Raw genomic sequence first — 115,343 nt, forward strand, 5'->3', positions numbered from 1 at the left:
TTGAGTGATGGGGGGACGCAGTAGGATAGGGTAAGCGCGCTGTTGGATATGCGCGTCCAAGCAGTTAGGCCGATGAGTAGGCAAATCCGCTCATCACACAAGGCTGAGCTGTGATGGCGAGGGAACTAGAGTACCGAAGTTCCTGATTCCACACTGCCAAGAAAAGCCTCTAGCGAGGAAGAAGGTGCCTGTACCGCAAACCGACACAGGTAGGCGAGGAGAGAATCCTAAGGTGATCGAGAGAACTCTCGTTAAGGAACTCGGCAAAATGACCCCGTAACTTCGGGAGAAGGGGTGCTCACCAGGGTGTCAAAGCCCAGGTGAGCCGCAGTGAAAAGGCCCAGGCGACTGTTTAGCAAAAACACAGGTCTCTGCGAAGCCGCAAGGCGAAGTATAGGGGCTGACGCCTGCCCGGTGCTGGAAGGTTAAGAGGAGCGCTTAGCATTAGCGAAGGTGCGAATTGAAGCCCCAGTAAACGGCGGCCGTAACTATAACGGTCCTAAGGTAGCGAAATTCCTTGTCGGGTAAGTTCCGACCCGCACGAAAGGCGTAACGATCTGGGCACTGTCTCAACGAGAGACTCGGTGAAATTATAGTACCTGTGAAGATGCAGGTTACCCGCGACAGGACGGAAAGACCCCGTGGAGCTTTACTGCAGCCTGATATTGAATTTTGGTACAGCTTGTACAGGATAGGTAGGAGCCTTTGAAGCCGGAGCGCCAGCTTCGGTGGAGGCGTCGGTGGGATACTACCCCCGCTGTATTGAACTTCTAACCCGCACCCCTGAACCGGGGTGGGAGACAGTGTCAGGTGGGCAGTTTGACTGGGGCGGTCGCCTCCTAAAGAGTAACGGAGGCGCCCAAAGGTTCCCTCAGAATGGTTGGAAATCATTCGCAGAGTGTAAAGGCACAAGGGAGCTTGACTGCGAGACCTACAAGTCGAGCAGGGACGAAAGTCGGGCTTAGTGATCCGGTGGTTCCGCATGGAAGGGCCATCGCTCAACGGATAAAAGCTACCCCGGGGATAACAGGCTTATCTCCCCCAAGAGTCCACATCGACGGGGAGGTTTGGCACCTCGATGTCGGCTCATCGCATCCTGGGGCTGTAGTCGGTCCCAAGGGTTGGGCTGTTCGCCCATTAAAGCGGTACGCGAGCTGGGTTCAGAACGTCGTGAGACAGTTCGGTCCCTATCCGTCGTGGGCGCAGGAAATTTGAGAGGAGCTGTCCTTAGTACGAGAGGACCGGGATGGACGCACCGCTGGTGTACCAGTTGTTCCGCCAGGAGCATAGCTGGGTAGCTACGTGCGGACGGGATAAGTGCTGAAAGCATCTAAGCATGAAGCCCCCCTCGAGATGAGATTTCCCATAGCGCAAGCTAGTAAGAACCCTGAAAGATGATCAGGTAGATAGGTCCGAGGTGGAAGTGTGGCGACACATGGAGCTGACGGATACTAATCGTTCGAGGACTTAACCAAGAACAAAACGCATATGCCAAACAAACATTATCCAGTTTTGAAAGAATGATTCAACATTCTTTTATAAGTCCGGTAACGATGGCGAAGAGGCCACACCCGTTCCCATTCCGAACACGGAAGTTAAGCTCTTCAGCGCCGATGGTAGTTGGGGCTCACGCCCCTGTGAGAGTAGGACGTTGCCGGGCAAGCAGAAACCAGTTCAGTAGTGAACTGGTTTTTTTGTGTTTTATATTTTCCCGAAAGAGAATATAAAAGTTGATGAAGCCTATCCGATCTGGCAGCAGGCATCTCCGATTGGGGAGAAGCAAGGAGGTCAAGGAGGCAAGTGAGGGAAGCACGGAATGTACGATGTACATGAGTACTGAGCGAGCGCGGCCGACGCCGAAATCCGCCGCTTATCGCCGGTCGGGTTCCGAACACGGAAATTAAGCTCGCGCGCCGATGGTAGTTGGGGCTCACGCCCCTGTGAGAGTAGGACGTTGCCGGGCAAGCAGAAACCAGTTCAGTAGTGAACTGGTTTTTTTGTGTTTTATATTTTCCCGAAAGAGAATATAAAAGTTGATGAAGCCTATCCGAACTGGCAGCAGGCATCCCCGATTGGGGAGAAGCAAGGAGATCCAGAAGGCAAGTGAGAGAAGCCCGGAATGTACGGTGTACGCACTGGACTGAACGAGTGCGGCCGAAGCTAAGGTCCGCCGCTTATCGCCGTTCGGGTTCCGAACACGGAAGTTAAGCTCTTCAGCGCCGATGGTAGTTGGGGCCGCGCGCCCCCTGTGAGAGTAGAACGCTGCTGGGCAAGCGAAATCAGTTCAATAGTGAGCTGGTTTTTTTGTGTTTTCAGGGCATCATGGAGTTGCAGGAATATTAAAATGGCGTCCTAGAGGGTTATATTTAAAAGATTATTAAGAAAAAAGGCAAAATATCTTCTAAAAAACACATTAGCTTGTCATTTTTGATGGTCAGAGGATGGATGGGTTTTATTTTTTATCTCTCATTTCCCTGATTTGAAGTTTTAAGGGCGAATTCCTCCTCTTTAAGGGAGAAAATCTGGCGATGTATCATGGTTTAAGGGCGAAATCGCTATGCTTAAGGGCGAACAGGTAATTTTAAGGGCGGAAAACTAAGGTTATGGGCGAAGCATTTAGCCTATGGGCGATAAGAATATGGTATGGGCTTTATGGGCGTAACCTCTGGAGATGAAAAGACTACCCTTATTTCATGCGCAGGCATCAGATAAAAAATTCTCACCACCTAAAAATCGGATGAAGCAAAAAAGCCGGATCCCATTCAAAATGAGCTCCAGCTTAACCTAGATTCTAGTTTCTCATAAATCACTGACAAAGTCCGCTTCTGTCCGCTCCTGCACCATCTGCAAGCTGGCCCCTGGCATCAGCTCTACCAAGTGGAGGCTGCCTTTGCTGACTTCAAACACCGCCAAATCTGTCACAATTAAATCCACACTTCGCCGCCCGCTGAGGGGATAGCTGCACTCCTTGACGATTTTACTGGCCCCATTCTTTGCTGTATGAGTCATCGTGACAATGACGGACTTAGCCCCCGCCAGCAAATCCATGGCACCGCCGACACCCAATATGCTTTGACCCGGAACAGCCCAGTTGGCAATTCGTCCGCTTTGGTCGACCTGCAAGGCGCCTAATACAGCAGCATCGACATGGCCGCCTCGAATCATTCCAAAAGAATCGGCACTATGAAAGAAGCTTGACCCAATTCCTTGTCCGACGGGGAGTTTCCCGGCATTGACTAAATTTAGATCCACTTCCTCCGCCGCTGCTTTCGTGACCCCTAATAAGCCGTTCTCTGTATGTAGACAAACAGCAGTATCTTCACCTATGTATTCAGCCACAAGGGTGGGGATACCGATCCCAAGGTTTACAATTCTGCTTCCTGCCAGGGCTTTGGCTGCCCGTTTAGCAATAAGGCGGGAGGATTGATTCGGCTGGCTCATCTGATAACGACTCCTTCCTTCGTCAGAATATAGCGTGCCTCTATGATGGCATCAATATAGAGATGAGGGGTAATGATGGATTCGGGGTCCAATTGTCCGGCAGGGACGATTTCATCCACCTCTGCTATGACGTATTTGGCGGCAGTCGCCATGACAGGATTGAAATTACGGGCGGTTTTATAATAGGTCAGGTTTCCGAGTGTGTCAGCCTTATGGGCCCGGATAAAGGCGATGTCACCGCGCAGTGCTTTTTCGAAAATATAAGACTTGCCGTCAATGATGCGTTCTTCCTTGCCTTCAGCGAGCTTCGTGCCAACCGCCGTTGGAGTGAAATAACCACCCAGCCCTGCACCGCCTGCTCGGATCGATTCAGATAAGGTGCCCTGTGGGAGGAGCTCGATCTCTAGTTGGCCTTTGAGGTATTTATCACCGACATCGCGATTACTGGTGAAATAAGAGCCGATGGCTTTTGTGATTTTGTTTTGATTAAGAACAATCCCCAATCCTCTGCCAGATTCGCCGAGATTATTACTGATGACGGTCAGGCTGTTAACGTCTGTTTTGGTCAGTTCATCAATCAAGGTCAGTGGTGCGCCAATTAGCCCGAAGCCTCCGACAAGGATTGTATGCCCGGATTGTAAGGGGTGGAGGGCTTCTTTGGCATTCGATTTTAATTTAGACATAGCATAACTCCTTTCTCTTAATCTATATGCAGGCTGATTGAAAATAAGCAATAACAAACTTGTATGTATAAGTTATGACGTGAATTTCATAAAAATTATAAGAAAATACATATTTATCTTGAAAAATTGTTCATTAATGCTAAAATTTAGATGTGGTTATACGGATAACTTGGAATATATTTGTTTGTTCAATTGTAGAATACGAGAGTTAACAGGTTTGCTTGTACGGATAATTTTTAATTGAAGGGGAGCTGGAGAACAGATGGCTAAATATGCAATTGGGGTAGATTACGGGACTCAGTCAGGAAGAGCGGTGTTGGTGGAAATCGGAACAGGTCGCGAAGTGGCGACTTCTGTGAAAGCGTATTCACACGGTGTGATGGATGAATTTTTGCCGGATGGCGTGACGCGCCTGGAACATGATTGGGCCTTACAGCATCCAGCAGACTATTTAGAGGTATTGGGAAGCACGATTCCAGCTGTGCTGAACCAAGCCGGCATTTCAGCTGAGGATGTCATTGGGATTGGGATTGATTTTACCGCATGTACGGTATTACCGATTGATGAGAACAGAAACCCTCTATGCTTTACGGATAAATATAAAAACAACCCGCATGCCTACGTCAAGCTATGGAAGCATCATGCAGCACAGGAGGAAGCGAACCGCTTGAATGAAATCGCGGATGAACGCGGGGATGCCTTCCTGCAGCGTTATGGCGGTAAGATTTCCTCAGAATGGCTGTTCCCTAAGCTATGGCAGATTGCCAATGAGGCGCCGGATGTATATGAAGAAATGGACCAATTCGTGGAAGCGGCAGACTGGGTTGTCTCTCAGCTGACAGGCGCATTAAAGCGAAACAGCTGTACAGCCGGATACAAGGCCATTTGGCATAAGCAAGACGGCTATCCGGCAAAGGACTTCTTCAAGGCGCTTGATGAGCGACTGGAGAATGTGGTGGAGGAGAAATTGTCTCGTGATATTTATGCGATTGGCGAGAAGGCCGGGGAGCTGACAGACTGGGCGGCCGAGCTGACAGGGTTGAAGCCGGGCACAGCCGTTGCCATTGCTAATGTGGATGCCCATGTTGCCGCACCTGCTGTTGGAATCACAGAGCCAGGCAAGCTCCTCATGATCATGGGAACGTCCACATGCCATATCCTCCTTGGGGAGGAGGAAAAAATGGTTCCGGGCATGTGCGGAGTCGTGGAGGACGGTGTCATTGCAGGATTCATGGGCTATGAGGCCGGGCAATCCTGCGTGGGCGACCACTTCGAATGGTTCACGGAAAATTGCGTACCGAAGGCCTGCCAGGAGGAAGCAGAAAAACTTGGCATGAACATTCATCAATATTTAACGGAAAAAGCCGGCAAGCTGGCAGTTGGTGAAAGCGGTTTATTAGCGCTTGACTGGTGGAACGGAAATCGTTCAACGTTGGTGGATGTGGATTTGACTGGTGTCCTGCTTGGTGCGACCTTGCAGACGAAGCCAGAGGAAATCTATCGTGCGTTGATTGAGGCAACGGCTTATGGAACAAGAACCATCGTTGAAGCGTTCCGAAACAGCGGGGTTCCTATTCATGAGGTATATGCATGCGGAGGCATTGCTGAGAAGAATGCTCTGATGATGCAAATCTATGCAGATGTACTGGATATGGAGATTCGCATCTCCGCCTCCTCACAAACGCCGGCGCTAGGTTCTGCCATGTTTGGAGCGGTTGCAGCCGGCAAGGAGCGCGGCGGATATGATGACATTAAAGAAGCAGCTAAGGAAATGGCCCGATTAAAGGATGTTGTCTATCGTCCAAATAAGGAGGATGCAGCTGTATACAAGCAGCTATTTGGGGAGTACACGCGTCTCTATGATTATTTTGGCCGCGGGGAAAATAACGTCATGAAGCAATTAAAAGCCATTAAAAAGGCGAGCCGAAAACCGATTGCAGCCGTTTAAGAGAATCAGAGGGGAAGGGAGAGCTGTTCATGCTAGATTCATTGAAGGAGCAAGTGCTTAAGGCGAATCTCTTATTGCCTGAGTACAAGATGGTGACATTTACATGGGGAAATGTGAGCGGGATTGACCGGGAGGAAGGATTGGTCGTCATCAAGCCGAGCGGGGTGCCATATGAGGAGCTGAAGGCAGATGACCTGGTTGTCGTCGATCTGGATGGAGAAGTGATAGAAGGGAGCCTGCGGCCGTCATCTGATACAGCGACACATTTGGCGCTCTACAAAGCTTTCAGTGAAATTGGCGGCATCGTACATACCCACTCGCCATGGGCGACAAGCTGGGCTCAGGCAGCGCGCCCGATTCCGCCTCTTGGGACAACCCATGCGGATTATTATTATGGGGAAATTCCTTGCACCCGCATATTGACTGAGCAGGAAATCACGAGCGGCTATGAGCTTGAGACAGGAAACGTCATCATCGAGACGTTCCGAAACAAAGGGCTTGATCCTGTCGCCATGCCAGGTGTACTCGTTTCAGGACATGCACCATTTGCATGGGGGAAGGATGCAATGCAGGCTGTTCATAATGCGGTCGTGCTCGAGGAAGTGGCGAAGATGGCCCTGCAGACCTATCAATTAAACCCGAATGCACAGCCAATCGATCAGTATTTACTGGATAAACATTACTTGCGCAAGCATGGAAAGAACGCCTATTACGGGCAGAAGGCAGCAAGGAACTAATAATGACATTGATGGGGGAATGAGACTATGTTAACAGTGAAGCCTTATGAATTTTGGTTTGTGACCGGCAGTCAAAACTTGTACGGAGAAGAGACATTAAAAGAGGTAGAAGCGAACACAAAGAAAATCGTTGAATCGCTCGATGAGGATTCTGTTTTATCCTACCGCCTAGTCTTCAAGGATGTCGTGAAGGAGGCCGATTCGATCAGACGATTGGCGCTTGAGGCGAATGCAGATGAGAATTGTGCTGGAATTGTGACCTGGATGCACACCTTCAGCCCGGCAAAAATGTGGATTGCGGGTCTTGCTTCGCTGCAAAAGCCGCTTCTCCATCTTCACACACAGTTTAATCGGGATATCCCATGGAACGGGATTGATATGGACTTCATGAACACCAATCAGTCCGCACATGGCGACCGTGAATTCGGCTTCATGGGCAGCCGCCTGCAAATAAAGCGCAAGGTCGTTGTCGGTCATTGGGATAGTGAAGAAGTGAAAACAAAGATTGGCAGCTGGATGAGAACAGCTGTTGCCTTCTCAGAGAGTAAGCAATTGAAGGTGGCTCGCTTCGGCGACAATATGCGTAATGTAGCCGTGACAGAGGGAGACAAGATTGAGGCTCAAATCAAGCTTGGCTGGACAGTTGACGGCTATGGAATCGGGGACTTGGTTGACAGCATGAATCAAGTGACTGAGGAGCAGCTGGATGACGTTATGAAGGAATATGAGGAAACATACAGCATCGTTCCAGAAGGACAAAGCGAAGGGTTCATCAGAGATTCCATTCGATATCAGGCAAAGATTGAGCTTGGATTGAAATCCTTCCTTGAAAAAGGAGGCTATACGGCCTTCACGACAACATTTGAAGACCTGCATGGCATGAAGCAGCTGCCTGGGCTTGCTGTACAAAGATTGATGGAGCAGGGCTACGGATTTGCTGGTGAAGGGGATTGGAAAACAGCAGCGCTCGTTCGTCTTGGCAAGATCATTGCTGATGGGGAGGATACATCCTTCATGGAGGATTATACGTATCATTTCGAGCCAGGCAATGAGATGGTCCTTGGGGCACATATGCTTGAAGTGTGTCCGACCATTGCGGCGACCAAGCCGACGATTGCTGTACATCCGCTTGGGATTGGCGGCAAAGAAGACCCAGCCAGGATGATCTTCAACGGGAAGAGCGGATCAGCCTTGAATGCCTCCATCGTGGACCTTGGTCATCGCTTCCGCCTCATCGTCAACGAAGTGGATGCAATCGAGCCTGAGATTGACATGCCGAACCTGCCAGTCGCCCGTGTCCTCTGGCGCCCGCAGCCTTCCTTAAATGAAGGAGCAGAAAACTGGATCCTTGCCGGAGGGGCCCATCACACACTATTTTCCTATAAAGTCACGACTGAACAGCTGCGTGACTTTGCGGAGCTTGTGGGAATAGAATGTGTCGTCATTAATCAGGAGACGAATAAGCATGCATTTGTGAATGAATTGAGATGGAATGATGTTGTTTACAAATAAGGCTGTATCGTAGGATTGTTGTTAATGCTTTATTTATTCTAATAGGAAAAAACAGCTCCAAAAAGGAATAAAATGTACCCCAAAAGTTAGAGTCAAAAATTCTAACATTTTGGGGTGCTTTGCTTTTATTTAATTCTACTAATTGTTAGATAAGCTCATTGAAAAAGGTTTATTCTTTCCATATAAATATCCTAAAACCCTAATACGTTTATAAGATTAACTTTGGCTGTTATTGTCTAACTGGCAGAACCCTTATTGGAGTATCTATCTTAAGATGTTAAAATATGGTTAATAATATTAAAAAGGAGGACCGTAGCTAAGCTGATGGGGGGGTTAGGTTGAAGCCATAATGTTTCTTTTAAACACCATTATGGAAATAGGTTATGTATTTTTTCTTCCAACATATAACCTGTTAACTATCAATTGGTAGACTGTAGTATTCATTGTTTTTCTAATATTCAAACAGTAGATTGAAAGATTCGAATCAATTACCTATATAAAAGAAAGGGCTGTATAATGAGGCGGTTTCTATGGAAGAAATGCGTAGAATTAACGATTAGTTTGTTTGTGATTTTTTTAATTTGTTACTTACCTTTTAAAATGGATAAGTCTGCTGCAGGTCAAGGATCATCATATTCAATAAAGGATATCATTTCTCAACTATTAAGTCCTAATCAGATGATGTATTTCTCAAAAAATACAGGAGCAGAACGACCTTTATTTCCCGCTATATGGGAAAAATACATATATACAATGGAGTTACTGGCAATAGGGTTTTTCATTGCATTGGCTGCGGCTGTTGGTTTGGTTTTTTTATATACCTTTCTATCAGCAAAAATGCAAAGAGTTGGCAAAGCGATTTTGGGAATGATGGAGTCAGTTCCAGATGTAATGGTCGTTCTTATTCTTCAATTGTTGATCATGCAGATTTTTAAACTGACAGGGGTTGAGATAACGAATGTATATGCATTTGGTGATGAACGTGCATATTTTATTCCGCTAGTCAGTCTTACAGTTATTCCAGCCATAATGATCTATAAAATGATGATCTTATATTTAGAGGAAGAATTTGAGCAATCGTATGTTGAGTATGCTTATGCCAAAGGAATAGGAATGCGGACGATTTTATTAAAACATATGTTCAGGAACATTTTTTTGCATATTTTAAATCACAGTAAAACCATTCTATTGTTTATGTTGTCTACTTTATTTGTTGTTGAAGGGCTGTCAAATATTAATGGCTTTATGACGTTCATTTTAAATGATGCATTAATCCAGCCAGGTATCTTGATTTTATGGGTGCTCATGTTGTTTGTTCCCTTTTATATCATATTTGCCATCTTCGAATTATACATAGGCAAAACAACGGGGGTATTCACCTCATGACACCGAAGGTATGGAAATCAAAACGTTTGTGGGCCGGGATTTTCTTTTTTGTTTTCTTGATAATTGGCAGCTTCCTTTATACGATATACGGTGACCAAACTAGTAACGCTTCTAATTTGCTAATGTATGATGATCAAGGTGAACTAGTAGGAAAAGCCCCTTTTTCACCAATCGAGAAACCACCTTTTGGATCAGATAGTTCGGGTGTATCATTAGGAGAAAAAGTATTGGATGGTGCGAAATATACGCTGATTATTGTCTTTGTTACAGTTACCATGCAAATGATTATTTCTTCTATAATAGGCTTAATATTAGCGGTCTATGAACCTAGGCTATCAGACTGGATTAGAAAATGTTTTGCGGTATTTTACTACATTCCGCCAATTATATGGGTTTTTGTATTTTCTTACCCTTTGTTTACGAACATTGAATTATTTGGGGGAAACATGATAAAGGCTGTTTTTTATCAAATGTTAGTCTTAGTGATGGTTTTTTTACCAACGTTTTCGGTTTACCTTTGTGAAGAGGTGCGTTTATTTTTAAGAAAAGACTATATCATTAGCGCTAAAGTGTTAGGGGCTTCTAAATGGCACTTGATACGTAAGCATGTCTTTCCTTATATGAAACGAAAATTGGTCTTATTGTTTATCCAACAATCATCTCAGTTGATGATGTTACTCGTTCAAATGGGCTTTTTCTCTCTAATTATTGGGGGAAGTATAATAAGTTATGATATGTTTACTGATACGACAATAATCACTTCCTTAAGTAATGAATGGTCAGGATTAATCGGAATAGATCGAAATAAAATTTGGACAGCTCCTTGGATAATTACAGCTCCGATGGTTATGTTTGCTTTGTCTATCCTCGTATTAAATATGATGAGAGATGGTATTGATAAACAAGTTAGACAGGAAACCAATAATGGAATTCAATATAAGCGATTACTGCAAAGAGAAAGGTGAATTTACTAAATAAGTATTCTTAAACATCTGGACAACTAACTTAGGTAGATTAGGTAAAAGGAAGCGTCTCTTAGAGAGCGGCTTTTTTTAGGGTGCCAGGAGCAATTAGTGTGGAATTTCCCCTTAAGAGAGAAGGGTTATGCCTGAGTGGAGAAGAGCGGGCGAAATGCGAGTCGAATAAGAAACAGGGGGTCTATGATGGCTAATGCCTATATAGATATAAATGAACGAATGAAGCATGAGCATGTAGCTGGTTTAAGTATGTCTGTCATCCATCGTGGTCATATTGTACAGGTTAATCATTATGGTCTATTAGAAGTAGGAAGCAATAAAAAGGTGGACAGTAACGCTATTTTCAATGCTTGTTCAATCAGTAAGTTTCTAACGGCCTTCTTAGTAATGAAATTAACAGAACAAGGCATGCTGGATTTAGATGAAGACGTCAACCATCGGCTGACATCGTGGAAAATCCCAGAGAATCCTTTTACCGCCTATAAAAAAGTGACATTAAGAAGCTTGCTTAGTCATCAATCTGGCATTGTCGATCCACCGAATAGTTTTGGGGCAATTGATCCCAATGAGGGGATTCCTTCGATGGTTAATCTATTATCTGGAAGGACGTCTTATTGTAAGGAACGTATAGAAGTAAAGTACGAACCAGAGAGTGATTTTCAATACTCGGATGCAGGCTTTTGCCTTATACAGCAATTGATAGAGGATGTGATTGGAGAGCCTTTTGAAAGAGTCATGGAGAAGCTGATTTTCCGTCCGTTGAAGATGATGAATAGTACATATACACCAATTAAATTAGGAGAAAATATCGCTTGTGGACATACGAAAGATGGGAGTTCAGTCGATCGCAAATACCCCATGTACCCTTATCCCGCTGCGGCTGGATTATGGACAACTTCTTCAGATTTAGCGCTGTTCGTCTTAGATGTAATGAACGCTCTAAAGAAGGAAAGTAAAGTGGGCATTTCAGCGAATCAAGTAAACGAAATGATAACCCCACAAGGCTGTAAGGAATGGACAGGATTAGGGGTTTTTCTTGATGGGGAGGAAGTTTCATCATTAGGCTGGGGAGTGGGATTTCAATGCATGTTAGTGGCGTATCCTCGATTGGGAAGCGGGTTAATCATCATGACAAATACGGATCAAGGCGTTCATCAATTAGAAGGGATTATTGGTGAGGTCTATCATTCACATAGCTTTGAATGATTAGGTTATGGAAGGATGATGTGCCATTTTAAATGAAAAGTAGCGACAGCGTAGCTTACATGAGACACTAATGTAGAATAGAAGTGCTTCACTCTTTATCCTAAATAATAAAAAATGAAGACTGTCAAAATGACAGTCTTTTCTTGTGTGGATGAAATGGCAAAGCAAAAAAAGGCTAACTCAAGAGAATTAGTCCTTTGATTGCTCCTCAGGTTCTGTTAAATCTGCAGGGCTTCGATGATCTTCTTCGGGAATAAGGAACATGGCACATATATACAAAATAAGACAAGGAATAATGGCGGTCAACAAGGCCAATAGGACAAATCCTAATCGAACGATAACTGCATCTATTTTTAGATAGTCAGATAATCCGCCGCATACGCCTGATAAGACGATATTCGTTCTGGACCTGTACAGTTTCTTGTTATCCATCTAACACCTCCAGCTGAATATTGGGGAAATACTTCGAAATGCAGAAAGGTCAAGCGAGCAAATGGTACTCATGTTTATTACTCCAGTATATTCAGGAATCCAAAAATTCATTACCTAAGGAGGAAGCAGGAAAGGGATAAAAATATTCATGATACTCGTGATTGTTGTTTATTGGTTAGATGAAAGACTGGAATATTCATATCCAATGCTTGACTCAGCTGCTGCTGCTCCTATTCATTGACAAAAAAGTGTACGAACTATATAGTGCATTTATCAGGTGTATTATGCGTGTAATACACCGTTATGGAGAAACGGAGGATGAACCTAATATGAGTAAAACAAAAGGAAATCAGCACCCATTAACGATGGGTTTGTTCGTTATTTATTTGCTCGCTTTGATATGGATTATATTATTTAAAATGTCTTTATCGCTTCAGGAGTTACCTGAGTTTAGAGGGATGAACTTCATTTCTTTTGGCGGGTCCGTTATAACGAATGATCGACTGGATCTTAGTGAGATTATCAATAATATAGTCATTTTTGTGCCGTTTGGCCTTTATTTATGTATGGTCAAGCCAGAATGGAGATTGATCAAGAACCTCATTCTTATCGCTGCTATCAGTTTTTCATTTGAAATCATTCAGTTTATTTTTGCGATAGGCGGAACCGATATAACGGATCTTTTAGGGAATACATTGGGCGGCGTAATTGGGATAGGTATTTATTCCTTGCTGTATAAATGGATAACGAAAAGGAATACGAATAAAATACTGACGATTCTCGCACTAATCGGTACGATTTGTTTTATAGCCCTGTTTGGATTGTTGTTTGTCGCTAATCATTCATGGGTTTTCTATAGAATGGCATCTATCCGTTTAGAGGGGGTAATGGAATAAAGGGATAGCCGCTTCCTATATAGGTGGCGGCTTTTTCATACAGCGTCCTTACTTTTCCAATATTCCCACGAAAAACAGGGTATGTATATTTTATGGGGATACCGTTTTTATTGTATAATAAATATATAAGATTCGATATTTTCAGATTATTCATTGAGCTAGTTTGGTAAATGGTAAACAGGTTGTGCATGAAATGCATAGTATATGGTAAGAAGATGCTACGGAGAAGAGGTGGTTCAGATGGCTAAGAGTATGAAAGGGTTCTTTCATAAAGCCTCGAGTGCACTTTTTCATTCCCGTTTAAGAAATGACGTGACGAACCAGGATATTACGATTGTATCTAATAATGAATGGGGAGAGAAAGTCTATCGAGATTTAGGGATGGAGTACAAGAGCCCGTTTATTGGGATGTATATTTATGCGCCGGATTATATACGCCTTTTGGAGAATTTCCAGTATTATATGAGTCAGCGGCTGAAGTTTACCCTTTACTCGAAATACGGGTGGCGTGAGGAGAATTATCCGATTGGACTATTGGGCGGGGATATTGAGATTCATTTTATCAAATACCGGTACAGGCAGGAAGCGTTAGAGAAGTGGAATGAACGGGTTGACCGGATGAATTGGGATAACCTATTCATTAAGCTGAGTGATCAGTATCATTGCACGGAGGAATGCATTAAGCGGTTTGATGCGCTGCCTTTTGAGAATAAGGTTTGCTTTACGGCAAAGCCGTTAGGGCATTTGGATAGTGTCGTTTACTTCAGCGAACAAAAGGTCGCGACAGATCTTGAGAACGAGCTGGGGGACTATCATAAATATTTTGATTTAGCTGAATGGCTGAATCACGGAAAGGTTGTCAAGAAAATCCCGCATGAGAATAATCCGTTTTGGCATTATGAGCGAACGTCCTTTTGAATGAAAGCCCATGCAACTCGGAGCATGGGCTTTCATTTAGTCATTGGACAAGTCGTCTGATTCCATCCATTCCAATAATTTTTTATGCGGGAAGTATGTATTTCCATTTAGGACAATATGCGGAATGGCTGGATACTTGGCAATGAATGCATCAACATCCTCTTTTTTAATGCCTATGTAATAATGTAAATCCTTTTTCTTGATCATGAGAGGCTCTTCGTCATCGAAGGAATCACCCCATGGATTCCCTGAGCCCCTAAAATTACGCAGGCCTTCACCAATGAAATACCCTAATGCGGCAAGGCCGAGGCCAATCCAGAAAAAATCGTTCATTCATTTGCCTCCCTTTAGTAGTTGTTCTACTCTAATCGTACTATATCCGTTCTTCTATTTCGATGACAAGTTTTTGCCTAACCTTCAATACGAAAGTCTTTCCAGTGATATTTTGAAACCAATGCTCTGTTTGAACGTATAGATAGTATGATAAAATAGCCTTAGAAAGGGGTGACTCTGATGTTTTATGTTATCCTTCTCGGTTTGGTCGGAGCTACGACGGCCGTATTGCTTCAGGACGCTAAATCGGGTGAGCCGAAGCAGGACCGAATCGCGAATGTCATGAAAAAACTAGTGAAAAAGAGTGAAAAAGATCAATTTGTGTGTACGCAGCTTGATGACCGGTATGCGCATTATGTATATGAGTCCGGACCAAATGCGATTAATGTGCTGGCAGGTCCTGATTATATAACAATCAGCGCCCAAAGGCAGAAAACCCATCAGCCTTTGCTGGATGTCCGTTTTGACACGAGAACACGTCTATTTACGGAGAAAACCATTTCTGAAAGCATCGTGAAAAATGCAAAAGACCGGGAGCATATTGAACAGTTCCTGAAATGGGCCATTGTTAACTTCCAGCCGGAGAAAGCGACAAAGGTTTATTTAGACAATAATGACTTTACCTCCTTGATTGATGAGCTGGAAGAAGCGAGAAAGGCGAATCGCCTAACATCGCCAATCGATCATGCCTTTACCCAAATCATTCCCGGACTAGCCTATCTGCTTGAGCATTTTGATGAGATTGCGGATGTTGACTATCAATATCAAGTGAAAGAAACGATTATCAGGGATCTTCGCAAGCTCTTGGATGATTTCGCTGAGCTTGAGCGGAAGCAGCAGGAGAAATTCGAGCACGATACGTTAAATCGCCTGATCACGGTTCAAGAGCGGATTACCCAGATTCGCCGGCATATTGATACATCGAGAGAATTTGATTTGAAGAAGACGTTATCAACCATTGATGAACGATATGATCAATAATCTAGAATCAGAGGAGTAGAAGGAATGAGTGAACAAACACGAGATATGGATGAATTAGTGATTGAATCCGTCATCAAGCCAGAGGATATGGCAAAGCTGAATGATGAAGCGAATGATGTCGTCCAAAAGATTAATGATACCGATTCTTCTCAGGTGGACGCCATTCTTGAGCAGCTGAATAATTTCGGCGGCAATGAACAGCGCCTTGCCGGGGAATCCTTAAACAGCCTTCGCCGTCCGGTGAAGGATATGATGGATAATGATGACAGCCACGGGATTCCGGATAATTTACTCAAGCTTCGTGAAGCGGTGAATGAATTAAACCCGAATTCGTTGGAGGCAAAGGGCTTAGCAAAGATTATGCCAAAGTTCATGCGCAGGAAGTCCACGGATAAATATGTGGCGAAATATCAATCCGTCGAAAAGAACATTGACGAGATTGTCCAATCCCTGCTTCGCGGACGCGATATGCTCCAAGAAGACAACGCGGAGCTTGAAGTCATCAAAAAGGATGTCCATGACAAGATCTATTTGCTTGAGAAGCAAATCTTCATGGGCAAGAACCTCTTCCAAATGATAGAGGATAAACGGAACGAGCCTGATTGGCAAGGAAAGACACAAATTGTCAATGAAGCACAGGAGAAAATCATTGTCCGGACGAAAAACATGAGCTCAATGGTGAACGTGCTTCAGCAATCACTTGCTTCCGTTGATATCATCAAGAAGAACAACGACAAGCTGAAGGAAGCCATCCGCAATGCGATTGATACGACCAAGAACTTGGCGCCGGTCACATCAGCGATTCATTTGGCCCTTCAAAACCAACAAAAAATCATCACAGCCATCAATGATGTGAATGAGGCAACCGAAAACATGATCATGGCCAATGCGCAAATGCTCAAGGACAATACGGAGAAGACAACGAAACTGCTCGAGAACCCATCCGTCTCCTTGGAAAAGCTGCAAAAGGCCTACCAAGATATTTACTCGGCGATTGAAACACAAGAGGCTTCCAGCCGAAGAATCATTTCAAGCAGCAAGGAATTTGTCGCAAAGCTCGATGACATGAACAGAGAAATGCGTACCAAGCTGCTTAACCAATAAGGGGGCACAGCTCCATGAAATATGTCAAATACTCACTAATGCTGCTAGGGTGTTATTTCACCCTCATCTTTATCGGCACGATTCCTGTCATGTTCTATAAGAACTGGGCTATGTTTATGGCCTCCTACAGCATCATGGTGCTAAGCATCACCATTTTGATGCTCGGCCTGTTCTTCCTGAACATCAAGGAAAGCCATCAACTAAAGTTGCGGATGTTTGTTATACACACATTCGCTTACCTGCTGTTCCATTTCAACTTTTATGATTATGCCCATTACAGCTCACTTGTGTTCATCTATCCGATTGCCACAATCGCGACACTAGTGGCCTATAATAAGCATTTTCAAAAGCATAACGGCAATGTGAAGAAGATTTATTATTAGAAGGAAAACGTATTCGAATTTTGGTTCGGATACGTTTTTTATTTGGGGTTGGTCAGGTTATTGCGCAGAATGTTCGTTACAGTAAATGGTATAATTAGGTTGATTGTGTAAAAAACAGACATTGTGGGGGATGGTTTTGGGAATAAAATGGACGAATCTAGGAGTCTATCTACTAAATAAACTAGCAGCTCTTGGTTCACTGCTAGTGTTTATGTGTTTATATCTCCTATTGGCAAGCGGGTTTGATTTATATGATTTTACAGAATACCTGTCAGATTTAACATTATGGGGGCTGATAGGCGGATATGCTTTAATCGTGACAATGCTGATTGATTTCGTGACCTATAAGTGGATAAGGGTCACATTCCAAACAAGTATTCTTTTGCATGCTTTAGCGGGATTCATCGTTTTTTTGCCTGTCTACGGAATGAATATCTTTTCAGTGATTGCTGGAAGTATCGGGGCATTATGTGCCTGTATCTATGCTTTTAGCTACGCTATTATTAGAAAAAGACGTATTGGATGGGTTCTGCTTCTCATGTTTCCTTTGCTGCTATCGATAAGATTAATCGATTTTACGATAAAGGAAGGCTGGACCGAAGAAAGGACGAATTCATCATTTTCAGCGGAGTTTGAGCGTTTCAATGGAAGAAATGAGATTCCCATTTCATTAAAAAAGAGTGAAGAAATAACGTGTTATTTATCTATTGAGCAAAGCAATGAAGGAGGACATGGGTTTCATGTTTTGGACCCTAAAGGGAAGGCTGTAGGGATGGAAATGATAGAAGAACAAGCGGATACATATGAGGAATATACGAACATTCAATCAGATGTCTTTCAATTCCAGGCAGAATCAGAAGGTACATATCGATTAATTGTCAGAGGGCATGATTTGGAAGGGAAAATAGAGGTCAATTGGGAAATTGATTAACGTCAACCCATAAAAGGATTTTGTTAAAGGTGGATAGAGTCTGGTGGAAATTCTTACTTTTGGCTGCATAGAAGAGAATAAGGAATACATAAGAAGACCAGCCGTTTACGGCATCGTTTTTAATGAACAGAAGGATCAAATCGCCATCATTCAAACAGGTGATGGGAACTGTTTTCTTCCTGGAGGAGGAATCGAATATAAGGAAACGCATGAGGAGTGTATGAAAAGGGAAGCGTTAGAGGAAATGGGGATGGCGATTGAGTTGGGTCCGTTTTTAGGCTGTGCTCAAAGATACTTCTATTCGACCAATGAGTATAAGTACTATCTGAGTGAAGGATTTTTTTATATAGGTGAATTAGGTAAGCGAGTATGTGAACCTACAGAAGAGGATAACTTCCTCATATGGGTTAACCCAGTTGATGCGATTGATCATTTGTTTCATGAACATCAAGCTTGGGCGGTTAAGGAAGCATTAAAAACTTTTGGATGTTGAAGGAGACGGACATTGTACTTGAAGGGTGAGTATAGATGGGAGAGGCGCTCGACGAACGAATACGGTTAGTAAGTATCTCTATCAATCATGGTCGAAATGGCGTGAAGAAAATCAGGCAGAGGGGGCAATGCGGAGTGACAGCATTGATGGTAAATAAATAATTAGGAGGAGACATAAAGAAAACGTATCTAAATGATGGATGGCATTATGATAACTTTATTGATGGAAAGCGGCATGATTTCACCGCTTCTCCATTTTATAGAAGAGATTGTTTATACGGATATCCCTTTAACAAGATTAGCAGTGTTTATGGATACGAATGAAAGGCAGTCTATTTAATTCAAACAAAGCTTTTTAAGGAATGGTATGGCTATATAAGGAGATGGCGATGGATAAGAGAATTGAAGATTTAATTGAATTAACCAAAGGCAAGTATGGCTTAGATCGCTACTATTTACATAATTGGGATCTTTACCGCAGCATAACCATTTTTAATAAAACGGAATATATACTGAGTATGGAATGGTTTCCTAATCATTTGAAGGAGTGGAATGATGAGGACTATAGCCCAAAGGGGACAGCAAGCATTGAAATAGACATTCATTCAAAAAAGACCCGCAGCGTCATTTTTGTTGGGGGAGTATCCTATGCGGAGAAGATAAGGTTTGATGTAAATGAGAAGAAAGAAATCATTCGGTGGATGGAGAAGGAAACAGGCTTGAACTATGGAGAGCAATTTGAAATCTGGAAGGAGGAAGAGCGAGAGATTCATTTCAAGGAATATATAAATGGCTTTGACGTATCTCCTTCAGGCTATATGGAATGTCATTTTGACGAAGAAGGGAGACTTACGTTCTTTTCTGTTATAGGCGAGTTTCATTCGGAGAATCTCGTGCATGAAGAAACCTATACCCTTACACTTGAGCAGGTTGAGAGTTTGGCTCGTGAACAATTGAGGTTAATCGAACTCCCGAATATGGAGGAAGATAGGATTGTTCCAGCCTATCTCATCGAAGAAATATGGATAAAAAATGATGGTTTGCACACCTTGCCTTTTGAAGGATTAGAGAAATCTCGATGGGAGATGAATACAGTCATAGAGTGGAATCAAACTATCTCACCCCCTTTTCAAAGAAAAAAGATCACGCTGACTGAGGGGGTCACACCAGACCAAGCATTCCAATGCGAACCACACCCTGGTTTGGATTCCATCACGGATGAAGAAAGACAAAAATGTATGGCTGCTATACGTGAATTTCTAAGCCAAGAGTATGCAAAGGATTCTGGGAAATGGATAGTAAAATCGCTGTACCGAGATAATGGCTATATTCAGGCAGCCATTCATTTAGTAGAACAGAAAGAGCGTGTGTTTAAAAGAAAACTAAAGGTATTCATTGACCGGAATACCTATAAAGCAGTGAATTACCTCGATAATAAATGGTTATTTCATGAGTATATGGATTTAAGAGAGTCAGAGGAAATAAAGATTACATATGAGCAAGCATTTGAGAAAATCAAACCCTTCCTAGAGCTGACTCCCTGTTATGTTTATGATGTCGAGCAAGGCGGCTATATCTTATGTGGCAAATTGGATTGTCATTATGAAGTAAATGCCCATACAGGGAATGTAAAGCCAATAGATTAGCAGATAGACAACCGTATTCGAATTTCGTTTGGATACGGTTTTTCATTTGGGAATGGGTGTAAGACTGCGTATTAAAAACAATCAACGTTTGTGAAATAAAGAGCAAAGGGTAGAAGGATAGTATAGACATGGGGCATCTTGTGGAAGGATTTGAAGGGAGGCGATACAGATGGTACAGATTAAAAAGGCAGGTTTGTTAACCCTTTCTGCAAGCTTAATACTGACTGGCTGTATGGCTAGTGCAAAGGATGATCATGAAGAAGGTGATAAGCAGCAGCATAAACAGGATTACATTGATATGCGGGACGTGGAAAGGGAAGTCGCTGAAATGCAGCCGAAATTGATTGCAAAGGCTTATGAGGAAAAATGGGAGCAGGAAGCGAAGGAACAGGCAGAAAAAGAAGCAAAGGCAAAGGCTGAGGCTGAAGAGAAGGAAAAAGCAGCAAAGGTTGAGGCTGAAGAAAAGGAGAAAGCGGCACAGGCTGAGGAAGAAGAAGAGCAGGAACAAAGCGAACAAGAAGCGAACGATCCGGCTTCTATGACACCTGTTGAAAAAGCACAGTGGGAAAATGCCTCATTTGCAGATGTGCATGAACGGGCAAACTATTTGCAGGCACACCCAAATCACTTTAATAATATCGTTTCAGATGCAGACAACAAAGCTTATCTAAATGCACTTGATGACCGTTTGGAAACAAGCGGTGAAATGCAAATGGAGTTTATATTGAACGGACAATAGATTGATTCAAAGGGGGAGCTTTCCCCCCTTTTTCTTAGGCTGTTTTCGTAAACATTTAATCTTATATTCTTCTATTTCATTTGCCAGGGATACCATTTGGCTCTCCAATTCCGAAAGGTGTCCTTGGTAATGAAATAGGATGTCTATATACATATTAAGATTGATGAGATGGCTTTGATACATCACCTTTTGAAAAGGATTTTAAGAAGCTGAATGGATTAATTTCCTTGCTTTTTCTCTTGCCCACTGAAGAGAACGAGTTGGACAATGGCCTTTTATTCGTTCTGTTAGGTCCTCTTCATCCGTCTCTAGAATCTTCTCCGATGTTGGATATTCCTTTAATATCGATAAAGATACTTTCGAAAAAAGATCTCCAAATACTTTTCGGAAATCAGGAAAAATCTGGTCTAAAATCGTATGAAATTGCAATTTTGCTTCTACATACATATTCGTCACGATTTCCTGTTGTCTAGATAGATTACGAAGGTTCAACAGCTGAATTCCCCTCATTTTATAAGGTTCAAAATCCTCTTTGTAATAAAGGGTACATAACTGATAGGCATCAAAGGCATCTGTTTTTACCTTTCTTAAACTTGATTTCTTCGCTTGATGAGAAATGATTGGATTCAACAGGATATAAAGCACATCATTTTCATCTAAGCATTGAATAATAGGAGTATGATAATGTCCCGTTGATTCTAATATGACCACTGGCATCTTACCTGTCATTGATTTAATTTCTCCTAAGAAACTTACAAGCCCATCTAATTCTTCACGATTATGCTTGATTGAAAAACTCTTTCCATAAGGCTTTCCTTTATCTAAAAAAGCCTGTACTTCACTTACTTCTTTAGCTACGTCTATACTCACAACTGGGTTCATTCTTTCTCCTCCTCTTGCGTATTCACCAGTAACCCCTATACCTCCAAGTAGTATTATATCTTCGCTTGTTATACGAGGTCGAAGTCCCAACCAGCCTCAAACATATTTCTACAAGTAGGGGGGTGAATAGTTTAGCTGACGGGATAAATGTCCCACGCCCCCGTATGTTCTACCCTGGCTACTGATAGATTAAATCCATATAAAAAAAGTTCAACCAGAAAGTTCTGGCTGAACTATATAATACGAAACCCTTGTTAATTTAAGTGCAATATTTTACAATATTGAATCCTTGGATAAATTTCTATGCTACCAACCAGAACCTACGACTAAAAATGTTTTATTCGTACCATTAAAAAGGCAAAATTTTAATAAAATTCCAGAATTAATAATAGCTCCTAGACAACCTAATCTGAATAAACACTTTCACAAGTATTAGCTGCTGGTTCATAAAAACAATGATTTTTATATTGACCACTAAAAGGTTGATCGTACCACGTTGGAGGACAGGGAGCATATGGATTAAAATACCAAAGGGCATATTTCGCTGGTTGATCTCTCCAATAATCCAAATTCTGTTTTGCTAACCTTTTTTCTTGAGGCCTCGCCCTTTGGTAAAATAGATTTCCTTTTTGAACAGCTTCAAAAGAATAATTTCCTCCTTGTACTTGATAAACGACTTGTTCAATCGTTCTTACATCCTTAAAGTCTAAACAATTCGCTACAGCACGATTAACCACTACATTGCCAACATATAACATCCCTTGTTGACCTTCACCCTCGGCTTCTGCCCTCATTAACCTCGCCATTAAATCAACATCTGATTCTCGGTATTGAACTCTTGGCATTTTTTCACCCCAAATATATAGTATGAAAAAAAGCCTACATTGATGTCATTGTTTATAAAAAAACGCTTAGTTTTTAATGCTTACAATACCTTTATTCAACTATCCTGCTCTGTTGTTGAAGAAGCTAACCCTATTTAGTCGTTTTTATTTAGAAGCAACAATCTATACGAAAACAGCCTTTTCTTAAGAGCTATAATGCCAACTCTTGAGCCATGCATCATTTCTTGAATAGATTATAGACAAATGGAATCGACATAATTATCATAAAAGATATATCCAATATTAGGGAAAAGGAGGCTGGTTTTATCGTCATACTAAAAAAAACAGCTGGTTTAATCCTCGAGTTGCTTATTTCGATTTTTGTGATCATTTGTGTCAGTGCCTTGCCTACACTCTTCAGAGGCATTTCCTTTAACTTTAAGGAGTTTTTAATGACCATTAAAAATGTCTTTCTCTCATTATTACACCCACAAGATATTACGTATGGATGGACTGTAGAAAAGTCCCTTTTTCCACAAATCTTTCTTCATTACAAGGAAACGATCCTGTTAATTATGACATCTATTCTGATTTCAACGATTCTCTCATTTTTATTCACTTATCTAATTCTATTGGTTTTTCAGAAAGTAAAGCGAAAGATTATGTGGTTCTTAACGATTATTGAGTCTCTGCCTGACATATTTTATATCATCGTATTTCAATTCTTGACGATTGTTATTTACAAGCAGACGGATAGGTTACTATTTAATGTCGCTTCAGCTGGGGAGGACCGGGCATTCTTTCTGCCGATTCTATGTCTTAGCCTTCCTTTAATCTTATTATTGACGAAATTCCTCATCCAGCAATTTGAAAGAGAAGGAGAAAAATTATATGTAGAATACGCTGTATCTAAAGGAATGACTCCACTGTATATCTTCAATGTACATATATGGAAGAATGTCTTATTCAGTTTATATCACTATTCAAAAACAGCGATTTGGTTTGTGATATCCAATTTAATTATTTTGGAGTTTATGTTTAATATGACCGGGATTATTTATTTTGTGTTAAGAAATTCAACACCTGAAATTTTTGTAATTGGAATCCTGATGATTTATTTACCGATCTTCCTTTTTTATCGTATTTGTGAATGGCTGCTTCCAGCAATCATTAGGGGGGAAGCCATTGATTAAACGGTTAGGGAAGAATAAGACATTTATGATTGGATTCTCCTTTATCTCTACTTTAATGGTACTGAGTGTGGCTAATTCACTATTCAATGACGGTAATATCCGGACCGTGCCTCTTTATATGGACGATCAAGCCAATATCGTGGATGCGCCTCCATATAAGCCGTTCACGCATTGGTTTATTGCTGGTTCGGATAATGGCGGCAGGGATTGGCTGCACATGGTTATTCATGGAGCAAAATTTACGATAGGGGTCGCTTTTGCCATTGCCTTCTTACGGGTTCTCTTTTCATTGATTATAGGATCGATTTTGGGAGTATATTTCCAAAAATATATCCGTTGGTTTGAGAAGCTGGCTGATCCTATTACTGTCATCCCGTTAACATTAGTTGCCTATTACGTTTTATTTGACGTCATTATCTTTGATGCAACGAGCTCCGAGTATTCCTTTAAAGAACGAGCCTTTTTTCAAATAGCCATATTAACCGGTTATGCTGTTCCGACATTAGCCATTTTTCAAGCTAATGAAATCAAAAAGCTACATCATGAAGAGTTTATGGAAGCGGCCAATGTCTTAGGCGGCAGCAAGCTTTATAAATTAAAGGTACATATTCTGCCGCACTTAAAAGAAAATCTTATTATTATTCTGATGCAGCAATACATCCAAGTACTCGTTGTATTAGCCCATCTAGGGGTGTTGGGCATTTTCTTTGGAGGCTCGCTAATAGTAGGTGAGGAATTGCATTCTGTTTCTAATGAATGGTCAGGCTTAATCGGGAATACGTACGATCTTATGATCTTCTATCCTTGGCTTCCGCTTACACCGACACTTTTTCTCGGTTTAACGATTCTCTCCGCACAAATGATGCTAAGCGGTATGAAAGAAGTCATAGCTAAACAGCCTATAAAAAGAGGGCCTGTTCCAAGAACACAGTATGTTAAGAAGAGAAATTCGAAATTAAGTAGTTGAAAAGGCAGCAGACAAAGAGTATCAGATTCAATTTTACTAGTATGTATGACGATAAAAGCTTCAACCCAATGGGAGGAGGCGAGAATCATCGAAATCTTTATGGGTATTTTAATTGGTGTTTTATAATGGCGATAGGATTCTAGTTCTGAAGTAAAAAAGCTCTCTTCTTAGTGAATATTGTCCTCTGGAATGGCGTTTCAGGAAGTGAAAAGTGGTTATCTCGAAGCCTAGGCAGCCTTTTATTGGCGGCTGGATTGATGGAGATTTTATTGCCTTTCTTCCTGTGAAAATAACTATTATCGGCTGGGCATAGATCTTTGGAAGGATTCATGTCTTATTTGGTGAATTTAGAATAGAGGGTTATGAGTGTCTGGATTTAGTTTTTCATATTAGTTATGGATGGACTGGGACTGGTAAGACCGAGGTGTATCGCTTCCTCATTCTTTGGAATCCATATTTCACGTTATTAATCATAGAAGACGAATCAGAAGAGCGGTTTTGGAGGGAGAACAGATGAACATGTTTATTGACAAGCTTACCGCTGAAAGGGCTGACGATATTCTTTCCTGGAAATATGAGAAGCCGTATGATTTTTATAATAATAAACGGTCAGAGGAAGGGATGAGGGAGCTGATTGGCGGCTCGTACTATGCCATTGTGGATGATTGTCAACAATTAATGGGTTACTTTTGCACCGGTGCAAGTGCTCAAGTTCCGATTGGCCATCAATATGGTGTCTATGAGGAAGGTTTGGTGGATATGGGATTAGGAATGAACCCATGCCTTACTGGGAAGGGAATGGGATATGCGTTTTGCTCCTTTATCCTGAGATTTTTAGAGGAGAAACACGAAGATGTTCCAATCCGCTTAACCGTCGCGACGTTCAACAAGCGAGCCATTCATTTATATGGAAAGCTCGGGTTTATTCGGGAGGATGAATTTAGCAGTGACCGAGCGGATTTTATGACAATGGTAAAAAGATGATGGAGGCTGCTTGTATCGTATTTTTGGGAGGTATATAGACATTTTTCACACAGGTTTTACCGTTCATTCTTTGGTGATTGTCTATCTCTTTCGAACAACGATAGAAAATGAGCCAAACAGAGTGTCAGCTAAGACCATACAGAAAATTGTAGTTGAAGATTTCAAATAAATGGTTATAATAGAAACAATATATAATTAATGTCAATGATAAAGAGAGTAGTTATTTGTGAATCGAAGCGAGCCGGGGGTGGTGCGAGCCTGGCGTGAAGCAAATAATGAACCGCACTTTAGAGATGCTTCCCTGAAAGAGGAGTAGGGGCAGCCGGGGCGACACCTCGTTAACAATTTTCAAGTGGTTTTTACATCGGTAAAAACAAGCAGAGTGGTACCGCGGGAATCCAGAGGATCCCCGTCTCTTTTTCATAAGGAGACGGGGGTCCTTTTTATTTTGAGGAGGGAATGGATGAATGAATGTGAAAAATGACTTTGTTGATTGTCTTCATCAAGCGATAGGCGAACATATGGATAAGTCCGCAATAGAAGGGATGATTGAAGCACCCAAATTTGAGGAGATGGGCGATTTGGCCTTCCCTTGTTTTGGTCTCGCCAAAGCTCTCCGACAATCTCCTCAACGGATAGCAGAAGAGATTGTCAGTCAACTGGATGCTTCCCTGTTTAAAAAGGCTGAGGCAGTAAGCGGGTATGTGAACGTATTCCTTGACCAGCAGAACGTGTCTGCATTCGTCCTTAAGAAAATCCTCTCAGAGAAACATCATTATGGAGATTCGCAGTTGGGGAGTAATCAAGTTATCACCATTGATTTCTCTTCACCGAATATCGCAAAGCCATTCTCGATGGGCCATATCCGTTCAACGGTCATCGGAAATGCCTTGGCGCATATCGCCGAAAAATGCGGATACAAAACAATTCGGATTAATCATTTAGGAGATTGGGGCACCCAATTTGGCAAGCTGATTGTGGCCTATAAAAAGTGGGGCAATGAGCAGGCAGTGAGAAACGAGCCATTAAAGGAATTATTGGAGCTTTATGTTCAATTCCACGAGGAAGCAGAAAAGGCTCCTTCCTTAATGGATGAAGCCCGGGTTTGGTTTAAAAAGTTAGAGGAGGCTGACGAGGAAGCCCTCCAATTATGGAAATGGTTTCGGGAAGAGTCGTTGAAGGAGTTCTCAAAGATGTATGCGCTCATGGGTGTGGAATTTGATTCTTATGATGGAGAGGCATTCTTTAATGACAAGATGGAAAGGGTCGTTCAAATTCTTAGGGAAAAGAATTTGTTAGAGGAATCTGACGGTGCCCAAGTCGTGATGCTGGAGGATTTACCCCCATGCCTAATCAAGAAAAGGGATGGGACAACGCTCTATGCTACCCGGGATTTAGCTGCTGCAATATACCGGCAGGAAACGTATCATTTCGCCAAATCCCTCTATGTAGTCGGAAACGAACAAGCTCTCCATTTTAAGCAATTACTCAAGGTGCTAGAGAAGATGGGGTACAAATGGCAGGAAGGCATAAAGCATGTACCGTTTGGCATGATCTTGAAGGATGGAAGAAAGATGTCGACCAGGAAAGGCAGAATTGTCTTGCTGGAGGATGTACTGAATGATGCCTATACATTAGCCTTGAAGGAGATTCAGAAGAAGAATCCCCATCTTGCGTCCAAAGAGACGGTGGCGCGACAGGTAGGAACAGGTGCCGTCATTTTTCATGATTTAAAGAACTACCGCCTCAATGACATTCATTTTTCTCTTGAAGACATGCTACGGTTCGAAGGTGAAACCGGTCCCTATGTGCAATACACCTATGCACGTGCCGCGTCCCTTCTGCGAAAAGGAGGTTTCACAGTAAATCAAGAAGCGATTCACATGGAGGATTTAGAGGCATGGCCTATTACAAAGATGTTAGCAGCGTTTCCGGAGGTTCCTATAAGGGCAATGGAAGATTGTGATCCCTCTCTAGTGGCCAAATATGTGATTGAGCTTGCCAGAGCCTTCAATAAATACTACGCATCCGTTCGTATATTAGATGATGATCAACAGAAGCAGGCAAGGCTTTCACTCGTTTTCGCTGTTACCGTGGTTTTGAAAGAGGGGCTGCGTTTATTAGGACTGGAAGCACCGGAGGAAATGTAAAAAAATATTGATTATTCAAATGATGATGTGATACATTATATGAAATCCAAAGAGGTGAGTAGGTATGTGCCAAAATCAGAAGAATAGCTTGTACTCACAACTACATCATCATATGAAGTAGCCTTGCTAGTAGATTTTTATCAATCTTACATAGGAAGGCTATTTATCATTAAACCGTATTGATTAAGTCTAACACTTAAATCAAGTGCGGTTTTTTTATTTTTTCCAAAAAAGGAGGAAGCAAAAATGAAGAAAATGGATTATCAAAATGTGAAGGGTACACAGGATTATTTACCGGATGCGGAGATTATCCGAAGAAAGATCAGAAGGACATTAGAGGACGTGTTCATTCAATATGGATGTAAGCCTTTAGAGACACCTATCCTAAATTATACGAGCTTATTAGCCTCGAAATACGGAGGAGGGGCGGAAATACTGGAGGAAATGTACACCTTAACGGATAGAGGGGGAAGGGAGCTCGCTTTACGTTATGACCTTACCATGCCGTTTGCGAAAGTGGTTGCCATGAATCCATCCTTAGCCCTGCCCTTTAAACGATATGAAATAGGAAGGGTATTTCGGGATGGACCAATTAAAACGGGAAGGTTCCGCGAGTTCACGCAATGTGACGTCGATATTGTCGGCGTCGGATCACAAATAGCGGAGGCAGAATTGATGGCGATGGCAATCGATGCATTCGGGAAGCTCGAGCTAGATGTCATCATCCAATACAATAATCGCAAGCTCTTAGCAGGGATGCTTCGTGTATTTGGTGTGGAAAAGGAAAAAATCAATCCAGTCATTCTCATCTTAGATAAACTTGAAAAAGTGGGTCTTAACGCTGTGGTTTCTGAGCTGAATGAACAAGGCTTATCAAAGTCCACTATTTCATTGCTGGAGAGATTTCTATTAGGGGCTAAGGATGTTAGCTATTTCAAATCATTTGCTCCCGGAAATGAAGAGGTAAGTGAAGGACTGAAGGAGCTAAATGAGTTAGAATCCTATCTTTCCATACTAGGTATCAATCAACAATGTGTCTTCAACCCCTTCCTTGCGCGAGGTTTAGAGATCTATACCGGCACAATCTATGAAATATTCTTAACGAATCAATCAATCAAATCGAGTATTGGAAGCGGGGGCAGATATGATCAGGCGATAGGCGGGTTGATCGGCACAGGTGAAAACTATTCAACGGTTGGAATTTCATTTGGTTTGGATGTGATTTATACAGCCATCACTCAATAAAGGGACCTTCAGACAGCAAATCTGACGTGGATTATTACATCATTCCATTAGGTACGCTAAAGGAATCGTTGTTAGTAGCAAACGCTTTGCGGGAGAAGGGCTTTAAGGTGGAGCTTGAGATGAGCAACAAAAAGATGAGTAAGGCTCTAAAGAAGGCAAACAAAGAGAGAATATCTACGGTAATCCTTATCGGGGAAGAGGAGGTAAGGAATAATCAAATCAAAGTGAAGGATATGACCTCTGGGCTTGAGATAAATGAGGATTTTTCGTTTAATGCATCCTCTATAGATAACTAATAGGAGAGCAACGGCATCCCTGGGCTGCTGCGCTTAATTCAAAGAGCAGTTTTCTTGAAGTTTGTTCCTTTTGGACATAAAGGGGAAACAGCGGAAATTGTGAGACCGCTAAATGGAATGGTTTCTTCGTATAACTGGGGCATGTAAAGAAGGATTCGAGCAATTAGTAGAGAATAGTTTTAAGGATTTAACATTCTATTGGCTATAAGGGAGATTATTGTGGAGAAACTTGAAAAGCTAATTAGTTGGGTAGAGGAAATAAAGAATAAGAATAAGAGCAGTGCGACATCCTTATATATTCTGAAAGATAATGAAGTGATTTTGGACTACTATAATGGGCATCATTCGAATTCTGCTGACTCAGCGCCCATTACCTCATCCTCTCAATTTAATGTCGCTTCTGCCAGAAAGAGCTATCTTGGGTTAGTGATTGCCTATGCTCTTTATGAAGGGAAAATCAAAAGTCTTGATGACTATGCAATTGATTATTTCACCGAAATGGATGAACAATTGCTTGGGAAAACAACGATACGGCATTTAGTTACGCACTCGCACGGGTTACATGAAAAAGAGGATGGCACTCTTTTTCGAGAGTTTGAACCTGGTCAGGGGTGGGCCTATAGAGGAATCAATGTGATAATGCTGACCAGGCTGGTAAATCGTCTGTTTAATAGAAGTTTTCCAGACCTTCTGGAGGAAAGAGTCTTCTCCCCATTAGGTTTTACAGAAACAGCCTGGCAAACAAAAGAGAATGATTCATTAGTGAAGGTAATCGTTCATCCAGAAATAGAAGGGACATACAGCCTAGGGAATGGCAATGATGGATTGGAGTCAAATTTACATACTTCTGCAAGGGAGTTTGCACAATGGGGCAATCTTCACTTAAACAAAGGAATGGCGAATGGAAAACAAATCGTTCCACGTGAGGTCATTGAAATAGCGACACTGGTTCAAAGTCCTGTTTACAAGGATACGAGACTTCCCCAAAACGGTTTGTTTTGGTATGTGCAAGGAAAGCCTGCCGCCTATAGTGAGCTTGGTGATCGGGTGCCCGAAGGCTCTTATCAAATCTTAGGCGTAACGGGTCCAACTCTTCTTGTCATTCCGGAATACCATGTGGTCGTTGCAAAGATGTATAACAAGCGCTATAACTATGGCGGAGATAATTACCTATACTATTTGCGGGAATTTAGTCATTTAGTTGCTGACACTTTTCGGAAGTGAGGAGAATGACCATTAATCTAACTTCAATACTAAGAGCCGGAATGAGCATCTTTTTTGAGTAATGATCAAAAAGGTCCTTTTCTACATGTAAGAAAAGGACCTTTTTATTATTCTATCACTTGCTCATAATAATTTCTTTTCGATTTATCCGAAACAATAAAGGTAATAAGTAGTCCCAATGCCAAGAAAGCAAAAGAGCCTATCATATAGATTGGCCGGATTTCAAATAGTTCAGCAGATAATCCGAGTATAACGGTAAATAAGATGATTAAACCAGCCTCCAGCATTCCAAAGACACTGGAGAATCTGCCCATAATATCTACGGGTACATTGTTTTGATAGAACGTTAAAAAGCCTGTATTAGCGAAAGATAAGAAAAAGGTTAAGGTGAAGAAACCGATAGATGCCCCTAGGAAATCAGTTGAAAAAGCAAAAATAAGATAGCCGATAGGCGTGAAGATGGCACCAAGTCCCATCAGAATATTTAAGGATAATTTATTGGCGAATACCGCATTTACTAATGAACCGCCAATGATTCCAACACCGGCAATACTGACAAGAAATCCATAGGTACTTTCAGATAAAGATAAAACCTCTGTGGCAAATGCAGCCTCTAAAGAATCCAAGGCAGTCATAAACACTGAAAGGATAGTAAATAGAATATAAACGAAGGTCACATGAATAGTTGTTTTGCTGAATGTCAGAATCCTTTTCCAATCGTTTAAAATTAAAGAGGCAGTAGCTTTTTCAGTTATACTATCGCTTTTCCCTATCTCCACATTAGGAAGAAGAAAAATGACGATGGCTGATAGGAATAACGCAATCGAATTCATCAGTATAGCTAGGTTTGGAGATCCAATCATAAAAAGGAAACCGGCAATGGAAGGTCCTAGTATAAATCCACATGAATGAATGAAGTTTCTCAATGCATTAAATCTTTGTCTATCTGTTTTGGGAATTAATTTCGTCATGTAAACCATGGAAGTAGGTTCAAAAATCGATTTAGCTATATTAATTAGAAAGACGACTAGATAGATGAGAATAAGCGAATCTAGAAATGGCAAGGTAAAAATAAATATCGCTTTTATCAAATCCAAAAGGATCATAAGATTTCTTTGGTTTAATCGATCAATAAACGTTCCAGACCAAAAATTCGTCAATAAGGCTGCGATGGGTAAGAGAATATACAGGATTGATACAGCTAAAGGTGACCCCGTCATATCTAATATAATCAAGTTCAAAGCGATCAAATAAACCCATGCCCCTATATTGGATATTCCGATTCCGAATAAAAGTAAAAGAGGATTTTTCCATTTCATTGTATCACTCCTAAATATAAGGTTTATAAAACAAAAAAAATCTCACCCCCAAGGATTATGATCCTTAGGGACGAGACTTCTTATATTTAGAAGTTCGCGGTACCACCCCAGTTTATTCCTGTGTCACCACAGAAACCTTTTCGAGTACGACATAACGAAACAAATGTTTATACTCTATCTCGATAACGGGAGAAACCGACACATAATCAATATCTAGACGAAATTCCTATGTGCTGCTCCGAGGCTTGGTTCAGTGGGCTATTACATCCTCCATTTTCAGCTGCTGGAGTTCTCTGTTATGCTTGAGCACACTTACTCTTCTCTTCATGGCATTTATTATAGGTGATTATACAATGATTAACAGAATAAAAAAAGGATTAAAAAATTTTAAAATGAATTTCTTCAGTCCATCCTCCACTTTGAAAACCATTTACGTTAAGGAAAGTAAGCATAGTCCACTAAACCATACAGCGAAAAGAGCAGGAATCGAAATAAATTTTTAAGAAGCTGTTGAGCTTTTGTAAACATTCTGTTAACTAAGCATAATTCTGAAAACTTGTGGTAAAATGAGTAACAAGTAATGGAAAGTGTGACATATGGGTTTGCGCAGTACGGTGAATAGAAGATCAACAAGGGGGGAGTTCATTTTGGATGCAGTGGCGAAGGTCAAGCTTGTATTCTATGCCTTGTTAATTTGTCTAATCAATCTTTGTGCCTTTTATTATGCGGTCTTTTATGATGATAAGGACGGGAGCGGGTTTTTTGCGAATAAGGGTCAGTATTCCTTCGGGGAGAGCGCCTCAGCAGCGGATCAAGAGATCCCGGTTACCTTGGCCATCACAGACCAGGATGATGCACCAATCGGCAACTTGGAGGTTATCTTAAAGAGTGTGTCAAATGGAAATGCTTCTTTCCCTCAGAAGACGAATGAGAAAGGGATTGTGCAGTGGACAGCCAGCCAAGGGTTATATACGGTTGAAATCTATATGAATCATCAGGTCATAAAGACGAAAATCGTTGTCATAGACCATAAAAAACAACCAACCATCCAATTAACTCTCGATATCTAGGGCAAGAAGCCGGAGCCAACAAGAAGCTCGGCTTTTTATTTTTGTGGAATTAGATTGTTTACATACAGTCACAAGTGGTAATAGGTAACAAAGCTTAAGGGAGGAGGTGGAAGGAATGGAACATGCAAAAGCCTTATTGATTAAATTTGTTATGGTGACAGCTGTGTTGTGGATTGTATTGACCGTTGCCTTTGGCGTGAGTTTTGTAGACACCCTGATAGTCAGTCTTGTCTTAACGCTTGCGGCCTATGTATTGGGTGACTTGTTGATCTTCCGCAAGTCCGGGGAACCAGAGGAGCATCAGAAACGGAACTTAATTGCGACCGTATCTGATATGGTAATGGCCTTTGCCGTCATTTGGTTAATGGGAGAGGCTTTATTCCCGAATGACACAAATATCCTCTCTGCTTCTTTAATAGCTGCTATCCTGATAGCCGGCGGAGAATGGCTATTCCATAAATGGATTGACCGAAATGTTTTTGGTGTAAAGGAATCTGGAGAGAAAATCACTGGCAATGCAGATTATACCCCTTAAGGGGAAGAGCCCAATTCAATTGAATTGGGCTTCTTTTCATATTGTGCGAATTGTTCGTGATAAAATGGTAAAAAGGATGAGTGGAGGGATGGAATGAAACAGGTAATCGCGTTAGGCGGCGGGGGATTTTCAATGGAGCCGGATAACCCGCTGCTGGATGAATACATCATGCGCCAGTCCGCAGCACGGGTGCCGAAGATTTGCTTTATCGGTACAGCGAGCGGGGATGCGGATGGCTATATTGACCGGTTTTGTCAGTTTTTCAACCAGTATGACTGTGAGCCGACGCATCTTTCTCTCTTTAAGCCGCCATGCCGTGATTTAGAGAGCTTTATCTTAGCCCAGGACATCCTCTATGTCGGCGGGGGCAGCACGAAGAACTTGATGGCTCTTTGGAGGGAATGGGGCTTAGTGGATATCTTGAAGAAGGCGTATGACCAAGGGGTACTTCTATGCGGAATCAGTGCTGGGGCGATTTGCTGGTTTGAGATGGGCGTGACGGATTCGTATGGCGGAGAGCTTGAACCGGTCGTCGGAACAGGTATTCTTCAAGGGAGCCATTCACCGCATTATAATGAGGAGGAGAAAAGGCGGCCGGCCTATCAGCAGATGATCCAAGAAGGGGTCATGATGGGCGGAATGGCAGCTAGTGACGGAACGGCTCTTCATTACGTTAACGGAGAACTCCGCCGAATTGTCAGCTCACGGCCGGAAGCAAGGGCCTATGAGGTTACGCCAAAGGGCGAGACCATGATTGAACCCTACTATTTAGGGAAGGATTATGTTCTGAAGAGCAAGCGTCTGACCCTCAAACCATTTACGCAGGCTGACTTCAACCAACTAATCAGCTGGATTGACAGTGAAGAACAGATGACGATTTGGTCAGGTTCCACTTTCACCTTCCCTCTCACAGATAAGCAGCTAGCAGCCTATCAAGCAGATAAAAAGCAAGTTGCGTTCAGTGTGTATTCGAATGAAACGGGTGAATGCATTGGTTATATGGCCATCGGGAAAATCAATCAGCGCCACCGCTCAGCACGGATTGGCAAGGTGCTGATTGGAACGCCAGCCTTGCGTGCCAAGGGACTCGGGGAGGAGATGATGAGGGAAGCGGTCAAATTCGCCTTCTCGCATCTTAATCTACATAAAGTGACACTTGGTGTATATGAGCACAATAAAAGAGCCATCGCCTGCTATGAGAGAATTGGTTTTCAGAAGGAAGGCCTCCTGAGAGACCATGCCAGAGTGGGTAAGGGTTATTGGAATATGTGGGAGATGGGCTTATTACAGGCTGATTATGTTTAATTTTCCCTATAGAGGTTAGTAGTTGGTAGTGACGCAGGTTTAGAAAGGGTGATAGATGGATGATTGGACAGAAGGAAATAGAGCAGCTTGAGGTGATGAAGCGCTTGAAGGGCGCGGTCAAGGCATTTGGGGAAAGGGCCCCTCAGTATGAAGCCAATCAAGCCTTTCCGTTTGAGAATATCGAGGATTTGAAGGAGATTGGCTATACGAAATTGACGCTGCCGAAGGAGTATGGCGGATACGGGGAAGGATTGCAGGCATTCCTGTATGGACAGGAATTGATAGCAAGTGCTTGCGGCTCTACTTCCCTGGCAATTGGCTGGCATAATATGACCATCTTAGAGGTTTTGGAGAATCAGCAATGGGATCCGGCGAAAAAGGATGCGTTCTTCCATGCGATTGCCAAAGGGGCATTAGTGAACAGGGCAGCCTCAGAGCCGGCAACCGGCAGCCCGACAAGAGGCGGCCGGCCGCAAACGACAGCCGTGAAAACGGGTGACGGCTGGGTGTTGAATGGCCGCAAGACCTTCACCTCACTTGCTCCGGCACTGGATATCTTCCTAGTCAGTGCTTGGATTCCAGAGGAGGAGACAGTCGGCTGGTTCATGGTACATAAAGATCTAGCAGGTGTGTCCATTGATGAGACGTGGGATTTGATTGCGATGGAAGGCACAGGCAGTCATGATCTTGTTCTCCAGAACGTCCACGTCAAAGCGGATGACTATGTCGAAAAGGCGGCACCAAAGAAAGGAACCGGCTGGCTCTTACATATTCCTGCCTGCTATATCGGTATCGCTCTAGGTGCGCGGAACTATGCCGTGCAATTTGCGAAAAGCTATACGCCGAACAGCCTGCAAAAGCCGATTTCGAGCCTGCCGCATATTCAGGATAAGATTGGTCATATCGAGCTCGAGCTCATGCAGGCCCGCCATTTCCTTTATGCGGTCGCTGCCCGCTGGGATGAGAAACCGAATGAACGGGATGAAATGGCAGGCGAGCTCGCTGCCGTCAAATATGCGGTCACGAATGCAGCCATCAGCATCGTAGATAAGGCGATGAGGGTCGTCGGTGCCCAAAGCTTGAAGAAATCTAGTCCCATGCAGCGCTATTTCCGCGACGTGAGAGCAGGGCTTCACAATCCGCCGATGGATGATGCAGTCCTTGCCTTACTCGCAAACCAGATACTACAGGATGAGGAGAAAGCAGAATGAAATCAATTATAGTAGATGTCGATACAGGAATTGATGATGCGCTGGCCATTGCCTATGCCGTGCATTCCCCAGAAATTGAGCTTCTTGGACTTACTACTTGCTTTGGGAACGTGACCGTGGAGAAGGCAACGCGCAACTCCCGGCTCGTTCTTGAGAAGCTTGGCCGTTCGGACATCCCTGTCTATGCAGGTGCGGGGGAAACCTTGAATAGAGGCTTGAACGGGGACTTCCCACATGTCGTACACGGACATGACGGCCTCGGCAACTTAATCGATGAGGAACCAACGGATGAAATGGCCCATAGTGACCAGCATGCGGTAGATTACTTAATAGAACAGGTGAAAAATAAGCCCGGCAAGATCACGTATATTTGCGTCGGTCCGCTGACGAATCTGGCACTTGCCCTTCAAAAGGCACCGGAGATTACACCGCTGTTTGAGGAAGTCATCATCATGGGCGGCGCTGTATACACGAAAGGAAATATCACATCGCATGCAGAGGCGAATATTCACCGCGACCCGGAGGCGGCTGACTTTGTCTTCCGTTCCAATCTGCCGCTCTACCTTGTCGGACTTGATGTGACCATGCAAACCTTGCTTCCGACAGAGGAGCTGAAAGGTTGGCGTGAAAAAGGGGAAGAGCTCGGCTCCTTCTTCGCTGACATGACGGAGTTCTATATTGACTTCTACAAGAAGGCAAACCCAGGGATTAAGGGCTGTGCCCTCCACGATCCGCTTGCGGTCGGCTTGGCGATTGACAAGAGCTTCGTTAGCTTGAAGCCGGAGCGTCTATGGGTGGAGCTTGAAGGAGAAAGGGAAGGAAAAACCTGTCCGAATGGACAAGGGAGACCACTCGTTAATGTGTGTGTGGATGTAGATGAAGAGCGTTTTGTGAAGCATTTCTTAAGCAGAATGATTTAAACGGTTATTGGTCCAGCTGTCATCTCAAATGACCGCTGGGCTATTTTTATGCATGAAAAAAGCTCCCCGTCTCCACGAAATTTGAACTTCGTGCGACTGTAGGAGCCTTTTCCCTTCTTATTCTTAACGACCCGGGTTGTCGGATTGATGGACCATGTCATACGGCTGTTCGTCATCTCGCCGATGGTTTTCTTCTTTTTCTTCATCATGTTTCCCTCCTAATTTTCCCCTTAAAAAAGCAAGGGTGTGGTATAATTTTCTGAAAAATACCTGTTCCGCTTCAAAGATATAGCCTCCTTAAGCCAGAGACACAAAAAACCACCCTATGCTGTAAAGCGGGAGGGTGGCTTTAGTACGCCGCTCGCGGCGAGTGTGCCAAAGAGTAACCAGCTCTCCGGTTTTGACTGTCTTTGTACGTCCATATTATATCATGCGGCTGCATAATTCAATCATAAGATAAGTAAATGGTTGTCAGCCTTAAGAGGAAAGGGAGGGTAGCTGTTATGGCCAAATGGATATCCTTGTTTACGGCCTTCCTGCTAATAAGCATATTGACCTCATGCATGGAGGCTAATCCGCCTGAATCGGCTTCCCCAAAGGAATATGCAGAAAAGTATTTGATGGAAGCTGTGTTAGAAACCGTACGAGCGGAGGATTATGAGGATTTTCATTACTCTGCCAGTGAGAACATACAAATTGGCGAGCTTCATCAAAAATGGCGTTATTCAAAGGCATTCTTGAAAAATGAAAACGATTCACTTGAGAACACGGGTGATTGGTATGCAGCTGTCTATCAGGATGGAAAGCCGGTTAACGTCGTAGCCATTTCCAAAAATGAAAGCGGTTATTATTCCTTTATGGGAATCGGCTTTGGAAAGGACCTGGCAGAATCCTTAGATAAACGGACTGCCACAGAAGGAAAGCTAATCTATGAATTCCCGATGGACGCTTGGTTTGTTTACGATAAAGGGCATGTTATTGCGGTAAATGATGCAGGCCAAAGGTTGCTGGGGCTTGAGAAGATTAGGTTTGATAAATTTCAACAATCTGTTTATGACCGCTATGCGGATAAATGAATACTGGGAGGAAGGGATGTTTAGCTAATGAAGGATGTACTGGAATGGGTAGATTCAAGAAAACCGGGTGTTACAGAGACTGAGATTAATCGGGCAGAGGAACAATTGGGTATTCGTTTACCGGCAGAATATAAAGAATTATTCATGCTGACGAATAATGCCCAGGTGGATGAATGGACACTCTTTCCGATTAAGGATCCCGCCAATCTGAAGAAAACATGGGATGACCTGGTCCGCCAGAACAGTGAATTAAGGGATGAAGGCATGCCAGAAGATTTAATTGCCATCGCGGAAGATGGGACAGGAGATCTCTTATGCTACCGGAGAACGGAAGAGGGAATTTATCTTATCCTATGAAGCTCTCGAATAAGGTCGGGAAGCAGAAGCTTTAGATTGACAGGACCTTTAACAGAGAGTTTATACATTCAAGAGCATATAGATGAGATTTGCATGATCAAAGAAGGTTGAATCCTTATTATAGATGCCGGGCAGGTTCGCATAAGAATGAAATGAAGTATATTTTGCCGTTTTATTCACTTTATTTATGAGGAAGGAGTGTCATTTAAGTGAAAAAATACATTCTTGCTTTTTTCATGCTTACGATAACCGGGCTTTTGACTGCATGCAATGTATTGGACATTCAAAAATCAAAACAAGATAAAAAAGTAAACGAAAATAATGATGAGATCATTTATGAAGGTTCAGAAAATGAATGGGAATTGTCTCCAACTTTCGAACATTCCGTTATCTATAAAGATGGTGAAAAGGGTTCATATACGGTTGTGGGAAGTACAGAGCGCGTAGGTTTCACAGGTTCATTCCCAATTATCGCGAAAGAACCACAGAAATATTTTTGGTTTTATTTTGGAAGACAAGACATTTACGATAAACCAGTGAAAGTAAAGGCCATAAAAAAAGAGACAAAGGAAGTTGTTGATGTCCTTTCTGGCCCGAGTACCTTTTATAAGAGTGCTGCAGTAAGTCCGGGCAGTGTGAATATGCCTTCACTTTTAACATTTCCATCAGCAGGAATATGGAAAGTCCTTGTATATATTGATGAGAAGCTATATGAAAGTATGGTTATCGAGGTAGTATAATGTGAGCCGTCGATTCAAAGGAAGGATTATTTGAGGGGACCTTGCTTTTTTCATTGTTAAGAACAAAACGGACAAAAAACATTGAGCTACAGGGGGATTACTCCCATATCAAGGGCTAAATCAGCTCTTTTTTGTTAGGGTGTTTTTGTATAGATTGTTCCTTCTATACAGAGATTCAGCTTCCGTTTTATCGTTTCGATAGACAAAAGCGATTATATTCTTGTTTGAATAACTAACAGTTGAAAGCGGTCATGTCATAGTAGGATTTTGATTAAATAATCGTTGAAGGGAATGGAAGGGTTGGAAACGAACACGGATATTTTGAATATGAATAAAGATAGTTGGGAAAGGTCGGCAGAACGTTTTTTCGGAAAAACTGCTCTTCCCGAATATGGTCCTTATTCTTTAAGTGAAGAACAACTCGAATTATTTGGCAATATCGCCGGTCATAAAGTATTGGATATAGGGTGTGGGAGCGGGCATTCATTGCAATATATGGGGGATCGAGGAGCTAAAGAATTATGGGGGTTAGATTTTTCAGCCAAACAAATAGCAACCGCTAAAAACTTGTTGAGTAATCAACAAGTTAACGTATCATTATTTGAATCTCCAATGGAGAACAATCCAGGAATACCAAGGGATTACTTCGATATTGCCTACTCTATTTATGCTTTGGGGTGGACAGTTGATTTACACCGTACATTGTTAAATATACATAGCTATTTAAAGCCCGGCGGTATTTTCATCTTTAGTTGGGAACATCCCATTCACGACCGCCTGGCTTATACCCAGTCATCTTTTACCTTTGAAAAATCTTATCATATTGAAGGGCCAGAATATAATGAGGCTTGGCATAATCAATTTGTTATATACCATCGAAGGCTTAGCACATATATTAATACACTAATTGAAGCTGGCTTCACAATGGAAAAGGTCATAGATGAAGTCGTGTTGCCTGAAAATGTCGGTGCAGATCATCCTTCAAGATGGTATTCATCCCAAAGAGCACAATTAGTACCTGCAACATTTGTCATTAAGGCTTCCAAAAAACATTAGGAGATTCATTTAACGATCAAGGGGTTAATCCGGTTATGCTGAACCCCTTATGAAAGAAACGGGCAGATTAGTCGAACAAGAGGAATAACCCCAGTTTTTGCCGAAGTTACAAAGTAGAGTGAAATGATTTCATTAGAATATAGCCTTAAAAGGGGAAATGAATGATGGCAATTCGCATTCTCAATAAGTCTGATGCTAAGTTGTATCAAGAAGTACGATTGAGTGCATTAAAAAACAATCCAGAAGCATTTGGTTCTACATATGAGAGAGAAGCTAAATTCTCACTGGAATTTGTTGCAGAGAGATTAGTACCAGTTAAGGGTAGATTTGTTCTAGGTGCCTTTGATTACAATGGATCATTAGCTGGGATCGTTACTTTTATGCGTGAAAACAGTCTCAAAACCCGTCACAAAGCAAATGTTTACGGGTTGTACGTAGCACCAGACACTAGAGGACAAGGGATAGGAAAATCACTAATGATTGAACTAATAAAGAAGGCTAAAAATATGGATGATTTGGAACAAATCAACTTAACAGTCGTATCTGACAATCATTCAGCAAAGATGCTGTACAAATCCTTGGGATTCGAGATCTATGGGGTAGAACGAAATGCCCTTAAATATAATGGGCAGTATTTTAGCGAGGATTTGATGGTTTTAACGATCTAGTTTTTGACCTAACGGGTTATTTGCGTTGACTTCCTTATTGAAGAAACAGGGCGAATAGAGGCAAGAAGGATTTTCTATCATACATACCGAATTGGAGGATTATCATCTTAATAAACAACAGGTGATAATTGACTTCAGTTTTTGGAGTGATCAATATACGCAACTTATCGAAAAGGTTAGCGGTAAATGGAAACGTATTTAATTGAAAGTTCATGAAGAAGATTTGCGTGAACGGCTTAAGAAACGAAACAAACGTTTTGATGCTAATGCGTTCCCGATTACAGAAGACCTTTTAACTTCCTATCTTAATGGTTTCAAAATACCACCTGTTGTTATGAGCTATCAGGGATAGGTAGTTGTGATTTACAGGGGAATTCAACATAATAATATCCGTTATAAGTTCGTATTTGGGAACAAAGGAACGGAATAATGGGGGTGGCATATGGAGAATGTTCTTCAAGTTCTTCAAGATAAGGTTTACTGTTTACAAGACGCTATTCAAATAGAAAAGTTAGATAAAGGATATTCTCTAGATAAGAAATATATCGTCTATTTCAGTGATAAAAAGTATGTATTACGGATAGGAGATCGTAATGGATATGAAAAGAAAAAGAGCGAGTTTCAGATCCTAAAAAGGATGCAACAATATCCTGTTCAATCTCCTCAGCCAATTGATATCGGAATCCTTAGTGAGTTCAATGCCTGCTACAACATTTACTCCTATATGGAAGGTGTGGATGCCAAAACGGCATTGCATACACTTTCCGAAAAAGAACAATACAAGATTGGAACGGAAGCGGGGAGAAAACTATCTAGTATGCACCTTCTGGAAGCACCTCCGGCATTAAACTCTTGGTATGAGCGAGCAATGGCTAAACATAATCGATATCTAGAAGCATATAAAACATGTGGGATAAAGATTGAAAATGACGATAAAATTCTTAGATTTATAGAAAAAAATAAGCATCTATTAAAAGAACGTCCCAACCGATTTCAGCATGATGATTTTCACTTAGAAAATATTATTGTGGATAACAAAAGATATGCTGGGGTAATTGACTTCAACAACTTTGATTGGGGTGACCCGCTTCACGATTTTGTAAAAGTCGCGCTCTTTCAAAGAGAAACGAGTATCCCCTTTTCAATGGGACAAATCGAAGGGTATTTCAATAAGAAGGTTCCAGAAACCTTTTGGATGCTCTATTCCATCTATGCGGCTATGGTTGTTTTTTCATCAGTCGTTTGGTCCCAGCGTTTTGCACCTGAACAGCTAGATGAAATGATGGAGCGAATTCATATGATAGTAGAAGACCATAAAAGTTTTGAAATACTCAAGCCTGTATGGTTTGAATCATCTTTCATCATGTAGGATACTGCTTATGTAATAAGGGGTGCAGCACCGCACGAGCTCTTTTATTATTTAGATTAGTAAAAGAAGGAAATCACTTTTTTAGTACCGTATTTATATAAACGGTATCAATAAAATACAATGATTATGTATGATGCATCATAAGAAGAGAATAATTGTTTTAGGCGTTGATCTAGGAAGGATTAATGCCTTTTTGTGTTGAATTTATTATAGAAGTATAGAGGCATGTTAGTGGAATTCATTGGATTTAGGTGGTGAGAGACAGAGAATGAACCTTGTTAAACATCTTGGGATAAAGTGCATGATGTTTGTTGTACTATTACTAACTCAATTTTATACAGATAGTTATATTAGTAGGCCGTTTACTTACGTGGACTTAATAGCAATATTAATTGTTGGTTGTATAGTAATTCCTACTTTTATACTTTATGAAAAGATAACAGAACGCCTAAAACCAATTACTTTAGCCAAAGATCTATTCCTACTGATATTAGCGTTTTTTATGGCAATTATTTTCACAGGTCTTATAACAGGAGGAATAGAGTTTTCTTAACCCTTCTTTAGGCAGGAATAAATCTCATGTTATAGAAACGGCATAGGTTAGCGGATATGGTATCCTTGATGAAAATCAAACACATGCGCAGACTTAAAAGATGAAGAAATAAGGCAGATTAGCATAAGAAGGATATTAGGAAACAAGTGAAGAATAACTAACTTGATAGAGTCAATATGGAAGCTTAGGAGGTCTTTTCTTGTTTTTTATTGTACCCTTTCTTTTAGCTAACGTGATCCTCGCTATAGCTTTAATCATTTCACTTATTCTTAAGCAAATCTTCAAACCGTCTATCGCGAAGATTCCTATCTACATAACGATACTCTCAGGAATCAGTATCATGTATTACGGTTATAGATTCGTTAGAGGGTTTGAAGGTGCTATGATTAGTTTTTTAGGGATTTTCACGATAATCGAGGCTTTATTTTTACTCATTTACTTTAAAGGCCTGTTTCATAAAAATTTCTTCACAACGAAACAATAACTCTCTCCATAGGGAGCGGTTTATTTACTTGATTTATGCTTGAGGGATACCGAGGTATTCATTTAGGTAATGTTTGATTGAGTTTTGTTCAACAGCCTTAAAAAGGAGGTAGTATATGAGACGCAATAAAAAGAAGATGTGGCTTATGATAAGCGTGCTATTCATTCTAGTTCTAATCTCCCCGCCCCTTTTAGATTCAGTCATACATGATAACGATTCTCCTAGAAGTGCTATCAGAGCTTATATTAGAGATCAAGGTTATCCCTATCAAAGTTTTTTCGCCATCATCATTTCGAGAGATATTTATGATAAAGAATACGGAAATATGTATGACGTAACATGGCATGACTGGAAGAGTGAAACTGGAATGACTCCTACTATTTGCTATGCAAAAGAAAACAAAAACGAGAAGTATAGCATTAGTTGCGGTACTGGTCCTTGATTATTGTACTTTTTTTGCGAGTGTCATAATGTTAAACCTCTCTAATTTTAACACTTCCTGAAATATTTTATGGAAACACCGTTTAAATAAAAAAGAAGAGTCACTTCCCCGTTTGTTTGGATGATAAATGAATTTTAAGGTTTATTCATCCATCTGGAGGAGCCTAACTAAAGTTAATTACGGTTCTCTCCTTTCTATTATTTATAATCTTATAAAGTTTTGAATATATGTATATAAATATATGGGTCGTTGATCCAGGAAGGGTTAATGTCCTTGTTTTGTTGAGCTTCTTACTGTAGAAACGAGTCAGATTAGCTTTACACATACCGGTATTTCTATTGTTCATCATTGTTGTAGGAGTCACATCGAGAAATAGTAAATTATCATTGTTTTTTGGAGTTAATGCTATCATGACAGTTATCTACTTGTTGCTTGGTTATTTTTTCATTGTTGATGATGGAAGTTGGTTTAAACCTTTCGGAAGAGACTTCGCAATTATATTCATCTCTATTGTTTATATGTTAGGGCAGTTAATAATTAGGGGAACAACAAGAGGGATTGGTACGGTCATTTTCAGCACTAAACAAAATGAGTAGTATTCAACTGATCGGTGCATTACATCGGTATAAGGAGCCGTCACCATTTCCTTTTACTTACAACCCACAAACCGAGCAGTTTATGAAGAAGTAAATGGAATAATACATTAATGAGGTGACTTATAATGGTAACTGCTTCAACTTGGTTTGGTCCTTATGCAATTGAAGTGCTTGAAATACCGATTGCCATTCTGTTGGGAACATTGTCAGCGTTGTACTTTAAAAAAGTGATTATAGGACCTTTAATTCATTTGGCTATATCCATAATTACTTTTTTATGGATTTGGTATTCCTTTTATTCTGCAAGTACAGTTGATTTTTTTGCTGTTCATATGAATGATTTTGTATCTTATGCGATAGAGGCGTTTTTTATTGGGGTTACTTGGTTGCTTTCTTGGGGTTTATTAAAGTTAAAAGGAAATAGTAAAACTTGTGATAAATCATTCAAACGGGTGCGTTGATCCAAGAAGGATTAACCACCTTTTTTGTTGAATTCCTTTTGTAGTTAGAGAGTAGGTTGGTGAAAAATGGAGAAAGTCAAAAACGGTTTTATATTTCAACTTGTATAAACAATATATGATGTTTGTTGAGGTAAGTTCATGTGGGGAGTTTGTTCGTAAGGGAAAAGGAAGGAGTTAAAGGAGATGTCAGATTCTTGGAAGAGACCTAAAATTAAAATAGTTAAAACTAAGAGTGAGTGGATTTGGGATTTCATCGGGTATTCCTTTTATTTTGGCTCGTTAATCTTTTTAATTTACAATTGGAAGGGGCTCCCTGACGAAGTTCCAGCACATTACAATGCGTTAGGTGAAGTAGATCGTTGGGGTTCAAAGATGGAACTTTTTATATTACCCATAGTAGGTGCAATAAGTGCAATCTTCATGCAATTGTTCGAAAAGTTCCCAGAATCACACAATTATCCAGAACGATTAAGTAAAGAGAATGTTAAAGAGTTCTATTTGATAAGCCGGAAACTGGTAAATCAATTAAAAAACATATGTCTAATCATCTTTGCTTTAATCTTAATTGAATCAGTTTCAATTGCCTTAGGCATGGGAAACGGGTTTGGATTATGGTTTCTACCAATTGCCATACTAAGTGCACTTATTCCAATTGTGTTAGGAATAATTAAACAAAAAAAGATTCGATAAATAAACCTTAAGACGCTGTAAACAATTACACTTAAATGATAACGGGTGTGTTGATACAGGAAGGCTTAGCGCTCTTTTTGTTGAAATCCTTATTAAGGAAACCGTGCATTTTAATTGAACAAGGTTTCAAGGGGGGGATTTAGGAAATGGAAATAGCCGGTTGGTTAGGTATTATTTCAATTGTATTCATTATTTTATGTTTTTACTTCACTCTTTCATTTATTGAAAACCTGCATAAGGATGATGAACGTATTACAAAACAGTCAAAAAGAGCAGCGATCATTTGTCTTGGATCAGCGTTACTTATTCCTGTTCTTTTTAATCTTATATTTCATTAGCAGAAAAACTTTATTGAATAACAGGGCGTTAATCCAGGAAGGATTAATGCTCTTTTTTGTTGAATTCCTTATTGTAGAAACGGGCAGTTTAGCGGAAGAAGAATGTTCATTTATAAATCTGAACTAATTGAACAGTTGAATCATTAACAGAAATAAGTGGTTAGTTGTGTAAAAGAGGTGGTTTATTGAATATATTCATTGTTGCATATGTCGTTTTTATCGTTACAGCCAACCTTATCGGGTTACTCATCTACAAAAAGAGTAGAAACCTATACTTAGCAGCATTGGTTATTTTCATACTAGCGGGAGTATTTGGGGTAATTGGGGTTGTTTGGGCTGTAGTGGTTTTTGAGGATGGCTTTTCGGCATTTTTCGGTTTTAATCTTGCTTCCTATTTATTTTATAATAGTATACTTGTCTTATTTCTCGCCCTTGTAGTGTCGATAATTAAAAAAGTCAAAAAGCATTGGTAGAAGATCACACCTGTCAAATTGATGGTCTTTTCTTATGCTGCTATCGGCCAGATTTGTTGAAGAAGGATTTTCCGTTTGATGACTAGAATTTTAGGTTGGTGGAACTCTTTAGTTGCAAAATAAACTGATTTTTAGAGAACATCATACACGGCGAAAAAACTATTCTTATTCAACTCAGGGCATTATCAAGGAGGATTAATGCTCTTTTTTGTTTAATTCCTTATTGTAGAAACGGGAGGTTCGTGAAAGAAGAATAATCAATTTGAAAGTAGATTATACAGCTATTTAAGTGATGGAGAGGAAATAATAAAGGTGGTCTATTATGTATTGGGTAATAGGTTTATTTGACAAAAAAACAGAACAAAAAGTTGAAGAGATTTGGACCCAACTGAGTGAAAATTCAATCGCCTTTTATTCACAAGAAATGCAAGATGCAAGACCGCATATAACGTTAGCAAGTTACTATGATTTAGATGAGGATGAATTTATCAGATTAATGGATGATTTTTATGCAGATAAATTAAGTTTAAATATAACCTTTAACACAATAGGTTCCTTTATGAATTATAAGACAATCTTTTTATCACCAATTATGACAAAGGAACTAATGAATTTTCATTCTGATCATTATGAGTATTTTAAGAAATATCATGTCAATGCTAATACGAATTATTTACCTGATCAGTGGATACCTCATTGTACTTTAGCCAATAAGATATCGACAAAAAAGTTATCAGAGGCATTTCACTATTGTTTGAAAAACCATCAAACAATCGAGGGGAAAATTATAGAAATTGCTCTTGTAAAATTGGCTAGTGATGCAAATCCTATTATGCATGCACCAATCATATACTCGAAAAAATTAAGTTTGTCTGTTTAAAAAGGTATGAACTTAAATTAACCAAGGGAATAGCAGAAGACCAGATTGTCATTTTGATGGGCTTGATCTTCTGGGCTAAAGAGGCAACGTTCCTGTGATGAATGAAGGTAATGATTTTACCAAGGGGGATTCAGTTGAGCAAAATTGAGCAGAGTACAAAGTTAGATTTAGGAAGAATCGTTTTCATTGGGCGAACTTTTGAAGAGTATATGGATATGTTCTTACTTACCGAAGATGAACTGCGAGGAAGGAGAATACTGGATTGTCCAGCGGGGGCTTGTTCGTTTACAGCTGTTGGAAACAAATCAGGGCTAGATATAACGGCTTGTGATATTGCCTATTATCATTCTCGTGAAGACCTAAATAATAAAGGCCTTCAGGATATTGAACACGCAATGAAGCATATGAAAAAAGCTGAAGGCAACTATAAATGGGACTATTTCAAGGATATAGAAAGTCTTAGAAATCATCGTTTAACGGCATTACAAGAATGTGCTAACGATATGAAAGAATCAAGTGAAAGATATATCCCAGCTAACTTACCTTCCTTGCCATTTAAGAATGATGAATTTGAGATTCTTCTCTCAGCGCATTTTTTATTTATGTATGCGGACAGGTTAGATTATCTATTCCACTTAGAAACTCTGAGAGAACTGTTGAGGGTTACAAAAGAGGAAGTTCGCATTTTTCCTTTAGTTGATTTAGAGGGAAATAGATATAAGCATTTAGATAAGATATTTGGTTATCTTGCTGATTGTAACTACATCGTTGAAGAAATAAAAGTTCCATATGAATTTCAAGCGAATGCTAATTCAATGTTGAAAATAAGGAAAGGTTAGAGGATACTATGTTCAACTTCGTAGGTAATATGATGGCTCAAAAGGTACATGTTATTTTGTTTACATTAGCTTTGTTTACGATTGCAGGATGTTCTAATAACGGAGAAACTATCACAGTATCAAGTAACAGCATTGACTCAGAAAGTGTTAACATTCGCTGCTAGGATACATACAATAGTTCTCCACGTTACATTAATAAATCCTCTATTTAGATATCTACGTGACAAACAGGGCCATTGATCCAAGAAGGATGAAGGCTCTTTTTATGTTGAACTTTTTAAAATGATCATGAGTATCATTGGCTATCCGAACTTTTATTGCTCAATAATAATCTTTTTACAAAATCAAATTTGAAACTTATACCCAAATAAACGGATAACCCTGTACAAATGGAGATAATTGAAGTAACTAAGGCACGAGTATATAAGCTTAGAGTGTCTGGTAACCATAGCTCTGTTAAAATTTTAGCACACCAAACAACGATTGACATGACCAAAACTGACAAGAATACTTCCGTTAATATCTGAAATAAGGGTAATAATTTATATTTGATGGTTTTCTTGATGATATAAATGTTATAAAGAACTGAGACGATAAAACCAAAGTAAGTAGCTAAAATAGGACCTACTTCCTCTAAATATCGTACAAATACGAAGTTTAAAACTATCTTGAAAAAGATTCCTAAGATAATTCCAGTTATTAATTTTCTTTGTTCGTTAATTCCTTGCATAATAGCAGCTGTTACCGTAAACAATGCAAAAATAACGGCGGCTAAAGAGTACCATTGCAAAATACCTCCGCCTAGTTCAGGACTGTTTTCTAACCCAAAAACCATCGTATAAATTGGTTCCCCAAGAATACATAAGCCCATTGCAGCTGGAAGAGTAAATAACATAAGAATTTGGATGGTTTGAGAAATCTTACTTTGTACTTCTAACATTTTTCCACGAGTAAAAGCTGAAGTTATACCTGGTATTAAAGACATACCGAATGCTGTTGCCAATGACACAGGAACCATTACGAGAATTTGTGCTAACCCTATAACGGAATTAATGGTCTCTGCTTCATCTAACTTGTATCCTATAGACTGAAACAATTGATTAATGGTAAAGGTATCAATGTTCTGATAAATAGGTATTGCTAGTCCTGTAATAACAAAAGGAACTGCATAACCGATTAATTCCTTAAATATGGATACAAATTTTATATCCTCATTATTCGGACTCATATCTTTTTGTTTCTTAATTAATTCTTTTCGTTTAAAGAACACGAATAACAAAACAATAAATCCTGCTGCTCCACCTATAAAGGCGGCAAAAGTTGCAATCCCTACAGCATTTGTAAGAGAGCTGTTAAATATATGAATGGTCACATATGCACCAGACAAGATAAAGATAATCCTCACTACTTGCTCGATCACTGTACTTAACGCCGATGGCCCCATAGATTGGCTCCCTTGAAAGTATCCCCTGAAAATACTCATTGCTGGAATAATTAACAAAGCAAAACTAACGAGCCGAATGACAAATTGAACGTCCTCTAAAGAATTACCTGATTGATCATTAGGATCAATTAATATTCCTGCTAAGAATGGTGCCGAAAAATACAAAATAGTAAATGAGATAATACCACTTATGACCATTAGATACATTCCATATCTTAATAGTGTCAAACCCACTCTATAATTACCTAATTCATTATATTTGGAAACAAATTTGGAAACGGCAAGGGGAAGGCCTATTGTTGAAATACTTAACAGAATTGTATACGGGCCATAGGCATATTTATACAAAGCGTATCCCTGTGTTCCTACGAGAGCTGTAAATGGAATAATATAGATGAAACCCAAAATCTTAGATATTAGGCTCGCTACCGTTAAAAAGAAAGTTCCTCTTATAAATTTATTCTCCACTGAAGCACCTCGATTTATCAAAAATAGCTTAGCTACGTAGGCTATTCATTTTATTCACATAGATATTTTTATTTTTCTATATTAACATATATATCCATTCTGTGTTTCGCAGAAAGATATATAAAAACAATTTGTTGCTGTTACTCTCAATATGACCTAGGAGATGAATCGATAAAAAGTACCTCATCGATTATGGATGAGTTTCTTTTATCATTTAAAACACTATTATTTAAAAAAACCTTAATCTAATGGAACCTTTTATTTAAACAAACGGAGGCATTGATCCAAATAGAAGGATTAATGCCTTTTTCTGTTGAATTTCTTATGGAGCAACGGGTAGTTTAGTTGAATAACAATTTATCCTTAAAGAAAGATAATGCTATAATTTTACTATAAATCATATTTTTGGAGGCGGTTTTTTGGAGATAACATTTACTGGTCACGAGCTAAACCCAATGCACGATATGAAAAAATTATCAATAGTTACAGCACAGATAATTGCTGATGAATTACAGAATGAAGTTGATCAAAAGAGGAGGGTTCAAATCACTACCTCGAGTTCCTTAATTGTTGCGGATAAAATCAATACTCAAGAGCCGAACCTTGCAAATTTGCCATTACTTGATTTGGCTTTGCTCAAATCCGAAGATACACTATTTCCACTAATGAAAGACAGCAAAGTAACAAATCAAAGTGGAATAATTGTTTTGAACAATGTAAAAATTATCCCCTTTGCAAATCCTGATAATGTGATTGAGTTAGAAAGTTATGCTCTTTTTACGGACCATATTATGGGATTCAGCTTAACCGAATAACCTATTATGTTTGGGGTTATATGACTATATTGCTAAGGGGCGGCTTAGCGAAAGAAGGAAAGTAATACTTTAAGGGGGATTAATATGCAAGATTTAGAAGTCAGGAAAAAGTTCTTTTTGTCGCTTCTTATTTTTCCGGCAATTGGTCTCTTGATTAGAACATACGCTGAACTGTCATTGGTAACGAAAGGCATACTGACTACAGATATGTATGTTTTGATTTTCATCACAATAGTTGGAATGGTTGGGTATGTGGATGCCAAAAAGAAAATAAACCGTAAATAGATATCCGTATGTTCTAGTTTTTATTAGACAAATGGACAGATTAGTTCATTAAGAGGAAATAGGAGAAATTACTCGAATTAGTATTTATATATTAAAAGATTTTGGAGAGGTTTCTTATGGCTAATGGTATGGAAGATTTTTATTGTGATGAAGTTTTAAATGGTAAGGCAAAGGTTGAAAATGTTTGTGAAACTGATCATACTCTTGCCTTTTATCATACTCGACCTATGTATGAAGTACATATTGTCGTTATCCCCAAAAAACATATTACATCATTGATTGATATTAAACCGGAAGATAAAGATATACTAAACGATTTATTTTCTGTGATACAGCAAGTATCAAAACAGGTAAACGACAAGTACGGTGCCTGTACAGTATCAACGAATATAGGTGAGTATCAAAGTAATAAGCATCTGCATTGGCATGTTCGTTATGGAAATCGGATAAAGTGATTTGATGGTACTTGGTACTCAAAGACAGAATTATTAAGCTTGCTAGAAGGGCATTGATCCAGGGAAGAATTAATGCCCTTTTTTGTTGAATTCCTTATTTTAGAAACGGTCAGCTTAGCGGAAGAAGGAAGTCACTTATATAGTGTCGAATTTATTAAGCTATATAAAGAAAAATGGGGATGAATTTTATGAACAGAAAATATTTTTGGCTTTGGATTGTGTTGATTGCTATACTGGCATTTTTCACAGGTGAACTAGTGAATTTTATGATGCTTTTCTTAATTTTACTTACTTTAATGGAAATAAGCGATGAAATTAAAAAGAGAAACGGACGCTGAAATCTGTTCGAATAAATAGTCAGCTAATGCTAAAAGAAAAATGACAGATTGGGAGATAACTGTTGAAAATAAATACTGATTCTCTTGTAACTTTTATCATTATGTGGGGAATACCATTCTTTATGGTTGCTAGAGGTTTTTTAAAAATGAATAGTGAAGATAAAAAATCTGTGATCATTGATTTTACGTCACGTAGGTTTATTTCTACAATTGGGTTTATGGTTATAGGCGGGTTCTTGATACATTTAGGCACTCTATTAGGCGTAGCCATCAGTAAGTTTATTGGTATTGTCTTGTTTACTTTAGGTGGAATCTTTTCAGTTTTAGATTTGTGGAAGGACAGTAAAGTTAAAAGTATAGTAATACTCATTTTGGTTTCATCAGTAATTTTCATAAATGTTAATTAACCCTTTACTATTGTGCGAAAGAAGCAGGTGAGCGGAAGAAGGGTTTTGTGTTACGATATGGAATTTATCAGTTATAAGGGCTAATAAAGGAGTTAGCGATTATGAGTAAAAGCAAACCAATTGATAAATTAACCTTAGAGGATTTTAAGGATAATCTGATATGGGAATGGGCAATTGATGACGAGCAAAATGAAGAACAAGATGAAACGTGGGTAAGGCCATCGGAAACAAATAATTTTACTGAAGAGCTAAATGGTTCGGTAGTATCAGGGAAATTAGAAACAAATGATGGTGAAAAGTTTCCAATGATGTGTAGTCTTGATATTGAGGATGAAGAAGTATTTATTAGTTCAGTTGTTTTTTATAATAAAACAGAAGACAAATACTATGCTTTAGAAGAGGTAGTTGAAAAATTCCAATTACCTTTATCATTAAATCTTTGTATGAAAATCTATGAGACAACTCAATCAGTGAATTTTACTGCAAACAAAGTGGACATTTATAAAAATAATATAAGAACAAGATTGTAATACTTGCTTCTTCTGCTAAAGTGGGCGTTGATTCAAGAAGACTTAATGCCGTTTTATATTCCTTATTGTAGAAACGGGCAGGTGAGCGGAAGAAGGATTTCTAGTTTGTACATAAAAACTTGTTTTCCCATTAAATTTGGTTGTATTTCTTGATAAATCACTAGGAGGTGTGGAATGTTAACTACTTACAATTGGCCTTTGATTTTTATTATTTTGTTTGTTCTGGTAGCTATTGTAATTGGTTTGATTAAAGTAGTGAAGAAGTTTTTAAACTAAACTATTCATTTGAAATAAAGTCGTATGTTTTGAACAAAGGTATGATATTTATAAAAATATTACGATGCTACTGCCTTAGATTCTTTCTCTAAGGCTTGTTTTATTTAACTTAGTTAAAGATTGTGATTAAATACATTTAAGCAAACGGGGCATTGATCTAAGAAGGACCAATGCCTTTAATGTTGAATTCCTTATTGTAGAAACGGGGGAGGTCGGACTATAGAGCTCAGCCACTTCCTATCTGGAAGTGGCTGTTGTTCCAAATTTAAAAAACGAAGCCGAACGTGAGGACAATTGATCAGATTATAATTTTTCCGCTGATATGGTTATCAGTACTTTATAGTTGACTGTGATATTCCTTTAAGTGAATAATCCTAGCTGCCCAATACGTTCAATCGCTTCTACTAGCCGGTCTTCATCTACTAATAAGCCGACACGTATATAGCCTTCTCCGTATTCGCCAAAGCCTTTGCCTGCTGCGACGGCTACATCTGCTTTTTCAAGCAAATAGTCAGCGAAGCTTTCGCTTGTGAAGCCGGGAGGGACCGGGAGCCAGGCGAAGAAGGAACCTGTTGGTGCCTCGACGTTCCAGCTGATTTTTTGGCAAGCGTCAATAAGGGCATTTCTTCGTCGTTCATAGCGAGCGGTCAGTTCTTCGACACAGGATTGGTCTCCTGTTAAGGCCGCAATGGCTGCTCTTTGCACAGCAGGGAAGAGACTGACGTAAAGATGGTCTTGAATGAGGTTGAGCGCTTCGATGATGGCTGGATTTCCGATAGTGAAGCCGACACGCCAGCCAGCCATATTGTACGTTTTTGAGAGTGTGTACATTTCAATGCCGATTTCTTTTGCTCCTTCTGCTTCGAGAAAGCTGACCGGTTTTTGGCCATCAAAGCCAATTGCTCCATAGGCGAAATCATGGACTACGGTAATATGATGTTCCTTTGCAAAGGCGACAGTTTTTTCGTAAAAAGCCTGGTCGGCGGTAGCTCCGGTCGGGTTATTCGGATAGTTTAAATACATGAGCTTTGCCTCATTCCTTTGTTCTAAAGGGATGCTCTCATAATCGGGCAAAAAATAGTTATCTTTTGTGAGTGGAAACGTTTCAACGTTTACATTTGCTAATACGGCCCCTGATAAATAGTCGGGATAGCCTGGGTCTGGCAGGAGCATGAGATCTCCGTCGTTGAGCAGGCACATGGGCAGCTCCACTAGCCCAGCCTTTGCGCCAAAAAGGATGGCAACTTCCGTTTTAGGATCAACAGCAACGCCGTATTCCTTTTGGTAAAATTGTGCGGCCGCTTCCTTCAATTCCTCCAAGCCCCGGAATGGAGAATATTTATGCGTTTGCGCATCCTCAGCCGCTTCTTGCAGGGCTTTCACGATATGCGGTGGAGTAGGCTTGTCCGGATTACCTTGCCCGAGATTAATGATATCTCTTCCTTCCGCTACGGCGCTGTTGACCTTCTGGACAAGCGAGGCAAAAAATTGGACTGGCAGCTTCTTTAAGCGTTCTGAATAGGTCATATCATTCACCCTTACAATGAGAATGTATTATTGAATAATGGAAATAGTATGTAAAATTCTATAGCCTTTAAGTGGAATTGTCTATAGGGAGGTATTGTTGGGAAAAAGCGGGTACTTCTTTCATTTGTCATACTACTTGTTTGATAAGGGCCCATTTACTAGAGAGATACGATTGAACCTCATGGTTAAAGCTAACAAAAAAAGAATGCAAAGCTGCATTCTTTCTACGCCTTATTCTTCAAACTGACAGAACCCAAGAATATGTCCATCCGGATCCTTAAAATCAAAGGTACGAATATCTGGATAGTGACCGATTTCCTCTGTCTTTACTTGATTCTCTACAAGGAACTTATGCATATCATCAATATTGGTTGTAAAGAAGTTAAAAGGGGAGTGCTTGGAGGGCTTGACATCGGTTGATTGCACAAGGGTTAAGGAAGTATCGCCGACCGTGAAGGCCGCATATCCATTCCGATTCCATCTTAGTGTTAACCCGAGTATGTCTGAATACCATTTAATTGAGTAGTCTAAATCACTGACCTCGAGAAATACTGTATCAATTCTGGATACTAATCCTTTCATATATGCTCTCCTTTTCATTATTCAATGAGAAATAGATTCGACAACACACGTTTTTTCCCTTCCTGCAGGAGGAATAAGGTCATTTTTCTTGAAATCTACTAATATGAGCATTTGCCTTAAATGATAAAAAGAAGTACAGAAGTGGGATTATTAGATTGGTTAGCGATAGGCTTCATGGTCACTGGAGCTATTGTCCTTTTTGTTAGAAATAAAAATATGAGTACACAAACTGTCAAGAATTGTTTTGATTAAATGCTGGAACAAAGGTTTTGGAAATCGTGAGCATCCTAGTTATTCCGTGGGTAATTGGAGGGCTTTGAATGGTCGTATGATGGGGAGAGGGTGATTTTCATGTTCGAAAATAAAGAATTTAGCAGTATATCCTTTAAGAATAACGATGACTACATACGTCAAGAAGCTGCTTCAATAAGTGTGGGATATTATGGAAGAAGCGAGTGTGATAAAATGAAGACAGGAGATTTTTGTTATGACAAAACCTTCTAAAGATATTACTCAATATCCTGTTTCATTCACTCGGTTAGAAAGAAGAGATATAGTGGAACGACAATTGAATACTCGAGGAGGATGGGCTTTTAATTGGCTCAAACCATATTCACAAGACTATGAAGTGCATGCAATGGTACTGGAGGAAAAACCTGTGATTATACAAGGATTAATTGCCTTAAAGGGCAATGACGATCCTGACTTCATGTGCATAGACGTTGAATTGATTGAATCAGCTCCTCAGAATAAAAAAATGATTAATGGGAAGACTAATCCTAACAGGGAATTTTTTAATTGTGGAAAGATATTAGTAGCATATGCTTGCTTATATAGCTTTAGAAAAGGGTACGAAGGTTATGTTGAACTTACTTCAAAATCGAGTTAGATGTCATTTTACGAATCTCTTGGAGCAAAACAAACCTATGGGCAAAATTTTTTATTCAATACAGTCAGCGCCAACCGATTGGTAACAAAGTATTTTTAAGGAGGAGACTTATCAATGTCCAAACTAAGAAGTTTACATGGAAGGTATCGGATTCCTAACAAAAATACTCTTGATATTAAAGGTAAAGCACAGACGGATGGCGTATATGCAATCCCGAGAGACCCTGAAGAATATCGGGTAAAGGTAAGAGCTCTCGATGCCTATTGCAGAGAAAGAGGCATGGAACCAAAACAACTTACAGAAAAAGAAATGGAACAATTTCTTGTTGATCCGATGGCTAAATCAAGATAATTACATTTCAGAAAAGTTTTTTAGATAAGGTGTAATGTAAATCTGAATATATATTTTAGGCGACTAGAAAATGGTCGTCTTTTATATTGCCTTTTTTAACTTGATGTTGCTTCTGAATTAACAATTCGGACTTAATAGAGGATTTTTTCTTGTTTTGTTGAAATTCTAATAAGGGAGTCAAGCTCAATGGACAACTTATGAAAATAGAAAGGATTCAGTCTACAAGGGGAGAATATGTAATAGACGTATATAAGGATTGAAATCCGTTACCATGGATATTTTTTATTAGAATTATTTATGATCCGAACTATAGAACACGCTACAACCCAAAAGATTTTGGGGAAAATTGATTGAAGTATACAAGAGAAGAGGTGAAATCTACTAATGGAGCAAGAACAGAGAAAGCCGGTTAAGGGATACGAAAGACTATATGAAGTGACCGAATCAGGCAGAATTTTTTCATTTCGTCGTGAACGGTTTTTAGCTAGGTGTGACGATGAATATGGATTTCACATAGTCAGATTGCATAAAAATGGCGAAGCAAAGAATCATCATGTATTTAAGGTATGGAAAGAAGCATTTGAAGATTTGCCTGAAAGGCTGTTTAAAGGTGCCAAAAAGAGAATTTATTAAACAAATTTAGATGGGTGCCTGTCACTCCCTAAGGTGTATTCTTTTTATGTTTACATCGTTTATTTCCCTACTACAAATTAATGGTTTTTCCTTCTCGTAAGGAGGAGTTAAGGTTCTTTTCGTGAATTAGACTAATATAGGGGTAACAACCGATGACAACAATAGGAGGTAAACATGGATTTATTATTTTGGCTGTCTATTAGCTTCATCATCCTTGGATGTTGTGCACTTGTGGTAATCAAGCTGATCCTGAAAGACCCGACAGAGCGAAACCTGCTATGGCTAATCGGCGGGACCACCGTTTGGGGAGCTGTGAGTATCTTGCTTGTGCCGTGGTTAGTTGGAAGACTTTGAGGTAGATGCTGTCTTACGAATAAATTGGGGCAAAATAAGAGGAGAACTTCCACCACAAGGGGGTTCTCCTTTTTGCTTCATTAGTTTTCATTCGCGATGAACCGCACGGTATAGGGTAACCCTAGTGAAGCGATGGCTTGATTAGCCATTTCGGAATAGCGCTCCTCAAGCCAATCCCGCGCAAAGGAATTGGATGCGGTCACATAAAGGACGTCTCCTTCTTGCGCATAGAGGGAAGTCCCTTTGAACCACGTGTTGAAGCTCGGCTCTGAAAGCTGCTCAGCCACTTTCTTTAAGATTTGGTTCCATAAATCTCTGTCTGTTGCGGCTTCTCCGTTTTCCTTTTCTTGCTCCGCTTGGTCGATGAACTGGCTAATAGAATCCAGAGCTAGCCTGTATTCCCCGGCATCCAAATAGAAGAGGATTTGCTCCTTCTCTGGCAAGGTGCTGTATTCGACTAACATCTTGAACGCCACACGTACTTCCTCCATCTGAAGAAGGGAGAGCAATACTTCCTTGTTCATTTTCAAAATGGATCGTTCCTTTTCCGTGAGCATGCTCAGCGCTCCTTTCCAAGATTTCTTTATCTTCATTATAAATCTTGGCCAGATGCAAGGCACGCAAAGAGGTGAATCTATATTCCTTAGCATGTGTAGTTGTATGTAGAACTCTGTCCTTTCTATTAACAATAATTAGTAAAAATTGAATCTTAATCACTCCCTCAATCTTTTGATAAACTAGCAAAGGGAGTGAAATAAATGAAACAAACTACTACGTCAAAACCAACCATCCTGTTTATTGTCATCATGGGGGCGCTGGCTGCATTCGGACCATTGTCCATCGATATGTATTTGCCTGCATTGCCGACGGTTATGAATGATTTACATTCGACCACATCCGCTGTCCAGCTGACGCTGACCTTCTTTATGATCGGGCTTGCGGCAGGAAACATCGTGATTGGAACACTATCTGACAGTATGGGCCGTAAAAAGCCGTTAGTGATTTGTATGGTCATCTTTACGCTTTCATCCATCATGTGTGCGCTGGCGCCAACCATGGAGACATTAATGGCGTTCCGGTTCATACAAGGATTCACGGGTGGAGCTGGGGTCGTCATATCGCGGGCGATTGCGAGTGACCTCTACCAGGGGAGAGACTTAACGAAATTCTTGGCGACGCTCATGCTCGTGAATGGAGCTGCCCCGATTCTGGCACCGATATTAGGCGGGTTTATTCTGTCCTTTACCACTTGGCGAGTCCTCTTCGGAATTCTCATGGGATTCGGTGTATTGATGGTGTTTGGAACCGCCATTAAGATTCCTGAAACATTGCCAAAGGAACAACGCAGCAAAGCCCATTTCAAAACGATTCTTCAGGACTATAAGCACCTCATCACCACACCAACCTTTATCATTCCGGGACTGATTCAAGGATTTACCTTTGCCTTTTTCTTTGGGTACATGTCTGCCTCACCATTCATTATCCAAAATCTGTACGGGTTCACCGCCCAGCAATACAGCTTTGTCTTCGCCTGTCTCGGAATCGGCCTTATTATCCTTGCCCAATTAACGGGAAGGTTGATTGATTTCATCAATAGCCTAACCTTATTGCGCTTCTATACAGGCCTCCAAATCATCGGTGCCATGATTACGGTATATGCGCTTTCTCAAGAATCAAGCGTCTGGCTTGTTATCCTCGGATTCTTCTTCATGGTCGCACCGGTTGCGGGAATTGGCACAATCAGCTTCACGCTTGCCGTCAGCGGACAGAAGAAAGGAGGCAGTGCCTCCAGCTTGATCGGCCTCCTGCAATACTTGGTCGGCGGTCTTGTCACGCCGGTTGTCGGGTTAAAAGGGGAATACAGTGCAGAGCCATACATGATTTTAGTGGTGATTGTCGCTATCATTTTGATTGGTTTACATATCATGAATTATTCGGTCTTTAAGAAAAAACAAACAAGCACAATGAAATGATGCAATCTATTGTCAAAGTGAGATAAACCCCAAAAAAGTAGAATTACGATTAAGCTGATAGTTGGCTGGTATGAAGATGGGATTCACCCTGACTCATGCCAGCCAATTTTTTATAGGAGCAGGGTGAGATTAGTTGAACAAGGTGTATCGTCTCGGGAAGATAATCGAAAGGAAAAAAGGGATGCTATGCAGTGCGCTGTATCGTGTCCCTTATTTTTGCTAAGATGCTACGAATATTAACATCATTGTCACGGATTGTTGGTGGATAACAGTGTAATAATCATGAATAATAAATAGAGGAGGTATGAAAAGTATGATAAGTATGAATTTGAAGAATCTGCGGTTGCAACATAAATTAACACAAGAAGAAGTTGCTTTCAGGATTAATGTATCAAGACAGGTGATTGCCAAATGGGAAAAGGGGGAATCAACCCCTGATCTAGGACATTGTCAGGCGTTAGCTAAATTGTATAACGTATCTCTTGATAATTTAGTGAATTTTGACGGAGAGGATACGAATGTAATCATACCGCCAAAGGGAAAACACTTTTTTGGCGTTGCTAAAATGGGAGAACGTGGGCAAATCGTTATTCCTAAAAAAGCGCGCGATGTCTTTCAAATAGAACCAGGGGACTCCCTTGTTATTGTAGGTGATGAAGATAGAGGCCTTGGTATTGTCCCAGAAAAGATGATGGATGCCTTTTTTAATCTTGTGCAATCACCGTTTCATAGGGGGGATGAGTGATGGAACATGCCATTTCAATTGATCATTTATCCAAAAAATACAATGAAAAAACGGTTGTTGACGATGTATCGTTTTCTATTCAAAAGGGGGAGCTGTTTGGTTTACTAGGGGTAAATGGAGCAGGGAAAACAACATTAATAAAAATGCTGTGCTGCTTAACAGTCCCTACAAACGGTTGTGCATCTATACTAGGATATGATATTAATAAAGACCAAGAACAGGTAAAGGAAATGATTGCAGTCTCCCCGCAGGAAACGGCGATTGCTCCCAATTTAAGCGTTCGTGAAAACTTGGAATTAATGGCTGGCATTCATGGATACTCAAAAACAGAGGTCAAGGGCAAAACAGCCGAAATGATGGCTGCTTTTTCCTTACAGCCGTATGAACATCAAAAGAGTAAAACGTTATCCGGAGGCTGGCAACGGAAACTCAGTATTGCTCTTGCGCTCATTTCAGAGCCGAAAATTTTATTTTTAGATGAGCCTACATTGGGCTTTGATATTATAGGACGCAGGGAATTATGGGCTCTGATTGAAAAATTGAAAGAAAAAACAACGATTGTTTTAACAACTCATTATTTAGAAGAAGCAGAAGCATTGTGTGATCGTATTTGTGTCATGAAAGATGGGAAAGTAAAAGCCATTGGGACAGTCGAAGAACTCCTATCTATGACAAACACAGGGAAATTCGAGGATGCCTTTGTGAAAATAGTAACAAAGGAGGGGTTAGGATGAAAACCATGATTTTTGCTAATCGAGTAATGAAAGAAATTATCAGGGATCCTATTTCAATGTTCTTTGGTGTGGCCTTTCCTCTTATTTTACTAATTCTTTTATCAGCGATTAATAGCAGTATCCCTGTGGACTTATTCGATATTTCTTCATTAGCTCCTGGTATAGCAGTGTTTGGTCTTTCCTTTATGGCATTGTTTGCGGCTCAAGTAGTAGCAAAAGATCGTGCTAGTTCGTTTTTAACGAGATTATTTACAACTCCGATGACCGCTCACAATTTTATTTTAGGATATACATTGCCTCTGGTTATCATGTCAGTTATACAAGTAGCTGTGTGCCTGTTTGCTGCCTTATTTCTAGGGCTCGATTTTACGATGACGATTTTTGCGGTAATAATGATATTGATACCTATGGCATTAATCTATATTGGCCTTGGTCTGATTTGTGGAACATTGTTTAGCGAAAAGGCTGCAGCAGGAATTTGTGGAGCGCTCCTTACGAATGTTTCGGCATGGCTATCGGGCGTTTGGTTTGATTTAGAGTTAGTGGGAGGAATTTTTAAGGATATCGCTCATGCACTGCCATTTGTCCATGCAGTAGAAGTCGGAAAAGCTGTATTAAATGGAACTTATGAAGCCATGCTTCCACATCTTTGGTGGGTAATTGCCTATGCGGTCATCATCATAGTTATTTCAATCTTTGTCTTTAAAAAGAAAACGCAAGAAGTCTAGTCTATACATGTTACAGCCAGTGGTCAACAACCCAATAAGTATCAGAATAGCCAATAACTGATGCATACGAAAAATCCACTCTATTATTTATAGAGTGGATTTTTCGTATGCATCTACTGGTTAATTAAGCTGATGCAGCAGGCGCATAATCGTTTCATTTATTTCATCTAGTTCCTTTTTATTCATACCAGAAGAGTCAATTAAGGACTGCGGAATGCAGGATGATTTCTCTTGCAGAGCTTTTCCTGCCTGTGTAATGTGGATATTCACGACGCGCTCGTCCACTGTATCGCGGCGGCGTTCGAGGAGGCCAGCAGTTTCCATACGCTTGAGTAAAGGAGTCAGTGTGCCGGTATCGAGATAAAGCGCCTCACCCAGTTCTTTAATGGTACATTGTTGCTTCTCCCACAATGTAACGAGGACCAGATACTGTGGGTAAGTAAGTTGAAGTTCATCTAGAATAGGGCGGTAAAGTCGTAAGATGGCCCTTGAACAGGCATACAATGAGAAACATAAGTGATTTTGCAGGTTAAGTTTATCCTTGTCAGTTTTCTCCATGTTTGCACCTCAAATGAATAGTATTATGTTATGAATAATTTAACATACTTGCTAAACAATAAAAAGAGTTTTGCAAAACATAATTGTTGACAATGTTTATGGAGGAAGGGTAAGATTAACTCACGATTTATATTTTGCACAATTTAATTTTGTGAAATATAAGTTAAAAATATTCATATTGGAGGAATGTAAATGAGCAAGGTTACAGTTGGATTTGAAAATGGTGCACCTATTGAGATTCACTTCGAGGATGTAGGTTCAGGAAAACCGGTCGTTTTGATTCATGGTTGGCCGCTCAGCGGAAGATCGTGGGAAAAACAAGTGCCTGCGTTAGTGGAAGCTGGATACCGTGTTATTACGTATGATCGACGCGGATTCGGACAGTCATCACAGCCATGGAATGGGTATGAATATGATACGCTTGCGGCTGATTTACATAAACTGATTACTCATTTAGACCTTCAAGACATAACATTGGTCGGATTCTCGATGGGCGGCGGTGAAGTTTCTCGCTATATCGGTACTTATGGAGCAGATCGTCTATCAAGTGCGGTGTTGGCAGGGGCAGTACCACCGTATCTTTATAAATCTGAGGATATTCCAGATGGCGGATTTGACGATGAGACAATCAAAGGCTTGCAAGATGGCGTGAAGGCAGACCGCATTGCCTTCCTGGATAATTTCACGACGAACTTCTTTGCATCTGGGGATAGAACCGATTTGGTGAGTGAAGAATTCCGACTATACAATCGTGACATTGCAGCCTTCGCTTCACCAAAGGGCACGCTTGACTGTATTACAGCATTTAGTAAAACAGATTTCCGTGATGATTTAGATAAAATTGACGTACCAACACTGATTATCCATGGTGATTCAGATGCGATTGTTCCACTCGAAGTCAGTGGACAAAAGGCACATGAGCGTATTGCCAATAGCCAGCTTGTTGTCATTAAAGGGGGTCCGCATGGATTTAATGTGACACATTCGGATGAATTCAACGGATCACTTATCAAATTCTTAAATGAAACAAATTGAATCCTGTATATTCATAGACTGGCATTATCGAAAACAAGAAAAACTTGAATAACCATCCGGTTGAATGAAGTCAGCTTCCTCATTCTAATGATTATGCAGACGTAGCAGCCGTATAAGGAAATAAAAATGGATAACACGCCCCACTTTTTAATGGTTAGAATAGAAAAGTGGGGTTTTAACATACAATCTAAGATCCTTAAAAAGGGATACTGTTAAACAATTATTGATTGAGATGACTCAGGTTAAGCAAACAACATAAAAAGAATGCACAGCTGCAGGTATTTATTTTATTCCAGGAATAGGTCAAGCTGCCATTACTGCTACTGGTGCACTAGTAATAGGCGGTGTTACAATAGCTGCTGGTTCTTGGCTTTACAATAAAGTATCTACATACTTTGCAAAAAAAAGCTGCAGAAAAGATTCCAGCAAAATATAAATCCTCTGATTATGAAAGTAAATTTAGGAAAATTTAAAGACAAGAACGGTAACACCCATTAGAGAAGAGTAGCGGAACTTATACGAATGGAAAATGGACGATAACCAAAGACACATCTGGTCACTTGGTTTAAAATGGTAAAGGGAAGACTGAAAAACCGGAAATCCAAATAGGTAGCTTCACTTGATAAAGCCGGGAATGTCATTAGTAAATAAAGGAGCCATACATAATGAAAAATATCAACTTTATTGATTGGCAAATAGAATTGGAAGATAAGATGGACGCTGTTGTTGATAAACAAGCACGTAAAATGATAGTTACTGAAGGTGCTATAGAATTAGTCGCTGTCATATGGATTGATGACAAAGATGTATTACAGCTAAAACCAACATGGGACTCGCTTATTTCAATTGACCATACCAAAAAAATATTAACAATTAGAAGTGCAGATGTATTAAGAACAGAAGCAGAGGATGTTGAATAATAGAAATTAATTAATGTACAAAGAGAGGTGGAGAAATATCTCCGCCTTATTTTTATTAACTTATTCTAAATCTCCATTATGTAAAAAGGGTGAAGCGAGGAATCATCATGTTATCGGCGCCATGATTACGGTGTTTGCGCTATCCTAGGGCTATAGCATATGGCTGGTTATCCTAGGATTCTTCTTTATGGTAGCGCCGGTCGCAGGAATCGGCACCTTCACCTTCGCGCTTGCCGTAAGCGGACAGAAAAAAAGGGGCAGTGCTTCTAGCTTAATTGGCCTCCCTCAATGCTTCGTTGGAGGAATTATCACACCGCTTATTGGTTTAAAAGGGGAATATAGTGCGGAGCCATACATGGTATTATTGATCACGGTCTCGATTATTTTGATTGGTACATATCATTAATTATGGTGTTTTTAAGCAAAAGAGCAATGAATATTTTATGCAACTATCTTTAAGGGCTGTTCATTCAGCTCTTTTTTTATGCTCCAGATAAGGCTAATTTTCTGTGAAATATCAGTTCTCCAAGATAAAGGACATGTAATGATAGTGATTAATAAATGAACATCTCAATATTTTGGATATATATGTTAATCTGATATAAAGATAGGTCCTGTATTTTTTGCCGATCATAAGGTCCCTTATGAGGAGGAGAAGTAATGAATAATAAAAACGATCATGAAGAGCGGCTGTCAGGCGGGAATGTCTCAAACGTCTATCGCGTTGGTGATACAGTTCGCCGGCATGTAAAGCCTGGCAGTGATAGAATCCATAGACTATTGCAGCATTTAGAAAGCAAAGGATTCGAGCAGGCACCGAAATATTTAGGCATCGATGGACAGAATCGAGAGATCTTATCTTTTATTGAAGGAGAAGCGGGTAATTATCCGTTAAAACCTTATATGTGGTCGGATGAGTCGTTAAGAGGAATCGCGAAAATGCTTCGTGGCTACCATGATGCCGTCAGTGACTTTCGGATTGAAGAGGGCTGGCAGCCAAACGATAACACTCCAGAGCCAATGGAGGTCATCTGTCATAATGACTTCGCTGTATATAACATGGTTTTTCATAACGGAAAGCCAGCCGGCATTATTGATTTCGACATGGCTGCTCCAGGACCGAGACTTTGGGATATCGCCTATGCCTTATACACATGTGTTCCGTTAAGCAGGCTTCATCATAATGAAGCGGGGGAGGCGGTTTACTATGATGCAGAGAGAAATGCAAATCGGCGAAAAGAAAGAGTTCGAGTATTCTTTGCAGCCTATGGCGTGAAAGGAATGGAAGAGGGATTCCTTGAGATGGTGCTCCTTCGGGTCGAGGGATTGGTGAAGATTATGTACAGAAAAGCCCAAGAAGGCGACCAGGCCTTTCAGCAAATGATTGAGGAAGGGCATGACCAGCATTATCTGGAGGATCTGCAATTCATTCGGAGTCATGGGGGAGATTGGATTTGATGATGAGGTAAAGGACACAGAACGAATGGAGGGAGAAAGATGAGGATAATCGGTATGATCATTTTAATGATTGTCATTCTGTTATTCTTCCTGCTATGTGTGAGGTTAGGGATGTTCCTTATGAGGAAGAGAGCATTCCCTTCCAAGCTATTAGTTATAACATTGACCGGGATTGTGACTGTCTCTTCTATTTATATGTATGAAATGTACTTTTTCACTTTTAACAGGATTGACAGAGAACTGATGCAAAACGGGTCAGAGTCAATAGAATCACCTACAGGAAGATATACAGCTAATGCGTATTATGAATCATATGGCGGTGCGGCCGGCGGGGTGAATGTGTGGGTGGAGATTACAGATCATGATCATGAGGATGCAAGAAAAACGATTTATTATGGGAATGGAGTGGCTGAGATAGATTTGGAGTGGACAGCTGATGATGTGCTTTACATCCAGAATGAAGCAACCGGCATCCATAAATCAAGGGAATTAAACGTGAAGAACGAAATCTATCATGGTGCAGGCTTAGCTTGTCAAAGTCTGGTGATGAAAGATACATATGAAACATGTTATTCAGATTGATAAAATATGGTAAAAAGCTTACTCTATTAATAACTAAATGTGCCATTTACATATCAAGATGATGAATAGAGGAGGAAGTCAATGAAATTAGTGTTTCTGTATCACCCGGTCGATAATCTTATGGAGTCATTATCATATTACCGCGATACGCTTGGGTTTGAAGAAGCGTGGCGTGAGGGAGAGCAGGCGATTGCGCTCCAGTTGCCTGGTTCAGACGTGAAGCTATTGATCGAGAATGATGAGCATGACCTCGGAGCGGGAGGGGTATTCCTCGTTGAAAGCGTGGATGAGTTCTTTCAAGAAAAGAAAGACATCCTAACATTTGTCAGGGAGCCGGTGGATATTCCGCCAGGACGGTATGCGATTTATAAGGATGGTTCAGGGAATGTGATACGGATAATTGATTTTACGAATGAGTGAGAAAGAATGAGAAGAAGCCTGGTCCCATGGGATCAGGCTTCTCTTTTCGTATGGAGGCGATAAATCCAAGGTGAGTCGGGTGGTCAATGATTTCGGCATTTCAATAGATATACAGCAATCAGTAAATTGCTGCCGGCGGCTAGGATATACTTAGTCCAATTAAAGATGACAAGATTCATTTCCTTAGGATAAAGGATAGGCAGGTAATGCCGAGTCCAAGAACGATAAAATGGGGATAGTTTTCTCTCGTACTATTTTTATTATATTAGTACAAATTCGACGCAATTTGAACATTAATAAAAGCGAAAAATGCTTGGCATAACCAATCGTTAAGAAAGTTTTTATCTAAAAAAGGCGATGGGATTATTAGTATGTGATTGGATTTATTTTCTTTTAATAAACTAGTCCGTTTCCAGACATAAGAAAACTACTAGACTTTGATAAAAATAGGCATATCTATCTATTTTAGTCGAAGTCTTTTTTTCTTGGTGAAATAAATTTGTTAACTGATTATAATATCCTTGAGTAATGTGAAAAATATGTAAAAGATGTAAAAAATGTCTTAAAGGAGGTGAGCTAAGAACAACTGTTATATCAGAAATAGATTCAAATTTTTATATTAAGGAGGAAAAGTATTTGGAAAAAAGGCCTAATACAATTAAAATGTACCCTATCAGATAGACACTTTGAAAAAAGTCCATCTGATGGGGTACTTTGTTTATAATGAGAAAAAAGATGTCGGAGCGGATTGAAATGACTAAAAGATTATTGACCCAAAAAGAACAAGAACTATTAAAGAAAAATACCTATGTGAAAGCAGTGAGTGATAAAGCCATTACTTATACAGATGAATTCAAACGTCATTTTATTGCGGAAAATGAGAAAGGTAAATTCCCGCGAGAAATATTCGAAGAGGCTGGTTTGAATGTTGATTTAATCGGTATTGACCGTGTCAGAACTGCCGGAAAACGTTGGCGGGCAGCCTATCGCAAAGCAGGTGTAGGCGGTTTACAGGATACACGTATAACCAATTCTGGAAGACCTTCAAATCGAGAATTAACGCTAGAGGAGAAGATTAGACGGTTAGAAGCGAAAAATCGTTTACTTGAGGCAGAGAATGAACTATTAAAAAAGCTCGATCTACTCGAAAGGCAGATGTTGAAGAAGAAATAAAAATCACCTCAAAATGGAAGTTCGAACTAATCAAGCATACGATGGAGAAATACAACTTGAAGCGCATGGTGAGCTATTTATGCGACATCATGGGGGTATCTCGTTCAGGTTACTATAACTACTTTCTAGAAAAATCAGCCCAAAAGCGCACGGCTAAAGATGAGGCGGATGAAAGAGTAAAAGAATGGATTCTTAAGGCTTATCATTACCGCAGACGTAAAAAGGGAGCACGTCAAATTAAAATGACGCTTCAAAACCAGTATCAAATCACTTACAACCTGAAACGCATTCGCCGCATCATGAAGAAATTCGGGATCATTTGTCCCATTCGAAAAGCGAATCCCTATCGACGGATGGTCAAGGCAACAAAGGAACATCGCACATGTCCGAATACCTTACAACGCAACTTTAAACAAGGAGTGGCAGGAAAGGTCCTGTTAACCGATATCACGTACCTATCTTACAAGAAAGGAAAACGTGCCTATTTATCAACGGTCAAGGACGCGGAGACCAATGAAATTCTCGCCTATGAAGTATCTGATTCCCTTCACCTTGATATTGCCTTAAATACCATACGAAAGTTGAAACGAATCCATCATCATTTAGCAGAAGATGCCTTTATCCATTCAGATCAAGGGTTTCATTATACGAATCCAACATTCCAGGCATTAGTGAAGAAAATGGGACTAGGCCAATCGATGTCACGGCGAGGAAACTGTTGGGACAATGCCCCACAGGAATCCTTTTTTGGTCATTTGAAAGATGAATCAAACATCAAGGAATGCGAAACATTGGAACAAGTAAAACAAGAAATTAAGCGTTATATGATTTACTACAATCATTATCGAGGGCAATGGAATTTAAAAAAGCTGCCGCCTGCAAAATACAGACAGCAGCTTCAACAAGTTGCCTAGGCTTTTTCAAAATGTCCTTTACAAGGGGTACACTTTAATGTTTAGTAGCCCTTTTGATTGTAAGTAGCATTCCACCGGTTAATAGTTATGCTGAGCCATCAACTAAAAATGAAGAGAGTAACAGTTCAAGTAATTCGGCAAGTAACCCAACAATAGATGATTACGAAATTGGCGAAGTTATTGAAAAGAGAACAGAAAATGAAAAAGTATTCTATGAAGGGAAAGGGAAGTATCGTAAAGAGATTTACTTTGAGCCCATTCATAAAAAAGTAAAGGGAAAAAAGTATCTTGAAGAGATTTCGGCTGATTTAGTTGAAGATAACAATAATACAGATGAAATTAATACAGAAAACACAATAATCAATACTACTTTTAGTAAGAAAATGAAATCCGGACATTATGCTGAATTTGAAATTAAAGGTCATAAAATAGATTATTCTATTTTGTCAGCATCCGGTGAAGATAAAGAAATGATAACAGCAAAAGATGTCCATGCACAATATAAGAAAAAGACGAATAAAATCACGCATAAAAATGTATTTCCTAATATTGATCTACAAAATCTCACTTTCGGTCAAAATGTAAAAGAAGATCTAGTCCTCAAATCATACAATGGCTATCATATTTTCAAATTTAAATTAGGAACGGATCTAGATGCAGAAATACAAAAGGATGGATCAATCCATTTCTTTGATAAAGACTCTAAAAAAATCTTTGATTTACCAAAACCCTTCATGACAGACTCCAATTATGATGACCACAAAGGGGAACCTCAAAAATCTGAAGATGTTAAATATGAATTGGAAAAAGATCAAGACGGGTATATTTTGACCGTAATTGCAAACCCAGACTGGTTAAAAGCTAAAGAGCGAAAATACCCTGTTTATATTGATCCGACCACATCTATAAATACATCTTCTGATACTTTTGTCATGAGTGCATATCCTACCACCAATTATAGTTCTTCAACGAGTAAATGGGATTCAGGTCAAGGACAGTATGTATTGAAAACAGGCTATTATGATGGTACTACTGGCACGACTTATGGATTCTTAAACCACAGTATTACAAGCTTCAAAAATATGAATGTATCCAGTGCTACTTTTAATGTTTATGTTACACATGCCTACTATGCTTCTACAGCCAATGGATTGTGGTTAGACACTGTTAATAGTTCTTGGACTGCGAGTACATTGAATTGGAACAACAAGCCGGCTTCTACGAATATAGGTAAAGTTGATGTAGCAAGGGATAGCTGGGCACAATTTAATGTAACGAATGTTGTTAAAGAATGGGCAAGTGGTGCAAAAACAAATTACGGATTTAAACTGCATACTAACGGGAATGGACAAACGTTTTGGAAAAAAGTTGTATCCACGACAAATTCCAACTTAAAACCTTATCTTTCTGTTACGTATACCATCCCAACAGCGAGCACTCCTACTGGCAAGTTGTATTCAAATGGGAATGGTACAGGATATGCAAATTTATCTTGGTCTGCAGTAAAAGGAGCGACTGGATATAAAGTTTGGATATTTAATGGTAAAGAGTATGAATCCTTCAGTGTGGGAAACGTGACATCATGGTCCACCAAGGGTAAAAAAATCTGGCCAACAGCTGCAGAAATAAGTGCGGGTAAATACGATTTACATCAGGACGGAACTGGTACAGAATTAGCTATTGATCCTTCGCCTGTATATAAAAATTCAGGTGGGAATTATCAAACGAGTAAAAATTACTGGTTTAGGGTAAGTGCCATATTTAGTCAAGGTGAAGGCCCCCAATCAGGATATTATAAACCAACTCTACCGAATTTGGCGCTGCCGCCTGCTCCTACGGGAACAAGCTATTCAAATGGAAACGGAACAGGCTATATTGATTTCAAATGGAAGGCTGTCAGTGGAGCGACAGGATATAAAATTCTTTTATACAATGGAAAAGAATATGAATCATTAGATGTTGGAAATGTTACATCATGGACGACTAAGGGCAAGAAATATTGGCCGACAAGCAGTGAAATTAGTGCAGGCAAATATAAACTACATTTATCAGATAATGCTGGAAGCGAATTGGCAGTAAATCCTGCACCGGTGTATAAGAATTCTGGCGGGAATTATCAAACAAGCACCAATTACTGGATTAGGGTTGTTGCCTATAATTCACAGGGGGAAACAATCAATTCAAATGCATATAAGCCATCAATCACTTCGATAAAAAAACCTGCAGCTCCTACTGGGTTTACCTATACGAACATGCTAACGAGCAAATCGGGTTATGCGGTATTAAACTGGGATGAGATAGAAGGTGCAACCGGGTATAAAGTTTGGGTATTTAACGGGAAGAGTTATCAGCCATATGATGTTGGCGATAAAACAACATGGACATCACAAAATAAGGGTATTTGGCCAACCGCTACAGAAATTAATGAGGGAAAATATACTCTTCATACGGATGGTAAAGGAGCGGAATTAGCCATTGATCCATCTCCTGTATATAAAAACTCAGGTGGCAATTATCAAACGAGAAAGAATTATTGGTTCAGGATAAGTGCTTATGACAAAAAGGGAGAAACCATCTATTCCAATGCGTTAACCCCTACTTTTGGAGAACCGGTCGAATTTTTAGGTTCTGAAGAATATTGGTCAATCATTGACGTGCCTTCTGGGAAAGTAAATATGGCTACCGGAAATCTGATGATAGAGGAAGATGATTTTTCCCTATCAGGCAGAGGACCTTCCATAGGTATTTCTAGAACCTATAACAGTTTGTCCAATTCCATAGGTATTTTTGGACCGGGTTGGCAGGCAGATGTGGATATGTCAGTAACATCTTCATCAGATGGAAAGAAAGTAACCTTAATTGATGAGGATGGAACCGTTCATCTATTTACAAAATTAGAGGATGGGACGTTTAAGGCTCCTACTGGAGTATATCTGGAATTAACGGAAAATAATGAACATTTTGTGCTGAAAACAAAAGATCAAACCAATGCCCATTTTTCCAAGGCACACGGACGATTAACGAAAATCACAGATGGATATGGGAATGCATCGACATACACGTATGACACAGCTGGGAAGTTAACGACCATAACGGATGCTTCGGGACGAAAACTACAAATAGCTTATAATTCTGAAGGATTCGTGAAAACTCTAACTGGTCCATCCGATAAGAAAGTCACTTATGAATATAAAGATGGTTTCCTGACAAAGGCCATTCAAACATCAGGTGAAGTAACGTTATATGAATATAATGCAGGTTTATTAACGAAAATCTATGAACCAAACCATACGGAAGCAAAGCCGGTAGTCAATCAATATGTATATAATTCATCTACTAAACATCTTACAGAGGCAACCAATCCGAAGAGAAACAAATATATATTAGGATATGATTTGACGAATAAATCCTTATTATTTACGCAGCCAAACGGTAGAAAGATTAAATATTCTTATAATGAAGCGGCCAATCCAACAGAAGTCATTGAAGATGTAGATGGTTTGAAAATAAAAACAAGCTATAAATATGAAGGAAATAACTTAATAGAGTCAAAAGATCCTAATGATGAAAATGCATCCAAGCCGACGGAAAAATATGAATATGATTCAAACGGAAATGTCATTACTGCTACAGACAGTTATGGCACCGAAACATATGAATATAATAGCAACAATGATGTTACTTCTGTTGTTGATACAGAAGGAGATCAAACAACAATCGCTTACGAAGGCTTGGATGCCGTCTCTGAGACCGATCAGACCGGAAAAACATCATCGATTGCAAAGTATCAAAAGGATACCAATGGTAATAGTAATGGGAACTTAATAGAGTCAAGTTACTCTTTAGGAACTGCTTCAAATCTCTTATCAAATAATAATTTTGAGAACGATTTAGCTGGCTGGACCGAAAAAAAATCAAATGATTCGGGTAGTATTTCTGTTGATTCAACTACAAAGACCTATCACGGCATTACCGGTAATAAATCAATAAAAATGACTATACAACCAACTAGTTCTTCAAAAGGTTATATTGCGTCCACACAAGAGGTGCAAGTTGAAGAGAATACGCAATATTCTCTTAGTGGCGTTATCAAAACGGATTTAACAAAAGCCTATGCCTTCTTTAATGTTGAATTCCTTGATTCTGAGAATAAAAGAATTGCATGGGGTGATAACCGCTATAGCCAAATTACTGGGAACAGAACATGGACTGAGCGCCAATTCTCATTTAAAACACCAGCAAAAACAGCTAAAGTGCGCATCTATTTAGAAGTTGAACATTCAGACGCAAGTGCTTCCGGCACGGCATGGTTCGATACGATTCAATTGGAAAAGGCTGAGGTATCATCTAGCTTTAACCCGGTCATTAATAGTAGCTTTAAAAGTTTTACAAGCTGGACAGGTTCCGGTGGAGCACTTGATTCCAGTAACGGATTTGACGATAGCTCATCCTTAAAGGTTTCAAGAACATCTCAAACACAGGCTGCCAGTGAGTACAAACAAACGATTAATGTTGGACAAGGTGCTTCTGATACGCCATTACATTTAACATTAACAGGCTTAAGCAAGGCTGATAATGTCACGAAGAAAGGAACGGTAACGGAGCGGGATTATTCCATTGTTGGGAAAGTATATTATGCAGATGGTACGTCAAAAGAATACATTTCTGCTTTCCCAATTGGGACTCAGGAGTGGAACCGAACAGCCGTTAATATTCCTGCTGATAAGCCAATAACTAAGATTGATATCTTAACAGTATTTAAAGGAAATTATACAGGAACAGTTTGGTTTGATGATTTGAGAGTCATAAAAGGTTTTGTTATTACAAAGAACAAATACGATCAAGCAGGAAACTATGTTACAGAGAGCGAAGATGAACTTGGTAATAAAGAAAAGAGCTCATATGACAGTTATGGAAATAAACTTACCGAAACGGATGCAAAAGGTGAGGTAAAAGCATACCAATATGATTCATCCAATCAGCTTAAGAAATTAACACTTAGCACCGGGACAAGCATTCAATATGAATATGATAAAAATGGGAATATGACGTCCAAAAAAATTGTGCCTTCCGAGGGAACTGCTCAGGAATTTACGTATCAATATGATGCTAATGGAAACCTGATTGAAACAACAGGACCTCTCAATGAAGTGACAAAAAATGAATATGATGCTAATGGCAACAAGGTTAAAACGGTATTGCCTAATAACCAAACATTATCTTGGACTTACGATGGAACGGACCGAATTAAGAATGAAAAAATCAACGATGAATTAGTCTATGAGTACACTTACGATAAGAATGGAAATGAATTATCAGTTGTGTACAGTAAAGAGAATCGAACGAAGAATAGAGTATATGATACATCCAATCGCGTAACGAAGCAGACAGACGCAGGCGCAATCCAGGAATGGAAGTATTCATCTACCTCTGATAAGCTAAATGAATTTATACTGACTATCGGAAGCAATGTAGTTAAAAACACCTATCAGTATAATGAGCTGGATCAGAATATTCTAGTGAATGATGGACAAGTAAATTATCGATTTGATTATGATGAACGCGGCAATGTTAAAACCTTTACAACCGGAAATGGTGCAGGTGCCTCATTCAAATATGATGACCGTGGTTTAGTATCGCAGTTAGTGGTTGGACTCGCTAATGGGAACGATGTACTGGATGAAACCCACTCATATGATGAAAATGGGAATAGGACACAAATTAAATATCAAAACGGTGACACCATTACGTACAAATATGGAAAGCTAGATCAGCTTGAAAAAGAAGTATTGCGTGATGGTACTCAAATTGACTATTCGTATGATGGTTTTGGGAACCGTACACTTGTCAAGAAAACGACTAAAGGACAAACGACAAGTATCACGAGTGAATATAATCAGGCAAACCAACTGATTAAGTTCGGCCAGGAATCCATTACTTATGATGCGAATGGAAACCGGACTCAGGACGGGCAATATCGTTATACATGGAATGCAAAAGATCAATTGGTTGCCATTAACAAAGTGGGTGAAACATCACCATTTGTTACCTATAAATATGATGAAGACGGGCGTAGAATTCAGAAGGTTGTGAATTCGGGGGTTACCAATTATTATTATGATGGCGATAGCCTAAATGTCCTGTATGAAACAAATGCTAATAATGAGATTGTCCGGTCATATGTTTACTCAGAATCAGGACAGCTGCTTTCTATGAGAAAGGGCAATGCTAAATATTTCTACCATTACAATGCCCACGGTGATGTCATTGCCTTAACGAACCAGCAAGGTGAAGTGGTTGCAAGCTATCAATATGATGCATGGGGCAATCCATTGACTGTGGAAGAGGACAACTCTGTTGCAGATAATCCATACCGGTATGCAGGCTATCAATTTGACCGCGAAACGGGCATGTATTATCTCATGGCGAGATACTATCACCCAACTCATGGTGTATTCCTCTCGCTAGATCCAGATCCTGGCGATGATGATGATATCTTAACGCAAAACGGGTATACTTATGCTAATAATAATCCGGTTATGTTGGTAGATCCGGATGGGCATTATTTCTGGTTAGCTGTGAATGCTGGTTTTGCTGCTTATGATGGGTATAAAGCTTATAAGTCCGGAAAAAGCTGGAAGGGTGTTGCGGCTGCATCAGCTGTTGGGTTTATAGGCGGAAGTAGAATAAAAGCTGCCAAGAAAGCTTCGCATACGGTTTATACCCTTACGAAGAAAGGGAAAGTTGTATATGTAGGAAGAACAAAAAATCCTAAAAGTAGAAAATATGCACATAGTAAAAAGCATAAAGATGCTACATTTACACCTGTTAAATCGGGTTTAAGTTATAGTCAAGCGAGAGGACTAGAACATAGACTATATTTGAAAAATGGTGGAAAGAAAAAATTGAGAAACAAAATTAGACCAATTAGTAAGAAAAACAAAAAATATAAGCATTACATGAGTGCTTCACGAAGTGTTTATAGAAATCGTTAAGAAGGTAATATTTTTTGAGGTGAATATAAATGAAAGATAGAGATAGTATCAAGGAATTAAATGAAATTTTAATTAGTTTATATAAGGAGAATAATGATGATATAGAGCTATTAGAAAATAAAATACTAAGCGCATTACAATATGATTATAGAGATTTTGAGAATAAAGTTGTAACAGAAGTTCATTTAAAGTTTAAAAATAGACCAAAGCATTTTAAAAATATTTATGTAGGACAAATATTTGAAATCTATCTAGAAAAGATTCAAAAGTATGTATATGGTGTAATAGTAAATGGTGATTTAAGAATAAAAAAAGATGATGACGTCATTATCGCTTATTTGAATAAATTTAACGATAAACCATTATCTATTGATGAAATTTTTCATCTTATTAGTAATAAATCATTTTTGATGATAGCTAATTCTGGTTTTTATTCAATTAAAAATTATCGATGGAAATATGTTAGTCACTATTCTTCTGTCATTTTTTCTATTGAAGAATTAAGTAAAGTAAGTTATGCAATTAAGTTTATGGATAATTATTATAAAAGCATTGGAGATAGTACAAAAGAAATCTTTGAATGTGAAAGAATTGAGGAAAGTGAGGCAATAAATATACGTAACCCTTTAGGTGTTGTCGGTAATTTGGAAATTGAAGAAATGTTATGTGATTTTTATGCCGATAATAAATGTTAAATTTATCATCATATAAATATTTAGTAGAAATGCAAATCTATTGGTCAATCATACGATAAAAGGCATTCTAAATAATATGAGGTCTTTTCTTGATTAAAATCGAGAAAAGACTATTTTATTTTCATGTAAATATGATGAGGAAATACAGAAGAGGATAGCTAATCTTTTAATGAATATTTTGGATTTGGCGGAAATAGTGGAGACCGCTGTTTCCCTTGGAAAAAAAGGTATAGTGCAATACCGTATTCAATTTATATCCGGTTTCGAATAATTGTGCCTGTCACTACCCGAATTGTCTTGTTGCACAGCGTGTTCCACAAATACAGATAAGATTGTTTGAGTAAAAGCTTCATTAGGTATCGTAGACATAAACATATTATTTATAGAGGAATGAAATTTTTGAAATTAGTGCTTCTGTATCATCCATCTAATGGATTCCTTATCGTACTATTGAGAGAAGAGTGGCGTGAGGGAGAGCAGGCGATTGCGCTCCAGCTGCCTGGAACGGACGTGAAGCTGTTGATCGAGAATGATGAGCATGACCTCGGAGCGGGAGGGGTATTCCTCGTTGAAAGCGTGGATGAGTTCTTTCAAGAAAAGAAAGACATCCTCACATTTGTCAGGGAGCCGGTGGATATTCCGCTGTAGACGTCAAGTCGATTTTTACATTTTTTGCTCGTTTCTTGTTTACACTTTTGCCGAAAAAATGCTTTTTCGGTGTTTCATACGATGGCTTTCCTCATTTTCTTCCCCACGGATGACTTCTACACGATGAAGTAAGCGATCTAAAATAGCGGTTGTGATCCCTTGATCTCCTATTAAATTTCCCCATTCATCCGGACTTTTATTTGACGTCAGGATAATCGAACTTCGTTCGTATAAATGGTTAATCAAATGAAAGAATAAGTTGGCCTCTCTTTGATCCATCGCCATGTACATTAAATCATCGATAATGACAAGGTCGGCATTCCTTATTCTTTTGAGCTGAACTTTAGCCTTATTTAGATATTCTTCTGTCTTTAAAAGCTGTACAAGTTCCCCCATAGTGGTGAAGTAAACATTGAACCCTCTGTATACGGCCTCGAGTCCCAATCCAATTGCGATATATGTTTTCCCAATGCCGGGCGGGCCCAAAAGGATTAAATTGTACTGTTGCTCTAGCCAGCTTAATTCCCGAAGTTGAGAAAGTTCGCGGGCTGTCAGAACGTTTTGTCCTTTCAGTTCAAACTCATCTAACGACTTCACAAAAGGGAAGCGTGCCCATTTCATTCTTTTTTCAAGGCTTTTTGCCTCACGTTTTGCTAATTCATATCGTGTGATAGATTCTAGAAACTCCAAGTAGGTCCATGAGGCTTTTTCAGCTTCGCGAAGAAGCTGAGGCAGCTCCTCCGCTGTCTCTGATAAACGTAACTGACGAAATTGATCTTGTAATTCATGCACAGTCTTGTTCATCAGGCTTTACCTCCTAAGATGCTGGTATAGGCCTGTAGAGAACGGGTTGGGGCTTTGATATGAGAATGATTTGTTAGACTGGAACGAAAGGATTCTACCTTTTCAATCGATTCATCACGGAGTGTATCCAGATGATGGGCGATGTCCCGGAAATCATTCGCATTATATAATTTCTCTACTCTGCACTTTGTCAACACAGTATCAATTAATAATGGATACTGTTGAATCACTTTAGAGATAATCGCAAACTGATCTCGACGATATCTCGGGTATCGTTGGCTGATTTCATCTAAATAAGCAGCTGCCTGATCCTGATCTACAAAGTGAGAGACGAGGCGTTGTTTAAGTTCTTCAATCCCTTTGGAACGGTCACGAATGTGATGGCGATTTTGAATGAGTTTCCCTTTTTCTGAGCTCACAAGATGTTTGGCGATGACTTGACCATTTGCTTCACTGCGTATGACCAGCGTCTGTTGATTTTCATCATTCACTTCAATCCAGACAAGATTCTTACTCCTTGTTTGATAAGTCCCTAGTGGGACGGAGTACCGGTTTGACTTGTAACGGATCGTGTTGTCCTTGCTTACACTTCTTGTTATACTTTGGTTATGGGTACTTTCATATGAAAGTAACGAAGAGACTGGCTGTAAGTGTTGCTTTTCGAGGAGAAACACTTCTGCTGGTCTTTTTTTCGTTGTCTGATGAACCTGATGGTTTCCCGTACGTTCAAGCCATTGTCGCGCTCGATCATTCCAATCTTCTATGTCGCTAAACACACGACTGTCAGCGAAATTACCTTTTATGTATTTCACTACATTCTCAATCATGCCTTTAGATTCTGGATCGGCTCTCCTGCACAAGTGAATGTTGAATTTACGCTCATTCACATAGCTTTGAAATTCAGCTGTTAACAGTAGCTCGCCTGCATTCTCACTCACTGTGATTAAGTGATCCTGATCATAAACAATTTCTTCTGTTCGTCCACCATAGAACTGGAATGCATTTTCATGACAACGAATGGCATCTCTCGTGGTAAAAGGATGTGCCTGCCATTCCATATATTTATGTCTGGAGTGAGCGAGCACAAAAGCAATAAAGTACAGTTTGATTTCTTTATTGTCTGTCGTTTTCTGTTTGGTTTCACCCCAGTCTACCTGAAGCTGTTTGCCCATTGGCTGTTCAGGAACGGCTTCATATTGACGGACAACAACCTTTTTCTCAATCTGATAGGTTTCACGAATATCTCTTACATACGTTCTTACCGTACTTCCACCGACCACTAGGTCGGGGTATCTCTCCAAAAGCCAATCATGAATTTGTGCACTACTGAGGTGAGGGTACTCTTCAAGCCAGGCAAGTATCCAGTCTTTATAGTGGTCTAGTTTTTTCTTCTTCCCCAAAGGCTGTTCCGTATAGGCTTTTGCTTCATCAAATGTCATTTCTAAATACTTATAGACAGTTGGTCTTGAAATCTTCAATTCCTTAGCGATTTGTGCGACTTTAAACTTCCTCTTACGCAATTCATGAATCTTGACATATAACACTAACTTCTCCTCCAAAACCCTAACCCCCAGTAAAATAATGTCACCATCTATTTTACTAAAGTAGTAGGTTGATTGAGCAAAAGTGTAAAATCCTATCAAGCAAAAACTGTCAACTTTATTCTAACGTTTACATCCGCCAGGGCGGTATGCGATTTATAAGGATGGTTCAGGGAATGTGATACGGATAATTAATTTTACGAATAAGTGGGGAATATACGAAGGATCCTGGTCCTCAATAGATCAGGCTTCTTTTACAATTGTTTTTCCGGTACAGTGATTAATCTCGTCAAAATCATAAAAGACAAGGCATACTCCGAAAGGTTATTAAATAGCTCTTGGTAAGGCAAGAGGTAAAATCTTTGTTCATGTTCTAATCAAATTCAATGATAGGAGAGATAAGGTGGATTTGTTTTTAATCATTTGTCTTGGTGTTTTGCTATTTACTGGTGTGAATCTATTTGTGTATTTCTTTGCGAGGGGAAAAACAAAAAGAATGCTAGGTACCGGTAGTCTCATGGTTTTACTTTCACCGCTAGTTTTTTATACAACTTTCGAATTTGTAGCACTTTTTGATAAAGGGAGTGGCTTTGGAGCTGCACTGTTTGCATTAGTGTATGGCGGGTTGTACTTCTTGAATGCCGTAGTTGTATTAGCCTTTTCAAATTCATAAGAAAAATACACATTTTTCAAGTAAATGCATCATTAGACCATAAAATGATCAAGAAATAAAAGAGCTTGAGGAAGAATATGATGTACTGCCAAATGAGTATAAAGAATTATTATCTATAACAAATGGATGCTACTTATTCAATTTATTGAGAATAGCTGGTAAACAAGATGGCTATAAAGGGATGTCGAGAGAGGAACAAACATATTCACTGAGTTAATAGATTATGGGAGGATCTTAAAGTGGAAAAACAGGGGGTTAAAAGTAAAAATGAAGTGTCGATTGGAGATGTCTATGTTATAAGATTACCAGATAAAAGATTTGGTGCTATAAGAGTAGCTGATTACAATCAGGTTGAAGGTTCGTACATCCTTATAACAACTCCGTATATAGGGGAGGAGATTCCAAGCATCAATGATAGCAGTTTAAAGCAAATATTACGTCAAAATAGGTTTTTTTATAATAATAAACGAGCTCTTTTATGGGTTGATGGAACACCTCCTAAGGAAGTCATTAATTTAGGAAATATTCCTTTAACGGAAAAAGAAATGAATATTAGGTGCAATTCATTTGGCGATACTTGGGATAATTCAGTAGGAAATGAAGCTTATTTAGAATGGAGATGGGAGTATGACCACGAAAATTTTGTAAGAGAAGTTCAGGAAGATAATTGACCAAAATTGATTTTCATTTATCGTCATCTAATTTTCTTGTGAATTATTTTGTATTTCTATGTTGTCTGCAATATAAAAATACAAGGAAAGATGGTCGGTTACTGAAAAGTAGAAACAGATGCATTCGATGCCTATCAGTTATGTGTTCTTAATTACAAAGAGGATTTTGAACCTTATAAATGGCGGGGAATTCAACTGATGAACCTGCGTAATCTATCTAGGCAATAGGAGATCGTAACGAATATGTATGTGGAAGCAAAACGGCAAAATTGATCCTACCTAAAAAAATATTTTCAGTTTATTTAATTTTATAGAATATTATTCTGAAATTATATGATATAGTTATATTTCCTGTGGTTTTTTTCGAATTAGTTATGAGAATTCGATGAAGACGCAAAAAATGTAAGAAGGAGTCTTAAATGCTATGTGGTTTTTGTTTGCCTTATTGACTACTTTAGCATGGGGCTGTGCTGATCTGTTTTATAAAAAGGGATCGGATGCCGATGATAAACTAAGCCATTTAAAGGTTTCCGTCATGGTTGGTTTGGTTATGGGTATTCATGGTATAGGTTACATGCTATTTAACGAGGTATCTTTTAATCTGATGGATATGATTAAATACTTACCTGTTTCTGCTTTATACATAAGTTCGATGGTCATTGGTTATTTTGGTTTACGGTATTTGGAATTATCGATTTCCTCCCCGGTGCAAAATTCTTCCGGTGCGATTACAGCTATTTTACTAGTCATTCTCTTTCCGCAGTCCGTTCATTGGCTCACAATTGTAGGACTTGTCCTGATTACGGGCGGGGTTATCGGATTGGGTGTTCTTGAAAAAAGGGCACAAACAGCCATCTTGAAGGCAGATAATGTGAGTGTCGATCCGAAGTATCAAATTGGGGTATTAGCGATAACATTCCCGATTCTTTATGCCATCTTTGATGCACTAGGAACATTGGCTGATGGTATTTATCTTGATGAGCTCAAGTTGATGAGCGCGGATGCGGCCCTTTTAGCCTACGAGTTTACCTGGTTTATCGTCGCTATTGTCTGCTTTATTTATATTAAATTTGTGAAAAAACAACGGTTTAATATTCTTAAAGAGCCTGTGAGGGCAACGGCCGCCATTATGGAAACAGCCGGACAATTCTTCTATGTCTTTGCGATGACGGGCAATGCCTTCATTTCTGCACCATTAATCGCATCCTATAGCATCGTATCTGTGATATTATCTCGTATATTCTTAAAAGAAAAACTGAACAAACAGCAATACCTGGTTATCACCATTGTCATGATTGGTATTGCCATACTGGGATTTGCGGAAGAGCTGTAGAGTACTGCTACATTGAAGAAGAGTAAGCAGCAGGAGAAAAATAGGATTCTAAAGGATAAATATAAAATGCAGTTTCAGCATTAGAGATCGTGTCTGCCACTCTCCCGATCATAAAGATGCTTACCGAGTGTTATAGTTATCCATGATCACAACTGATTAAGGTATAAAGGAAAGACGCCTGTTCCCTAAGGAATCAGGCGTCTTTTCGTATGTAGGCGATAAAACCAATATCATTAGGGTGGTCAATAATCACGGCATCCCTGTATTTCAACAGATAAACAGCAATCAGCAAATCACCGCCAGCGGCCAGAATATTTAATAGTCCAATTGAGAGGACAGTATCATTTCCGAGGATGATGGCTAGACTGCTAATCCCAAGTCCTAGAATGAGAAACGGCATCAACCCTCCGGTGATGTAGTGCTTAAACTTAAGCGGTTCACTGCAATGGCAATAGGGAGTGAGGCTGTTCCAGAGTATGCCGTAGTGAATGCTCTTCGCCGCATTTTGACAAAAAGTTGCAAATGGAAATCTGTGGATGATTGAATGCGCTAGGATGGAGATGAAGAAAGCCACCACACGATGACAAATGTGACTAAGTCTGCTGTGAAAATGAATTTACCCTATATGTTTAAATACAGGATAGATAAAGGAAAGATAAATGTCAGCATAATTAAGAGGGCATAAATATTAGCTTTTAACACAGATATCGTGTAAATCTTCTCCTAATACGATTGACTCTCAGGGCTTCGTGCATGTTGAGCTTTTTTGTTTGGCTAGGTTGGTTTTGGTCACTGGTTGGTCCTTTCGAATAGTGATTGCAGATGCCCCGGTAGTGAAAACCCCTTAAGGAGTTTTTTGATCTATTTTGATATTTAATAATTTATAACAGTTTAGAAAGATATAGTTCAAAGGCTATTAATTTGAGGGGGAATTAAATTCAAAATTATTAATTATTTTGATATAATTAAATAGAATAAAATGATATTTACTAAAGGGGGAATAAAGGTGGATACTCTGTTGGTACTATTATTGTTGGTAGCTTTAGTTGTGTTATTTGTTTACATAATAAAAGGGTTTATAGCCGTTTTTAAAAAGAATGGTACTGCAAAACAGCACTTTAAAAAAGCGGGTATTTCATTTGGTGTAATTTTTCTAATATTTATTATCATTGGATTCACTCAACCATCTACTGAAAAAGAATTAACTGCTGAAGAGAAAGCTCAAGTAGAAGCTAAAGCTGAAGAAGCAGCAAAGGAGAAAGCTGAAGAAGAGGCTGCAGCTAAGAAAAAAGCCGAGGAAGAAAAAAAGGCTAAGGAAGAAGCTGAGCGTAAGGCAGCTGAAAAAAAAGCTAATGCAAAGCCAATTGAATATGCCCAACTCAAGAAAAACCCTGATCGATATGAAGGTGAATATGTAAAATATTATGGACAGATAGTCCAAATAATCGAAGATGATGACTATACTAATATTCGCCTAGCAGTTACAAAGGATGAGTTTGGTTATAATTATGATGATATAATCTTTGTTGAATACGATGGCCTTACTGATTTTGTGGAGGATGACGAAGTAACCGTATATGGTACTATTTCTGGAGAATACAGCTATACTTCACAAGCAGGGTGGGAGATTAGTGTACCAGGATTATTAGCAGATGAAATTGAATAAGGATTACCCCCGAATAGCAGAGTCTATTCGGGGTTTTTATTCTCTTTCTGAAAAGCTATGATGTAATAGAGGGTTAAGTCTTCATTTTCTTATATGTGTGGAAAATACATTCCATTAAATGTGCCTGTCACCACCCGAATTATTTTTCTCCTCGTACGATTGGCTCAGCATGTCGGTTCTCAGGGCTTCGTGCATGTCGAGACTTTTTTGAATGCATTCATTGGTGAAACATTTCAATACTTCTATGACCCAGAGCTTATCTTAATTGGCGGCGGCATCAGCGCAAGAGAAGATTTAATTATCCATATTAATCGAAAACTAGATGGAATCCTATCAGCCATTGACCTAGCGAAAATAAAACCTACTATTGGACCCTGCAAGTTCCGGCAAGATGCAAATTTATTAGGAGCTGTATATGGATTTATGAAAGAAGGATAGGTGGGAACATGGAGATGGAGCGGAGGTTATGATATGTCCCACATTATTATGTTCACCATTTTGAATTTATGATGCTCAAACCTGTTTGTATGAAAGGTTTGAGCATTATAAAAGTTATGATTCCGACTGGGGACGAACCAGCGGTCACCACACTGTCAATTTACTATTCTGAATCTTATTCATAATATGCATGTATAGATTCCAAACAGTCCATTATTTCAGGATGCTGGTGATTATTTATACAAGCTGAATCTCTTAATTCCATTATTTCTAGAAATTCTGTGCAATTTATGTGCAGCCTGATTATGTATTAATTACTGGTGGGTGGGTTAGGGTCTATTATTAATATGCTAAATACAATACATAAACAAAATGTTACTTGGAATAAATAAATTATACAGTCATAAAATTAATAACTTCATTATCAATTGTTAAAATGTATTCTTTAATTATATCTATATTTATAATTATATCTGAAAAGGATAAATCACTGGCATCATCATTGTGGTGAACGATATCATTTCTTTTAATTACTATGCTGGCTATTTTGTCTTTATTGTTTTGAAATCTTTCTACAGAAAGTAAATCTATCCCTAAATTAGCGAATAGAGCGATTGTTTTGTGAACATTCCCAGAAATTTCATCATCTATATCTTTTGCTTGGATGTTTAAAGAAAATGGGATGAATTGATTATCCTTATCCTTTTTTCGCAGTATGCTCCATTTAATAATGTTTTGGGGAAGAGGATTTGCTAAAAGCTTCCTATCGATATGATTTACAATCAATAAGCAGACTTCCTTTAAATAAGATTCTAGATAGGTAACAGACATGACTAAATAAGATTTAGTAAATAGGTTTAAATGTTCCATAAATAAAGTATCTGAATCAATTTGAACAACTCTATTATTAGATTCGTTTATTAAAGTGACTAATTCATCAAATTGTTGGAAGTACTTAAGATACACATTTGTGTTAGATCTCATTTAATTTTTCTCTCCACAAACTTCTTCGACGTAATATGGAACTCTTATTTTGTGTGCCACCGGATAATGTTCTCTGAAACTCGTCTAATTTGCATAATTGTTCAAACTTCTGCTCTATTGAACCCTTTTTCTCCTCGATATAAGTTAACTCTAATGTTTGAAATGACCACATTAAAAGATCGTAATATACCATACTCTGTTTTGGACGTTCTCTTGTCATATCTTTGAATATATTAATCTCACCAAAAACCAAGATGCATTTTTGTAACGTATTTTGAAATAAAGATCTAAATTCTTCAATCTCCTCATTTGATGGATTCTGATTATCTTCCATGTATATATCTAGAAATTTTGATAACTTTCCGTCATATTCTTCTAAATCATCACCCAAAGCGAAAAATCTAAGTACTTGTTCTTCTCCTTGCAAGCCATCTTTTTGATTATCGTTTCCAAATTCGGTTATGATTTTATTTTTAGCTAATTCACCTAGTAAATCATTAAATGTTCCTGGATACATAGCATGTCTAATTTCTTGGTTGGTAAGTTCAACAGCTCCTTGATTTAAACGTGCAAATATATCTTTAATTAATTCCTTACTATTATCTTTCCGGAGGACAATGCACCTAATAGTATAGGTTTCTAAATCACTTTGGAAATCTCCAAGTTGGCTAAATTTCTTACCATTAAGCTCCCCATAATGTGTTAAACCCTCTAATTTAAATTCATCGTTTAAGAATCGTTTAATAGTGGTTATTCTTTGAACACCATCAATAACAATATGTTTTTTTTCATCATTTTCAGCAAAATAACATGCCGGTAAGGGTATCCTCATTAAGCACGATTCAATAAATCGAGATGTTTTTTCTTCGTTTTTCTTATTCCATTTGTAGCTTCTTTGAAAATCTGGATTCAAAATTAAAGCCCCTTTATCTACACGATCTATTAATGTCTCAAATGGATAGTCTATTGGATACAGATTTAAAGATTTTCCTATTTCCATTCCATTACCCCTTTTATTCTTATTGATCATAGTAAAGGAAATGTACAATGCTTTACTAGTGATATAAATATTATAATATATTTCATGGTAAATATTAACAGATGTTTGAAATTTTATTAGGATATAAGCTTCAAATAAACCAAAAGTGATTAATTTTAAATTAGTGAAAGATTTATTTTGAAAAATCTTTTATTCCTATTGACTTTTCGAAGGGAAGTGGTTTCGATAGTTTGGCAGTAAGATGAACTACTAATAAATGTGTCTGTCACCACCCGAAAATTTGCTTGTCATAAACGGATTTCATTACATGGATTAAGACGAGACATACGAATGAAAACTATCCTTATGAAGCAAGGAGTGAATCTAAAGATTGTGAGTGAAAGGTTGGGCATGCTAATGTGGGTATAACGTTTGATATATACTCGCATACAGATTATGCAGAGGGTGCTTACAGTAAAATTAGAAAAGGTATATTTATAAAATGATCTAATTTAATTGTAAAAAATTGTATCGATTGAATGATTAATTATTCATTAAATGTGTTATATTCATAATTGTATAACCCATTTGGAGGATAATTAATGAAAACATTGATGATTTGCAATAAGTGTGTGTTGAATGAGGGTCCGATGTATACTGAAGTGGAAATTGAGGATACAGGCGTTTATGAATTTACTTGCGAACAAGGACATCAAAACATAACTATATTACAACTTCACACATTCCAGCTTTTGTATGATTTGGGGATGATGGCTCTGCTAGATGGATATACTAGAGAAGCGGTATCAAGTTTCGCGGCTTCATTAGAAAGGTTTCAAGAATATTGTATAGAACTTTTCCTATGTGATCACCCTGATGACCAAATAACTCAAACATGGAAGTTGGTTGCTAAACAATCTGAGAGACAAACAGGTGCTTTTTATTATTTGTATTTATCAAACATGAAAAAAGTTCCACCGTCCATTAGTAATCCCTGGGTGTCGTTTAGAAATAATGTAATCCATAAAGGTGAAATACCTAAATTTAACAAAACGTTAGAATATGCTGAATATATTTATGGTTATATCATGGGAATTATTATTGAATTAAAAGAGAATCGGTATGATATAAATGATTTTTATAGATATTTAATAAAAAGAATGGCCAAATATAGCGGAGAACAATCATCTAATATGGATGGTCCAACATTCATCAATTTTAGTTATCCTACCGATGAATTAAAAAAGATTAGTTTTAATCAAGGACTAGAATACTTTAAATTAAAGAAGGAAAATGATAATAGACTGGGACAAAAAAGACTATATTGACAGAATGATATGCACACTATTACCAACCCTACCTCCATCTACAAAAATGGAGGTTTTTTTATTGTAAGTTTTAAAATGTGCCTGTTACCACCCGGATTATCTTGTTCCACAAATACAGGTAAGTTTGTTACAGTAAAAGCTTCCTTAAGTATCGTCTACATAACAGATTTTTCATAGAGGATGAAATTCATGAATAATTGTTTCTGTATGATCCCGTGGATAACCTAATGGATTCTCTATCGTATTACCGTGATACGCTTGGATTTGAAGAAGCTTGGCGTAGGGGAGACCAGGCGATTGCGCTCCAGTTGCTTGGAACTGACGTGCAGCTGCTGATCGAGAATGATGAACATGACCTTGGAGCGGGTGGAGTGTTCCGGGTTAACAGTGTAGATGAGTTCTTTGAAGAAAAGAAAGACAGCCTGTCATTTGTGAAAGAAACAATGAAAAAGGTAATTTGGTCCTCTTTGTCACTGCCGGAGTTAAAATACTCAATAACACCGATTTAAAATTCCTCACTAATCACGGATAATCGACGTATCACTACAAAAGAGAGGGATCGTCGATGTTGAAAATGGGGGATTTTATAATGATTCGAGAACTTTATCAAAAAGGATGGACATTATCAGCTATTTCAGAGGAAACAGGATTCGACCGAAAAACCATTCGAAAATATATTCATTCTGAAGAAACACCTTCTTCAAAATCGAGAATGAAACGGAAAAGCAAGTTAGATCCCTATAAGGCGTATCTCTTACAAAGAATTCAGGAAGGAACCACAAATTGCGTGGTCTTGCTTGAAGAAATTACAGCAATGGGGTATGAGGGGAAGAGTACAATTTTACGAGATTTTGTGCAGCCCTTCCGGGCACAACCAAAGAAACAGGCCACTAGGCGATTTGAGACACCTCCTGGGAAGCAAGCTCAAATGGATTGGGCGGAAGTCGGTGAAGTAGTGATGGATGGTCATCCACAAAAGGTTTATGCCTTTCTCATGATTCTGGGGTATTCCAGGATGAAGTATATTGAGTTTACGACAGATATGAAGCTCGAAACATTGATGAAATGTCACATGAATGCCTTCTCCTATTTTAACGGCATTCCGAATCAGATTCTCTATGATAATATGAAAACCGTCGTGACAAAGCACAGTCCAACAGAGATTCGTTTTAATCGTACGTTTGAAGATTTTTTAGCCTACTATGGGGTCGTCCCGAAAGCTTGTAAACCCTACCGCCCACAGACGAAAGGAAAAGTAGAAAGAACGGTGGATTACCTAAAGAAAAATTTCTTTCAACGAAAACATGAACCTACGCTGGAAGCATGGAATCATGACATACAGATATGGTTGGACAAAACAGCTAATAAAAAGAAAAATGAAACGACACAAGAACCGCCGGTTCAGCGTTGGCAAACGGAACAGCCACAGCTTCAAGCCTGGGGAATAAAGCCGTTATTCCCAACAAGCCATTGGGAAGTGCGGGAGGTAAGCAGAGATTGCTTTGTCTCTTACTTAGGAAAGAAATACTCTGTCCCTTTTCGGTATGCCGGTCAGAAAGTTAAGTTGAAAGTGACATTGGACAAACAGTTGGAAATATACGATGCACAAGACCGCATTGCCCAACATCCCATTATGACAGGAAAAGCACATATGCATATTCAGTTGGAGCACTATGAGAAGTCAGAAGAACAACAAAAAGAGCAGAAACAACAGAACTCCCCTGGTTTGCCGACCCCGGATTTCTGTCCTTCTACTCCACAGGTGGAAGCTCGATCTCTAGCCACCTACGCCGCACTCGAGGGGAATGAATCAGAATGAAATCCAGCCTTGAAGAACGACTCATCCAGTTGGGCTGGCATGACACAGCCAGTCAATTGGATGATCTGGTAGAGAATGCTTCTACCCATAATGTATCATATTTTGATTTTCTGCACACGGTTGTTTTACAGGAATGGGAACGTCGAGAATCAGCTAAATTAGAAAATCGAATCAAGCGCGCCAAACTTCCTTATACCAAAACCATTCATGACTTTGATTTTACGTTTCAGCCAAGCATCAATGAGCAACGTGTAAAGGAAACCCTTACCTGCCGGTTTATTGCCAATGGAGAGAATCGTCTTCTTTTAGGGCCACCTGGTGTAGGGAAAACCCATCTCGCCCTCTCTTTTGCCTTAGAAGCTCTGGCAAAGGGACATACCGCCTTGTTTTTGACGGCTGACCAAATGGTGGCAGAATGCCGTAAGGCAGAAACAAAAGGAAGCATTCCTAAATTGGCACAAAAATGGAGCCGTCCAGATTTATTGATTATTGATGAGGTGGGATACTTTCCTTTTGACGAGTTGACGGCAAATGTCTTTTTTCAAGTGGTATCCAAGCGATATGAACATGGAGCGATGATTTTGACCTCGAACAAATCATATATAGAATGGGGCAAAGTGTTTGGGGATGATGTCTTAGCGACTGCCATCTTAGATCGACTCCTTCATCATGCGGTTACCTTCAATATCAAAGGAGATTCGTATCGTTTGAAGGAAAAGAAAAAGGCTGGGATTTATCCAGCAGCGTTATCGAAGTAACGGCATCAGTGGGGAATTTTATTCCGGTGATAGTGGGGAAAACTAAAACGGTATTGACACTCTTAGGGGAATCAAGCTTCTTTTTGTTGAGAGGCACATTTCCGAAGGGTACATATGTGTTTTAAATTGATATTCTTAAATTGTTTTAAACTGATTATTTCAATATATAGAAGTTGAAATCGTAGTATAAAGCATAAGTTAATTATGAAGAAAAACAATATGTAGTTTATAGGTCGTTCTTAAAAGGTGAATTATATTGATATATTTTTATAATTTGAGGAGGTGACTAAGTTGGGTGCGTTACTTCATTGTTATTGCCAGGATTGTGAGTATAGTTTAGATCTTGTAGCTGGAGTAGGGAGTGCGTATGTTCCAAGGAATTTTGAGGTTGTATACAAAACCAACGAAGATAATATGTGGGTTCAATCAATTGAGAGCTTAAGGGTTCTAGATGAAGTTGAGTTGATTGTGAATAAAAAACATGGACAAATTGATCATTATGGTTTCGCCATTTATTACTCTGAATCTTGTAAGAGGCTTTGCTCTCGCTTTTATTTTGAATTGTACTATCTGGAAGACGATGGACAAAGGAAAGTGTATATCCCTACTTACTTTGACAAGTATGGAAAAGAACTAATTAGAGTCGATATAGACGATATTTCTCTCCTCGACCTTGAATGCCCAAAGTGCAAGAGTACACGCTTAACTTTGCCTAAGATAAAGTACTTGTGGGATTAAATAGTAGATAACAAATTAAAACATTATACATTTAATCGTAAATGGAGGGGAAATGATATGGAATTATCCGAAAGAGCAAGAAAGTTTGCAGAAAAAGCCCACGAAGGACAAACAAGAAAGACCAGTGACATTCCGATGTTTACACATCTGACAAGAGTCGCTGAAACATAAAAACAAGCAGGGTTTCCTGAGTATGCAGTGGCCGCTGGATTTTTACATGACACAGTAGAAGATACAGATGTAACCATGGAAAAAATCCAAAAAGAATTTGGTGACAAAGTAGCAGAAATAGTGAAGGGCAACACTGAAAATAAAGATCATTCTTGGGAAATGAGAAAACAACATACAATAGATTCGATAAAATGTGTTCCTCTAGAAATCAGAGCGCTGATTGTTGCAGATAAACTCGATAACCTCTCCTGCTTAGTTGAAGACTATAGTACATATGGGGAAGATTTGTGGTCATTTTTTAAACGAGGAAAAGAGAAACAGAAGTGGTACTTTGAAAGTATTGCCCAAAATATGATGCATGGGTTAAACGATGATGAAGTACCTAAGTACTTTCACGAATACAAACAACTGGTAACAACATTTTTTCGTTAACCCGTCCTTCTAGGCTGATTAACCAAGCCTATTGAGAACACCTTGTCTTTTTACAGAACTCTGAGAACCCTGAAAGTATTAGAATATTCGCTTTCAACTAAAGAAGAGGGACGAGTAAGACTGAAGAATATTAGATAAAGATGATGGGTCATGTTCATAGGATTTCTGGGAGGTAAACGATTTCCATTGCCAGTACTAGGAATGGGGATGGGACATTTACCAACTAAGTGAATGAAGAAAAAACTTATAAACTGTCAAAAGCTTATGAGAGGAGAAAAGCGAACCAAACCTAAATGAATTTAAGGAAGAAAAGGATGACACTATATATTTGGTCAAAGTCTTATTCCAATGTTATTTTCAAGACGCATTTTCCAGTTAAAATAGATTGTTGTGAAGGTAGGAAATGTGGAAATTATTGAAAAAATGAAGTAACCATTCAGTAAGTGAAACAAATGATGGAACCCAAAATACGAAGCTGCTGGTAAGAACATCACAAATAACCTGTGAGATTGTGTAGTCATCTTTATAATAATTCATGCTTCGCTGGGAATTTCTGAATAGGCTAGAAGTATGTATTATAACATCACTTGTAAACAGAATAAACTAAGAATAAACTAAGAATAAGATAAGAATGGATCATGAATGCTATAGATATTATTTGAGGTGATTTGTTATGCAAGTAAAACTCTTTTATAAAACACAAAGGGATCTTGCAGTGTCTTTAAATGAAATAGTGGATGCTTATTGGAATAATGAAATCAATGAAGATACGCTTTTTAAAAGTGTTCATGATGTGTACATAAATAATACGAGTAAAATAATAAAAGAGGGAAAATTCACTTCGGTTCTTAAGCAACAATGTGGAAAAAGAAGGCTTGAAGTTATTGAAAGAATTATTAAAAGTGATACAGATAGTGATATATAATTACTACTGTAGGAGGAATCGGATGTATGACTAAAGAATTAGAATATAGTGCAATATTGACGGGAGCTTCATTTTTGCTATACGAACTTAAGCAAGTGTTGAAACTCAAAAAAGAAGGACTTTCTGATGCTGAAATTAAGAAAAAGGTAATCGAAGATAATATCTTTGAATATAGAGTAACTTCCAGTCTAAAGAGAGCAGTACCTTCAGTTATTAGAAGAGCAAATGCAATAGATGAAACATTTCAAGATTTGATATTAAATAGCCCCTTAGAAGTAGGAAAGATCATTAACCTTTATGCCATTATGAAGACGGACAAACTTTTTTTTGAATTTATGAATGAAGTCATTCGAGAAAAATTGGATTCAAATAATTATTTGCTTGAAAAGAAAGATTTGAACTGTTTCTTCATTACAAAGGCAGAACAAAATGAGAAGATGGCAAAATGGACTGAACTAACAATAAATAAATTGAAACAGGTTTATATGACATTGCTTTATGAGGCGGGTTTGTTACGAGATAAAAAATCAGGTGAATTGAGCAGGTTGCTAGTTGATGAAGATATAAGGTGTCACCTGACATATATAGGTGACATTGCATATTTAAAAGCAATGGGAGAATGAGAGGATATTACATATGCCGAAAATTTATCGAAGACTTGATAAAATTATTCCAAAAATTAAAGAGGACAAGTTCATTCATGGTCGAGGGCTTGGTAATGAAATTAGTTTTTATATTTTCGACTATGAACCGTGTGAGGAATTAGTGGTTCGTGATTACGTGAAGCATATCAAAAAAGAATTTAATTATGAATACTCTGATCGCAAGATTATTGAATTCGATTTATATAAAATGTTGCTTGAGATTGTAAAAGAGAAACGAATCTTTGATCGAGTATTTCAAATGGAAGAGAAGCAGGGCAAAAATGCTCTATACAAAGCAATGACGACCTTTGCTAAGCCTGAAGTTTTTTTAAATAAAATGAGTGGGCAATTAGGCAATCATAATGTTGTGTTTATAACAGGTGTAGGAAAGGTTTATCCATTTGTTCGCTCACACACAATATTAAATAATCTTCAAGAAGTGATTGATAAAATACCTGTAATTATGTTTTTTCCAGGAAGATATGACGGTCAATCACTTCAATTATTTAATAAATTTAAGGATGACAACTATTACCGAGCCTTTCCATTAGTGGATTAGAGAATAGGGGGATACAAGATGCTCATTAAAGATATATTTCAAAAAGATATCGAAAGAGATATAAGAGGCGTTATTAAAGTTGCACAGACAGACGAGGACAATATTTATCAGGAACTTGATGAATATGTCGTAACAAGAGAGTTAAATAAGCACTTGTCTAAATTTTATGAGAACTATCAAAAAGGGATAGATGGATTTACAGATAAAATGGGTGTCTGGATTTCTGGTTTTTTTGGTAGTGGTAAATCGCATTTTTTGAAAATCCTTGCTTATTTGCTTGAAAACAAAAATGTAAAAGGTAAAAGGGCAATTTCTTTCTTTCAAAATAAGATACAAGATCCTCTAATTTTAGCAAATATGAATCGAACTGCAGATGTAGAAACAGAAGTTATTCTTTTTAATATTGATTCTAAGGCTTCTATGGATAGTAAATCGAAAGAGGATGCAATTCTTCGCGTGTTTATGAAAGTTTTCTATGAGCATAGGGGTTATTTTGGAGATATTCCAGGCGTTGCAGAGATGGAGAAATACTTGGATCAAAAAGATGTTTATGAAGAATTTAAAGCCGAGTTTAAGGTGCTTTCAGGTGAAGAATGGACAGAACGCCGTAATACTTTCTATTTTGATGCAGACTATGTTATTGGAGCTTTAACAAAGGTAACTGACATGAGCGAAGAGTCGGCACGAAACTGGTTCGAGAATGGTGTTAATAATTTTGAAATTAGTATCGAAAAATTTGCTAAAGATGTAAAAGAATATATAGATAAAAAGGGCAATAATTTTCATCTTGTCTTTTTAGTAGATGAAATTGGTCAATTTATTGGAGATAGTCGGAGTCTTATGCTTAATCTTCAAACCGTAGCTGAGGATTTGGGGACGTATTGCCAAGGGAAAGTATGGATTATGGTTACTTCCCAAGAAAGCATCGATAGTATTGTTAAAGTGAAAGGTGATGACTTTTCACGTATTCAGGGCCGATTTGACACAAGGCTATCACTTTCTTCTATTTCAGTCGATGAAGTTATCAAGAAACGTATCCTTTTAAAGCAAGACTTTGCTAATGACAAACTTAAATTGATTTATCTTGAGAAAAGCGCCATCTTGAAGAACCTGATCAGTTTTAAAGATAGCACAGCAGATTTACGGGGCTATGATAATGAACAAGAATTCGCAGACGTTTATCCGTTTATTCCTTATCAATTTAAACTACTGCAAAATGTATTTGAACAAGTGAGAAGGCATGGTTCTTCTGGTAAGCATTTATCGGAAGGTGAACGTTCCATGTTATCTGCATTTAAAGAAGCAGCTGCATACTTTAAGGATGAGGAAGAAGGTGTATTAATTCCATTCTACGCCTTCTACGATACAATCAAAGAATTTCTTAATCCGACCATTTCAAGGGTAATTGAGGGAGCATACGAAAACCCAGCTCTTAAAGATGATGAATTTAATATTAGCGTCTTGAAAGTGTTGTTTATGATTAAATATATTAAAGAGCTTCCTGCAAATCTTGACAATATTGCGACGCTCATGGTTACAAGCATTGATGAGGATAAATTAGAGTTGAAAGAAAAAATTAAAGTATCTTTAAGAAAACTAATTTCACAAACGCTTGTTCAGAAAAATGGTGAATTCTATATCTTTCTAACAGACGATGAGCAAGATATCAACAGAGAGATTAAGGCTATTAATATAGATGAGGATGTTATCAAAAGAGAACTTGCCAACTATATTTTCCAAGATATCTATGACGAGAAAAAATATCGTTATTCACCTATGTATTCTTTTTCCTATAATCAGAAAATGGATGAGAAGAATTATGGCAATCAAACTTCAAGTATTGGAATTAATTTCTTATCACCGTTATCAGATTACTACTTAAAGTCAGAACAGGAATTAATGATGATGTCATCTGGACATGGTGAATTAATTATTAAACTTGGTGGCAATGAAGCCTATATAGAAGAAATGGAAGAAGTTCTAAAAATTGAAGAGTATCGTAAGAAAAAGAACATCACCCAGCTTCCGGAAAGCATTCAGAACATTTTAAACAATAAACAAGCAGAGGTGCGTGAAAGAAGACGTAGAATACGTGAATTGTTAGAAGAAGCTATAAAAAATGGACATTTCTTCATAAACGGCGACAACGTGTCGATAAAAGGATCCACTGTAAGAGAAAAAATTAATATGGCTATACACTTGTTAGTTGACAATGTATATACGAAGTTAGGTTATGTAAAGGATTTCTTAGAAAGTGAAAGAGAGCTTCTTATGATATTAAATTCCAAAGAGAAGCAAATATCCTTTAGTGCAGAAATAAAACAAGTACCAAATGAATTAGCTATCAAAGAAATTTTTGACTTTATTAAACTACAAGATACAATTCAAAAACAAATACGAGTCAAAATGATTATAGACCGTTATCACGATAAACCTTATGGATGGAGAGAACTTGATATTCAACGAATGATGGCTGAGTTATTAAAAGACCAAAAAATTCGAATTCGTTATAATTCCGAGTATTTAGAGCTAGAATCGGATGCAAGCAAAATTGTAACGGTACTAACAAAAACAAATGAATCAGATAAAGGGATTATTCTAAAACGAAGAAGACCCGATGAAAGACTTATTAAAATAGCTAAAAAAGTTTGTAAAGAAGTCTTTAATAAAACAGACTTGCCAGATGATGAAGACGGTTTAGTAAAAGAAATAAGAATTCTCTTTGATAATCAAGTCGCTGAAATAAATGAATTTAAGGCTCGTTATGAAGGTAGAAAATATCCTGGTATGAGCTTGCTTGATAAAGGCTTAGAGTATTTTGATGAGTTCCATAAAGGATTAGATAATGCAACATTTTTAGCTAAATTGGAAGAGCTTCAAAAGGAGCTCGTTTATTGGGAAGAGAACATGAATCGTATTGTGAACTTCTTTGGTACGCATCAAAAGGATATTTTTGATAAAGGACTATCAGTTATTAACAGGTATGAAGAGAATAAAATGTATCTTATGAGTAATGATATTAATCAATTTGTAACACAATTAACAGCTATATTAAATGATCCAATTCCTTACGAGAAAATCAAGTATATACCTGAAATAATTAAGGGAATTGACGAACAACTTCAACATGTTTTAAAAGAGAAGAAAGAAGATGCAAAAGAAAAAATTAAGTTTGACTATAATTATCTTATGTTAAAAGCGAAACAATCTGGCGTATCTACTGAAACTAAAGAACAAATTGAACGTTACTATCCTGCGTTATTAAGCCAAGTAGATACGTTTTCTGACATTTATAAGGTAGATGCAACAATTCCTCAAAGTACAAATTTTAAGGAAAAATATGAACGGATGATTAATCGAGAAATTCAGGTATGGCTAGAGGGAGAAGAAGGCACTGATGGACCAAAGGTGCAAAAACAAAAAATAAGAGCATCTGAATTAATTGTAGTGAAAGAATTACGTTCAGAAGAAGATGTAGACCAGTATATCAACGCACTATCTAATAAGTTAAAACAAATAATTAAATCGAATAAAATAATCGAGCTCATTGAATAGTCGGGAGATGTCGGAATATGGATAAATCAGCTCTGAAAACCTTTGCGACAAATGCTAGAAAAGAACTGCTGAAAAAAGTAGAAGCAAAGGCAATGAAGATTGGAATTACAGAAGAAACGATAAAAAAAGCAGACATTGAAAGCTCGGATGCATTTTTTATAGATGGCAGACAGCTATCAAAGCAAGAAAAAACTCAAAGAGATGAATTAATTGCTCGCATCAGTCAAATTGGTTTTAAACAAGTTATGGAGGAGGTTGCATATACTTGGTTTAATCGTTTCACAGCACTACGTTTCATGGAAGTAAATGATTATCTTCCAACAGGGGTAAGAGTGTTGTCATCTTCAAATCCCAATAGTGCTGATCCAGATATATTAAATGAAGCTTTGGAATTGGATTTAGAGGTCGAATTAGATAAAGAGCATATTTATAATTTAAAATTAAACAATGAAACGGAAGAGTTGTTTAAGTATTTAATTATTAAACATTGTAATGACATGAATAGGTTTTTACCATTCATGTTTGAAACGATTGATGATTTTACAGAAATTCTATTTCCAGAGGGGCTGTTGACAAAGGATTCATTTATTCGCCAAATGACTGATATAGAGTTTATTCCAGAATATAATTGGCAGAAAGTTGAAGTCATAGGTTGGTTATATCAATACTATATAGCAGAAGAGAAAGATCGTGTGATTAAGGCGAAGAAAAAATATAAAACAGAGGAAATCCCATATGCTACTCAGCTTTTTACACCAGATTGGATTGTGCGTTATATGGTGCAAAATTCATTAGGTCGTTATTGGGTAGAGTCGCACACAGAACACAGAGACCTTATAGGGAACTGGGAATTTTATCTTGAAAATTCAAACCCTGAACCAGATTTTGAGGAAAAGCTCGCTCCGTACATTAATAAAGAACTTAAAGTAGAGGATATCAAGTGTTTTGATCCTGCAATGGGTAGTGGTCATATCCTTGTTTATATGTTTGATGTGCTGTATGAAATTTATAGCAAATGTGGCTATATAGATAGGGAAATACCAAGATTAATTATCCAAAATAATTTGTACGGGTTGGATATTGATGATCGCGCATTTCAACTGGCTAGTTTTTCCGTTGTAATGAAAGCATTAGAATATAATAGTCGTTTCTTAAGAAGTATTGAAAGAGAAGGATTGTCCTTAAATTTAGCAGCGATCCAAGAAACAAATAGCCTAAATAATGATGATATTGCTTATGTTGCAGGGGAAAGTAGTGGAAAGTGTTATGAAAAAGTTGAAGAATTTGTCAGTCAGTTTATAGATGGGAAGTCAATTGGTTCATTATTGATAGTTGCAGATTATGAATGGGATTACCTGAAAAAAAGGTTGGCACAAATACAAGAGAGTCCAGCAAGTGACCTGTTTGAAGAGGAAATAAGATCGAGAGTGTTATCCATATTGCCCAATTTGTTAAAACAGATAGAAATAATGACTCAAAATTATGATATTTTGGTAACCAACCCTCCATATATGGGTAATCGGTATATGAGTGCGGAATTATCAAAATATATAGGGGAAAATTATCCAACCACAAAATCTGATTTGTTTTCTGCTTTTATGCAATATTGTATTGGGAAAGTTAAGAAAAGTGGTCAATTAGGATTTATTACACCTTATGTTTGGATGTTTATATCTTCATATGAAGATATAAGAAAAGAAATTGTTAAAAATTGCGATATAAGTACTTTAATTCAATTGGAATATAACTCATTTGAAGTTGCTGTTGTCCCTGTTTGCACATTCACACTTAGGAATTATTACTCAAATACTTCAGGTGAGTATATTAGGTTATCTGATTTTAAAGGAATATCTGCTCAACCATTAAAAACTCTTGAAGCAGTTACTGATCCAAATGTAGATTTTCGCTACACAGCCAAAACAGCAAATTTTTTATCTATTCCAGGTATGCCAATTGCCTATTGGATTGACCAAAGGATCTTAGATATATTTGTTAGTTCAGAGAACCTTTCAAGTGTAAGTTCTGCTAAACAAGGGTTAGCAACAGGAGACAATAATAGATTTTTGAGAGTGTGGCATGAAGTAGCTATTGATAAAATAGGGTTCGATATTGGAAGTAGAGAACTTGCTAGAGAGAGTGGAATAAAGTGGTTTCCTTACAATAAAGGTGGAGGCTACCATAAGTGGTATGGAAAAAATGAGTATATTATTAATTGGGAAAATGATGGGGATGAAATAAGAAATAATTATGGTGAGAATGGAAAATTAAAATCAAGACCTCAAAATACCGATTTTTATTTTAAAGAGGCTATTTCTTGGGGGAAAGTAACAAATATCTCCATTTCCCTTAGATATATTCCACAAGGTTTTATATTTGATGTTGCTGGTTGCTCAATATTTACAGACCAAAACCTCTATGTTTTGTTAGGAACGTTAAATTCGAGATTAATAAATGAAATGTTAAAATTCATGAGTCCTACTATGAATTATGAAGTTGGGCAGATTAGTAATTTACCAATAATATTCCAAGGTAATGAGGAGGAAATTGGAAAAATAGCCTTTGATTGTGTCGAGATAGCAAAGACAGATTGGGATTCTTACGAGAGGTCATGGGATTTTAAAAAACATCCTTTTATAAATTATTCGACTGATTCTGGAAAGATAGCAGTGGCTTTTGAAAAATGGAAAGGTTTCACTGAGCAACAGTTTCGTTTATTGAAAGAGAATGAGCGAAGTTTAAATAGGATCTTTATTAACAAATTTCAATTGAATGACATATTATCTCCAGACATATCTGATGAAGAAATAACTATAAAGAAAGCTGAAATAGTACGAGATATAAGATCATTTATCTCCTATGCTATTGGCTGTATATTTGGTCGTTATTCTTTAGATGAAGAAGGCCTTGTCTATGCAGGAGGAAAATTCAATCCGAATAAATATCAAACACTTCATCCAGTTCAAGACAATATTCTCCCATTACTTGATGGTTCATATTTTGATGAAGATATTGTTTCTAGCTTCATTGACTTTGTTCAAGTGACATTTGGGGAAGATACATTAGCAGAGAACCTTGAATTAATTGCTGATACTCTCAGCAAGAAAAAAGGAGAAACAGCAAAAGAGACAATCAGACGCTATTTTCTAAATGATTTCTTTAAAGATCATGTTCAAACGTATAAAAAGCGACCAATATATTGGTTATTTACTTCTGGTAAGCAAAAGGCTTTTAACTGCTTAATTTATATGCATCGATATGATAAGACAACATTATCTCGTATTAGGACCGACTATTTACACGAATATCAAATCCGCCTTGATGCTGAGAAGAAAGAATTACTGAGTATTATTGAAGGTGATTATACTACCAAAGAGATTAGTAATGCTAAGAATGAATTGAAGTCATTAGATAAGAAAATTGAAGAGCTAAAAGAGTACGATGAATTGTTACACAATATGGCGGACAAACAAATAGGAATAGACTTGGATGATGGTTTTACACATAATTACGACTTGTTTAAAGGACTTGTTCCAAAAATAAAATAACAGTCATGAGGATATACCAGCTATGACTGGTGTATCCTTGTTTTATGGAGATTATTGTAAAGGGATGAGTGAAGTTGAATTTAGAACAGGTGATTTCCGCATTAACTTATACGTTTAATGAACCACTGAATGATGGTGAACAAAGAAGGATTGTTTTTTGGGTGGATAAGGATAGAGAGTTTGTTGAGGAAATTCAGCAAATATCCATTGGTAATGTAAAAGTTCATCAATTAACAGAGCAGAATAATTTCTATACAAAATATTTGCTTGAAGAGGAAGATGTAACTTCTCATTACCTTGTTTATACAAATGATGATTTAAGTGTAGAGGAAAATTGGCTTATTGATACGGTTTACTATTCAAAGGTGTTTTATGCAGACAAGATTTCCTTGTTGTTAGATGAATTAGGAATTGATTCATCACTACGAGCAACTGTAAAGAAATACGAGAAATTTTTTATCAAAAAGCATACTCAAAAATTCAAGTCCTACGGGATTCAGGACTTTTCGAGAGAAACGATTGAAGTTGCTATTATGAGTGTTTTATCTGGATTAAAAACACCTGATTTTGAAGAGGTACTAAAAACAGTGTTGAAAGAAAGTCTTTCAGAAAAAGAGAATAAATACGTTCATTCAATGGAGAAGTATTTTGATATCAATGTTTTCTGGAAGTATGTTTCAAATTTGTATGCCTATGATAAGGAAAATCGTATGTTGAAGACTTTATTCATTCACTTAACTGTCACAACCCTTAGTCATTCAATTGAGGAATCGTTGCTTTCAAATATAAAAAGTTACATTGCTGAAAGAAACAAATCAAACAGCTTAATCTTTATAGATCATTGGATGCATCATAAGGTTGATTATATGATTTACAATGAGTTGGCTGAAATTGTAGAACAAGAGATACAGTTGGCTAATATTGTTCGACCATTATCAATTGAAGCCTTTAAGAATGCTGATACATTCCCTTATTTTGATAAGGCAATCATTATTTATATTGTGAATAGTCTTGAAGCAAAGCATGAGGATTATGAGGAATACATTAAGCTCATTAATTTAAGGAGAGTTAAACACTTTTACGAGCGATTTCAGTGTATCTATGAGGCGTTATTCTATACAGTAAAAATGTATGAATTCTACAAGAAATACAATATAGGCATCCCAAAAGGCTCTGTGATTGATATGTGGAAGAGCTATGTAAATGAGTATTATTTAATGGATACATATTATCGAAAATTTTATGTTGCTTATGACAATGAGCCTAATAGTGAAATTCTGAAAAAATTAAAAGTAATGGTGGAAAATCTTTATACAAATTGGTATATAGGGGATTTAAGCTCACATTGGTCTATGGCTGTAGAATCAGATTTAAAAGATAAATGGGTTCTTCCGGGAATTACAAATCAACAAAATTTTTATAAACAATATGTTGCTCCAAAAATACTTAAGGGAGAACGGATATTTGTCATAGTTTCGGATGCTTTACGGTATGAAATAGGCGTTGAGATAGTAGAAAAGCTTAATGCAGAAACATTAGGTGCGTGTGAAATAGAACCAGTCCTTAGTGTGATTCCATCTGTTACGAAACTTGGCATGGCTTCTTTATTACCGCATAAGTTGATTGATTTTGATGAGAATGCAAGGGTTTTTGTTGATGGTAAGACTTCTAGTGGGATTGAAAAACGTAAGGATATTATTGAATCGACTGTTGCAGACAGCGTGGCAATCTATGCACAAGAAATGTTGGCGATGAACAAAGCGGGCAGGAGAGAGTATTTTAAAGGGAAAAAGCTCATTTACATTTATCACGACACAATTGATGCAATGGGCGACAAAGCCTCTACTGAAATTTATACGTTTGATGCAATTGAAAAAGCAATCCATGAGATTTATACGTTAACAAAAATTATTCGAGATGATTTATCTGGAACAAATATTTTGATTACTGCTGACCATGGATTTATCTATCAAAGAGATGCGTTACTTGAAAGTGATAAAATGGAGAAAGAGGATATCCATACGATTGAGATGAAAAGAAGATACATGCTCTCAAAGGAAAAACGAGAGATGGATGGCATATTAAATATCAATTTAGATTCCGTTATTCATAATAAGCATCAATTAAATGTCTACGTTCCAAAAGCAACAATTCGATTCAAACTACAAGGCTCAGGTGTGAATTTTGTACACGGAGGGGCAAGTCTTCAAGAAGTAGTTGTGCCTTTAATTAAATACAAAAACATCCGAAGAGGCCAAACGAACAGTAAAGAAATTGTAAAGGTAGATATCAAGCTGACAAGTTCAATACGAAAAATCACGAATAGTTTATTTCATCTTTCTTTCTTCCAAACAGAAAAAGTAGAAGATAAAGTTGTTTCTAGAACCGTAGTGATTTATATGGCAGATGAAGAAGATAGTGTCATTTCTAATGAAGAAACAATTATTGGAGATCGTACATCAGAAAATCCAGAAGAACGGACATTTAAGCTACGTTTTGCATTAAAAACAATAAATTATGATAGAAATAAACATTATTTTCTAATCATTAAAGATATAGAGACAGGTGTCATTTTAGAAAAAATACCATTTAACATTAATTTGGGGATTATCAGTGATTTTGATTTCTAAGATAAGGGAGGGAAATAACATTGATTGAGAATGAGGTAAATACGCTTGAATTAGATAAAAAATTAAATTCCATCTTTGGAGGACGTGTTGTTCGGAAAGATTTAACAAAACTCATTAAAGAAGGAGCTAATGTGCCTGTATATGTACTTGAATATTTGTTAGGTATGTATGCAGCCACTGACGATAATGAAAGCATTCAAGAAGGAGTATCTAGGGTAAAGAAAATACTCTCTGAGAACTTTGTACGACCTGATGAAGCGGAGAAGATTAAAAGTAAGATACGAGAAATTGGCCAATATTCTGTCATTGATAAAGTAACTGTCCGTTTAAATCCAAAGAAAGATGTATATGAAGCAGAGTTTTCGAATTTGGGATTAAAAGAAGTGCCAATCTCTTCAAATTATGTTAAGGAGTTTGATAAATTATTATCTGGTGGCATCTGGTGTATGTTGAAACTTGATTACTTCTACGATGAAGAACAAAAGAATATGAGTCCGTTCAGCATTGGTAATCTCAAACCAATTCAAATGCCCAATATGGATTTAAATGAAATTATTGAGGGAAGAAAAGAGTTTACCAAAGATGAATGGATTGACATACTGGTTCGTTCTACAGGAATGGAGCCTACTCAGCTAAATTATCGTGTAAAGTGGCATTTGCTATTAAGGTTGGTCCCACTCGTAGAAAACAACTATAACATGTGTGAACTTGGCCCTAGGGGAACGGGCAAGAGCCATGTATATAAGGAAATATCACCGAACTCTATCTTAGTTTCTGGGGGCCAGACAACCGTAGCCAATCTTTTTTACAATATGTCTTCTAGAACAATTGGTTTAGTTGGTATGTGGGATGCTGTTGCCTTTGATGAAGTTGCAGGCATCAAGTTTAAGGATAAAGACGGCATTCAAATTATGAAGGATTACATGGCAAGTGGTTCATTTGCCAGAGGAAAAGAAGAGAAAGCTGCATCTGCTTCTATGGTTTTTGTGGGAAATATCAATCAAAGTGTTGATTCTTTAATTAAAACCTCACATTTATTTGCCCCATTCCCTGAGGAAATGGCAAATGACTCAGCGTTTTTTGATCGAATACATTATTATCTTCCTGGGTGGGAGATACCAAAAATGCGGCCAGACTTCTTTACTAATCGTTATGGGTTCATTGTTGATTATTTAGCAGAGTATTTTAGGGAAATGAGAAAGCAATCATTTGGTGATTGCATTGATCAATTCTTCAAATTGGGTAATAACTTGAATCAACGTGATGTTATTGGTGTTAGAAAGACCGTATCAGGTCTTATGAAGTTATTGTATCCACACGGTGAGTATACAAGAGAGGATGTTGAAGAAGTTCTTCAATATGCTCTTGAAGGACGTAGACGTGTAAAAGAACAGCTAAAGAAAATTGGAGGAATGGAATTCTATGATGTGATGTTTTCCTACATAGATAAGGAATCCTTGCAAGAAGAACATGTATCTGTTCCTGAGCAGGGCGGTGGCAAACTGATTCCAGAAGGTATGGGGAAACCAGGTCATGTTTATACTGTTGGAGTCGGTGAATCGAGTATGATTGGAGTATTTAAACTAGAAAATCAGGTTGTTTCTGGCTCAGGTAAATTTGAAAAATCAGGAGTTGGATCAAACAGAGCAGTAAAGGAAAGTTTAGAGACAGCATATCGTTACTTTACTGCTAACAGTAAAAGTATTAGTGGTTCGATAGTGATTAAGACCAAAGATTACCTAATGCACATTGCTGACCTACAAGGAATAGGTTTAACTTCTCAATTAGCCGTTGCAGAATTGATTGGCTTATGTTCAGGTGCTTTAGAGAAACCTGTACAAGAAAGTACCATAATTTTAGGTAATATGACTGTAGGTGGAACAATAGAGAAGGTTGAAGAACTCGCAAACAACTTACAAGTTTGTGTAGATGCTGGAGCTAAAAAGGTATTAATCCCTGCATCTTCTGTTGTTGACTTTCAAACTGTTCCATCGGATTTATTAATTAAAGTACAACCTATATTTTATTCAGACCCGATTGATGCTGTTTTTAAGGCTTTAGGAGTAAGTTAAGTAGAGGTTTTGTATCTTAAGAGAGGTTATAAATATTATTATAGCGTCTCTTTTTAGTACTACAAGCATGTTGAATGTTCAACGATGTTTTATTGAATATTTAGATGCAAATCCCATGAGGATTAAAAGAATTATTTATGATTTCATTATCGTATGGTAATAGCAATGATAAATTCCTCATGAGCTATGAGTATGAGAATTCATGGTTCAAAGCGTGGACGAGTTCTTACAAAAGTAAAGATATAATGTCATTTGTGAGGCAGTCAATTGAAAAAAATTCTAGGTGCTATACCATTTTTAGAGATCTTTTAGTGGATATTTAGGGATAATTGATTTTCCAAATGAGCAAGAGGTAAATGGATGAAGCCTGTTTCACTTACAGATCAGGCTTCTTTTCGGTGAACAGCAACTTGGGTAATTAATAATTGATGAAGAGAACGAAAGAAATACATTAAGGACAAGACCTATACTGGAAATCACTAATCATAAAAAAGAATGTGTAACTATTCGCATCTATCTTACTAAAGACACAATTTTAATTATGGAAAACATACTGTAAGTATATCAAGGGAGCTTCTTTTTGCTTGAAGTTATATATTCTCTAATAAAAATATATTAAAAGTTTTTGTTTACAATCAGTTAATTTCTATGAACACTTAAGGTGTTAAATAGAAGCATGAAGTTATTGACGCAGGATATGGCAATAGGGTTAAGGTGTAATGTGGTTATTGTTATAGAAAGGAGATATTGTTTCAGGATGAAAAAAATATTATGTCCATATTGTAGAATAGTTTTAGAATCTCATCACTATGTTGTACTTGATATCAATTATACAATATGGCACGAATCTTGCTATTATAATGAGGGTTGCTTTCAAAAAAAAGATAAAGGCCCATTCATAGATATTATTGAAAAATATAGTGTATTTCATGAAATCTTGCCTAATTCATAGGAAATTAATAGCTTATTGTAAGGTCCTATCTGAAATAGTTAGCGAAATTCCGGCGGAGATTTAGACATTTAAGGAAATTAGGCTTTTTACATAGGGATATTTGGTAGTTATCCCGTTTTTGATGATGCCTCTAATTGTCTGGTTTTAGTTCGGAATTGAACCGAGCTTAAACCCAGACAATTTTTGCTTAATGCGTTTGTTGTTGTAGTAATCGATTATATGATACCAAAGCTTCACCATAATACATCACTTGTTTCAGAATGAGATTTTCCATCACCGCATTGTCTGCACAGTTGGCTTTTCTCGACATACTCTGAAAGATCCCGTTGCTCGTTAATGTTTGGCTCCATCTATTATGCTGATAATGCCCTCCATGATCAGGTATAGACCAACTGCAAATCTTCAGTTGGTCTATACGTGTCCAAAGAATCGCATAAACATATAAATGTGCCTATAGTTTCATTGAATTCAATATAGGCAAACTGATTTAACCTAGGGTTATATACTAGAGTGTAATCCATTATTCTATCATATATAGACAAGGTTGTAAGGTGATTGGAATATCGGTTATATATCTTGAGGTTTAATTTTTTCGAACAAATATTCTCTTTTATATCACAATGATTTATCATATGTTAAAATAGGGAATAACCGATTAAGTGATTATTAAAGTGATATATTCATGATTGGAAGTCATGGGAGGATTATGTATGCAAAATAAATATTGTGAAGATAATGTTTTAACCAATGAAGCTTCGGTAGAGTCCTTTTTTGTTAATAGAATGTTAAATGATATGGGATATGAAGATGCTAGTATTATGCCTAAAACAAGTATACAAGCACTAACTGTAGCTCAAGGTAGTAGAAATCTTTTATATAAGCCTGATTATGCGTTAAAAGTAAACGGGAATATTAAGTGGATACTAGATGCTAAAGCTCCTAATGAGAACATTGACAATTATATTGGTCAATGTTCGGGATATTGTTTGATGTTAAATCAAACATATCGTAATGAGAATCCAGTTGAATTTTTTGTCCTCACGAATGGTTATAAAACAAAAATTTTTAATTGGGATAGCAACGAGCCCATTATGGAATTGGAGTTCGAAGACTTTCAAATTGGAAATGAAAAATTTGAAGATTTTAAAAATATATTATCCTATTCCTCAATAGAAACTCAAGAAACTGTCGAATCAATCAATCAAGAGAATACCCATATAATGTATAAGTTACCTTTAGAAGAAATTAATGCTGCTTTTGCATGGTGTCATCAACATATTTATAAAAAAGATGCTATGAGTCAATCAGCAGCATTTGAAGAATTTGTGAAGGTAGTATTCTTGAAATTATTATCAGATAGAAGAATTCTTAGATCTTATCCTCAATTAGCAAGTGGAGATGTCATTCATGTACCAAAAAATGAAGTGAAATTCAGAAAAGAATGGATTATAGAAAGAGAAGAGGATACTCCGAATCCATTAGCAACGATTCAATTTAGTGAATTATTGAATCAACTTGAAAGGGAAATATCAGAGGGTAACAAACGACGAATATTTGATGCGGATGAAACCATAAATCTATCCCCTGAAACAATTAAAGGAGTGGTAGAAAAACTTGAGGGAATATTCCTGTTTGGTATTGACGCGGACCTGAATGGTCGTCTATTTGAGACTTTTTTGAATGCTACCATGAGAGGGAAAGACTTAGGACAGTTTTTCACTCCTAGAAGTGTCGTTAAATTAGGAGCGAAACTTGCTAATGTTAAAGTTGGTTTCTTAAAAGAAGATGGTACTAGATATACAGAATCAGTTCTAGATGCATGTTCAGGTACTGGTGGCTTTTTAATTGAAACTCTTGGAGATATGTGGAGAAAAGTTGATAGAAATAATTCTCTATCTATTGAAGAAAAACAAAACATGAAGAGAGAAATAGCTTTAAATAAAATTTATGGTATCGATGTAGGAAAAGAACCTGCACTTGCTAGAATTGCTAGAATGAATATGTATTTACATGGAGATGGCGGGAGTAGTATTTACCAAGCAGATGCCCTTGATAAAGAAGTGCGTGTTAACGCAAATGATTCAATAGAAATGGAATCAGAAAAAAATGAACTAAGAAGATTAGTGACGAATCCGGATGGTTTTGTAGATGTAGTAATAACTAATCCACCTTTTGCAAAGACATATGATAGAAGAACAGAAACAGAATCTAGAATACTTGATTCTTATAGAATTGGTCGAAATAATGGCGTTCTAAGACAAAGCTTAAAATCTTCCTTAATGTTCTTCGAAAGATATCATGATCTCTTAAAAGATGGAGGACGTATGATAACTGTAATAGATGATGGCATTCTAGGTGGAAGAGATTATGCTTGGTTCAGAAATGAAATCAGGGATATGTTTATTATTAAAGCAGTTATTTCACTTCCTGGTGATGCTTTTCAGAGGTCTAAAGCAAGAGTTAAAACATCAATAATCATCTTGGAGAAAAAGGATCCTGATGCCGGTGAACAACAATCGTCAGTATTTATGTATCCGTGTAGATATGTTGGTATCGATGATCCTGCTAGACAAAGAGTACTACCGATTGATAGAGAAAATCGAATAAAAGCTGACGAAGAAATTGAAACTGTTAATAGGTTATATACTAGTTTTCTTAACGGTGATTCATCAGTTTCAGATTTTGTAGTGCCTGCAGAAAAAATTCAAGACAGAATAGATGTTAAGTCGTGTCTGTACGAACCTAATAGAAATGTCGATGAGTGGATAGCAAATCATTATAATGTAGTTAACTTTGCTGACTTAGTGGAGCTTGTAGAATTTGATGAAAGAAACACTATAGTTACTAGAGATAGCACTGAAGTTGTTACTTATGTAAGGGTTAGATACGATGGGTACGCGGAAGCAGGCGACACTATTTTGGCTTCTGATAGTAAATATAGTAAATTGTATTTAGTACATGAAGATGATATAGTAATTAGTAACATTGGTGCTACTTATGGGGCAACTGCAATAATCCCGTCAGAACTAGATGGTGCTGTTGTTACAAGTGAATATACAGTACTTAGGCCGTTGGAAAATGTTAGTAAGTACTTAGTGTGGCTGCTTTTAAGAAGCCCGGAGGCTCGGGCAAACTTATTACTTTCTGCAACTGGTATTAGCCGAACAAGAGTTAAGTGGGAAAACTTGGCTAACCTTATTATTCCAATACCGAATATAGATGTTATCAATAATGCAATTTATTATTTGTCTGAGGCAGAGGAAATGTTACGTGAGGTAGAGCTGAAAAGAAGACAGGCTAGAGAGACATTTGAATCGGCGGTAGATATAAATAATCAAGTAGCAAAAGATATCTTATCAGCTTTTAAACCACCAAATTGATATAAATCCTTCTACTACTAGTAGAAAGTACCCTATCAGAGAGACACTTTGAAAAAAGTCCATCTGATGGGGTACTTTAGTTTATAATGAGAAAAAAGATATCGAAGCGGATTAAAATGTCCAAAGATTATTGACCCAAAAAGAACATGAACTACTAAAAGGAGACTCCTTATGTGAAAGCCGTAAGTGATAAATCCATTACCTAATACAGATGAATTTAAACGTCATTTTATTGCAGATAATGAGAAAGGAAATTCCCTCGCGAAATATTTGAAGAAGCTGGCCTAAAGGCTGATTTAATCGATATTAACCGTATCAGAAATGCCGGAAAATGGTGGTGAGCGGTGTATAAATCCGGTGTAGGAGGTTTATAGGATACAAGTGTAAACGCTAAAATAAAAGTTGACCACTTTAGTACAATTCGCTAATCAAAAAGTTGACCACCCTTAACACCCAATCCCTTATCATTGAGTTTGTCGAGAACTTTATGATTTGGGAGGAAAAAAGGATGTTAAAGATGGCTAATATAGAGCTTATCAGAAAATTGCACTTTAAAGAAGGTCGATCTATTCGGCAATTATCAAAAGATCTCAATCTCTCCAGGCAAACGATACGAAAAGCCATACAACAGAATGAAATTCCAACCTATCAACGATCAAAGCCGGTTGCCAATCCGGTCATCGACTCCGTTAAATCTACCATTATCCGATGGCTAACGGAGGATGAAACAGCCCCAGTAAAACAGCGTCATAGTGCTGCTCAAATCCACAGACGCTTGGTAAAAGAATACGGCTTTAAAGGCGGAGAATCCACCGTACGCCGTTTTGTACGCCAATACAAGCAGCTCAAAGAAACCCCAAATTCCTCTATACCGTTGGAATTCGATCCTGGCGAACATGCCCAATTTGATTGGGGAGAAGTCATTGTGTGTTTGAATGGGATTGAAAGGAAAGTCATGCTTTTTTGTATGAGACTTTTGTATAGCCGCAAAATATTTGTAAAAGTGTTTCAGCATCAACGTCAAGAGGCATTATTCCAAGGCCACGCAGACGCCTTTGATTACTTTGGTGGTGTTCCGAAAACGATAGTCTATGACAATATGAAAACAGCTGTAAAGAAGGTGTTAGAAGGAACGAAGCGAGAAGAACAGGAAGCTTTTGTCCAGTTTCGCTCCCACTATCTCTTTGATGCCCAATTTTGTGCACCCGCCAAAGGAAATGAAAAGGGACAAGTGGAGAAGCTGGTACAAACAGCCAGAGCTCAATTCCTTGTGCCGGTTCCTCAGGTTAGTGAAATTCTGGAGCTGAATCACTATTTAATGGAACAATGTAATGCCTATGAAGAAACCTTCGTACCCAAAACAAACGAAAAGGTGGGTGAACGATTTCAGGAAGAGCGTGTGCAACTATTGCCGATCATCAGTAAACATCCTTGTGCCAGGAAGGTGAAAGCCAGTGTTAATAGCCTGTCCCTGGTAAACTTTGAAACCAATGCCTACTCCGTCCCAACAAGATATGCAGGACAAAAAGACGCTCACCTATATGCCTATGTCAATCATATTGAGATCTGGCTAGGCGGGCAATGTGTAGCGAAGCATGAACGTTCCTATGAAAGATTTCATGAAGTATTTGAAGTGGATCATTATTTGGATGAACTAGAGAGAAAACCAAGGGCCATTCCGCATGCACGCCCTGTCCGCAGAGCGAACCTTCCTGCCAGTTATCAAGAATTTTATCGTCGTACTCTTTCTAAATATGGGCATGGAAAAGAATTCATTAAACTACTAAAACTCCATCGGGAGTTCTCGATCGAAACGGTCAAACAGGCGGTTGAAAGTAGTGTAAAAGAGCAGCTATATACAGCTGATAGCGTCAAGCATTATCTGTATCTAATGACGAAGCCAGAAATCATGAAGCCATCCCCCATAAACTATAAAATGGACCAATCTGTCGCAGTCAAGGCGCCTACTTTCGATCCATATGATCAATTATTACAGAAAGGAAGGTATCTACACTGAGCACACATCGATATCAAATGGATGAATATCTAAAAAGATTACGATTACCAGCCATACGTGAGCAAGTGGACGCTTATTTGCGTGAAGCAAATGAGCAACAAATCACCTATGAAGACTTTCTTTTTCATTTATTAGCGATTGAAGTAGCTGAGCGAGAAATCAAAAAGAAAGCGACAGCCAGAAAAAAAGCGCAGTTTCCGGTACATAAAGACCTTCTCGCTTTTCAATTTGAAGAGGCCCCTCACGTACCTAAAAGGCGCATGTTGGACATCTTTCAAGGGGAATATATTCAACAGAAAAGGAATGTCATATTCATCGGGAACTCGGGAACAGGGAAAACACATTTATCCATCGCGCTAGGAGAAGAAGCGATTGAACAGGGCTATACTGTACGATACTATACGGCCGCCCGCCTATCCAATGAACTGATGGAAGCTCAGGACGAAAAAAGACTGCTTCAGTTAGAAAAGCAATGGTTGGCCGCAGATGTCACAATTGTCGATGAACTGGGCTATATCCCCTACCACCAGAAAGCAGCAGAATTACTCTTTCAATTTTTCTCGGCACGTTATGAAAGAGGCAGTATGGTTATCACGAGTAATCGGGAATTTAGTCGATGGGTAGAGGTCTTTCACGATGAACAGATGACCGCCGCCTTGTTGGATCGAGTAACCCATAAGGCACACATCATCCCCATGAATGGAGAAAGCTATCGTCTCAAAGAGACTTATTCGAAGTAACAAGAGGGTGGTCAACTTTTGCATGAGCGACATGGTCAACTTTTGGGTTGACGATTACAACAAGTAAAATCAATTCTGGAAGACCGGCAAATCGAGAATTAACACTAGAGTGTCAATACCGTTTTAGTTTTCCCCACTATCACCGGAATAAAATTCCCCACTGATGCCGTTACTTCGATAACGCTGCTGGATAAATCCCAGCCTTTTTCTTTTCCTTCAAACGATACGAATCTCCTTTGATATTGAAGGTAACCGCATGATGAAGGAGTCGATCTAAGATGGCAGTCGCTAAGACATCATCCCCAAACACTTTGCCCCATTCTATATATGATTTGTTCGAGGTCAAAATCATCGCTCCATGTTCATATCGCTTGGATACCACTTGAAAAAAGACATTTGCCGTCAACTCGTCAAAAGGAAAGTATCCCACCTCATCAATAATCAATAAATCTGGACGGCTCCATTTTTGTGCCAATTTAGGAATGCTTCCTTTTGTTTCTGCCTTACGGCATTCTGCCACCATTTGGTCAGCCGTCAAAAACAAGGCGGTATGTCCCTTTGCCAGAGCTTCTAAGGCAAAAGAGAGGGCGAGATGGGTTTTCCCTACACCAGGTGGCCCTAAAAGAAGACGATTCTCTCCATTGGCAATAAACCGGCAGGTAAGGGTTTCCTTTACACGTTGCTCATTGATGCTTGGCTGAAACGTAAAATCAAAGTCATGAATGGTTTTGGTATAAGGAAGTTTGGCGCGCTTGATTCGATTTTCTAATTTAGCTGATTCTCGACGTTCCCATTCCTGTAAAACAACCGTGTGCAGAAAATCAAAATATGATACATTATGGGTAGAAGCATTCTCTACCAGATCATCCAATTGACTGGCTGTGTCATGCCAGCCCAACTGGATGAGTCGTTCTTCAAGGCTGGATTTCATTCTGATTCATTCCCCTCGAGTGCGGCGTAGGTGGCTAGAGATCGAGCTTCCACCTGTGGAGTAGAAGGACAGAAATCCGGGGTCGGCAAACCAGGGGAGTTCTGTTGTTTCTGCTCTTTTTGTTGTTCTTCTGACTTCTCATAGTGCTCCAACTGAATATGCATATGTGCTTTTCCTGTCATAATGGGATGTTGGGCAATGCGGTCTTGTGCATCGTATATTTCCAACTGTTTGTCCAATGTCACTTTCAACTTAACTTTCTGACCGGCATACCGAAAAGGGACAGAGTATTTCTTTCCTAAGTAAGAGACAAAGCAATCTCTGCTTACCTCCCGCACTTCCCAATGGCTTGTTGGGAATAACGGCTTTATTCCCCAGGCTTGAAGCTGTGGCTGTTCCGTTTGCCAACGCTGAACCGGCGGTTCTTGTGTCGTTTCATTTTTCTTTTTATTAGCTGTTTTGTCCAACCATATCTGTATGTCATGATTCCATGCTTCCAGCGTAGGTTCATGTTTTCGTTGAAAGAAATTTTTCTTTAGGTAATCCACCGTTCTTTCTACTTTTCCTTTCGTCTGTGGGCGGTAGGGTTTACAAGCTTTCGGGACGACCCCATAGTAGGCTAAAAAATCTTCAAACGTACGATTAAAACGAATCTCTGTTGGACTGTGCTTTGTCACGACGGTTTTCATATTATCATAGAGAATCTGATTCGGAATGCCGTTAAAATAGGAGAAGGCATTCATGTGACATTTCATCAATGTTTCGAGCTTCATATCTGTCGTAAACTCAATATACTTCATCCTGGAATACCCCAGAATCATGAGAAAGGCATAAACCTTTTGTGGATGACCATCCATCACTACTTCACCGACTTCCGCCCAATCCATTTGAGCTTGCTTCCCAGGAGGTGTCTCAAATCGCCTAGTGGCCTGTTTCTTTGGTTGTGCCCGGAAGGGCTGCACAAAATCTCGTAAAATTGTACTCTTCCCCTCATACCCCATTGCTGTAATTTCTTCAAGCAAGACCACGCAATTTGTGGTTCCTTCCTGAATTCTTTGTAAGAGATACGCCTTATAGGGATCTAACTTGCTTTTCCGTTTCATTCTCGATTTTGAAGAAGGTGTTTCTTCAGAATGAATATATTTTCGAATGGTTTTTCGGTCGAATCCTGTTTCCTCTGAAATAGCTGATAATGTCCATCCTTTTTGATAAAGTTCTCGAATCATTATAAAATCCCCCATTTTCAACATCGACGATCCCTCTCTTTTGTAGTGATACGTCGATTATCCGTGATTAGTGAGGAATTTTAAATCGGTGTTATTGAGTATTTTAACTCCGGCAGTGACACTAGAGGAAAAGCTTAAACGGTTAGAAGCAAAAAATCGAATGCTTGAGGCGGAGAATAAACTATTAAAAGAGCTGGCCTTTCTCGAAAGACAGTTGTTAAAGAAGTAATAATCGAACCAAAATGGAAGTTTGAACTGATTAAGCATACGATTGAGAAATACAATCTAAAACGCATGGTGAGCTATTTATGTGAAGTATTGGGCGTATCTCGTTCAGGTTACTACAACTACTTTCTAGAAACATCAGCCCAAAAGCGCAAGGCTAAAGATGAAGCGGTTGAAAGAGTAAGAGAATGATTCTAAAGGCTTATCATTTTCGCGAGGACACGTCAAATTAAAATGACACTTCTGTAACGCAGGGCCGCATTATGAAGAAATTCGTGATTATTTGTCCCATTCGAAGAGCGTACCATGTCGACGGATGATCAAGGCAACAAAGGAACATCGCACATGCCCAAATATCTTACAGCGTAACTTTAAACAAGGGAGTACCTGGAAATGTAATCATTATCGAGGGCAATGAAATTTAAAGAAGTTGCCGCCTGCAAAAATACAGTCGACGGCTTCAACTAGTTCCCTAGGCTTTTTCAAAATGTCTTTTATAAGGGGTACACTTTAAATATATATGCGTTAGCTTTTTATTCTTTAAATTATTTATCAAATATATCATTAAATAAATGCACTTGTGCTGTTCGATTTATCCAAATAATAATATTATGATATTTAACATTAGATTGTTGGCCAATTTTTATACTGGGATTTCCATATAATATAATTTGGTTATTGTTTTCTTTATAATTTTTTTTCATAAAATAAATTAATGCTTCATTTTCATCAGAAATATTTACACTCACATTTGGGACATGCTTATATCCATCTAAATGAATA

107 protein-coding genes, 2 rRNA genes, 3 pseudogenes and 2 other annotated features (2 of these 114 running past the window's edge) are annotated in these 115,343 nt (G+C 38.4%); of the genes and pseudogenes, 91 read left to right on the plus strand and 21 right to left on the minus strand.

The window, feature by feature from the left end:
* Together ACY8DX_RS08960 and rrf are read left to right on the plus strand one after the other, a co-directional pair.
* Window positions 1-1,475: ribosomal RNA gene (locus tag ACY8DX_RS08960) — 23S ribosomal RNA — on the plus strand (it extends 1,461 nt beyond the left edge of the window).
* 68 nt (window positions 1,476-1,543) lie between these two features.
* A 5S ribosomal RNA gene (rrf, locus tag ACY8DX_RS08965) occupies window positions 1,544-1,660 on the plus strand.
* A gap of 1,139 nt (window positions 1,661-2,799) precedes the next feature.
* Here rrf and ACY8DX_RS08970 read toward each other — a convergent pair.
* Window positions 2,800-3,441, minus strand: a complete 642-nt coding sequence (locus ACY8DX_RS08970; RefSeq protein WP_462406607.1) for a 3-oxoacid CoA-transferase subunit B — start codon at window positions 3,439-3,441, stop codon at window positions 2,800-2,802.
* Window positions 3,438-4,124 (minus strand): CoA transferase subunit A, encoded by a 687-nt coding sequence (locus tag ACY8DX_RS08975; RefSeq protein WP_462406608.1) that lies wholly within the window; start codon window positions 4,122-4,124, stop codon window positions 3,438-3,440. Before ACY8DX_RS08975 ends, ACY8DX_RS08970 begins: the two co-directional genes overlap by 4 nt.
* 262 nt (window positions 4,125-4,386) lie before the next feature.
* Between ACY8DX_RS08975 and araB the strand changes: the two genes are divergently transcribed.
* From araB to ACY8DX_RS09005, 6 genes are all read left to right on the plus strand, one after another.
* Window positions 4,387-6,072 carry a ribulokinase gene (gene araB, locus ACY8DX_RS08980; RefSeq protein ID WP_462406609.1) on the plus strand — a complete coding sequence of 562 codons (1,686 nt, stop codon included), beginning with the start codon at window positions 4,387-4,389 and terminating at the stop codon, window positions 6,070-6,072.
* A 29-nt stretch (window positions 6,073-6,101) separates the two neighbouring features.
* Window positions 6,102-6,809: an L-ribulose-5-phosphate 4-epimerase gene (gene araD / locus ACY8DX_RS08985; protein WP_049671184.1), complete on the plus strand. Its 708-nt coding sequence runs from the start codon at window positions 6,102-6,104 to the stop codon at window positions 6,807-6,809.
* Between the two features lie 27 nt (window positions 6,810-6,836).
* Window positions 6,837-8,321: an L-arabinose isomerase gene (gene araA, locus ACY8DX_RS08990; RefSeq protein WP_462406610.1), complete on the plus strand. Its 1,485-nt coding sequence runs from the start codon at window positions 6,837-6,839 to the stop codon at window positions 8,319-8,321.
* Window positions 8,322-8,921: 600 nt separating this feature from the next.
* Window positions 8,922-9,707: an ABC transporter permease subunit gene (locus ACY8DX_RS08995; protein ID WP_462406611.1), complete on the plus strand. Its 786-nt coding sequence runs from the start codon at window positions 8,922-8,924 to the stop codon at window positions 9,705-9,707.
* The gene (locus tag ACY8DX_RS09000; RefSeq protein ID WP_462406612.1) at window positions 9,704-10,672 is read left to right on the plus strand and encodes an ABC transporter permease subunit; all 969 of its coding nucleotides are present in this window, start codon (window positions 9,704-9,706) and stop codon (window positions 10,670-10,672) included. Before ACY8DX_RS08995 ends, ACY8DX_RS09000 begins: the two co-directional genes overlap by 4 nt.
* Before the next feature lie 198 nt (window positions 10,673-10,870).
* Window positions 10,871-11,890 carry a serine hydrolase domain-containing protein gene (locus ACY8DX_RS09005; protein ID WP_462406917.1) on the plus strand — a complete coding sequence of 340 codons (1,020 nt, stop codon included), beginning with the start codon at window positions 10,871-10,873 and terminating at the stop codon, window positions 11,888-11,890.
* A gap of 189 nt (window positions 11,891-12,079) precedes the next feature.
* Here the strand turns inward: ACY8DX_RS09005 and ACY8DX_RS09010 are convergent, their stop codons facing one another.
* Window positions 12,080-12,322 (minus strand): PspC domain-containing protein, encoded by a 243-nt coding sequence (locus ACY8DX_RS09010; protein ID WP_049671180.1) that lies wholly within the window; start codon window positions 12,320-12,322, stop codon window positions 12,080-12,082.
* 329 nt (window positions 12,323-12,651) lie between these two features.
* Here ACY8DX_RS09010 and ACY8DX_RS09015 point away from each other — a divergent pair, with 329 nt between their 5' ends.
* Entirely contained in the window at window positions 12,652-13,218 is a 567-nt protein-coding gene (locus tag ACY8DX_RS09015) for a VanZ family protein (RefSeq protein WP_462406613.1), read from the plus strand.
* A 240-nt stretch (window positions 13,219-13,458) separates the two neighbouring features.
* Window positions 13,459-14,136 (plus strand): DUF1919 domain-containing protein, encoded by a 678-nt coding sequence (locus ACY8DX_RS09020; RefSeq protein ID WP_462406614.1) that lies wholly within the window; start codon window positions 13,459-13,461, stop codon window positions 14,134-14,136.
* Window positions 14,137-14,172: 36 nt separating this feature from the next.
* On the opposite strand, the gene ACY8DX_RS09025 is transcribed toward ACY8DX_RS09020, so the two are convergent.
* Window positions 14,173-14,469, minus strand: coding sequence for a hypothetical protein (locus ACY8DX_RS09025; RefSeq protein ID WP_049671177.1), 297 nt, complete (start codon window positions 14,467-14,469; stop codon window positions 14,173-14,175).
* A 180-nt stretch (window positions 14,470-14,649) separates the two neighbouring features.
* Here ACY8DX_RS09025 and ACY8DX_RS09030 point away from each other — a divergent pair, with 180 nt between their 5' ends.
* The 9 genes from ACY8DX_RS09030 to ACY8DX_RS09070 all read left to right on the plus strand — a co-directional run bounded on the left by ACY8DX_RS09030 (window position 14,650) and on the right by ACY8DX_RS09070 (window position 20,745).
* A complete protein-coding gene (locus ACY8DX_RS09030; RefSeq protein WP_049671176.1) occupies window positions 14,650-15,450 on the plus strand; it encodes a hypothetical protein in 801 nt (266 codons plus the stop codon).
* 24 nt (window positions 15,451-15,474) lie between these two features.
* Complete coding sequence (locus ACY8DX_RS09035; RefSeq protein WP_049671175.1) at window positions 15,475-16,554, plus strand: toxic anion resistance protein; 1,080 nt, start codon at window positions 15,475-15,477, stop codon at window positions 16,552-16,554.
* 14 nt (window positions 16,555-16,568) lie between these two features.
* Window positions 16,569-16,937 carry a hypothetical protein gene (locus ACY8DX_RS09040; RefSeq protein WP_049671174.1) on the plus strand — a complete coding sequence of 123 codons (369 nt, stop codon included), beginning with the start codon at window positions 16,569-16,571 and terminating at the stop codon, window positions 16,935-16,937.
* Window positions 16,938-17,073: 136 nt separating this feature from the next.
* Entirely contained in the window at window positions 17,074-17,868 is a 795-nt protein-coding gene (locus ACY8DX_RS09045; protein WP_462406615.1) for a hypothetical protein, read from the plus strand.
* Between the two features lie 43 nt (window positions 17,869-17,911).
* Entirely contained in the window at window positions 17,912-18,361 is a 450-nt protein-coding gene (locus ACY8DX_RS09050; RefSeq protein WP_331456709.1) for an NUDIX hydrolase, read from the plus strand.
* A gap of 25 nt (window positions 18,362-18,386) precedes the next feature.
* The gene (locus tag ACY8DX_RS09055) at window positions 18,387-18,518 is read left to right on the plus strand and encodes a hypothetical protein (RefSeq protein WP_462406616.1); all 132 of its coding nucleotides are present in this window, start codon (window positions 18,387-18,389) and stop codon (window positions 18,516-18,518) included.
* A 16-nt stretch (window positions 18,519-18,534) separates the two neighbouring features.
* Window positions 18,535-18,684 (plus strand): hypothetical protein, encoded by a 150-nt coding sequence (locus ACY8DX_RS09060; protein ID WP_442853818.1) that lies wholly within the window; start codon window positions 18,535-18,537, stop codon window positions 18,682-18,684.
* A gap of 65 nt (window positions 18,685-18,749) precedes the next feature.
* Complete coding sequence (locus ACY8DX_RS09065) at window positions 18,750-20,006, plus strand: hypothetical protein (RefSeq protein ID WP_462406617.1); 1,257 nt, start codon at window positions 18,750-18,752, stop codon at window positions 20,004-20,006.
* Window positions 20,007-20,175: 169 nt separating this feature from the next.
* Entirely contained in the window at window positions 20,176-20,745 is a 570-nt protein-coding gene (locus tag ACY8DX_RS09070) for a hypothetical protein (protein WP_462406618.1), read from the plus strand.
* Window positions 20,746-20,802: 57 nt separating this feature from the next.
* On the opposite strand, the pseudogene ACY8DX_RS09075 reads toward ACY8DX_RS09070, so the two are convergent.
* Both ACY8DX_RS09075 and ACY8DX_RS09080 read right to left on the minus strand, forming a co-directional pair.
* Window positions 20,803-21,627: pseudogene (locus ACY8DX_RS09075) on the minus strand (IS110 family transposase); the annotation flags it as partial.
* Window positions 21,628-22,031: 404 nt separating this feature from the next.
* Window positions 22,032-22,472: a cell wall hydrolase gene (locus ACY8DX_RS09080; RefSeq protein ID WP_462406619.1), complete on the minus strand. Its 441-nt coding sequence runs from the start codon at window positions 22,470-22,472 to the stop codon at window positions 22,032-22,034.
* A 431-nt stretch (window positions 22,473-22,903) separates the two neighbouring features.
* Here ACY8DX_RS09080 and ACY8DX_RS09085 point away from each other — a divergent pair, with 431 nt between their 5' ends.
* The 6 genes and pseudogenes from ACY8DX_RS09085 to ACY8DX_RS09110 all read left to right on the plus strand — a co-directional run bounded on the left by ACY8DX_RS09085 (window position 22,904) and on the right by ACY8DX_RS09110 (window position 30,510).
* A complete protein-coding gene (locus ACY8DX_RS09085; RefSeq protein ID WP_462406620.1) occupies window positions 22,904-23,644 on the plus strand; it encodes an ABC transporter permease subunit in 741 nt (246 codons plus the stop codon).
* Window positions 23,637-24,611, plus strand: coding sequence for a peptide ABC transporter permease (locus tag ACY8DX_RS09090; protein ID WP_462406621.1), 975 nt, complete (start codon window positions 23,637-23,639; stop codon window positions 24,609-24,611). Before ACY8DX_RS09085 ends, ACY8DX_RS09090 begins: the two co-directional genes overlap by 8 nt.
* Window positions 24,612-25,124: 513 nt before the next feature.
* Window positions 25,125-25,595: a GNAT family N-acetyltransferase gene (locus tag ACY8DX_RS09095; protein WP_462406622.1), complete on the plus strand. Its 471-nt coding sequence runs from the start codon at window positions 25,125-25,127 to the stop codon at window positions 25,593-25,595.
* 195 nt (window positions 25,596-25,790) lie between these two features.
* Window positions 25,791-26,015, plus strand: a binding site (T-box leader).
* Window positions 26,016-26,062: 47 nt separating this feature from the next.
* The gene (gene argS / locus ACY8DX_RS09100; RefSeq protein ID WP_462406623.1) at window positions 26,063-27,745 is read left to right on the plus strand and encodes an arginine--tRNA ligase; all 1,683 of its coding nucleotides are present in this window, start codon (window positions 26,063-26,065) and stop codon (window positions 27,743-27,745) included.
* A gap of 246 nt (window positions 27,746-27,991) precedes the next feature.
* Window positions 27,992-29,286, plus strand: a pseudogene (locus ACY8DX_RS09105) (histidine--tRNA ligase).
* A gap of 219 nt (window positions 29,287-29,505) precedes the next feature.
* The gene (locus ACY8DX_RS09110; RefSeq protein ID WP_462406624.1) at window positions 29,506-30,510 is read left to right on the plus strand and encodes a serine hydrolase domain-containing protein; all 1,005 of its coding nucleotides are present in this window, start codon (window positions 29,506-29,508) and stop codon (window positions 30,508-30,510) included.
* A gap of 107 nt (window positions 30,511-30,617) precedes the next feature.
* Here ACY8DX_RS09110 and ACY8DX_RS09115 read toward each other — a convergent pair whose 3' ends face one another.
* Entirely contained in the window at window positions 30,618-31,829 is a 1,212-nt protein-coding gene (locus ACY8DX_RS09115) for an MFS transporter (protein WP_462406625.1), read from the minus strand.
* A 63-nt stretch (window positions 31,830-31,892) separates the two neighbouring features.
* Window positions 31,893-32,166, minus strand: a binding site (T-box leader).
* 310 nt (window positions 32,167-32,476) lie between these two features.
* Between ACY8DX_RS09115 and ACY8DX_RS09120 the strand changes: the two genes are divergently transcribed.
* From ACY8DX_RS09120 to ACY8DX_RS09140, 5 genes are all read left to right on the plus strand, one after another.
* Window positions 32,477-32,899, plus strand: coding sequence for a hypothetical protein (locus tag ACY8DX_RS09120; protein WP_462406626.1), 423 nt, complete (start codon window positions 32,477-32,479; stop codon window positions 32,897-32,899).
* Between the two features lie 115 nt (window positions 32,900-33,014).
* Complete coding sequence (locus ACY8DX_RS09125) at window positions 33,015-33,434, plus strand: YndM family protein (RefSeq protein WP_462406627.1); 420 nt, start codon at window positions 33,015-33,017, stop codon at window positions 33,432-33,434.
* 93 nt (window positions 33,435-33,527) lie between these two features.
* Window positions 33,528-34,739: a GNAT family N-acetyltransferase gene (locus ACY8DX_RS09130; RefSeq protein ID WP_462406628.1), complete on the plus strand. Its 1,212-nt coding sequence runs from the start codon at window positions 33,528-33,530 to the stop codon at window positions 34,737-34,739.
* Window positions 34,740-34,798: 59 nt separating this feature from the next.
* Window positions 34,799-35,950 (plus strand): acyl-CoA dehydrogenase family protein, encoded by a 1,152-nt coding sequence (locus tag ACY8DX_RS09135; RefSeq protein ID WP_462406629.1) that lies wholly within the window; start codon window positions 34,799-34,801, stop codon window positions 35,948-35,950.
* Window positions 35,947-36,870: a nucleoside hydrolase gene (locus tag ACY8DX_RS09140; protein ID WP_462406630.1), complete on the plus strand. Its 924-nt coding sequence runs from the start codon at window positions 35,947-35,949 to the stop codon at window positions 36,868-36,870. The genes ACY8DX_RS09135 and ACY8DX_RS09140 overlap by 4 nt, the downstream gene beginning before the upstream one ends.
* Here the strand turns inward: ACY8DX_RS09140 and ACY8DX_RS09145 are convergent.
* Window positions 36,867-37,079, minus strand: a complete 213-nt coding sequence (locus ACY8DX_RS09145; protein ID WP_462406631.1) for a hypothetical protein — start codon at window positions 37,077-37,079, stop codon at window positions 36,867-36,869. The genes ACY8DX_RS09140 and ACY8DX_RS09145 overlap by 4 nt on opposite strands.
* A gap of 294 nt (window positions 37,080-37,373) precedes the next feature.
* On the opposite strand from ACY8DX_RS09145, the gene ACY8DX_RS09150 reads away from it, so the two are divergent.
* The 13 genes from ACY8DX_RS09150 to ACY8DX_RS09210 all read left to right on the plus strand — a co-directional run bounded on the left by ACY8DX_RS09150 (window position 37,374) and on the right by ACY8DX_RS09210 (window position 47,892).
* Entirely contained in the window at window positions 37,374-37,946 is a 573-nt protein-coding gene (locus ACY8DX_RS09150) for a hypothetical protein (protein ID WP_462406632.1), read from the plus strand.
* Window positions 37,947-37,973: 27 nt separating this feature from the next.
* On the plus strand, window positions 37,974-38,303 hold the full coding sequence (locus tag ACY8DX_RS09155; RefSeq protein ID WP_462406633.1) for an SMI1/KNR4 family protein: 330 nt from the start codon (window positions 37,974-37,976) through the stop codon (window positions 38,301-38,303).
* A gap of 209 nt (window positions 38,304-38,512) precedes the next feature.
* Complete coding sequence (locus ACY8DX_RS09160) at window positions 38,513-39,043, plus strand: DUF4871 domain-containing protein (RefSeq protein ID WP_462406634.1); 531 nt, start codon at window positions 38,513-38,515, stop codon at window positions 39,041-39,043.
* 291 nt (window positions 39,044-39,334) lie between these two features.
* Window positions 39,335-40,099, plus strand: coding sequence for a class I SAM-dependent methyltransferase (locus ACY8DX_RS09165; RefSeq protein WP_462406635.1), 765 nt, complete (start codon window positions 39,335-39,337; stop codon window positions 40,097-40,099).
* A gap of 161 nt (window positions 40,100-40,260) precedes the next feature.
* On the plus strand, window positions 40,261-40,767 hold the full coding sequence (locus ACY8DX_RS09170; RefSeq protein WP_462406636.1) for a GNAT family N-acetyltransferase: 507 nt from the start codon (window positions 40,261-40,263) through the stop codon (window positions 40,765-40,767).
* Window positions 40,768-41,209: 442 nt separating this feature from the next.
* Entirely contained in the window at window positions 41,210-42,136 is a 927-nt protein-coding gene (locus tag ACY8DX_RS09175; protein WP_462406637.1) for an aminoglycoside phosphotransferase family protein, read from the plus strand.
* A gap of 1,152 nt (window positions 42,137-43,288) precedes the next feature.
* Window positions 43,289-43,615 carry a hypothetical protein gene (locus ACY8DX_RS09180; protein WP_462406638.1) on the plus strand — a complete coding sequence of 109 codons (327 nt, stop codon included), beginning with the start codon at window positions 43,289-43,291 and terminating at the stop codon, window positions 43,613-43,615.
* A 721-nt stretch (window positions 43,616-44,336) separates the two neighbouring features.
* Window positions 44,337-44,672 (plus strand): hypothetical protein, encoded by a 336-nt coding sequence (locus tag ACY8DX_RS09185; protein WP_462406639.1) that lies wholly within the window; start codon window positions 44,337-44,339, stop codon window positions 44,670-44,672.
* A 183-nt stretch (window positions 44,673-44,855) separates the two neighbouring features.
* Window positions 44,856-45,362: a DUF1648 domain-containing protein gene (locus tag ACY8DX_RS09190; protein WP_462406640.1), complete on the plus strand. Its 507-nt coding sequence runs from the start codon at window positions 44,856-44,858 to the stop codon at window positions 45,360-45,362.
* A 146-nt stretch (window positions 45,363-45,508) separates the two neighbouring features.
* Window positions 45,509-45,700, plus strand: coding sequence for a hypothetical protein (locus ACY8DX_RS09195; RefSeq protein WP_462406641.1), 192 nt, complete (start codon window positions 45,509-45,511; stop codon window positions 45,698-45,700).
* Between the two features lie 185 nt (window positions 45,701-45,885).
* A complete protein-coding gene (locus tag ACY8DX_RS09200; RefSeq protein ID WP_462406642.1) occupies window positions 45,886-46,173 on the plus strand; it encodes a 3-isopropylmalate dehydrogenase in 288 nt (95 codons plus the stop codon).
* 322 nt (window positions 46,174-46,495) lie between these two features.
* Window positions 46,496-47,053 (plus strand): 2'-5' RNA ligase family protein, encoded by a 558-nt coding sequence (locus ACY8DX_RS09205; protein ID WP_462406643.1) that lies wholly within the window; start codon window positions 46,496-46,498, stop codon window positions 47,051-47,053.
* 134 nt (window positions 47,054-47,187) lie between these two features.
* Window positions 47,188-47,892, plus strand: a complete 705-nt coding sequence (locus tag ACY8DX_RS09210) for an SAM-dependent methyltransferase (RefSeq protein ID WP_462406644.1) — start codon at window positions 47,188-47,190, stop codon at window positions 47,890-47,892.
* Window positions 47,893-48,187: 295 nt separating this feature from the next.
* On the opposite strand, the gene ACY8DX_RS09215 is transcribed toward ACY8DX_RS09210, so the two are convergent.
* Complete coding sequence (locus ACY8DX_RS09215) at window positions 48,188-49,804, minus strand: putative polysaccharide biosynthesis protein (RefSeq protein WP_462406645.1); 1,617 nt, start codon at window positions 49,802-49,804, stop codon at window positions 48,188-48,190.
* 419 nt (window positions 49,805-50,223) lie between these two features.
* Between ACY8DX_RS09215 and ACY8DX_RS09220 the strand changes: the two genes are divergently transcribed.
* The 6 genes from ACY8DX_RS09220 (at window position 50,224) to ACY8DX_RS09245 (ending at window position 52,634) form a co-directional block, all read left to right on the plus strand.
* The gene (locus ACY8DX_RS09220; protein WP_462406646.1) at window positions 50,224-50,619 is read left to right on the plus strand and encodes a hypothetical protein; all 396 of its coding nucleotides are present in this window, start codon (window positions 50,224-50,226) and stop codon (window positions 50,617-50,619) included.
* Window positions 50,620-50,703: 84 nt separating this feature from the next.
* On the plus strand, window positions 50,704-50,904 hold the full coding sequence (locus ACY8DX_RS09225; protein WP_462406647.1) for a hypothetical protein: 201 nt from the start codon (window positions 50,704-50,706) through the stop codon (window positions 50,902-50,904).
* Window positions 50,905-51,020: 116 nt separating this feature from the next.
* Window positions 51,021-51,359 carry an HIT family protein gene (locus tag ACY8DX_RS09230; protein WP_462406648.1) on the plus strand — a complete coding sequence of 113 codons (339 nt, stop codon included), beginning with the start codon at window positions 51,021-51,023 and terminating at the stop codon, window positions 51,357-51,359.
* Window positions 51,360-51,547: 188 nt separating this feature from the next.
* Window positions 51,548-51,697, plus strand: coding sequence for a hypothetical protein (locus ACY8DX_RS09235; protein WP_462406649.1), 150 nt, complete (start codon window positions 51,548-51,550; stop codon window positions 51,695-51,697).
* Window positions 51,698-51,759: 62 nt separating this feature from the next.
* The gene (locus tag ACY8DX_RS09240; RefSeq protein ID WP_462406650.1) at window positions 51,760-52,104 is read left to right on the plus strand and encodes a hypothetical protein; all 345 of its coding nucleotides are present in this window, start codon (window positions 51,760-51,762) and stop codon (window positions 52,102-52,104) included.
* Window positions 52,105-52,205: 101 nt separating this feature from the next.
* Complete coding sequence (locus ACY8DX_RS09245) at window positions 52,206-52,634, plus strand: hypothetical protein (protein WP_462406651.1); 429 nt, start codon at window positions 52,206-52,208, stop codon at window positions 52,632-52,634.
* A 636-nt stretch (window positions 52,635-53,270) separates the two neighbouring features.
* On the opposite strand, the gene ACY8DX_RS09250 is transcribed toward ACY8DX_RS09245, so the two are convergent.
* Window positions 53,271-54,437, minus strand: coding sequence for a pyridoxal phosphate-dependent aminotransferase (locus ACY8DX_RS09250; RefSeq protein WP_462406652.1), 1,167 nt, complete (start codon window positions 54,435-54,437; stop codon window positions 53,271-53,273).
* Window positions 54,438-54,668: 231 nt separating this feature from the next.
* A complete protein-coding gene (locus ACY8DX_RS09255) occupies window positions 54,669-55,019 on the minus strand; it encodes a VOC family protein (RefSeq protein WP_462406653.1) in 351 nt (116 codons plus the stop codon).
* Between the two features lie 487 nt (window positions 55,020-55,506).
* Between ACY8DX_RS09255 and ACY8DX_RS09260 the strand changes: the two genes are divergently transcribed.
* The 4 genes from ACY8DX_RS09260 to ACY8DX_RS09275 all read left to right on the plus strand — a co-directional run bounded on the left by ACY8DX_RS09260 (window position 55,507) and on the right by ACY8DX_RS09275 (window position 57,246).
* Window positions 55,507-55,908 carry a hypothetical protein gene (locus ACY8DX_RS09260; RefSeq protein ID WP_462406654.1) on the plus strand — a complete coding sequence of 134 codons (402 nt, stop codon included), beginning with the start codon at window positions 55,507-55,509 and terminating at the stop codon, window positions 55,906-55,908.
* Window positions 55,909-56,022: 114 nt separating this feature from the next.
* Window positions 56,023-56,259 (plus strand): hypothetical protein, encoded by a 237-nt coding sequence (locus ACY8DX_RS09265; RefSeq protein WP_462406655.1) that lies wholly within the window; start codon window positions 56,023-56,025, stop codon window positions 56,257-56,259.
* Window positions 56,260-56,643: 384 nt separating this feature from the next.
* A complete protein-coding gene (locus ACY8DX_RS09270) occupies window positions 56,644-56,892 on the plus strand; it encodes an NUMOD4 domain-containing protein (RefSeq protein WP_462406656.1) in 249 nt (82 codons plus the stop codon).
* 174 nt (window positions 56,893-57,066) lie between these two features.
* Complete coding sequence (locus tag ACY8DX_RS09275) at window positions 57,067-57,246, plus strand: hypothetical protein (RefSeq protein ID WP_462406657.1); 180 nt, start codon at window positions 57,067-57,069, stop codon at window positions 57,244-57,246.
* Window positions 57,247-57,326: 80 nt separating this feature from the next.
* Here ACY8DX_RS09275 and ACY8DX_RS09280 read toward each other — a convergent pair whose 3' ends face one another.
* Window positions 57,327-57,839, minus strand: a complete 513-nt coding sequence (locus ACY8DX_RS09280; RefSeq protein WP_462406658.1) for a DnaA N-terminal domain-containing protein — start codon at window positions 57,837-57,839, stop codon at window positions 57,327-57,329.
* Window positions 57,840-58,004: 165 nt separating this feature from the next.
* Between ACY8DX_RS09280 and ACY8DX_RS09285 the strand changes: the two genes are divergently transcribed.
* The 4 genes from ACY8DX_RS09285 (at window position 58,005) to ACY8DX_RS09300 (ending at window position 61,426) form a co-directional block, all read left to right on the plus strand.
* On the plus strand, window positions 58,005-59,219 hold the full coding sequence (locus ACY8DX_RS09285) for a putative multidrug effflux MFS transporter TcaB (protein ID WP_462406659.1): 1,215 nt from the start codon (window positions 58,005-58,007) through the stop codon (window positions 59,217-59,219).
* A 313-nt stretch (window positions 59,220-59,532) separates the two neighbouring features.
* A complete protein-coding gene (locus tag ACY8DX_RS09290; protein ID WP_049671135.1) occupies window positions 59,533-59,964 on the plus strand; it encodes a helix-turn-helix domain-containing protein in 432 nt (143 codons plus the stop codon).
* Window positions 59,964-60,698, plus strand: coding sequence for an ABC transporter ATP-binding protein (locus ACY8DX_RS09295; protein WP_462406660.1), 735 nt, complete (start codon window positions 59,964-59,966; stop codon window positions 60,696-60,698). Before ACY8DX_RS09290 ends, ACY8DX_RS09295 begins: the two co-directional genes overlap by 1 nt.
* Complete coding sequence (locus ACY8DX_RS09300; protein ID WP_462406661.1) at window positions 60,695-61,426, plus strand: ABC transporter permease; 732 nt, start codon at window positions 60,695-60,697, stop codon at window positions 61,424-61,426. Before ACY8DX_RS09295 ends, ACY8DX_RS09300 begins: the two co-directional genes overlap by 4 nt.
* 120 nt (window positions 61,427-61,546) lie before the next feature.
* Here the strand turns inward: ACY8DX_RS09300 and ACY8DX_RS09305 are convergent, their stop codons facing one another.
* A complete protein-coding gene (locus tag ACY8DX_RS09305) occupies window positions 61,547-61,984 on the minus strand; it encodes a MarR family winged helix-turn-helix transcriptional regulator (RefSeq protein ID WP_462406662.1) in 438 nt (145 codons plus the stop codon).
* A gap of 192 nt (window positions 61,985-62,176) precedes the next feature.
* Between ACY8DX_RS09305 and ACY8DX_RS09310 the strand changes: the two genes are divergently transcribed.
* The 10 genes from ACY8DX_RS09310 to ACY8DX_RS09355 all read left to right on the plus strand — a co-directional run bounded on the left by ACY8DX_RS09310 (window position 62,177) and on the right by ACY8DX_RS09355 (window position 76,824).
* Complete coding sequence (locus ACY8DX_RS09310) at window positions 62,177-63,019, plus strand: alpha/beta fold hydrolase (protein WP_462406663.1); 843 nt, start codon at window positions 62,177-62,179, stop codon at window positions 63,017-63,019.
* Window positions 63,020-63,684: 665 nt separating this feature from the next.
* Window positions 63,685-63,939: a hypothetical protein gene (locus tag ACY8DX_RS09315; RefSeq protein ID WP_462406664.1), complete on the plus strand. Its 255-nt coding sequence runs from the start codon at window positions 63,685-63,687 to the stop codon at window positions 63,937-63,939.
* A 187-nt stretch (window positions 63,940-64,126) separates the two neighbouring features.
* The gene (locus tag ACY8DX_RS09320) at window positions 64,127-64,345 is read left to right on the plus strand and encodes a hypothetical protein (protein WP_462406665.1); all 219 of its coding nucleotides are present in this window, start codon (window positions 64,127-64,129) and stop codon (window positions 64,343-64,345) included.
* Between the two features lie 254 nt (window positions 64,346-64,599).
* On the plus strand, window positions 64,600-65,397 hold the full coding sequence (locus tag ACY8DX_RS09325) for an aminoglycoside phosphotransferase family protein (RefSeq protein ID WP_462406666.1): 798 nt from the start codon (window positions 64,600-64,602) through the stop codon (window positions 65,395-65,397).
* 39 nt (window positions 65,398-65,436) lie between these two features.
* Window positions 65,437-65,979 carry a DUF5412 family protein gene (locus ACY8DX_RS09330; RefSeq protein WP_462406667.1) on the plus strand — a complete coding sequence of 181 codons (543 nt, stop codon included), beginning with the start codon at window positions 65,437-65,439 and terminating at the stop codon, window positions 65,977-65,979.
* 81 nt (window positions 65,980-66,060) lie between these two features.
* Window positions 66,061-66,399, plus strand: coding sequence for a VOC family protein (locus ACY8DX_RS09335; protein WP_462406668.1), 339 nt, complete (start codon window positions 66,061-66,063; stop codon window positions 66,397-66,399).
* 753 nt (window positions 66,400-67,152) lie between these two features.
* Window positions 67,153-68,486 (plus strand): IS3 family transposase gene (locus ACY8DX_RS09340; RefSeq protein WP_462405853.1). Its coding sequence is split into 2 segments (ribosomal slippage): window positions 67,153-67,534 and window positions 67,534-68,486, totalling 1,335 coding nucleotides; the frame shifts between segments, so codons are not numbered across the junction.
* 734 nt (window positions 68,487-69,220) lie between these two features.
* Window positions 69,221-75,481: a DNRLRE domain-containing protein gene (locus tag ACY8DX_RS09345; RefSeq protein ID WP_462406918.1), complete on the plus strand. Its 6,261-nt coding sequence runs from the start codon at window positions 69,221-69,223 to the stop codon at window positions 75,479-75,481.
* 29 nt (window positions 75,482-75,510) lie between these two features.
* Entirely contained in the window at window positions 75,511-76,176 is a 666-nt protein-coding gene (locus tag ACY8DX_RS09350; RefSeq protein WP_462406669.1) for a hypothetical protein, read from the plus strand.
* Between the two features lie 399 nt (window positions 76,177-76,575).
* Window positions 76,576-76,824, plus strand: a complete 249-nt coding sequence (locus ACY8DX_RS09355; RefSeq protein ID WP_462406670.1) for a hypothetical protein — start codon at window positions 76,576-76,578, stop codon at window positions 76,822-76,824.
* Window positions 76,825-76,863: 39 nt separating this feature from the next.
* Here ACY8DX_RS09355 and istB (ACY8DX_RS09360) read toward each other — a convergent pair whose 3' ends face one another.
* A complete protein-coding gene (istB, locus tag ACY8DX_RS09360) occupies window positions 76,864-77,628 on the minus strand; it encodes an IS21-like element IS643 family helper ATPase IstB (protein ID WP_462406005.1) in 765 nt (254 codons plus the stop codon).
* Window positions 77,628-79,172, minus strand: coding sequence for an IS21 family transposase (gene istA, locus ACY8DX_RS09365; RefSeq protein ID WP_462406919.1), 1,545 nt, complete (start codon window positions 79,170-79,172; stop codon window positions 77,628-77,630). Before istA (ACY8DX_RS09365) ends, istB (ACY8DX_RS09360) begins: the two co-directional genes overlap by 1 nt.
* Window positions 79,173-79,572: 400 nt before the next feature.
* Here istA (ACY8DX_RS09365) and ACY8DX_RS09370 point away from each other — a divergent pair, with 400 nt between their 5' ends.
* The 5 genes and pseudogenes from ACY8DX_RS09370 (at window position 79,573) to ACY8DX_RS09390 (ending at window position 81,846) form a co-directional block, all read left to right on the plus strand.
* A complete protein-coding gene (locus ACY8DX_RS09370; RefSeq protein ID WP_462406671.1) occupies window positions 79,573-79,842 on the plus strand; it encodes a hypothetical protein in 270 nt (89 codons plus the stop codon).
* Between the two features lie 85 nt (window positions 79,843-79,927).
* The gene (locus tag ACY8DX_RS09375) at window positions 79,928-80,059 is read left to right on the plus strand and encodes a hypothetical protein (RefSeq protein WP_462406920.1); all 132 of its coding nucleotides are present in this window, start codon (window positions 79,928-79,930) and stop codon (window positions 80,057-80,059) included.
* A 22-nt stretch (window positions 80,060-80,081) separates the two neighbouring features.
* Window positions 80,082-80,513 carry a hypothetical protein gene (locus tag ACY8DX_RS09380; RefSeq protein WP_462406672.1) on the plus strand — a complete coding sequence of 144 codons (432 nt, stop codon included), beginning with the start codon at window positions 80,082-80,084 and terminating at the stop codon, window positions 80,511-80,513.
* A 105-nt stretch (window positions 80,514-80,618) separates the two neighbouring features.
* Window positions 80,619-80,738, plus strand: a pseudogene (locus ACY8DX_RS09385) (IS110 family transposase); the annotation flags it as partial.
* A gap of 199 nt (window positions 80,739-80,937) precedes the next feature.
* Window positions 80,938-81,846: an EamA family transporter gene (locus tag ACY8DX_RS09390; protein ID WP_462406673.1), complete on the plus strand. Its 909-nt coding sequence runs from the start codon at window positions 80,938-80,940 to the stop codon at window positions 81,844-81,846.
* 193 nt (window positions 81,847-82,039) lie between these two features.
* Here ACY8DX_RS09390 and ACY8DX_RS09395 read toward each other — a convergent pair whose 3' ends face one another.
* Complete coding sequence (locus tag ACY8DX_RS09395; RefSeq protein ID WP_462406674.1) at window positions 82,040-82,423, minus strand: DUF3267 domain-containing protein; 384 nt, start codon at window positions 82,421-82,423, stop codon at window positions 82,040-82,042.
* A 429-nt stretch (window positions 82,424-82,852) separates the two neighbouring features.
* Here ACY8DX_RS09395 and ACY8DX_RS09400 point away from each other — a divergent pair, with 429 nt between their 5' ends.
* Together ACY8DX_RS09400 and ACY8DX_RS09405 are read left to right on the plus strand one after the other, a co-directional pair.
* Window positions 82,853-83,512 (plus strand): Slp family lipoprotein, encoded by a 660-nt coding sequence (locus tag ACY8DX_RS09400; RefSeq protein WP_462406675.1) that lies wholly within the window; start codon window positions 82,853-82,855, stop codon window positions 83,510-83,512.
* 93 nt (window positions 83,513-83,605) lie between these two features.
* Window positions 83,606-83,950 carry a hypothetical protein gene (locus ACY8DX_RS09405; protein ID WP_462406676.1) on the plus strand — a complete coding sequence of 115 codons (345 nt, stop codon included), beginning with the start codon at window positions 83,606-83,608 and terminating at the stop codon, window positions 83,948-83,950.
* 393 nt (window positions 83,951-84,343) lie between these two features.
* Here ACY8DX_RS09405 and ACY8DX_RS09410 read toward each other — a convergent pair whose 3' ends face one another.
* Window positions 84,344-84,934, minus strand: coding sequence for a HEPN domain-containing protein (locus ACY8DX_RS09410; RefSeq protein ID WP_462406677.1), 591 nt, complete (start codon window positions 84,932-84,934; stop codon window positions 84,344-84,346).
* Window positions 84,924-85,934 (minus strand): GmrSD restriction endonuclease domain-containing protein, encoded by a 1,011-nt coding sequence (locus ACY8DX_RS09415; RefSeq protein WP_462406678.1) that lies wholly within the window; start codon window positions 85,932-85,934, stop codon window positions 84,924-84,926. Before ACY8DX_RS09415 ends, ACY8DX_RS09410 begins: the two co-directional genes overlap by 11 nt.
* Before the next feature lie 581 nt (window positions 85,935-86,515).
* Between ACY8DX_RS09415 and ACY8DX_RS09420 the strand changes: the two genes are divergently transcribed.
* The 16 genes from ACY8DX_RS09420 (at window position 86,516) to istB (ACY8DX_RS09495) (ending at window position 112,178) form a co-directional block, all read left to right on the plus strand.
* Window positions 86,516-87,241, plus strand: coding sequence for a hypothetical protein (locus tag ACY8DX_RS09420; RefSeq protein ID WP_462406679.1), 726 nt, complete (start codon window positions 86,516-86,518; stop codon window positions 87,239-87,241).
* Window positions 87,242-87,456: 215 nt separating this feature from the next.
* Window positions 87,457-87,750, plus strand: a complete 294-nt coding sequence (locus tag ACY8DX_RS09425; RefSeq protein ID WP_462406680.1) for a VOC family protein — start codon at window positions 87,457-87,459, stop codon at window positions 87,748-87,750.
* A 56-nt stretch (window positions 87,751-87,806) separates the two neighbouring features.
* Window positions 87,807-89,060 carry an IS21 family transposase gene (gene istA / locus ACY8DX_RS09430; RefSeq protein ID WP_049669382.1) on the plus strand — a complete coding sequence of 418 codons (1,254 nt, stop codon included), beginning with the start codon at window positions 87,807-87,809 and terminating at the stop codon, window positions 89,058-89,060.
* Window positions 89,057-89,818 carry an IS21-like element helper ATPase IstB gene (istB, locus tag ACY8DX_RS09435; protein WP_049669381.1) on the plus strand — a complete coding sequence of 254 codons (762 nt, stop codon included), beginning with the start codon at window positions 89,057-89,059 and terminating at the stop codon, window positions 89,816-89,818. The genes istA (ACY8DX_RS09430) and istB (ACY8DX_RS09435) overlap by 4 nt, the downstream gene beginning before the upstream one ends.
* 291 nt (window positions 89,819-90,109) lie before the next feature.
* Entirely contained in the window at window positions 90,110-90,556 is a 447-nt protein-coding gene (locus ACY8DX_RS09440) for a hypothetical protein (RefSeq protein WP_462406681.1), read from the plus strand.
* Window positions 90,557-90,754: 198 nt separating this feature from the next.
* A complete protein-coding gene (locus ACY8DX_RS09445; RefSeq protein ID WP_462406682.1) occupies window positions 90,755-91,159 on the plus strand; it encodes an HD domain-containing protein in 405 nt (134 codons plus the stop codon).
* Between the two features lie 673 nt (window positions 91,160-91,832).
* The gene (locus ACY8DX_RS09450) at window positions 91,833-92,084 is read left to right on the plus strand and encodes a TIGR04540 family protein (protein ID WP_462406683.1); all 252 of its coding nucleotides are present in this window, start codon (window positions 91,833-91,835) and stop codon (window positions 92,082-92,084) included.
* Window positions 92,085-92,110: 26 nt separating this feature from the next.
* A complete protein-coding gene (locus tag ACY8DX_RS09455) occupies window positions 92,111-92,707 on the plus strand; it encodes a DUF1819 family protein (RefSeq protein WP_462406684.1) in 597 nt (198 codons plus the stop codon).
* Between the two features lie 13 nt (window positions 92,708-92,720).
* A complete protein-coding gene (locus ACY8DX_RS09460) occupies window positions 92,721-93,287 on the plus strand; it encodes a DUF1788 domain-containing protein (RefSeq protein ID WP_462406685.1) in 567 nt (188 codons plus the stop codon).
* Window positions 93,288-93,305: 18 nt separating this feature from the next.
* Window positions 93,306-96,842 carry a BREX system P-loop protein BrxC gene (gene brxC, locus ACY8DX_RS09465; protein ID WP_462406686.1) on the plus strand — a complete coding sequence of 1,179 codons (3,537 nt, stop codon included), beginning with the start codon at window positions 93,306-93,308 and terminating at the stop codon, window positions 96,840-96,842.
* 17 nt (window positions 96,843-96,859) lie between these two features.
* On the plus strand, window positions 96,860-100,387 hold the full coding sequence (gene pglX / locus ACY8DX_RS09470; protein ID WP_462406687.1) for a BREX-1 system adenine-specific DNA-methyltransferase PglX: 3,528 nt from the start codon (window positions 96,860-96,862) through the stop codon (window positions 100,385-100,387).
* Between the two features lie 68 nt (window positions 100,388-100,455).
* Window positions 100,456-103,017 carry a BREX-1 system phosphatase PglZ type A gene (gene pglZ, locus ACY8DX_RS09475; RefSeq protein ID WP_462406688.1) on the plus strand — a complete coding sequence of 854 codons (2,562 nt, stop codon included), beginning with the start codon at window positions 100,456-100,458 and terminating at the stop codon, window positions 103,015-103,017.
* 20 nt (window positions 103,018-103,037) lie between these two features.
* The gene (gene brxL, locus ACY8DX_RS09480; RefSeq protein WP_462406689.1) at window positions 103,038-105,089 is read left to right on the plus strand and encodes a protease Lon-related BREX system protein BrxL; all 2,052 of its coding nucleotides are present in this window, start codon (window positions 103,038-103,040) and stop codon (window positions 105,087-105,089) included.
* A 1,662-nt stretch (window positions 105,090-106,751) separates the two neighbouring features.
* Complete coding sequence (locus ACY8DX_RS09485) at window positions 106,752-109,421, plus strand: N-6 DNA methylase (protein ID WP_462406690.1); 2,670 nt, start codon at window positions 106,752-106,754, stop codon at window positions 109,419-109,421.
* A 508-nt stretch (window positions 109,422-109,929) separates the two neighbouring features.
* The gene (gene istA / locus ACY8DX_RS09490) at window positions 109,930-111,438 is read left to right on the plus strand and encodes an IS21 family transposase (RefSeq protein ID WP_439803018.1); all 1,509 of its coding nucleotides are present in this window, start codon (window positions 109,930-109,932) and stop codon (window positions 111,436-111,438) included.
* A gap of 17 nt (window positions 111,439-111,455) precedes the next feature.
* On the plus strand, window positions 111,456-112,178 hold the full coding sequence (gene istB / locus ACY8DX_RS09495) for an IS21-like element helper ATPase IstB (RefSeq protein ID WP_462405992.1): 723 nt from the start codon (window positions 111,456-111,458) through the stop codon (window positions 112,176-112,178).
* A 169-nt stretch (window positions 112,179-112,347) separates the two neighbouring features.
* Here istB (ACY8DX_RS09495) and istB (ACY8DX_RS09500) read toward each other — a convergent pair whose 3' ends face one another.
* Together istB (ACY8DX_RS09500) and istA (ACY8DX_RS09505) are read right to left on the minus strand one after the other, a co-directional pair.
* Entirely contained in the window at window positions 112,348-113,109 is a 762-nt protein-coding gene (istB, locus tag ACY8DX_RS09500; protein ID WP_049669381.1) for an IS21-like element helper ATPase IstB, read from the minus strand.
* Window positions 113,106-114,359 (minus strand): IS21 family transposase, encoded by a 1,254-nt coding sequence (gene istA / locus ACY8DX_RS09505; RefSeq protein WP_049669382.1) that lies wholly within the window; start codon window positions 114,357-114,359, stop codon window positions 113,106-113,108. The genes istB (ACY8DX_RS09500) and istA (ACY8DX_RS09505) overlap by 4 nt, the downstream gene beginning before the upstream one ends.
* A gap of 70 nt (window positions 114,360-114,429) precedes the next feature.
* Here istA (ACY8DX_RS09505) and ACY8DX_RS09510 point away from each other — a divergent pair, with 70 nt between their 5' ends.
* Window positions 114,430-114,564, plus strand: a complete 135-nt coding sequence (locus tag ACY8DX_RS09510; RefSeq protein WP_462406691.1) for a hypothetical protein — start codon at window positions 114,430-114,432, stop codon at window positions 114,562-114,564.
* A 541-nt stretch (window positions 114,565-115,105) separates the two neighbouring features.
* On the opposite strand, the gene ACY8DX_RS09515 is transcribed toward ACY8DX_RS09510, so the two are convergent.
* Window positions 115,106-115,343: the end of a hypothetical protein gene (locus ACY8DX_RS09515; protein ID WP_462406692.1), read on the minus strand. It continues 737 nt past the right edge of the window; 238 of the gene's 975 nt are visible here — the last part of the coding sequence; its start codon lies beyond the right edge, outside the window — the gene reads right to left on this strand; it ends in the stop codon at window positions 115,106-115,108.

This window comes from Gracilibacillus sp. Marseille-QA3620 (genome assembly GCF_054950035.1).

Excerpts from the sequence above, each read along its gene's own strand:
- istB (WP_049669381.1), bottom strand. The coding sequence starts at position 113,109 with ATGAAATCCAGCCTTGAAGAACGACTCATCCAGTTGGGCTGGCATGAC.
- ACY8DX_RS09130 (WP_462406628.1), top strand. The coding sequence starts at position 33,528 with ATGAAACAGGTAATCGCGTTAGGCGGCGGGGGATTTTCAATGGAGCCG.
- istA (WP_439803018.1), top strand. The coding sequence starts at position 109,930 with ATGTTAAAGATGGCTAATATAGAGCTTATCAGAAAATTGCACTTTAAA.
- argS (WP_462406623.1), top strand. The coding sequence starts at position 26,063 with ATGAATGTGAAAAATGACTTTGTTGATTGTCTTCATCAAGCGATAGGC.
- ACY8DX_RS09175 (WP_462406637.1), top strand. The coding sequence starts at position 41,210 with ATGGAGAATGTTCTTCAAGTTCTTCAAGATAAGGTTTACTGTTTACAA.
- ACY8DX_RS09455 (WP_462406684.1), top strand. The coding sequence starts at position 92,111 with ATGACTAAAGAATTAGAATATAGTGCAATATTGACGGGAGCTTCATTT.
- ACY8DX_RS09245 (WP_462406651.1), top strand. The coding sequence starts at position 52,206 with ATGAGTAAAAGCAAACCAATTGATAAATTAACCTTAGAGGATTTTAAG.
- ACY8DX_RS09390 (WP_462406673.1), top strand. The coding sequence starts at position 80,938 with ATGTGGTTTTTGTTTGCCTTATTGACTACTTTAGCATGGGGCTGTGCT.
- araB (WP_462406609.1), top strand. The coding sequence starts at position 4,387 with ATGGCTAAATATGCAATTGGGGTAGATTACGGGACTCAGTCAGGAAGA.
- ACY8DX_RS09125 (WP_462406627.1), top strand. The coding sequence starts at position 33,015 with ATGGAACATGCAAAAGCCTTATTGATTAAATTTGTTATGGTGACAGCT.
- istB (WP_049669381.1), top strand. The coding sequence starts at position 89,057 with ATGAAATCCAGCCTTGAAGAACGACTCATCCAGTTGGGCTGGCATGAC.
- ACY8DX_RS09190 (WP_462406640.1), top strand. The coding sequence starts at position 44,856 with ATGTCAGATTCTTGGAAGAGACCTAAAATTAAAATAGTTAAAACTAAG.
- araA (WP_462406610.1), top strand. The coding sequence starts at position 6,837 with ATGTTAACAGTGAAGCCTTATGAATTTTGGTTTGTGACCGGCAGTCAA.
- ACY8DX_RS09290 (WP_049671135.1), top strand. The coding sequence starts at position 59,533 with ATGATAAGTATGAATTTGAAGAATCTGCGGTTGCAACATAAATTAACA.
- ACY8DX_RS09165 (WP_462406635.1), top strand. The coding sequence starts at position 39,335 with ATGGAAGGGTTGGAAACGAACACGGATATTTTGAATATGAATAAAGAT.
- ACY8DX_RS09080 (WP_462406619.1), bottom strand. The coding sequence starts at position 22,472 with ATGCCAAGAGTTCAATACCGAGAATCAGATGTTGATTTAATGGCGAGG.
- ACY8DX_RS09275 (WP_462406657.1), top strand. The coding sequence starts at position 57,067 with ATGGATTTATTATTTTGGCTGTCTATTAGCTTCATCATCCTTGGATGT.
- ACY8DX_RS09305 (WP_462406662.1), bottom strand. The coding sequence starts at position 61,984 with ATGGAGAAAACTGACAAGGATAAACTTAACCTGCAAAATCACTTATGT.
- ACY8DX_RS09185 (WP_462406639.1), top strand. The coding sequence starts at position 44,337 with ATGGTAACTGCTTCAACTTGGTTTGGTCCTTATGCAATTGAAGTGCTT.
- istB (WP_462406005.1), bottom strand. The coding sequence starts at position 77,628 with ATGAACAAGACTGTGCATGAATTACAAGATCAATTTCGTCAGTTACGT.
- ACY8DX_RS09295 (WP_462406660.1), top strand. The coding sequence starts at position 59,964 with ATGGAACATGCCATTTCAATTGATCATTTATCCAAAAAATACAATGAA.
- ACY8DX_RS09180 (WP_462406638.1), top strand. The coding sequence starts at position 43,289 with ATGAGACGCAATAAAAAGAAGATGTGGCTTATGATAAGCGTGCTATTC.
- ACY8DX_RS09300 (WP_462406661.1), top strand. The coding sequence starts at position 60,695 with ATGAAAACCATGATTTTTGCTAATCGAGTAATGAAAGAAATTATCAGG.
- pglX (WP_462406687.1), top strand. The coding sequence starts at position 96,860 with ATGGATAAATCAGCTCTGAAAACCTTTGCGACAAATGCTAGAAAAGAA.
- istB (WP_462405992.1), top strand. The coding sequence starts at position 111,456 with ATGGATGAATATCTAAAAAGATTACGATTACCAGCCATACGTGAGCAA.
- ACY8DX_RS09115 (WP_462406625.1), bottom strand. The coding sequence starts at position 31,829 with ATGAAATGGAAAAATCCTCTTTTACTTTTATTCGGAATCGGAATATCC.
- ACY8DX_RS09155 (WP_462406633.1), top strand. The coding sequence starts at position 37,974 with ATGAAGGATGTACTGGAATGGGTAGATTCAAGAAAACCGGGTGTTACA.
- ACY8DX_RS09255 (WP_462406653.1), bottom strand. The coding sequence starts at position 55,019 with ATGAAAGGATTAGTATCCAGAATTGATACAGTATTTCTCGAGGTCAGT.
- ACY8DX_RS08995 (WP_462406611.1), top strand. The coding sequence starts at position 8,922 with ATGGATAAGTCTGCTGCAGGTCAAGGATCATCATATTCAATAAAGGAT.
- ACY8DX_RS09070 (WP_462406618.1), top strand. The coding sequence starts at position 20,176 with ATGGTACAGATTAAAAAGGCAGGTTTGTTAACCCTTTCTGCAAGCTTA.
- ACY8DX_RS09195 (WP_462406641.1), top strand. The coding sequence starts at position 45,509 with ATGGAAATAGCCGGTTGGTTAGGTATTATTTCAATTGTATTCATTATT.
- ACY8DX_RS09020 (WP_462406614.1), top strand. The coding sequence starts at position 13,459 with ATGGCTAAGAGTATGAAAGGGTTCTTTCATAAAGCCTCGAGTGCACTT.
- ACY8DX_RS09310 (WP_462406663.1), top strand. The coding sequence starts at position 62,177 with ATGAGCAAGGTTACAGTTGGATTTGAAAATGGTGCACCTATTGAGATT.
- ACY8DX_RS09000 (WP_462406612.1), top strand. The coding sequence starts at position 9,704 with ATGACACCGAAGGTATGGAAATCAAAACGTTTGTGGGCCGGGATTTTC.
- ACY8DX_RS09265 (WP_462406655.1), top strand. The coding sequence starts at position 56,023 with ATGTCCAAACTAAGAAGTTTACATGGAAGGTATCGGATTCCTAACAAA.
- ACY8DX_RS09205 (WP_462406643.1), top strand. The coding sequence starts at position 46,496 with ATGTATTGGGTAATAGGTTTATTTGACAAAAAAACAGAACAAAAAGTT.
- ACY8DX_RS09145 (WP_462406631.1), bottom strand. The coding sequence starts at position 37,079 with ATGATGAAGAAAAAGAAGAAAACCATCGGCGAGATGACGAACAGCCGT.
- ACY8DX_RS09450 (WP_462406683.1), top strand. The coding sequence starts at position 91,833 with ATGCAAGTAAAACTCTTTTATAAAACACAAAGGGATCTTGCAGTGTCT.
- ACY8DX_RS09095 (WP_462406622.1), top strand. The coding sequence starts at position 25,125 with ATGAACATGTTTATTGACAAGCTTACCGCTGAAAGGGCTGACGATATT.
- ACY8DX_RS09405 (WP_462406676.1), top strand. The coding sequence starts at position 83,606 with ATGTGTGGAAAATACATTCCATTAAATGTGCCTGTCACCACCCGAATT.
- ACY8DX_RS09225 (WP_462406647.1), top strand. The coding sequence starts at position 50,704 with ATGCAAGATTTAGAAGTCAGGAAAAAGTTCTTTTTGTCGCTTCTTATT.
- ACY8DX_RS09485 (WP_462406690.1), top strand. The coding sequence starts at position 106,752 with ATGCAAAATAAATATTGTGAAGATAATGTTTTAACCAATGAAGCTTCG.
- ACY8DX_RS09235 (WP_462406649.1), top strand. The coding sequence starts at position 51,548 with ATGAACAGAAAATATTTTTGGCTTTGGATTGTGTTGATTGCTATACTG.
- ACY8DX_RS09025 (WP_049671177.1), bottom strand. The coding sequence starts at position 14,469 with ATGAACGATTTTTTCTGGATTGGCCTCGGCCTTGCCGCATTAGGGTAT.
- ACY8DX_RS08975 (WP_462406608.1), bottom strand. The coding sequence starts at position 4,124 with ATGTCTAAATTAAAATCGAATGCCAAAGAAGCCCTCCACCCCTTACAA.
- ACY8DX_RS09270 (WP_462406656.1), top strand. The coding sequence starts at position 56,644 with ATGGAGCAAGAACAGAGAAAGCCGGTTAAGGGATACGAAAGACTATAT.
- ACY8DX_RS09345 (WP_462406918.1), top strand. The coding sequence starts at position 69,221 with ATGACAGACTCCAATTATGATGACCACAAAGGGGAACCTCAAAAATCT.
- ACY8DX_RS09040 (WP_049671174.1), top strand. The coding sequence starts at position 16,569 with ATGAAATATGTCAAATACTCACTAATGCTGCTAGGGTGTTATTTCACC.
- ACY8DX_RS09135 (WP_462406629.1), top strand. The coding sequence starts at position 34,799 with ATGATTGGACAGAAGGAAATAGAGCAGCTTGAGGTGATGAAGCGCTTG.
- ACY8DX_RS09460 (WP_462406685.1), top strand. The coding sequence starts at position 92,721 with ATGCCGAAAATTTATCGAAGACTTGATAAAATTATTCCAAAAATTAAA.
- istA (WP_049669382.1), bottom strand. The coding sequence starts at position 114,359 with ATGTTGAAAATGGGGGATTTTATAATGATTCGAGAACTTTATCAAAAA.
- ACY8DX_RS09330 (WP_462406667.1), top strand. The coding sequence starts at position 65,437 with ATGAGGATAATCGGTATGATCATTTTAATGATTGTCATTCTGTTATTC.
- ACY8DX_RS09250 (WP_462406652.1), bottom strand. The coding sequence starts at position 54,437 with ATGACCTATTCAGAACGCTTAAAGAAGCTGCCAGTCCAATTTTTTGCC.
- ACY8DX_RS09315 (WP_462406664.1), top strand. The coding sequence starts at position 63,685 with ATGAAAAATATCAACTTTATTGATTGGCAAATAGAATTGGAAGATAAG.
- ACY8DX_RS09230 (WP_462406648.1), top strand. The coding sequence starts at position 51,021 with ATGGCTAATGGTATGGAAGATTTTTATTGTGATGAAGTTTTAAATGGT.
- ACY8DX_RS09015 (WP_462406613.1), top strand. The coding sequence starts at position 12,652 with ATGAGTAAAACAAAAGGAAATCAGCACCCATTAACGATGGGTTTGTTC.
- ACY8DX_RS09010 (WP_049671180.1), bottom strand. The coding sequence starts at position 12,322 with ATGGATAACAAGAAACTGTACAGGTCCAGAACGAATATCGTCTTATCA.
- ACY8DX_RS09005 (WP_462406917.1), top strand. The coding sequence starts at position 10,871 with ATGGCTAATGCCTATATAGATATAAATGAACGAATGAAGCATGAGCAT.
- ACY8DX_RS09260 (WP_462406654.1), top strand. The coding sequence starts at position 55,507 with ATGACAAAACCTTCTAAAGATATTACTCAATATCCTGTTTCATTCACT.
- ACY8DX_RS09140 (WP_462406630.1), top strand. The coding sequence starts at position 35,947 with ATGAAATCAATTATAGTAGATGTCGATACAGGAATTGATGATGCGCTG.
- ACY8DX_RS09420 (WP_462406679.1), top strand. The coding sequence starts at position 86,516 with ATGAAAACATTGATGATTTGCAATAAGTGTGTGTTGAATGAGGGTCCG.
- ACY8DX_RS09085 (WP_462406620.1), top strand. The coding sequence starts at position 22,904 with ATGACCATTAAAAATGTCTTTCTCTCATTATTACACCCACAAGATATT.
- brxC (WP_462406686.1), top strand. The coding sequence starts at position 93,306 with ATGCTCATTAAAGATATATTTCAAAAAGATATCGAAAGAGATATAAGA.
- ACY8DX_RS09065 (WP_462406617.1), top strand. The coding sequence starts at position 18,750 with ATGGATAAGAGAATTGAAGATTTAATTGAATTAACCAAAGGCAAGTAT.
- ACY8DX_RS09030 (WP_049671176.1), top strand. The coding sequence starts at position 14,650 with ATGTTTTATGTTATCCTTCTCGGTTTGGTCGGAGCTACGACGGCCGTA.
- ACY8DX_RS09320 (WP_462406665.1), top strand. The coding sequence starts at position 64,127 with ATGGTAGCGCCGGTCGCAGGAATCGGCACCTTCACCTTCGCGCTTGCC.
- ACY8DX_RS09170 (WP_462406636.1), top strand. The coding sequence starts at position 40,261 with ATGATGGCAATTCGCATTCTCAATAAGTCTGATGCTAAGTTGTATCAA.
- ACY8DX_RS08970 (WP_462406607.1), bottom strand. The coding sequence starts at position 3,441 with ATGAGCCAGCCGAATCAATCCTCCCGCCTTATTGCTAAACGGGCAGCC.
- ACY8DX_RS09350 (WP_462406669.1), top strand. The coding sequence starts at position 75,511 with ATGAAAGATAGAGATAGTATCAAGGAATTAAATGAAATTTTAATTAGT.
- istA (WP_049669382.1), top strand. The coding sequence starts at position 87,807 with ATGTTGAAAATGGGGGATTTTATAATGATTCGAGAACTTTATCAAAAA.
- ACY8DX_RS09335 (WP_462406668.1), top strand. The coding sequence starts at position 66,061 with ATGAAATTAGTGTTTCTGTATCACCCGGTCGATAATCTTATGGAGTCA.
- ACY8DX_RS09035 (WP_049671175.1), top strand. The coding sequence starts at position 15,475 with ATGAGTGAACAAACACGAGATATGGATGAATTAGTGATTGAATCCGTC.
- ACY8DX_RS09285 (WP_462406659.1), top strand. The coding sequence starts at position 58,005 with ATGAAACAAACTACTACGTCAAAACCAACCATCCTGTTTATTGTCATC.
- ACY8DX_RS09150 (WP_462406632.1), top strand. The coding sequence starts at position 37,374 with ATGGCCAAATGGATATCCTTGTTTACGGCCTTCCTGCTAATAAGCATA.
- ACY8DX_RS09325 (WP_462406666.1), top strand. The coding sequence starts at position 64,600 with ATGAATAATAAAAACGATCATGAAGAGCGGCTGTCAGGCGGGAATGTC.
- ACY8DX_RS09410 (WP_462406677.1), bottom strand. The coding sequence starts at position 84,934 with ATGAGATCTAACACAAATGTGTATCTTAAGTACTTCCAACAATTTGAT.
- ACY8DX_RS09280 (WP_462406658.1), bottom strand. The coding sequence starts at position 57,839 with ATGAAGATAAAGAAATCTTGGAAAGGAGCGCTGAGCATGCTCACGGAA.
- araD (WP_049671184.1), top strand. The coding sequence starts at position 6,102 with ATGCTAGATTCATTGAAGGAGCAAGTGCTTAAGGCGAATCTCTTATTG.
- ACY8DX_RS09415 (WP_462406678.1), bottom strand. The coding sequence starts at position 85,934 with ATGGAAATAGGAAAATCTTTAAATCTGTATCCAATAGACTATCCATTT.